The organism is Clostridium sp. TF11-13AC (genome assembly GCF_003481065.1).
In the GTDB taxonomy this organism is placed as follows: Bacteria; Bacillota; Clostridia; order Lachnospirales; family Lachnospiraceae; genus Otoolea; species Otoolea fessa.
On sequence record NZ_QUKJ01000003.1, the window covers coordinates 286,170 to 401,512 of the forward strand.

General features: G+C 47.5%; 94 protein-coding genes, 2 tRNA genes, 3 pseudogenes, 1 CRISPR repeat array and 2 riboswitches (2 of these 102 cut by a window edge). Of the genes and pseudogenes, 25 read left to right on the forward strand and 74 right to left on the reverse strand.

Going from position 1 to position 115,343, the window contains the following annotated elements; genetic code table 11:
- The 11 genes from bioA to gap form a co-directional block, all read right to left on the reverse strand.
- Nucleotides 1–1,121: the 5' portion of an adenosylmethionine--8-amino-7-oxononanoate transaminase gene (gene bioA / locus DXD12_RS08705; RefSeq protein ID WP_118492338.1), read on the reverse strand. 82 nt of this gene lie to the left of the window's left edge; the window shows 1,121 of its 1,203 coding nt (coding positions 1–1,121); its start codon is at nt 1,119–1,121; its stop codon lies beyond the left edge, outside the window.
- A gap of 26 nt (nt 1,122–1,147) precedes the next feature.
- Nucleotides 1,148–1,831, reverse strand: coding sequence for a dethiobiotin synthase (bioD, locus tag DXD12_RS08710; RefSeq protein WP_118471986.1), 684 nt, complete (start codon nt 1,829–1,831; stop codon nt 1,148–1,150).
- A gap of 3 nt (nt 1,832–1,834) precedes the next feature.
- Nucleotides 1,835–2,383, reverse strand: a complete 549-nt coding sequence (locus DXD12_RS08715; protein WP_233430256.1) for a biotin transporter BioY — start codon at nt 2,381–2,383, stop codon at nt 1,835–1,837.
- A 234-nt stretch (nt 2,384–2,617) separates the two neighbouring features.
- A complete protein-coding gene (locus tag DXD12_RS08720) occupies nt 2,618–5,137 on the reverse strand; it encodes a ComEC/Rec2 family competence protein (RefSeq protein ID WP_243024423.1) in 2,520 nt (839 codons plus the stop codon).
- 221 nt (nt 5,138–5,358) lie between these two features.
- Nucleotides 5,359–6,321 (reverse strand): GerMN domain-containing protein, encoded by a 963-nt coding sequence (locus DXD12_RS08725; RefSeq protein WP_118629485.1) that lies wholly within the window; start codon nt 6,319–6,321, stop codon nt 5,359–5,361.
- A 201-nt stretch (nt 6,322–6,522) separates the two neighbouring features.
- On the reverse strand, nt 6,523–8,037 hold the full coding sequence (locus DXD12_RS08730) for a HAMP domain-containing sensor histidine kinase (protein ID WP_118638100.1): 1,515 nt from the start codon (nt 8,035–8,037) through the stop codon (nt 6,523–6,525).
- A gap of 105 nt (nt 8,038–8,142) precedes the next feature.
- Nucleotides 8,143–9,018, reverse strand: coding sequence for a DegV family protein (locus DXD12_RS08735; protein WP_118472010.1), 876 nt, complete (start codon nt 9,016–9,018; stop codon nt 8,143–8,145).
- 325 nt (nt 9,019–9,343) lie between these two features.
- Nucleotides 9,344–10,885: a 2,3-bisphosphoglycerate-independent phosphoglycerate mutase gene (gene gpmI, locus DXD12_RS08740; protein ID WP_118467261.1), complete on the reverse strand. Its 1,542-nt coding sequence runs from the start codon at nt 10,883–10,885 to the stop codon at nt 9,344–9,346.
- A 166-nt stretch (nt 10,886–11,051) separates the two neighbouring features.
- A complete protein-coding gene (gene tpiA, locus DXD12_RS08745; protein WP_022359187.1) occupies nt 11,052–11,801 on the reverse strand; it encodes a triose-phosphate isomerase in 750 nt (249 codons plus the stop codon).
- Nucleotides 11,802–11,970: 169 nt separating this feature from the next.
- The gene (locus tag DXD12_RS08750) at nt 11,971–13,176 is read right to left on the reverse strand and encodes a phosphoglycerate kinase (protein WP_118638102.1); all 1,206 of its coding nucleotides are present in this window, start codon (nt 13,174–13,176) and stop codon (nt 11,971–11,973) included.
- Between the two features lie 102 nt (nt 13,177–13,278).
- The gene (gene gap / locus DXD12_RS08755) at nt 13,279–14,292 is read right to left on the reverse strand and encodes a type I glyceraldehyde-3-phosphate dehydrogenase (protein ID WP_022359484.1); all 1,014 of its coding nucleotides are present in this window, start codon (nt 14,290–14,292) and stop codon (nt 13,279–13,281) included.
- 539 nt (nt 14,293–14,831) lie between these two features.
- Here gap and DXD12_RS08760 point away from each other — a divergent pair.
- The 4 genes from DXD12_RS08760 (at nt 14,832) to DXD12_RS08775 (ending at nt 20,239) form a co-directional block, all read left to right on the forward strand.
- Nucleotides 14,832–16,487, forward strand: a complete 1,656-nt coding sequence (locus tag DXD12_RS08760; protein WP_118638104.1) for an ATP-binding protein — start codon at nt 14,832–14,834, stop codon at nt 16,485–16,487.
- Nucleotides 16,480–17,175 (forward strand): response regulator, encoded by a 696-nt coding sequence (locus tag DXD12_RS08765; RefSeq protein WP_118638106.1) that lies wholly within the window; start codon nt 16,480–16,482, stop codon nt 17,173–17,175. Before DXD12_RS08760 ends, DXD12_RS08765 begins: the two co-directional genes overlap by 8 nt.
- 370 nt (nt 17,176–17,545) lie before the next feature.
- On the forward strand, nt 17,546–18,799 hold the full coding sequence (locus DXD12_RS08770) for a sodium/glutamate symporter (protein ID WP_107001073.1): 1,254 nt from the start codon (nt 17,546–17,548) through the stop codon (nt 18,797–18,799).
- 417 nt (nt 18,800–19,216) lie between these two features.
- The gene (locus DXD12_RS08775) at nt 19,217–20,239 is read left to right on the forward strand and encodes a TAXI family TRAP transporter solute-binding subunit (RefSeq protein ID WP_118629477.1); all 1,023 of its coding nucleotides are present in this window, start codon (nt 19,217–19,219) and stop codon (nt 20,237–20,239) included.
- Between the two features lie 127 nt (nt 20,240–20,366).
- Here the strand turns inward: DXD12_RS08775 and ribE are convergent, their stop codons facing one another.
- The 11 genes from ribE to DXD12_RS08830 form a co-directional block, all read right to left on the reverse strand.
- Nucleotides 20,367–20,837, reverse strand: a complete 471-nt coding sequence (ribE, locus tag DXD12_RS08780; protein ID WP_107001075.1) for a 6,7-dimethyl-8-ribityllumazine synthase — start codon at nt 20,835–20,837, stop codon at nt 20,367–20,369.
- 45 nt (nt 20,838–20,882) lie between these two features.
- Entirely contained in the window at nt 20,883–22,085 is a 1,203-nt protein-coding gene (locus tag DXD12_RS08785; protein ID WP_118638108.1) for a bifunctional 3,4-dihydroxy-2-butanone-4-phosphate synthase/GTP cyclohydrolase II, read from the reverse strand.
- A gap of 15 nt (nt 22,086–22,100) precedes the next feature.
- Nucleotides 22,101–22,748 (reverse strand): riboflavin synthase, encoded by a 648-nt coding sequence (locus tag DXD12_RS08790; protein WP_118471970.1) that lies wholly within the window; start codon nt 22,746–22,748, stop codon nt 22,101–22,103.
- A 47-nt stretch (nt 22,749–22,795) separates the two neighbouring features.
- Entirely contained in the window at nt 22,796–23,938 is a 1,143-nt protein-coding gene (ribD, locus tag DXD12_RS08795; RefSeq protein ID WP_118467254.1) for a bifunctional diaminohydroxyphosphoribosylaminopyrimidine deaminase/5-amino-6-(5-phosphoribosylamino)uracil reductase RibD, read from the reverse strand.
- A gap of 365 nt (nt 23,939–24,303) precedes the next feature.
- Nucleotides 24,304–24,419: riboswitch (FMN riboswitch) on the reverse strand.
- Nucleotides 24,420–24,553: 134 nt separating this feature from the next.
- A complete protein-coding gene (locus tag DXD12_RS08800; protein ID WP_118471968.1) occupies nt 24,554–25,945 on the reverse strand; it encodes an MATE family efflux transporter in 1,392 nt (463 codons plus the stop codon).
- A gap of 670 nt (nt 25,946–26,615) precedes the next feature.
- Complete coding sequence (locus DXD12_RS08805; protein WP_022359656.1) at nt 26,616–27,977, reverse strand: NCS2 family permease; 1,362 nt, start codon at nt 27,975–27,977, stop codon at nt 26,616–26,618.
- Between the two features lie 40 nt (nt 27,978–28,017).
- Entirely contained in the window at nt 28,018–29,295 is a 1,278-nt protein-coding gene (locus DXD12_RS08810) for a ribonuclease E/G (protein ID WP_118638110.1), read from the reverse strand.
- Between the two features lie 104 nt (nt 29,296–29,399).
- Nucleotides 29,400–30,206 (reverse strand): TIGR03936 family radical SAM-associated protein, encoded by an 807-nt coding sequence (locus tag DXD12_RS08815; protein WP_118522542.1) that lies wholly within the window; start codon nt 30,204–30,206, stop codon nt 29,400–29,402.
- Nucleotides 30,207–30,219: 13 nt separating this feature from the next.
- Nucleotides 30,220–32,088 carry a TIGR03960 family B12-binding radical SAM protein gene (locus DXD12_RS08820; RefSeq protein ID WP_118638259.1) on the reverse strand — a complete coding sequence of 623 codons (1,869 nt, stop codon included), beginning with the start codon at nt 32,086–32,088 and terminating at the stop codon, nt 30,220–30,222.
- Nucleotides 32,089–32,383: 295 nt separating this feature from the next.
- Nucleotides 32,384–32,707: a pyridoxamine 5'-phosphate oxidase family protein gene (locus DXD12_RS08825; RefSeq protein WP_118467244.1), complete on the reverse strand. Its 324-nt coding sequence runs from the start codon at nt 32,705–32,707 to the stop codon at nt 32,384–32,386.
- A gap of 82 nt (nt 32,708–32,789) precedes the next feature.
- Entirely contained in the window at nt 32,790–34,103 is a 1,314-nt protein-coding gene (locus DXD12_RS08830; RefSeq protein ID WP_118629471.1) for an AAA family ATPase, read from the reverse strand.
- A gap of 770 nt (nt 34,104–34,873) precedes the next feature.
- Between DXD12_RS08830 and DXD12_RS08835 the strand changes: the two genes are divergently transcribed.
- Nucleotides 34,874–35,245, forward strand: coding sequence for a GyrI-like domain-containing protein (locus DXD12_RS08835; RefSeq protein WP_347561381.1), 372 nt, complete (start codon nt 34,874–34,876; stop codon nt 35,243–35,245).
- A gap of 10 nt (nt 35,246–35,255) precedes the next feature.
- On the opposite strand, the gene DXD12_RS08840 is transcribed toward DXD12_RS08835, so the two are convergent.
- From DXD12_RS08840 to hrcA, 25 genes are all read right to left on the reverse strand, one after another.
- Entirely contained in the window at nt 35,256–36,965 is a 1,710-nt protein-coding gene (locus DXD12_RS08840) for an acyl-CoA dehydratase activase (RefSeq protein ID WP_118471956.1), read from the reverse strand.
- Nucleotides 36,962–38,242 carry a 2-hydroxyacyl-CoA dehydratase family protein gene (locus DXD12_RS08845; RefSeq protein ID WP_118523243.1) on the reverse strand — a complete coding sequence of 427 codons (1,281 nt, stop codon included), beginning with the start codon at nt 38,240–38,242 and terminating at the stop codon, nt 36,962–36,964. The genes DXD12_RS08840 and DXD12_RS08845 overlap by 4 nt, the downstream gene beginning before the upstream one ends.
- Nucleotides 38,243–38,594: 352 nt before the next feature.
- A CRISPR array of direct repeats spans nt 38,595–39,352; the repeat unit is 28 nt; unit sequence GGATCACCCCCGCTTGCGCGGGGAATAC.
- A 44-nt stretch (nt 39,353–39,396) separates the two neighbouring features.
- Complete coding sequence (gene cas2e, locus DXD12_RS08850; RefSeq protein ID WP_118629467.1) at nt 39,397–40,263, reverse strand: type I-E CRISPR-associated endoribonuclease Cas2e; 867 nt, start codon at nt 40,261–40,263, stop codon at nt 39,397–39,399.
- Nucleotides 40,263–41,210, reverse strand: a complete 948-nt coding sequence (gene cas1e, locus DXD12_RS08855; protein ID WP_118638112.1) for a type I-E CRISPR-associated endonuclease Cas1e — start codon at nt 41,208–41,210, stop codon at nt 40,263–40,265. Before cas1e ends, cas2e begins: the two co-directional genes overlap by 1 nt.
- On the reverse strand, nt 41,207–41,866 hold the full coding sequence (cas6e, locus tag DXD12_RS08860; RefSeq protein ID WP_118629463.1) for a type I-E CRISPR-associated protein Cas6/Cse3/CasE: 660 nt from the start codon (nt 41,864–41,866) through the stop codon (nt 41,207–41,209). Before cas6e ends, cas1e begins: the two co-directional genes overlap by 4 nt.
- Nucleotides 41,863–42,519, reverse strand: a complete 657-nt coding sequence (gene cas5e / locus DXD12_RS08865) for a type I-E CRISPR-associated protein Cas5/CasD (RefSeq protein WP_118629461.1) — start codon at nt 42,517–42,519, stop codon at nt 41,863–41,865. The genes cas6e and cas5e overlap by 4 nt, the downstream gene beginning before the upstream one ends.
- Entirely contained in the window at nt 42,519–43,604 is a 1,086-nt protein-coding gene (gene cas7e / locus DXD12_RS08870) for a type I-E CRISPR-associated protein Cas7/Cse4/CasC (RefSeq protein WP_118629459.1), read from the reverse strand. Before cas7e ends, cas5e begins: the two co-directional genes overlap by 1 nt.
- Nucleotides 43,597–44,196 carry a type I-E CRISPR-associated protein Cse2/CasB gene (gene casB, locus DXD12_RS08875; protein ID WP_118629457.1) on the reverse strand — a complete coding sequence of 200 codons (600 nt, stop codon included), beginning with the start codon at nt 44,194–44,196 and terminating at the stop codon, nt 43,597–43,599. Before casB ends, cas7e begins: the two co-directional genes overlap by 8 nt.
- A gap of 14 nt (nt 44,197–44,210) precedes the next feature.
- A complete protein-coding gene (gene casA / locus DXD12_RS08880; protein ID WP_118629455.1) occupies nt 44,211–45,824 on the reverse strand; it encodes a type I-E CRISPR-associated protein Cse1/CasA in 1,614 nt (537 codons plus the stop codon).
- Nucleotides 45,817–48,486 carry a CRISPR-associated helicase Cas3' gene (gene cas3, locus DXD12_RS08885; protein ID WP_182432178.1) on the reverse strand — a complete coding sequence of 890 codons (2,670 nt, stop codon included), beginning with the start codon at nt 48,484–48,486 and terminating at the stop codon, nt 45,817–45,819. Before cas3 ends, casA begins: the two co-directional genes overlap by 8 nt.
- 455 nt (nt 48,487–48,941) lie before the next feature.
- Entirely contained in the window at nt 48,942–49,151 is a 210-nt protein-coding gene (locus DXD12_RS08890) for a hypothetical protein (RefSeq protein WP_118467212.1), read from the reverse strand.
- 155 nt (nt 49,152–49,306) lie between these two features.
- Complete coding sequence (locus DXD12_RS08895; protein WP_118629451.1) at nt 49,307–51,139, reverse strand: ATP-dependent helicase; 1,833 nt, start codon at nt 51,137–51,139, stop codon at nt 49,307–49,309.
- A 281-nt stretch (nt 51,140–51,420) separates the two neighbouring features.
- Nucleotides 51,421–52,878: a glutamate--tRNA ligase gene (gltX, locus tag DXD12_RS08900; protein WP_118638260.1), complete on the reverse strand. Its 1,458-nt coding sequence runs from the start codon at nt 52,876–52,878 to the stop codon at nt 51,421–51,423.
- A 162-nt stretch (nt 52,879–53,040) separates the two neighbouring features.
- The gene (gene mgtE, locus DXD12_RS08905) at nt 53,041–54,396 is read right to left on the reverse strand and encodes a magnesium transporter (protein ID WP_118467208.1); all 1,356 of its coding nucleotides are present in this window, start codon (nt 54,394–54,396) and stop codon (nt 53,041–53,043) included.
- A 371-nt stretch (nt 54,397–54,767) separates the two neighbouring features.
- Complete coding sequence (locus tag DXD12_RS08910) at nt 54,768–55,877, reverse strand: hypothetical protein (RefSeq protein ID WP_118638114.1); 1,110 nt, start codon at nt 55,875–55,877, stop codon at nt 54,768–54,770.
- Between the two features lie 3 nt (nt 55,878–55,880).
- On the reverse strand, nt 55,881–57,074 hold the full coding sequence (locus DXD12_RS08915; RefSeq protein WP_118638116.1) for an ABC transporter permease: 1,194 nt from the start codon (nt 57,072–57,074) through the stop codon (nt 55,881–55,883).
- A gap of 10 nt (nt 57,075–57,084) precedes the next feature.
- A complete protein-coding gene (locus tag DXD12_RS08920) occupies nt 57,085–58,908 on the reverse strand; it encodes a zinc ribbon domain-containing protein (RefSeq protein WP_118638118.1) in 1,824 nt (607 codons plus the stop codon).
- 65 nt (nt 58,909–58,973) lie between these two features.
- On the reverse strand, nt 58,974–59,645 hold the full coding sequence (locus tag DXD12_RS08925) for an ABC transporter ATP-binding protein (protein WP_118638120.1): 672 nt from the start codon (nt 59,643–59,645) through the stop codon (nt 58,974–58,976).
- 165 nt (nt 59,646–59,810) lie between these two features.
- The gene (locus DXD12_RS08930) at nt 59,811–61,910 is read right to left on the reverse strand and encodes a polyribonucleotide nucleotidyltransferase (RefSeq protein WP_107001095.1); all 2,100 of its coding nucleotides are present in this window, start codon (nt 61,908–61,910) and stop codon (nt 59,811–59,813) included.
- A 216-nt stretch (nt 61,911–62,126) separates the two neighbouring features.
- On the reverse strand, nt 62,127–62,393 hold the full coding sequence (gene rpsO / locus DXD12_RS08935; RefSeq protein WP_022358577.1) for a 30S ribosomal protein S15: 267 nt from the start codon (nt 62,391–62,393) through the stop codon (nt 62,127–62,129).
- Nucleotides 62,394–62,560: 167 nt separating this feature from the next.
- The gene (locus DXD12_RS08940; protein WP_243105366.1) at nt 62,561–64,672 is read right to left on the reverse strand and encodes a L,D-transpeptidase family protein; all 2,112 of its coding nucleotides are present in this window, start codon (nt 64,670–64,672) and stop codon (nt 62,561–62,563) included.
- Nucleotides 64,673–65,131: 459 nt separating this feature from the next.
- Nucleotides 65,132–66,286 carry a molecular chaperone DnaJ gene (gene dnaJ / locus DXD12_RS08945; protein ID WP_118467196.1) on the reverse strand — a complete coding sequence of 385 codons (1,155 nt, stop codon included), beginning with the start codon at nt 66,284–66,286 and terminating at the stop codon, nt 65,132–65,134.
- Nucleotides 66,287–66,599: 313 nt separating this feature from the next.
- Entirely contained in the window at nt 66,600–68,468 is a 1,869-nt protein-coding gene (gene dnaK, locus DXD12_RS08950) for a molecular chaperone DnaK (protein WP_022359496.1), read from the reverse strand.
- Between the two features lie 144 nt (nt 68,469–68,612).
- Nucleotides 68,613–69,224: a nucleotide exchange factor GrpE gene (gene grpE, locus DXD12_RS08955; RefSeq protein ID WP_118471934.1), complete on the reverse strand. Its 612-nt coding sequence runs from the start codon at nt 69,222–69,224 to the stop codon at nt 68,613–68,615.
- 31 nt (nt 69,225–69,255) lie between these two features.
- Complete coding sequence (gene hrcA / locus DXD12_RS08960) at nt 69,256–70,299, reverse strand: heat-inducible transcriptional repressor HrcA (protein ID WP_107001098.1); 1,044 nt, start codon at nt 70,297–70,299, stop codon at nt 69,256–69,258.
- A gap of 470 nt (nt 70,300–70,769) precedes the next feature.
- Between hrcA and DXD12_RS08965 the strand changes: the two genes are divergently transcribed.
- Nucleotides 70,770–71,453 carry a 3D domain-containing protein gene (locus DXD12_RS08965; protein WP_182457053.1) on the forward strand — a complete coding sequence of 228 codons (684 nt, stop codon included), beginning with the start codon at nt 70,770–70,772 and terminating at the stop codon, nt 71,451–71,453.
- An 84-nt stretch (nt 71,454–71,537) separates the two neighbouring features.
- Here the strand turns inward: DXD12_RS08965 and DXD12_RS15335 are convergent, their stop codons facing one another.
- Nucleotides 71,538–71,681 (reverse strand): hypothetical protein, encoded by a 144-nt coding sequence (locus DXD12_RS15335; RefSeq protein WP_022358601.1) that lies wholly within the window; start codon nt 71,679–71,681, stop codon nt 71,538–71,540.
- A 317-nt stretch (nt 71,682–71,998) separates the two neighbouring features.
- Between DXD12_RS15335 and DXD12_RS08970 the strand changes: the two genes are divergently transcribed.
- The 3 genes from DXD12_RS08970 (at nt 71,999) to DXD12_RS08980 (ending at nt 73,032) form a co-directional block, all read left to right on the forward strand.
- Nucleotides 71,999–72,072: transfer RNA gene (locus DXD12_RS08970), tRNA-Pro, on the forward strand.
- An 18-nt stretch (nt 72,073–72,090) separates the two neighbouring features.
- Nucleotides 72,091–72,162 (forward strand) — tRNA-Glu (locus DXD12_RS08975).
- Between the two features lie 240 nt (nt 72,163–72,402).
- Nucleotides 72,403–73,032 carry a DUF4397 domain-containing protein gene (locus DXD12_RS08980; RefSeq protein ID WP_022358492.1) on the forward strand — a complete coding sequence of 210 codons (630 nt, stop codon included), beginning with the start codon at nt 72,403–72,405 and terminating at the stop codon, nt 73,030–73,032.
- Between the two features lie 181 nt (nt 73,033–73,213).
- Here the strand turns inward: DXD12_RS08980 and DXD12_RS08985 are convergent, their stop codons facing one another.
- The 4 genes from DXD12_RS08985 to DXD12_RS09000 form a co-directional block, all read right to left on the reverse strand.
- Nucleotides 73,214–73,624 carry a metal-dependent transcriptional regulator gene (locus DXD12_RS08985; protein ID WP_118471928.1) on the reverse strand — a complete coding sequence of 137 codons (411 nt, stop codon included), beginning with the start codon at nt 73,622–73,624 and terminating at the stop codon, nt 73,214–73,216.
- Between the two features lie 241 nt (nt 73,625–73,865).
- Nucleotides 73,866–74,153, reverse strand: coding sequence for a DUF2325 domain-containing protein (locus DXD12_RS08990; protein ID WP_022358490.1), 288 nt, complete (start codon nt 74,151–74,153; stop codon nt 73,866–73,868).
- 211 nt (nt 74,154–74,364) lie between these two features.
- Complete coding sequence (locus DXD12_RS08995; RefSeq protein ID WP_118538385.1) at nt 74,365–75,351, reverse strand: glycyl-radical enzyme activating protein; 987 nt, start codon at nt 75,349–75,351, stop codon at nt 74,365–74,367.
- Between the two features lie 117 nt (nt 75,352–75,468).
- Nucleotides 75,469–77,856: a formate C-acetyltransferase/glycerol dehydratase family glycyl radical enzyme gene (locus DXD12_RS09000; protein WP_118638124.1), complete on the reverse strand. Its 2,388-nt coding sequence runs from the start codon at nt 77,854–77,856 to the stop codon at nt 75,469–75,471.
- Between the two features lie 179 nt (nt 77,857–78,035).
- On the opposite strand from DXD12_RS09000, the gene DXD12_RS09005 reads away from it, so the two are divergent.
- Nucleotides 78,036–78,941, forward strand: coding sequence for an AraC family transcriptional regulator (locus DXD12_RS09005; protein ID WP_118638126.1), 906 nt, complete (start codon nt 78,036–78,038; stop codon nt 78,939–78,941).
- Between the two features lie 114 nt (nt 78,942–79,055).
- Here the strand turns inward: DXD12_RS09005 and DXD12_RS09010 are convergent, their stop codons facing one another.
- From DXD12_RS09010 to DXD12_RS09025, 4 genes are all read right to left on the reverse strand, one after another.
- Nucleotides 79,056–81,632, reverse strand: coding sequence for a transglycosylase domain-containing protein (locus DXD12_RS09010; RefSeq protein ID WP_243105367.1), 2,577 nt, complete (start codon nt 81,630–81,632; stop codon nt 79,056–79,058).
- Nucleotides 81,633–81,915: 283 nt separating this feature from the next.
- Complete coding sequence (locus DXD12_RS09015) at nt 81,916–84,531, reverse strand: cation-translocating P-type ATPase (RefSeq protein WP_118638130.1); 2,616 nt, start codon at nt 84,529–84,531, stop codon at nt 81,916–81,918.
- Nucleotides 84,532–84,748: 217 nt separating this feature from the next.
- A complete protein-coding gene (locus DXD12_RS15665; protein ID WP_243032282.1) occupies nt 84,749–85,711 on the reverse strand; it encodes a hypothetical protein in 963 nt (320 codons plus the stop codon).
- A 289-nt stretch (nt 85,712–86,000) separates the two neighbouring features.
- Nucleotides 86,001–87,953 carry an oleate hydratase gene (locus DXD12_RS09025; RefSeq protein ID WP_118629431.1) on the reverse strand — a complete coding sequence of 651 codons (1,953 nt, stop codon included), beginning with the start codon at nt 87,951–87,953 and terminating at the stop codon, nt 86,001–86,003.
- 141 nt (nt 87,954–88,094) lie between these two features.
- On the opposite strand from DXD12_RS09025, the gene DXD12_RS15670 reads away from it, so the two are divergent.
- Complete coding sequence (locus DXD12_RS15670; protein ID WP_243105376.1) at nt 88,095–88,430, forward strand: helix-turn-helix domain-containing protein; 336 nt, start codon at nt 88,095–88,097, stop codon at nt 88,428–88,430.
- A complete protein-coding gene (locus DXD12_RS09035; RefSeq protein WP_243027704.1) occupies nt 88,364–88,639 on the forward strand; it encodes a cupin domain-containing protein in 276 nt (91 codons plus the stop codon). The genes DXD12_RS15670 and DXD12_RS09035 overlap by 67 nt, the downstream gene beginning before the upstream one ends.
- Here the strand turns inward: DXD12_RS09035 and DXD12_RS15340 are convergent.
- The gene (locus DXD12_RS15340; RefSeq protein WP_182432175.1) at nt 88,611–88,775 is read right to left on the reverse strand and encodes a hypothetical protein; all 165 of its coding nucleotides are present in this window, start codon (nt 88,773–88,775) and stop codon (nt 88,611–88,613) included. The two genes, DXD12_RS09035 and DXD12_RS15340, sit on opposite strands and share 29 nt — an antisense overlap.
- Nucleotides 88,776–88,890: 115 nt before the next feature.
- Between DXD12_RS15340 and DXD12_RS09045 the strand changes: the two genes are divergently transcribed.
- From DXD12_RS09045 to DXD12_RS09065, 5 genes are all read left to right on the forward strand, one after another.
- Nucleotides 88,891–89,670 (forward strand): DUF134 domain-containing protein, encoded by a 780-nt coding sequence (locus DXD12_RS09045; protein ID WP_118638134.1) that lies wholly within the window; start codon nt 88,891–88,893, stop codon nt 89,668–89,670.
- Nucleotides 89,671–89,756: 86 nt separating this feature from the next.
- On the forward strand, nt 89,757–89,996 hold the full coding sequence (locus tag DXD12_RS09050; RefSeq protein WP_242995740.1) for a helix-turn-helix domain-containing protein: 240 nt from the start codon (nt 89,757–89,759) through the stop codon (nt 89,994–89,996).
- A gap of 72 nt (nt 89,997–90,068) precedes the next feature.
- Entirely contained in the window at nt 90,069–90,611 is a 543-nt protein-coding gene (rbr, locus tag DXD12_RS09055) for a rubrerythrin (protein WP_118638136.1), read from the forward strand.
- A gap of 21 nt (nt 90,612–90,632) precedes the next feature.
- Nucleotides 90,633–91,007: a desulfoferrodoxin family protein gene (locus DXD12_RS09060; RefSeq protein ID WP_118638138.1), complete on the forward strand. Its 375-nt coding sequence runs from the start codon at nt 90,633–90,635 to the stop codon at nt 91,005–91,007.
- A gap of 131 nt (nt 91,008–91,138) precedes the next feature.
- Nucleotides 91,139–91,474, forward strand: a complete 336-nt coding sequence (locus DXD12_RS09065) for an ABC transporter ATP-binding protein (RefSeq protein ID WP_147354020.1) — start codon at nt 91,139–91,141, stop codon at nt 91,472–91,474.
- 50 nt (nt 91,475–91,524) lie between these two features.
- Here DXD12_RS09065 and DXD12_RS09070 read toward each other — a convergent pair whose 3' ends face one another.
- The 5 genes from DXD12_RS09070 to DXD12_RS09090 form a co-directional block, all read right to left on the reverse strand.
- Nucleotides 91,525–91,878, reverse strand: coding sequence for an Hpt domain-containing protein (locus DXD12_RS09070; protein ID WP_107001123.1), 354 nt, complete (start codon nt 91,876–91,878; stop codon nt 91,525–91,527).
- Between the two features lie 51 nt (nt 91,879–91,929).
- Entirely contained in the window at nt 91,930–94,758 is a 2,829-nt protein-coding gene (locus DXD12_RS09075; protein WP_118638140.1) for a transporter substrate-binding domain-containing protein, read from the reverse strand.
- Between the two features lie 69 nt (nt 94,759–94,827).
- On the reverse strand, nt 94,828–97,116 hold the full coding sequence (locus DXD12_RS09080) for an ATP-binding protein (RefSeq protein WP_243105368.1): 2,289 nt from the start codon (nt 97,114–97,116) through the stop codon (nt 94,828–94,830).
- A gap of 2 nt (nt 97,117–97,118) precedes the next feature.
- Nucleotides 97,119–98,963, reverse strand: coding sequence for an ABC transporter substrate-binding protein (locus DXD12_RS09085; RefSeq protein ID WP_118555857.1), 1,845 nt, complete (start codon nt 98,961–98,963; stop codon nt 97,119–97,121).
- Nucleotides 98,964–99,063: 100 nt separating this feature from the next.
- A riboswitch (cyclic di-GMP riboswitch) is annotated at nt 99,064–99,139 on the reverse strand.
- A gap of 134 nt (nt 99,140–99,273) precedes the next feature.
- Nucleotides 99,274–99,606 carry a helix-turn-helix transcriptional regulator gene (locus DXD12_RS09090; protein ID WP_182457054.1) on the reverse strand — a complete coding sequence of 111 codons (333 nt, stop codon included), beginning with the start codon at nt 99,604–99,606 and terminating at the stop codon, nt 99,274–99,276.
- 585 nt (nt 99,607–100,191) lie between these two features.
- On the opposite strand from DXD12_RS09090, the gene DXD12_RS09095 reads away from it, so the two are divergent.
- Complete coding sequence (locus tag DXD12_RS09095) at nt 100,192–102,114, forward strand: ATP-binding protein (RefSeq protein WP_118638146.1); 1,923 nt, start codon at nt 100,192–100,194, stop codon at nt 102,112–102,114.
- Between the two features lie 438 nt (nt 102,115–102,552).
- Here the strand turns inward: DXD12_RS09095 and DXD12_RS09110 are convergent.
- Nucleotides 102,553–102,687: pseudogene (locus DXD12_RS09110) on the reverse strand (cell filamentation protein Fic); the annotation flags it as partial.
- Between the two features lie 135 nt (nt 102,688–102,822).
- Between DXD12_RS09110 and DXD12_RS09115 the strand changes: the two are divergent.
- The gene (locus tag DXD12_RS09115; protein WP_118638148.1) at nt 102,823–103,095 is read left to right on the forward strand and encodes a type II toxin-antitoxin system RelB/DinJ family antitoxin; all 273 of its coding nucleotides are present in this window, start codon (nt 102,823–102,825) and stop codon (nt 103,093–103,095) included.
- Between the two features lie 109 nt (nt 103,096–103,204).
- On the opposite strand, the gene DXD12_RS09125 is transcribed toward DXD12_RS09115, so the two are convergent.
- The 5 genes from DXD12_RS09125 to DXD12_RS09150 all read right to left on the reverse strand — a co-directional run bounded on the left by DXD12_RS09125 (nt 103,205) and on the right by DXD12_RS09150 (nt 107,058).
- Nucleotides 103,205–104,716: a recombinase family protein gene (locus tag DXD12_RS09125; RefSeq protein ID WP_118638150.1), complete on the reverse strand. Its 1,512-nt coding sequence runs from the start codon at nt 104,714–104,716 to the stop codon at nt 103,205–103,207.
- Nucleotides 104,717–104,810: 94 nt separating this feature from the next.
- The gene (locus DXD12_RS09130; RefSeq protein ID WP_118638152.1) at nt 104,811–105,026 is read right to left on the reverse strand and encodes a hypothetical protein; all 216 of its coding nucleotides are present in this window, start codon (nt 105,024–105,026) and stop codon (nt 104,811–104,813) included.
- Nucleotides 105,010–105,954 (reverse strand): MobV family relaxase, encoded by a 945-nt coding sequence (gene mobV, locus DXD12_RS09135; RefSeq protein ID WP_118638262.1) that lies wholly within the window; start codon nt 105,952–105,954, stop codon nt 105,010–105,012. Before mobV ends, DXD12_RS09130 begins: the two co-directional genes overlap by 17 nt.
- A 183-nt stretch (nt 105,955–106,137) precedes the next feature.
- The gene (locus tag DXD12_RS09145) at nt 106,138–106,533 is read right to left on the reverse strand and encodes a replication initiator protein A (RefSeq protein WP_118638154.1); all 396 of its coding nucleotides are present in this window, start codon (nt 106,531–106,533) and stop codon (nt 106,138–106,140) included.
- Between the two features lie 111 nt (nt 106,534–106,644).
- Nucleotides 106,645–107,058: a cysteine-rich VLP domain-containing protein gene (locus DXD12_RS09150; RefSeq protein ID WP_118638156.1), complete on the reverse strand. Its 414-nt coding sequence runs from the start codon at nt 107,056–107,058 to the stop codon at nt 106,645–106,647.
- 394 nt (nt 107,059–107,452) lie between these two features.
- On the opposite strand from DXD12_RS09150, the gene DXD12_RS09155 reads away from it, so the two are divergent.
- The 6 genes and pseudogenes from DXD12_RS09155 to DXD12_RS09190 all read left to right on the forward strand — a co-directional run bounded on the left by DXD12_RS09155 (nt 107,453) and on the right by DXD12_RS09190 (nt 111,252).
- Nucleotides 107,453–107,791, forward strand: coding sequence for a hypothetical protein (locus DXD12_RS09155; protein WP_002606601.1), 339 nt, complete (start codon nt 107,453–107,455; stop codon nt 107,789–107,791).
- A gap of 42 nt (nt 107,792–107,833) precedes the next feature.
- Nucleotides 107,834–108,634: a helix-turn-helix transcriptional regulator gene (locus tag DXD12_RS09160; RefSeq protein WP_118638158.1), complete on the forward strand. Its 801-nt coding sequence runs from the start codon at nt 107,834–107,836 to the stop codon at nt 108,632–108,634.
- Between the two features lie 27 nt (nt 108,635–108,661).
- On the forward strand, nt 108,662–109,405 hold the full coding sequence (locus DXD12_RS09165) for a DUF6882 domain-containing protein (protein WP_118638160.1): 744 nt from the start codon (nt 108,662–108,664) through the stop codon (nt 109,403–109,405).
- 525 nt (nt 109,406–109,930) lie between these two features.
- Nucleotides 109,931–110,158: pseudogene (locus DXD12_RS09180) on the forward strand (type II toxin-antitoxin system YafQ family toxin); the annotation flags it as partial.
- A gap of 34 nt (nt 110,159–110,192) precedes the next feature.
- Nucleotides 110,193–110,729 carry a TIGR00730 family Rossman fold protein gene (locus DXD12_RS09185; protein ID WP_107001131.1) on the forward strand — a complete coding sequence of 179 codons (537 nt, stop codon included), beginning with the start codon at nt 110,193–110,195 and terminating at the stop codon, nt 110,727–110,729.
- A gap of 79 nt (nt 110,730–110,808) precedes the next feature.
- Nucleotides 110,809–111,252, forward strand: a complete 444-nt coding sequence (locus tag DXD12_RS09190) for a GNAT family N-acetyltransferase (protein ID WP_118638166.1) — start codon at nt 110,809–110,811, stop codon at nt 111,250–111,252.
- A gap of 301 nt (nt 111,253–111,553) precedes the next feature.
- On the opposite strand, the gene DXD12_RS09195 is transcribed toward DXD12_RS09190, so the two are convergent.
- The 6 genes and pseudogenes from DXD12_RS09195 to DXD12_RS15160 all read right to left on the reverse strand — a co-directional run.
- Complete coding sequence (locus tag DXD12_RS09195; protein ID WP_118638168.1) at nt 111,554–113,998, reverse strand: ABC transporter permease; 2,445 nt, start codon at nt 113,996–113,998, stop codon at nt 111,554–111,556.
- A pseudogene (locus DXD12_RS09200) lies at nt 113,995–114,165 on the reverse strand (ABC transporter ATP-binding protein); the annotation flags it as partial. The pseudogene DXD12_RS09200 and the gene DXD12_RS09195, both read right to left, overlap by 4 nt.
- A 95-nt stretch (nt 114,166–114,260) precedes the next feature.
- On the reverse strand, nt 114,261–114,443 hold the full coding sequence (locus tag DXD12_RS09205; protein ID WP_117469266.1) for a hypothetical protein: 183 nt from the start codon (nt 114,441–114,443) through the stop codon (nt 114,261–114,263).
- Between the two features lie 50 nt (nt 114,444–114,493).
- Complete coding sequence (locus tag DXD12_RS09210) at nt 114,494–114,787, reverse strand: hypothetical protein (RefSeq protein WP_117469265.1); 294 nt, start codon at nt 114,785–114,787, stop codon at nt 114,494–114,496.
- A 264-nt stretch (nt 114,788–115,051) separates the two neighbouring features.
- Complete coding sequence (locus DXD12_RS09215; protein ID WP_147324182.1) at nt 115,052–115,315, reverse strand: hypothetical protein; 264 nt, start codon at nt 115,313–115,315, stop codon at nt 115,052–115,054.
- Nucleotide 115,316: 1 nt separating this feature from the next.
- Nucleotides 115,317–115,343, reverse strand: partial view of a hypothetical protein gene (locus DXD12_RS15160; protein ID WP_147354021.1) — the end only. 159 nt of this gene lie beyond the right edge of the window; only the last 27 of its 186 coding nucleotides appear in the window; the start codon falls outside the window, past its right edge — the gene reads right to left on this strand; it ends in the stop codon at nt 115,317–115,319.

A 115,343-nucleotide genomic window follows, 5' to 3' on the forward strand; every position in this document is an offset into this window, starting at 1 on the left:
TACAGATAATTTAAGAACGGACGGCTGAACACGCCGCGTTTGTACGCATATTCCTGATACCCTTTCAGGACTGCCGGATCATATACCTCGACGCAGACACATCCGCCCATCATGCGGACCTCCTTGATTCTCGGATCGGTAAATCCTTTCATCTCCCGGCGGGTGATGGCTTCGATCTTCTGAATCTTTTCCATGTAATTCTGCGTTTCAAACAGCTCGATCGAGGCAAGCGCTGCACTGCACGCGAGGGCATTTCCCATGAAGGTCGGTCCGTGCATCAGCGCATGTTCCGGGTTATCATCGAAAAATCCATCAAATACCTTTTTATTTGCCACAGTCGCCGCATGACCAATGTAACCGCCGGTCAATGCCTTTCCGAGAACCAGAATATCCGGAAGCACCCGATCTGCCACAAAGCGGTTTCCGGTTCTGCCAAATCCGGTTGCCACCTCATCAAAAACCAGCAGCACGCCGTATTTATCACAGAGTTCCCTTGCCTTCTCCAAAAATGAAATATCGTACATCCGCATTCCGCCAGCGCCCTGTAAAAGCGGTTCCACCAGCACGCAGTTCAACTTATCATGATACTGTTCAAATGCTTTCTCCAGCGCCGGGATCTCAGTCGGAATGTGAACCACATACGGGCTTGCACCATAGGCTTTCAGCACAAAATGGTAGTCCTCATCATCGCCTGCCTCCATCGTCTTAAAAGTATCGCCGTGGTACGCGTGTTCCAGCGCCAGAATCATCGTCCGCTTCTCATCGCCGCGGTTCATATAATACTGCAGCGCCATTTTCAGCGCTACCTCAACCGCCACGCTGCCGGAATCTGAAAAAAAGCAGTAGTCCAGATCGCCCGGCAGCCAGGACGCCAGTTTTTCTGAAAGCCTGCGCGCCGGCTCATGCGTCAGCCCGCCCAGCATCACATGAGAAAATTTTTCTACCTGTGAAATAATTGCCTGATTGATCACCGGATGTTTATATCCATGAATCACACTCCACCAGGACGAAACCGAATCAATCAGCTTCTGATCCTTCGTGTAAAGATATACCCCGTTCGCATCCACGATCTCATAAGGCGCTTTCATTGTTTTTAACTGTTCATATGGATACCAGATCATTTTTCTTCTCCTTTTTATCTTCTTTCTTACGCATACAGCCCTTTCAGCGTCTCCACATCCATGGAAAGCTCCATATCTCCATCCGCCACACAGGCAACCACCGGAACGCCCGTGTAATATTCACACATTTTCCGGTTATCCTCATGAAGCAGATTTCCCGCCTCATAATGGTTGAAAATAATTCCCTTCAGGGCAATTCCCTGTTGTTTCAGATAATAGGCAGTAAGCCCCACGCCATTGATCGTCCCAAGCCCCGCATCTGCAATCAGCAGGCATCCAAGCCCGCACGCTTTTACTACTTCTGGAAGACGGATATCCGCCTCGTCTATGCAGAGTGGACAGAGAATTCCGCCGCTTCCTTCCATCGTCACATACTCATATTTTTCACAGACTTTGTGAAAATCTTCCAGCACCCGTTCCATCTGGACCGGGTTGCCCTCCAGACGGGATGCCAGATGCGGCGATACCGCCGTCTCGTACACATACGGACACATTTCCTCAAGCGGCTGCCCGATTCCCGACATTGTTTTTACCTGCAGGGCATCTCCTGGAATCAGGCTTCCATCCGCACGCCGCTCATTGCCGCTCATTGCCGCTTTATAATACGCCGCATTCACGCCGCTCTCCCGCAGTTTTTTCACAATCAATCCTGTCACATACGTTTTTCCAATATCCGTTCCCGTACCTGTTATAAAAATCCCCTTGCTCATCTTTTATCCAAGTCTCCCTCCCTGAATCAGCGGAATCATCCGTTTTCCTATGATGGCAGCCACAATACAGAGCACGATATCGCCCGGAACTGCCAGAACAAAGCAATATAAAAACAGCGCTCCTACGCCGATCGGCGAATTCAGATAGAAATTGCTGATCACGTAGTAATAAATCATTCCAAATGCATAGACAATAAAAAGTCCCAGAAAATTAGCTCCCAGCAGGCGCCGGTAACTCGGATGCGTCTTGGCATTGGCAATCTTACCATTCACATACGCCGCAACCGCAAATCCGATGATATATCCAAAACTCGGCTGGAAAATATATCCCGGTCCGCCGCCCTGTGTGAAAATCGGAAGTCCAATTAAACCTAATACGATATAAACCACAACCGCCAGCGCCCCGTTGACCGGACCTAAAAGCAGACCCGCCAGCATCGTAAATAAAAACTGCAATGTAAATGGAACCACCGGAACCGGTATCTTGATAAATGCTCCCACTGCAATCAGTGCGACAAACATCGCGCACAAAACTAAATCCTTTGTCTTCATGTGTTTCAAACCTTTTTCCTCCTTGGTTATCTGAATGATTTCAGGCATCCGAAGCCATTCTATTCTCGCACATGTACATAAATTTCTCTCCGCAACCCCTGTTCCAACCATCTAAAACAGCAGCGGCCGTTCCAGATCCCGGGTAGTCGAAACAGATGCAGAACTGATTGCAAGCATAACATAGCCTTTTTCTATTGTCAACCTATTATTTTTATATAGTTAACAATTAGTTTTTTATCTGTTTTTATCTCTTTCCTTCCCATAATCTTGTTTCTTATATCCCTTGATATACATACGTTTCCCGTCCGTCCACACATTCACCGCCCCCGAATCCGCCGTTCTCCAGATCTCCGTCCCCGTCTGTTCCAGACGTTCCACCGCCTCCGGCGCCGGATGCCCGTAAGTATTTCCCTCTCCATAAGAGAGCACCGTGAAAGCTGGGGAAAAGCACTCCAAAAACTCCTCTGAGGAAGAACCGTTCGAACCATGGTGTGCAGCTTTTAACAGTGTCACCTTTTCCCCCTTTTTGTCCTCTTCCATCGCCAGAATTTCTCTTTCGTCCTCCACTCCAATATCTCCAGTCAGAAGCATACTAAACTTTCCATACGTGACATCAAACACCAGTGAATGACTATTTCGCTCCTCGGCCGGCTTTTCCCCCGCCTCCGGGTACAGGCACCGAAGCGCCAGGCTTTTCGCCCGCACCGTTTCTCCCCGATGCAGATAATAGACTTCCGCCCCCCGTTTTCTGGCAAGAGTTTCCATTTTTTTATATGCCTCCTGTCCTTTTCCCGCCGCCGGAAGTGCCAGATTCCGCACCCGGATATCTGCCTCCTCCTTCAAAAGCCATTCGATCCCGTTCGTGTGATCCGCATCCGCATGGCTGACCAGAATCCAGTCCAGCGTGCGGATTCCCTGACTTTTCAAAAATGGTTCCAGCACATTTTTCCCGATTTTTTTATCCTGGCTGCTGCCACAGTCCGAAAGAATTGCCTCATCCTGCGTCCGCAGAAAGACGCCGTCGCCCTGTCCTACATCGAGAAACCAGATCTGAAAGCCATGAACAGGCTGAACTACTAAAAAGACTACTGCCACAGCAATAAACACACTATTTTTTCCCTGTGCATTCCAGTCTTTTGGAAACCGAAAAATCCCTTTTCTCCCTAAATTATCTCTTGCTTCTCCCACACTCCATACATATCGAATCCCCAGCGCCACATAAAACACCCCTATTTTCCACATTTCCGGGCGTCCTGCCACGATGGAATGAAACGGCACGCGTTCCACCTGGATGCAAAGCCATTCATACAACTGAAAAATATAATGCCCCGGACCCGTACATGCACTTGCCGCTATTCTGAATATTTCTGGTATTTCTGATATTCCCGATGCCGCACCTCCAAAAGCCGAAAGTACTCCCGCAATGCTGCTGCCTCCGCCCATCCCCCCAATTTTTCCTCCTACAAACGCTATACTGTAAATTCCAAGCGCCAGCAGACCGCTTCCGGCTGCATACGTGAGAAGCGGTATCACGATCAGATTCAGAAAAATTCCCAACATCGGAAATGTAAAATAGTGATACAGCTGAATCGGCATCGTATAAAGCTGAATTGCCGAGCTGAGCATGAATGTTTCATATCCTTTCTTTTTTTCTTTCTCTTGTTCCTCCTCTTCCCGCTCTTTTCTCTTTTTTCCCACTTTCCGCAGCCGCTCCGTCTCCAGCCCAATCGCGGCAACCGCGCCATAGGAAAGCTGCAATCCCGCCGAAAAGAGCAGATACGGCGACTGCCACGCCTGCAAAATCAAAGACAGCGACAGCGCACTCAGCAGATCGTAACTCCGCCCCAGATATGCCGCCAGACAGGACACCTCTACCATAAATACCGCCCGGAATACCGATGCTCCAAATCCGGTTACAAAACCATAAAAGGTAAGAAGCGCTGAAGCACCCAGTCCCGCCCATCCATACGATATGCCCCAAAAACGCAGTGCGCTGTAAACGCTCATGCCAATCAAAGAGACATGAAGCCCGCTGACTGCCAGAATATGTGCAATCCCATTATCCTGAAACCGTTCGTGCAGCTCTTCCGATAACCCGGATTTATCCCCCAGCAAAATTGCCTGGAAAATCCCTGCATCTTCTGGATCACAGATTTCCTGAAAAACAGCCGTCGCGTACGCCCGGAAGCATTCTGCCTGACTTCGGAGAGGGGAACTTTTTCCTTCTGAAATAAAAATCCGATCCGCCGTCACCCGGTTTCTGATTCTTAGTCCCCGATAATACATCCGATACGAAAACTGCCCCGGATTGCGCGCTTCTTCCAGAAACTCAGCAGTTCCCGTCAGATGAATCTGACTTCCGCAGGGTGGCAGAACTTTTTCTTCATACTTCTCCAGTAAATCTCTTTTACACGATATCAGTACCTTTCTTACACTTTCATCCTCTACCTCCACCTCCGTCAAAATCATCGTACACCACCCATTTTTTTCCGAAACAGAATCCAGTGTTCCCGATACCGCCACCTCTGCCGAACCGCCCTTCTGCGTTACCATCCGTTCCAGCGCATCCGGGCGCATTTCCACCATCATCCGTCCCCATCCTGCCAGGAAACAGAAAAACAGCAGAAAGACACGGCACATCATCGGATCTTTCCAATTCCAGACGCGTTCTGCGTCTGTCTGAAAGTCCGAATCTACCCGTCCTTCTGCTGTTTTTATGACTGCAGGTGAAAAAGAATGTGCCTTGTGTTTCATAGGACACAATTTCCTATGAAACAAAAAAAACGCTGCTGCAATTATAAACCACACCGTCATGCCCATCTGGTACGCTGCGACCTCTCCAAGTACGAAAGCCACCATCATCCACATTACCGGTCGTTTGATATTCAATTCCTCTTTTCCTGTATTCTACAAAACATCAACAAAATCCCATTGCTGCTCTCTTCCAAATATGGCATATACATTCTGTCTGACAGTTACTTCACAATATACTTCTCCTCTCTCTCCAGAGGCTGCACCAGCGAAATCACATTCCGGTACGTCACATCTGCCGAGCCATTGACCGTGATCTGTACTTTATTTACCGTCTGAAGCTCTGTCAGCGAATCGACGATCGCGTAAATCGGAATATACTCCGCCACATCGATATCCCCGGAAATAAAACTGCTATCCAGGTTGACATAGCAGGTATTATCTGTCAGTGATACGTTTAATACCTTTGTATTTTTCGGCATCACTGAAAGCCCGCCATTCTGGGAACCTGCCAGCAGCTGTTCCACTACCAGGCGTTCCAGCGACGTGTTCATACTGTGAAATACTTCCCGTTTTTCTGCCACCAGACCATCTTTTTCTTCATTGGCAAAATACAGGGTCAGCTCTACTTTTTCATACGAATTGACATCCGAAATACTGTCTACAAAATCACTTCCTGCGATCGCGCCCACCGGGTTTCCATGTGTGTCCAGGAGCGGCTGTCCCTCGCAATTAATGCTGATATAATCGACTCCCTTAACCTGTGTAAAGGTCTTTGCCAGCGCCGCCCGGCACAGAATCTCCCGCGACGCTTTCGTATTCATATATTCCTGATTAAAATTCAACGTCAGCACGTTATTGTCCCGGTTAATATCCAGGAATTCAACCTTATCGCTTAAAACTGCCTGATACTCCGGGTTTTCCGGTGCCGCAAGGATCTGCCCCGCCAGCTCCCCGATCAGGATCTCAGCGTCCGCCGTCTCCGTCTGATAGGAAACACTCGCCAGCCCCGTGCGCGTCGAATTGAGATAATAAATCTGATAGACGCCGTCCTCACCCGCCGTCGGATGCACCTCTTCTTTTTTTCGGCATCCGCTCAGAAGAAGCAGACATGCCAGGCAAAGGAGCAGCCACGAACTTACGCTTCCTGCCCGTTTTCCAGAGCTTTTTTTTCTTATTTTCTCCATTTATTATTTCCTGTTGTTATTTTGCAATCTATCTCACAATAGACATTTCCCTGACCTCACATTCGAACACTGCAACACTCAAATACCGCAACATTCAAACACTGAAACATCCGAACACTGCAGCATTCAAACACCGAAATATTCGAACACTACAGCACCAGCAACCATCTCGAACCTCTAAACCGCCCAGAACCACGCTGTCTACGGAATATAATTCAACGGAATCCGCACCGTAAAGGTTGCTCCCTTGCCTTCTTCACTCTTCAGGCGGATCGCGCCCTGATGAAGAAGAATAATATTCTTCGTGATCGCAAGCCCCAGCCCGGTACCGCCTGTCTCGCGTGAGCGCGCCTTATCTACACGGTAAAAACGCTCAAATACGCGCTCCTGGAATTCTTTCGGGATTCCCACGCCATTATCCTCTACCTTCACATAAAAGAACTTGTGGTCAGCATCCAGCGTCACCCAGACTTTTCCCTCTTCGCGGTTATACTTGATCGCATTTTCCACCAGGTTCGAAAGTGCCAGGCTCAATTTTACCTCGTCCACATCCGCCGATACTTCCCGCTTGCTCTCATACGTGATCTCAATGTTCCGCCGCTTCGCGATCGGGGTCAGACGTTTTAAAATCTGTTCCAGAAGACCATTGATCGAAGTCTGGGCAATATTCAGATCCGGCGATGATTTATCCATTTTGACTAACGTCAGCAGATCATCGATAATCTTGCCCTCGCGGTCAATCTCCGCCGAAATATCCTGCATAAACTCCTGATATAGCTCCGCCGGAGCGCTCTCCATCCCCATCAGAGAATCCGCCAGCACTCTTATCGAAGTCAGCGGTGTTTTCAGCTCATGCGACACGTTGGAAACAAACTCCTGACGCGACCGATCCAGGTTTTTTAGTTTCCGGATGGTCTGCATGACTGCCTCCGAAATGTCCCGCGTCTCCCGATATGTTTTTACATCAATATCCTGATCCAGATTTCCCTCTGCCACCATATCGAGCTGCTGCTGCAGGCGGCGGAATGGTTTCAGCAAGCAAGCCGCCGCCAATAAATCTGCGATCAGAATAAAACAGAACATAACGAGCTGCAAAAATCCCGTCTTATGCACAATTTTCTCCTGCAAAAGCGCCGAATTTTCCGTGGACGCCATCAGAAGAAGGACTCCCTGCACGCCTGCCGTATTTTTCCCATTTCCGGCTGCCACATCCGAATCGATCGGCGCTGCATCCGTGCTTTTTGCCTGAATCGGCTGCGCTACATAGAAATACTTTTTCTTCTGGTTCAGATAGCTGGAAGTTTCCCCGTCAAATGCCTTTAACACATCCGATACAACCAGCGTTTTCCCTCTGGAAAGACCAAATGTGTCTTTCAAAATCTTAAAGCTGTCGTCCACCAGCACGATTCTTCCGTTCATCAGATCCGCCGTTGTACTAAGTTCCGCATCCAGCGCCGGATTTGGATTTCCCGACAGCAGTACATTGATATAATCACTGCTGCGTATCTTGTTTGCTAAAATCAGACACCGGTTCTGCGCTTCCGCCATCCGTTCTTCCACGTGGCTCTGGTAAAAATACCCCGATGTAAAACGAACCTGTACCAGAAGCGGAACCAGCGTCAGGATCAGAAAGGCGAGGAACAGCGGGATTCTCATCCCAATCGTGTGCTCCATCGCTTTCCATATCTTTCTTTTATGTTCTGCTATTCTTCTCATGTTCCTGTCCTGAACGATTACAGTTCACACGCTCTTTGCGTTGCTTAACTTCCTGACATTGGCTGTGAACTTTAACCCCGAAATGCTGCTCCGTAACTGCGTTTCTCACAACAACGATCCGATTTCAAGCTTCTTCGTTGCCGCAATCGCCAGCGCTCCCGGTCCGATATGGCAGGCTACACTTAAGGACAGCGGCTCTACACGGACTTCCGTCTCCGGGAAAAGTTCCCGAAGCTCGGCTGCCAGCTCCTGCGCCATCTCATCATTGTCGGTATGCGCTACATCAATATACGTTTTTTCTCCCGTCATATCATCAAACCGATTTTCCAGATCGCGGGTGATCGCCGTGATCATCATGGAACGCGCCTGTTTCATCGTCCGCGCCTTCGCAAATGCGTCCAGCTTCTCGCCCTGTATCGTCAGAACCGGTTTTAAACGGAGAAGTGTTCCGAGCGCTGCTGCCGCTGGTGTGATTCTACCGCCCTTTTTCAGATATTTTAATGTGTCAACTGTGATATAAATAGTTGAATCCAAACCTGTCTCTTCCAGCTTTTTGCAGATCGCCTCCGCGTCCATGCCGGCTGCCGCCATGTCAAGCGCATCCTGCACCGAACGGCGCTGGGTCACGGAAATCCTGTGATTATCCGCCACCTGCACTTTTCCGTCGAAATCATCTGCCAGCATCTTTGCCGTCTGGCAGGAGCTCGAAAGCCCGCTGGACATCGGAATGTGCACAACTGCATCGTATTCCTCCAAAAGTTTTTCCCAGAGATTTAAGATCGTCTCCGGGGACGGCTGGGATGTGCTCACATCGTGATCCCCGCTCAGATGCTCGTAAAATTCCTTCTGTGTCAAATTTATATCTTCCAGATACTCGGTTCCATCAATCATAAACGGCATCGGCAGGACATATACGCCCATCTCTTTCGCCTGTGCCTGTGTAATTCCGCTGTTGCTGTCTGTAACAACCGCTACCTTCATGCTTGTTTCCTCCTGTTTTCCCTGTGAATCTGCTGCCATCCTATTTTCCTTTCCGCATAACACTTTCTTTTCTAAAAATGTCTGCCCTGGAACAGCCTCCGAGCGGTTCACATAGATGATTTTATTTTATCCTATTTTCTTATGAAATGGAAGAGAGAAGTAACGGGATTTTCAGTTCAGAAAATTCCTACCTGTGAACAAAAAACTGCCACAAAACAAGCCCCGACCATTTCTCTGTTCATGATCTTTTCTTGCTTTATGGCAGTTTTCCCGATTCTTATTGACGGTTATATTTATACTTTCCTAATATATTCGAAAATTCTCCCTATTTCACCAACAGCGACTCTCCCGTCATCTCCTTCGGCTTCTCAAGTCCCATCAGTTCAATCAGCGTCGGCACAATATCGCAGAGGCGTCCGCCCTCGCGCAGCTTGTACGCCGGGTCAGCGCCGACCAGGATAAACGGTACCTGATTGGTCGTATGAGCGGTCCACGGCTCGCCGGTTGCCTCATCGACCATCACCTCTGCATTACCGTGATCGGCGCAGATAAAGAGAACGCCTCCGGCTGCCTTGATGGCTTCAACTGCACGTCCTACGCAGGCATCGACGGTCTCAATCGCCTTGATCGCAGCCGACTCCACGCCCGTGTGACCTACCATATCCGGGTTTGCAAAATTGATGATGATGACATCATATTTGCCGGACTCGATCGCCTCCACCAGCTTATCGCACACGATCGGTGCGCTCATCTCCGGTTTCAGGTCGTAGGTCGGAACCTCCTTCGGAGACGGAACCAGAATGCGATCCTCGCCCTCGTTCGGCTCTTCCACGCCGCCGTTGAAGAAAAATGTTACGTGTGCATATTTCTCGGTCTCGGCGATACGTGCCTGCGTCATATGGTGTGCCGCCAGGAACTCTCCAAACGTGTTCTTAATCTCTTCCTTCTTGAACGCAATCAGCTTGTTCCCGATCGTCTCATCGTAATCGGTAAAGCATACAAACGTCAGGTCAAGCTTCTTCTCTCTCGCAAATCCGGTAAATCCCTCATCGCAGAATGCGCGGGTAATCTCTCTTGCACGGTCCGGACGGAAATTGAAGAAAATGACGGAATCGCCATCCTGAATCGTGGCAACCGGCTTTCCGTCCTTCTCTACATAGAACGGTACGACGAACTCATCGTTTACCTCTTTATCATAGGATGCCTGAATGCCTGCACACGCGCTTTCTGCCTTCTCGCCCTCTGCCTTTGTCAGCACATCGTAAGCTTTCTGGACACGATCCCAGTTTTTATCACGGTCCATCGCATAGTAGCGTCCCATCACGGAAGCCACCTCGCCGATGCCAAGCTGCTGCATCTTCTTCTCTAATTCTGCTACGAACTCCTTGCCGGAGGTCGGCGGTGTATCACGTCCGTCCAGGAAGCAGTGCACATACACTTTTTTAAGTCCCTGACGTTTTGCGAACTCCAGAAGTCCGAATAAATGAGTCAGATGGCTGTGAACGCCGCCGTCTGATACCAGTCCGAACAGATGCAGGGCGGAATCATTTTTCTTGCAGGTGTCTGCGGCTGCCAGAAATTCCGGATTCTCAAAGAAATCGCCATCCTCGATTGATTTCGTGATACGGGTCAGCTCCTGGTATACGATACGTCCGGCACCCATATTTAAATGTCCCACCTCCGAGTTACCCATCTGTCCGTCCGGCAGACCGACCGCCAGACCGCTGGCATTGCCGCGCACAAACGGGCACTGGCTCATCAGCTGATCCATGATCGGTGTCTTCGCCTCACACACGGCATTGTGCTCACAGGTATCTCTCATGCCATATCCATCGAGAATCATTAATACGGTTGGCTTTTTTTTCATCTCTTTCTTCTTCCTTTCCTTCCATGAAATGAACCGTTTTTTCTGAAACAACCGGATGAACCAACAATTTTGATTGTTTCAGTTCAAAACCTTCACCTTCTTTTTTTACTGGCAAAAAGGGGACTGCCACGCCTCACACGTGCGACAGCCCCCTTTTGCTCATCTCTTATTTATAATTTACAATCTTTCCAAAATCTGCCTTTAAGGATGCGCCGCCTACCAGACCGCCATCGATATCCGGCTGTGCAAACAGCTCCGGAGCCGATGCTGCAGATACGGAACCGCCGTACTGAATGCGGATCGCCTCTGCGGTCGCCTCATCGTACACTTCCTTGATGCACGCACGGATCGCGCCGCACACTTCCTCAGCCTGCTCGGTGGTCGCTACCTTGCCGGTACCGATCGCCCAGATTGGCTCGTATGCAATCACAGCTGTCTTTGCCTGCTCTGCGGTCACATTCTGGAATGCGATCTTGATCTGCTGGCGGATCCAGTCAAGCGTGATGCCCTGCTCTCTCTGGGTCAGAGTCTCGCCGCAGCAAATGATCGGGGTCAGACCGTGCTCAAATGCTTTCAGTACCTTCTTATTGACCGTCTCATCGGTCTCTGCAAAGTATTCTCTGCGCTCGGAATGTCCGATAATCACGTATTTAACGCCTGCATCGGTCAGCATATTCGGGGAAATCTCGCCGGTGTAAGCACCTTTCTCCTCGAAATACATATTTTCAGCGCCGACTGCGATGTTGGTTCCCTCGCACGCTTTTACAACCGGGATAATATCAATCGCCGGTACACAGAATACAACGTCTACATCTTCCGAAACAACGAGCGGCTTCAGAAGCTCTACCAGAGCTACTGCCTCCGACGGCGTCATGTTCATTTTCCAGTTGCCTGCTACGATCTTTCTTCTAGCCATGACTATTCTATTCCTCTTTTCTGTTTGTTTATTTGTTACTGTTCACGCATACGTGCCCAGTAACGGAATTTGCCGTGGCTTCGCATTTAAATACGGCAAATTCCTGCTGCCACCACGTTTTCTTACGGCACTTTCGGTTCCAAAAGTGCCTACCTGTAAACAGTAACATTTATTTATTATTCGCTGCCGCTACGCCCGGAAGCTCCTTTCCCTCTAAGAATTCCAGGGAAGCGCCGCCGCCGGTAGAAATATGGGTCATCTTGTCGCCAAATCCAAGCTGGTTAACCGCTGCTGCAGAATCGCCGCCGCCGATGATCGTGGTCGCTTCGGTGTCTGCCAGTGCTTTTGCAACTGCGATTGTACCCTGTGCCAGAGTCGGGTTCTCAAATACACCCATCGGTCCGTTCCATACAACTGTCTTAGCAGATTTTACGGTGTCTGCATACAGCTTTGCAGTTTCCGGTCCTATGTCAAGTCCCATCGTATCAGCCGGGATAGCGTCAACCGATACATTCTGTACCTCAATCGGTGCATCGATCGGATCCGGGAAGGATGCTGCTACAGCTGCATCAACCGGAAGAAGCAGTTTCTTGCCAAGCTTCGCCGCCTTCTCCACCATCTCACGACAATAATCTAACTTTGTATCATCGACTAAGGATTTACCAATCTCCTTGCCCTGTGCTTTTAAGAAGGTAAATGCCATGCCGCCGCCGATGATCAGCGTGTCGCACTTCTCCAGCAGGTTGGAGATAACGTTTAATTTATCGGCTACCTTCGCGCCGCCTAAAATGGCAACGAACGGGCGAACCGGGTTATCTACTGCATTTCCAAGGAAATCTATCTCTTTCTGCATCAGGTAACCAACTACTGCGGTGTCCACATACTGGGTCACGCCTACGTTTGAGCAGTGTGCGCGGTGTGCAGTACCAAATGCATCGTCCACATAGACATCACACAGGGATGCCAGATCCTTGCTGAACGCCTCACCGTTCTTGGTTTCCTCGGCACGGTAACGGGTGTTCTCAAGCAGAACAACCTCGCCATCCTTCATCGCCTCAACGGCTGCCCTTGCGTTCGGTCCAACCACTTCCGGATCGGCTGCAAATTTCACTTCCTGTCCCAGAAGTTCAGACAGACGAACAGCTACCGGTGCCAGAGACAGCTCCGGCTTCGGCTCTCCCTTCGGTTTGCCAAGGTGGGAGCAGAGAATTACCTTTCCACCGTCCGCAATCAGTTTTTTGATCGTCGGAAGCGCTGCCACCAGACGGTTTTCATCGGTGATCTTTCCTTCTTTTAACGGTACGTTGAAATCACAGCGTACCAGAACGCGTTTGCCCTTTACATTGATATCATCCACGGATTTTTTATTCAGCATATCCTGTCTCCTTTACATTTAAAAGAATAAAAAACAGGTCCGGTCCCGACCGAGGACCGGACCCATCTTGAATCCTTATGATTTTCTATCGAATCGATAAAATTATGCCAGCTCTGCGAAGTATTTGATTGTACGAACCATCTGGCTTGTGTAGGAGTTCTCGTTGTCATACCAGGAAACAACCTGTACCTGATATAAGTCATCACCGATCGGAGATACCATAGTCTGTGTAGAATCAAACAGGGAACCATAGCGGATACCTACGATATCGGAAGAAACGATCTCATCCTCGTTGTAGCCGAAGGACTCAGTCTGAGCTGCCTTCATAGCCTCGTTGATAGCTTCCTTGGTAACATCAGCTTTCTTAACAACGGCTGTCAGAATGGTAGTGGAACCAGTCGGAACCGGAACACGCTGTGCAGAACCGATGAGCTTGCCGTTTAATTCCGGAATAACCAGACCGATCGCTTTTGCAGCACCGGTGGAGTTCGGAACGATGTTGACAGCGCCTGCTCTTGCTCTTCTTAAATCGCCTTTTCTGTGCGGTCCGTCCAGAATCATCTGATCGCCTGTGTAAGCGTGGATGGTGGACATGATACCGGACTGAATCGGAGCATAATCGTTTAATGCCTTAGCCATCGGAGCCAGGCAGTTAGTTGTACAGGATGCTGCGGAGATAATCTTATCTTCCGGTTTCAGTGTCTTGTGGTTTACATTGTATACGATAGTCGGAAGGTCATTGCCTGCCGGTGCGGAGATAACGACTTTCTTAGCGCCTGCATCGATATGTGCCTGTGCTTTTGCCTTGGATGTATAGAATCCGGTACACTCCAGAACTACGTCTACACCAATCTCGCCCCACGGAAGTTCAGCAGCGTTTGCCTTTGCGTAGATAGTAATCTTCTTGCCATCTACTACAATATAATCTTCGCCAGCTTCTACCGTATGTCCATCGTATCTGCCCTGAGCAGAATCATACTTTAACAGGTGAGCTAACATTTTCGGATTTGTCAGATCGTTGATAGCTACGACTTCGTAACCCTCAGCGCCAAACATCTGTCTGAAAGCCAGACGACCAATACGACCAAAACCATTAATTGCAACTTTTACTGCCATGATCTCATTCCTCCTAGAAATTCATCTTCATGATTGTTAAATATTAATCAACCCTGCTTGTATTGTACCCAACTTTTCCTAAAATAGCAAGTGGTTTTTTGTAAATTTTGCAGTAAATATTCAGTATTCTCTCCCTTACCGTGCACAACTCCGACGGATTGTCATATCTTAAACGGAATTTTGTGCTGTCAGTCTTAATTTTGCATAATTTTTCAACCAAATGCTCTAATTCGAACTATTTTCATTTTAATCGATCTCTTCTTGTTTTTCAACCTTTTTCCGTGGCTTCGCATTTGAATACGGCAAATTCCTGCTGACACCACGCTTTCTTACGGCACTTTCGGTTCCAAAAGTGCCTACCCATGAACAATAACCCGTCCACTTTGCAATTCGCCATCCGGCGCCTTGTAAACCTCCACACTTTCTTGCAGATCGTTTCTTTTTTTACTATAATAACTTTAATCATCGTTTTGGTTTACACATTTTGCAGACCGGATCAACTCATTTCCTACATCAAATAAATTCCGGAGGTTTTATATATGAAGATAAAGGAAGGAAAATCAGCGCTGGAACAGAATCTGTACCGATCCTTTCTGCTCCTTTCCGCTACCCTGGTGCTCATCTCACTTGGTTTTACTCTGTTTTTTGATATTTCCAGGCAGCGAAAGGATATGGACAAGCTGATCAGCGGTACTGCTTCTTATATTGCTGCAATTCCGGATGTCGCCGCCATGCTGGAAAACGGCTATCCTGATTCCACCGTGACCCGCGACCTGGATTCTCTTTCTTCGAATATACCAGACATCAATGTCATCGTCATCAGTGATAAAAACGGACTGCGCTTTTACCACACGAACCGTCTGAAAACCGGCGATTCCTACGTGGCAGGTGACGAGGACGCTATTTTGGCAGGAAGCGATCCATATATCACAACCGGCTACGGCACGCACGGCATGCAGCGGCGCGCCTTTCACGCAGTAAAAAACAGCGGCGGAGAAATCGTCGGTTTTGTGATGGTTTCCCTGTTCACCGCTACTCTGTCCGCCCAGCACCGCAGTCTGCTGTTCTTTTATATAATTATATTCCTGATCATGATGATCGTCAGCATTTCCCTGACGCACACAATGTTCTCCCTGCTGCGCGACTCCCTGTTGGGATATGACCCGGAAGAACTCGTCAATATTTATACCCGCCAGGATGAGGTCATGAATATGATCGACGAGGGACTTGCCGCAACCGATCTGGACGGCAGAATTCTCTTTGCCAACCAGAAAGTTTCCACAATACTCGGTCGTCCTGCAAACGACCCTCCGCTCACCCACCTCACGATTCAGGAATTGTTTCCACAGACCTCATTCGATCAGGTCATAAAAACCGGCGAAAGTGTAACGCACGAGAGCATCAGCTTCGCCGGACGCCAGCTCATCGTCAAGGAGGTGCCAATTCATGGACGCGGCAAACAGGCGCGCCGGGGTGTCCTGATCGTTTTATTTGACCGCACCGACCTCCTGCGTCTCTCCGACGAGCTTTCCGGCGCCCACAATATGTTGGACACGCTGCGCGCGTTCAACCATGAATTTTTAAATAAGCTGCACATCATTCTCGGCTACCTGCAGACCGGGGAGATTCAGCAGGCGATGAATTTTATCACCAACAGCAGCCTTGTCTCCAGCCAGTCCGTCCGTGAGACAGCCAACTGCATCCGCGTTCCGAAAATCTGTGCGCTTGTGATCGGGAAAATGATGCACGCCGCTGAACTTGGCATCCGCCTGCAGGTCAGCCCCGACAGCACCTGCCGCGACCATGATCTGCTGATCCCGGTGGAAGGATTTGTTACCATTCTCGGCAATCTGATGGAAAATGCCATTGAAGAGCTAAGCCACGATCGCACCGCCAGTCTGGATGTCATTAACGCATCTGAAAGCCCGCGCGAGATCCACATCGGCATCTACTGCCGCCCAGACGTCAACATCATCACCTGCGAGGACACCGGGCACGGCATACAGCCACAGCTGCTCGATCATATTTTTGAAAAAGGTGTTTCCTCCAAGGGCGAGAACCGTGGAACCGGGCTTTTCCTGGTTCATGAGCTGGTGGATGAGTACGGCGGAACCATTGATATCGACACAGAGCCTGGCGAGGGCACCTGCTTCACCCTGACATTTACCCGAAAGGAGACAGAATCTAATGTATAAAGTCATTATTATAGAAGATGATCCGATGGTTGCATCCATCAATAAACAGTATGTCGAGCTGACCTCCTCTTTTCACGTGGAGGCAACTTTCAAAAACGGCATCCTTGCCCTGCAGTATCTGCAGAACTGCACGGTTGACTTGATTATTCTCGACTACTACACGCCTCAGATGAACGGTGACGAATTTATCGACCAGCTCCACGCGGCTGGCATGACCCCTGCGATCATCATGGTAACCTCTGCCAACGACGCAGAGACCGTCCGCCGGCTTATTTCCCGCGGCGTCACCGATTATCTCGTCAAACCATTTGAATATGACCGTTTCAAAGCTGCCCTGGAACGATTTGCGAAACGTCAGGAGGAATTGAAAACATCGGCGTCCGCTTCTGACCTGGGACAGGCGGAGATCGATCGCCTCTTCTCCGTCCCGGATGTCTCCTCCCAGAGCGCTCCGCTGACAAAGGGCTTAAATGAACGCACCCTTGGACTGATCCGTCTCTTTCTCTCCAAACATCCGGAGGAGGTCTGGTCCAGCGAACAGATTTCGGAACAGGTTCATTTGTCCCGTATTACAGTCCGGCGGTACTTAAATTACTTAGTCGAAACCAACGAACTGGTCAGCATGATCGATTACCAGACCGGTGGACGCCCTTCTATTAAGTATAGATATTCCGTAACTGTTCAGTAGGTCTGCGCATTTACTGCGCTGACCGTACGAAAACATGGGCCAGCAGGCAAAAATCCCATTGCCGCAGGCAATTTTTAATGGATTTTTGCGCGTGACTGTGAAGGTACTGAACAGTTACGATATTCCGGAAAATAAGAGCAACTTCGTTTTCCAGCAATCTTCAGGTTTTTCCTGCCTTTTCGCGGCTGCAGCTGTACAGATTCATCATAGAACCGTATCTATACTGCAGTCGCTTTCTTATAGTCATTTTTATTTACAATACTTACAAAACTGTATTTAAAATTACATAAATTGACTTCCCTTTTTCAATCTTATAAACTGTTTATAAAAGAAATAAACAAATTCTTAAAAAAGAATGGAGGGAAGTTCTATGTTAGAACACATTATGGGGTACTTTGGAACTTACACACCGGCAGCGGACGGTGCGATTGCTACATTCCAGTTCGAGTATCTGACCACACTTGGTTTCGCAGCCATCGTTATCTTCTTAGGACGCGCGATTGTCGCTCACAGCGCCCTGCTCAGAAAATATGCAATACCGGCTCCGGTTATTTCCGGTATCATCTTTTCTGTTGTTGTATCTATCATCAAGGGTTCCGGAATCATCGGTTTTTCCTTTGATGCAAAAATCGTGAAAGACTTATGCCAGAACTTATTCTTCCTGTGCGTAGGTTTCGGCTTCAGCTACAAGATGTTAAAGCATGCAGGCGGAAAGCTTTGTATCGCAATCGCAGTTGCAGCCTGTGTCCTGATTACCTTACAGGATGTCGTTGGTTACCTGGTAGGCAGCGCCATCGGTCTTCATCCGCTTCTGGCTCTGCAGTGTTCTTCCTCAGCTATGTCCGGCGGTGTTGGTACTGCTTCTGCATTTGGTCCTATCTTCGAGAACATGGGTGCTCCGGATGCAACCACAGTCGGTGTAGCAGCCGGTACTATGGGCAACATCATGGGTTCCTTAATCGGTGGCCCGGTTGCAGCTTTCCTGATTTCCCGTCACGGTCTGAAATCTGACCCGAACGACAGACCGGAATCCGCAAAAGCAGGTTCAGCAGCTGTTCTTAACAACACCCGTATGATCAAAGCATTTGCCCTGTCTCTGCTTGTAGCAGCACTTGGTATGCCGATCTACTGCCTGTTAGACAACATCCCAATGATCGAGATGCCGAAATTCATCGGCTGTCTGTTCGCAGGTGCTATCGCAAGAAACATCATGGATGCAGCTGGTATCGAATTCCCGGTTCCGGAGATCGACGCTATCGAGCATATGTTCCTGGAACTCTACCTGGCACTGGTTCTGATGACCATCGATATCACAAAGCTGGCTCCGGTAGCTGGTCAGATGGGTATCATCCTCCTTGCACAGGCTATCCTGATGGCACTCTTTGCAATCTTCGTATCCTTCAACGTATTTGGCCGCGATTACGGTGCAGCTGTTATGGCAGCTGGTAACTGTGGATGGGGCTGTGGTTCAGGTCCGAACGCAGTAGCAAACGAGAAAGCCGTTATGGATCAGTATGGATGGCACACCGTTGCTTGGGTTCTGTATCCGTCCTTCGCAGTTATCATCGACGATATTTACAACCCGATTTTCCTTTCCATCTTCTCCAGCCTGATTACAAAATAATCACTGAGACGAGATAGGAACACTTCATATAAGACATCTTTTATATAACAACATACCTAAAGCTCAATTGAAAATGTAACCTGAAAGAAGAGCGTCCGGTTCCCCCACATAAACCGGACGCTCTTTTTTGTTACTGTTCACGCATACGTGCCCAGTAACGGAATTTGCCGTGGCTTCGCATTTAAATACGGCAAATTCCTGCTGCCACCACGTTTTCTTACGGCACTTTCGGTTCCAAAAGTGCCTACCTGTGAACAGTTACATTTATATTTTCCTCTTCCTTGGTCTTGTCTTATCAATGTTTTTTGTGTTATACTTTTTATAGAGTTTTAATATTCTTTTAATCGCTAAGGCAGCATTCGACAGAACCGCTGCGTTTTTTTCTATATACTGATAAACTACGAAAAGGTGAGATCTATGAAAATAAAAAAACTGGTAAAATTGGCACCAATGATGCTTCTTACCTTCCTGCTCGGACTTTCCGGCTGTTCCGGCAGCACCGCCGCAGATGCGCGGGTCAACGACCATCCCAGCGAAGCAGATGAAGAGCTGCACGTTCTGACCATCGGAACTGCCGACAGCGGCGGAACCATGTACCCGATTGGCAGTGCCATCGCCTCTGTTTTAAGCGGACATGATGAACAGCTCAAGGTCAATTTAAGCGCCTCCAACGGTTCCTACACGAATGTGGAAAATATCAAAAACGGACAATTTGATATGGGACTGGTCAGCGGCGATGTGGCATTTTCCGCCTATCAGGGAACGGACGAATTTTCCGGTCATCCGGTCGAATCCCTGCGGGCGATCGGGGCCGTCTATTCAAGTCTGTCCACCTGGATGGCGCCGGAATCCGAGCATATCTCCTACGTTCATGAACTCGCCGGACACCACATTGCCGTCGGACCAGAAGGATCCACCACGGAGCTTTCCGCCCGCACCGCTCTCAAGGCAGCCGGGCTCAATATTGCCAACACTGCCCTTGAAAACTACAGCTTCTCCGCCAGCGTGGACTCTGTCTTAAACGGTAAACTCGACGCCGTCCACAGCTTCGCCGGAATCCCGGTCCACAGCCTGACCGACCTGGCCAGCCAGACGCCCTGCCGCCTGCTGGAGTACACTGACGAAGAACTGCAAAAAATTCTTGCAGCCAGCCCCTTCTACGTCCGCGCCACTGTCCCAGCCGGTACCTATCCGGGACAAACCGAGACACTGAAAACCTTCGGAATCAAATGCCTTCTCTGCGTGGACGCATCCATGGACGAACAGCTGGTCTACACCATCACCAAGATTCTCGACGAATCCCGTGAAGAACTGATCAGCGCCCACCCCTCCTTAAGTAACTTATCTGATCCGGAATATATATGCAGCCAGCTTCCTATTCCGCTGCATCCGGGAGCTGAGAAATATTATACGGAACAGGGGCTGTTGAAAACAGAGTAACATGATAGCAAACAAAAACAGGTAACACCAAAACCTAGCGCATGGACGAATTTTCCTAAGACAAAAAAGCCAGGATTGCAGCATTCCGCAGTCCTGGCTTTTTCGATGCCCGATTACCTGATTATTTTTACTTCCGGATCTCCCGCAGCAAATTCACCATCTCGATTGCCCCCGTCGCGCAGTCAAATCCCTTATTTCCGCTCTTCGTTCCCGCTCTCTCGATCGCCTGCTCGATCGTATCCGTCGTCAGCACGCCAAACATAACCGGCACGCTGCTTGCCAGAGAAACCTGTGCGATTCCTTTCGAAACCTCGCTGCACACATAATCATAATGGCTTGTGCTTCCACGGATAACTGCACCCACGCAGATCACCGCATCATACTTTCCGCACTTCGCCATCTCTGACGCAATCAGCGGAATCTCAAAAGCACCTGGAACCCACGCAACATCTACGTCCTCCTCCGAGACATTGTGACGGCGCAGCGCATCCTGCGCGCCTGCAACCAATTTCGAGGTGATAAACTCATTGAATCGTGCCGCCACAATTCCGATCCTCATATTATTTTCCGCTACTACGTTTCCTTCAAATGTACGCATAAGTACCATCCTTTCCGACGATCTTTTTTTCGCCTGTCACTTTTTCTATTTAAAATTCAAAATATGTCCCATCCGCGCCTGCTTCGTTTTCAGGTAAAATCTATCGTACGGCGTCGCCTCCATCTGAATCGGCACGCGCTCCTTGATTTCCATGCCAAAATCCGAAAGCTGATATACCTTATCAGGGTTATTGGTCAAAAGACGAAGCGTCTTGATTCCCAGATCCTTTAAAATCTGCGCCCCAATGTAGTATTCCCGCAGATCGCCTTTAAATCCCAATGCCAGGTTCGCATCCAGCGTGTCCATGCCGCCATCCTGCAGCTTATAAGCGCGCAGCTTATTTAAAAGTCCGATGCCTCGTCCCTCCTGCCGCATATAGAGGAGAACGCCTCGTCCCTCTTTCTCAATCTGTGTCATCGCCGACGCAAGCTGCTGTCCGCAGTCGCAGCGCAGAGAACCAAATGCATCGCCGGTCAGGCACTCCGAATGCACGCGGCAGAGTACATCTTTCCCATCTCCGATATCGCCCTTGACAAGTGCCACATGGTGTTCTCCATTTAAGAGATTCAGGTAGCCATACGCGCGGAATTCGCCGTATTTCGTCGGCATCCGCGTCTCTGCCACACACTCGACCAGCTTTTCATGTCTCTTGCGGTACTCCTGCAGCTGTTTAATGGAAATCATCGCCAGACCCCATTGTTCTGCCATCGCAAATAATTCTTCCGACCGCATCATCGTTCCATCCTCGCGCATGATCTCGCAGCACAGACCGCATTCCGGCAGCCCTGCAAGCCGCATCAGGTCTACCGTCGCCTCTGTGTGACCGTTGCGCTCCAGAATGCCGTTTTTCTTCGCCATCAGCGGAAACATATGTCCCGGACGGCGGAAATCCTCCGGCTTTGTGTCCGGATCCACGCACGCGCGCGCCGTAATACCGCGCTCCTCGGCAGAAATACCGGTGGTCGTCGTTTTATGGTCGATCGATACGGTAAACGCCGTCTCATGGTTATCCGTGTTATCCATCACCATCTGTGGGAATTGCAGCTTCCGGCAGATTTCTGCGCTCATCGGCATACAGATTAAGCCCTTCGCATGCGTCGCCATGAAATTGACATTTTCTGTCGTGGCAAAACTTGCCGCGCAGATAAGATCGCCTTCGTTTTCGCGATCCTCGTCATCCGTAACCAGGATTAAATGTCCCTGTTTCAGCTCGTCCAGAGCCTTTTCAACTGTATCAAACTGCTTCATTGTTCTCCTCCTCTATTAAAATCCATATCGCTGCAGAAATTCTCTTGTCATGCCCTTTCCTGCCTTATCCTCTTCTTCTACTCCCATCAGCTTCGCCACATACTTTCCAATGCAGTCATTTTCCAGATTGACGATATCGCCTGCCCTCTTAAACGCAAGCGCTGTCTCCTGCAGTGTATGCGGGATGATGGAAACGGAAAATGATACGTGATCCACCCGTGCGACCGTCAGGCTGATTCCGTCGATCGCGATCGATCCTTTTTCCACAATCAGCCGCAGAATCGGTTCTGGGGCCTGAATCGTATACCAGACGGCATTTCCGTCCCGGCGCACATCCCGGATGGTTCCAGTTCCATCGATGTGACCGGAGACGATATGTCCGCCAAACCGTCCGCCCGCCAGCATCGCCCGCTCCAGATTGACCGGGCTTTTGACACCCAGCGCCCCCAGGGACGAACGGTTCAGCGTCTCATGCATTACATCCGCACAGAAATAATCTCTCCCAAATGACGTGACCGTCAGACACACACCGTTGACCGCAATGCTGTCGCCCAGATGAACATCCGAGAGCACCTTGGACGCAGCAACCGTCAGCCGTGCCGAGACTGCCTGGCGCTCAATCGCACGGATCCTTCCCACTTCCTCTATGATTCCTGTGAACATCTTTTCTCCTTTTCAAATCAGCGATTTTTTCCCGTTCTAACACCGCCTCATGCATCTTGACCGGACACCTCATATTCCAGCAGCAGATCCTCTCCCAGCCACACTGCCTCCGGCTTTTTAAGAAGAAATGCCTCCGGCGGCGCATCCACACCGGTTCCCCTCACCGGGGTCGGGGCGCCTGCCCCTCCGAAAATCTTCGGTGCAATGTAGGCCTGCACCCGGTTCACAAGCCCTGCCTTTAAAAACGACCATGCCAGCGTCCCGCCGCTCTCGACCATCACGCTGTCCACTTTTTCCTCGCCCAGCCGCTGCATCATCGCCTGCAAATCCAGTTCTCCCTCTTTTGCCGGGACACTTAAAACACGACAGCCGGCGTCCTCATATGCTTTCTTTCTTCCGGCATCCGATACCGCCGTCACAATCCAGGTCGGTGTCTCCCGCGCGGTCTGTACCACGGTCGATGAAAGCGGCGTCCGAAGCTTCGTATCTGCAATCACCCGGATCGGATTTTTCCCTCCCGGAATCCGGCAGGTCAGCTGCGGATTGTCCGCCAGCACCGTCGAAACGCCAGTCAGAATCGCCATATAACGCCCGCGGTCCTCATGCACCCGCTTCCGCGCCGCCTCGCCCGTGATCCACTGGGATTTACCCAACACCGTCGCTGTCTTTCCGTCGAGTGTCATCGCGTATTTCAGCACCGTAAACGGAAGTTTCGTCCGCATGAAATGGAAGAACACCTCATTCTGCCGTTCACACTCTCCGCGTAAAACTCCGGCCACCACTTCCAGCCCTTTTTCCCTCAGAAGCCGGATGCCGCGCCCTGCCACCACCGGATTCGGATCCGTGCAGCCGACAATCACGCGCTTCACCCCGGATGCCAGCACCGCTTCCGTACACGGCGGCTGTTTTCCGGTGTGACAGCAGGGTTCCAGCGTCACATACAAATCTGCTCCCGCCGTCTCTTCGCCTCGCTCTGCCGCATTCTTAAATGCCTCCCGTTCTGCATGAAGCTGTCCATATCGTGTATGATATCCCTCGCCGATGATGCGTCCATCCTTTACCAGCACCGCGCCGACCATCGGATTCGGATTGACCCATCCGTGCCCTTTTTCTGCCAGTGCTAACGCCTGCTTCATATATTCCCGATCCTGTAGCTGCTCACCGGGAACCTTTACATGGATTCGTTCCATCTTTTTCCCCACCTTTCTATCAAAAGAATGTGCCAAGGCACATTCTCGCACCGAATGCGGTCGCCTGCGACATATTTCTGCTTCGCGCAAGTGTGCATCCTCACGGAGCGTTTTTTGTTTCATATGATACAATTTTCTATTGAAACAAAAAAGCCCTGAAATGTGAAATACTTTTATTTTCACATCTCAGGGCTTATAATTTCTATTTTATAATATCTTTCATGATATTAATTATCGTAAATATTTTTTTACATCCATTCTCGATGACTTTTCTCTCTCTTTTGCCATAGCGGTATATATCCGCCATATCCATCATCCGGGGGAGTGTATCTGGAAGCTTCCCGGCACCGCCGTTTTTATTTACGTTTTCTCTTCTTTCATCCAGACTATACAGTCGGTTTTGGAATTGCACCAAATCATGCGCCATGCGCTCGCGGACTTTACCGCCGGTCGGGAATTACACCCTGCCCTGAAGATATCGTTATTTTGTTGTCATTCATTATCTGTATTGCATTATAGATCCAGAGAATCCGTTTGTCAATCCATTATTTTTTTCATTTATTGATTGATGACAACGTTATCTGACACACATTTTCAGCCATTTTAAGCGCCGCTTCAAGTGTCTGCTTCCACTGCTTTCCCGTTCAATTTAGCGCGCTCTACACAGCGCCCCATAATGCGCCCAATCAAAAGAAGATACACGATCACCGACACCGTCGTTCCGCCGAAATCCGATACCACTTCTGCATAGAAAACATTTTCAACTCCCGCAAACACCGGAATCAGGAACACGCTGACCAGGTACAGCAGCTTCCGGAACATTGACAGCGAGATCGCCACCGACGGCACACCCATTCCGGTAAATCCATCTACGACCTCATACTGGACTGCCAGCGGAATAATCCCCATCGTGTAGACCCGGATCGCCCAGACAGTCAGTTCCACATAGGACTCATTGCGCGTAAAGAGATACACAAAATATTGCGCCAGCGTCCGGGAAAACAGGAACATGATGCTGCACTGCACCACCGCCAGCAATGTGATATACTTCTGTGCGCTCCGGATCCGATCCGGGCGTCCCGCGCCGAAATTGAATCCCAGGATCGCCCCCGTTCCCGATGTAATGCCTCCGAGCGGCATCGTCACGATCAGCATAAAGCTCTGCACGATTGTCGTACAGGTCAAAAGCATGTCCGCCTCCGCGCCGCCATACATCTGAATTACCGTATTGAGCGAAATGATCAGCACATTATCAAATGCGATGATCAAAAATGGCGACAGTCCCATCAGCGCAATCTTACAGACTGTCTTTACCTGCGGACATTCAAATTCAAGCCGCAGAAGCACGCGGTTTCCACGCAGAAAACGAAGGACAAAGACCGCCGACGCAAGCTGTGACAAAACCGTGGCAAACGCTGCCCCCGCCACGCCCATGTCAAGCACAAAAATAAACACCGGATCCAGCACAATATTCGTTACCGCGCCGAGCGCCACCGAAATCATTCCAATCCGCGCAAATCCCTGGCAGATAATAAACTGGTTCATTCCGATCGAAAGCAGTGCAAAGACCGTTCCCAGCAGATAGATCGTAAAATACGATTCCGCATACGGCAGAATCGCCTCACTCGCACCAAACCGCGTCAAAATTTCACGTTTAAACACAAACAAAACCAACGTCAGAACCGCCGACAACCCGACAATCATCCAGAAGCTGTTCGCCAGAATCTTTTTCGCTTTCTCATTCTGCCCCTCGCCCATACGGATGCTCATGAGCGGCGAGCCGCCCAGACCGACCAGATAGGCAAACGCGGAGATCAGCGTCACAATCGGTCCGCTGACGCCGACGCCCGCAAGCGCCGTCTCCCCGATCACCGGGATATTTCCAATATAGATTCGATCGACCACGCTGTAGAGCACATTGATAAACTGCGCCAGCATCGAAGGAATCGCCAGACGGAGCACCAGCCGCCGGATATCGTCCCGCCCCAAATCATTTTCTATCTTCATATGTACCCTACCTCCGTATGAAACCCGCCCTGCTGTTTTGTTTTCATGTTTTCTTAACTTTTCCTCCCAGAACTGGTTCCATGCGTGTTTCTTTCGCCAGAGTCTACTCCCTCTTCTGTCGTTACTGTTCACACACGTGTGCCCAGCAACGAGATTTTGCCGATGCTGCGCATTCCAAATCGGCAAAATCTGCTGCCAGAACTGTATCGTACGGAATTTTCAGTTCAGAAAATTCCTACCTGTGAACAGTTACCCTCTGTCCTTTATACCGTCTGCCCGCCAAAATGTCAATGAGATATTCCTGGTAAAAATTACCCTTTTTTTGTACAGTAAAAAGCGCCGGCACTGCAAGCAGGTCCGGCGCTTTTTACCCAATATCGGTTGCTGGTTGTCAACCGATACCGAAAAGATCCCAGCAGAAAATCTTGGACAGTTCGTAACGGAGTGTAATGCATCAAGGAATTTCGAGTAACTTGATTTGTTTTTGTTCGTCTCTGTCCACGTTCTTCCGCGCGGGAATGATTTTCATCCGTTCAATAAGTTAATGCGCTGCATACGCATTTTATTGCACGTTAATCAAAAAAATTTTAAAAACTTTTTTTGATATAGACTATTTTATTATGAAAACCTGTTTTCGTCAAGTTTTCAGGGGTTAAATTATTACAAGTTGTTACAGGAAAATGTATTTGAGAACGAAGAGCACCGCCAGCACATACATAAGCGGAGTGATCTTCTTTGCTTTTCCTGCTGCCACATTCAAAAGCACATAAGAGATAATTCCCATGGAAATACCCTCGGAAATGCTGTAGAACAACGGCATGGCGATGATTGCCAGATATGCCGGGATTGCCTCGGTGATATTGTCCTCATCGAAACGAATTTCGGTTACAGTTCCCACCATCAGGAAGCCAACCATGATTAATGCCGGAGCCGTCGCAAAGGACGGGATCGCCGTAAAAATCGGTGCAAACAGGGTGGAAAGCAGGAACAGGAGTGCCGATACCAGGGCAGTCAGACCGGTACGTCCGCCGACTGCAACACCCGATGCAGACTCAACGAAGGTAGTCGTTGTGGAAGTACCTAATACCGCACCAAAGGAAGTTGCGATCGCATCTGCCATCAGCGCCGGACGGATACCCGGAAGACGGCCTTCCTCGTCCAGCATGTCTGCCTTGGTTGCTACACCAATTAATGTACCAAGTGTATCAAAAATATCTACAAACAGGAATGAGAAAATAACTACGATAAAATTGATAATTCCAACTGCATCGAAGTCAACGGTAAAGCATTTACCAAATGTCTCTCCCAGTTTGGAGAAATCGGTGATTCCCAGGGTCGGGAACAGGGTGTAGAAACCATTCTCTACGTCCGGTGTGTAAATGCCGGTTACCTGGCACAGCATACCGAGAATCCAGGTTCCCAGAATGCCGTACAGAATCGCGCCCTTCACACGGTAGGTGTATAAAACCGCCATGATAAACAGACCGATCAGCGCCAGCAGCGCGCAAATACCCGCGGTATGGAAATTTTCCGGGAAGCTGATGATCGTTACCAGTGTGGAAGAGTCTACTGAAAGTCCCGCATTCTGAAGACCGATAAATGCGATGAACAGACCGATACCGACGGACACACCGCGCTTTAAAGTCAACGGAATCGCATTGAAGATCGCCTCGCGCACGTTTGTCAGAGACAGCACGATGAAGATCAGACCCTCTGCAAATACAGCCAGCAGTGCAACATGCCAGCTATAGCCATAGCCCGCGCACACCGTATACGCCATATACGCGTTGAGTCCCATGCCTGCGGACAGAACGAACGGCAGGTTCGCCATAAATGCCATGCAGGCAGTACCGATGAATGATGCCAGAGCCGTAGCCAGAAGCACCGCAGTCGGGTCCATGCCGGTCGATCCGAGAATGCTCGGATTAACTGCCAGAATGTACGCCATCGTCATGAAGGTCGTAATTCCAGCCATGACTTCCGTCTTTACGGTCGTCTGATGCTCGGATAGCTTAAATACTTTTTCAAACATCTTTTCTTCTCCTTGTATGTTTCATTCTATGATTCAACCGCTACAAAATCTCATGAAGCGGACGACGCACCTTTTTGCGGGTGATCTCCACCAGCCCAAGCCGCGTCATATCCACCAGGATCGTTTTGACCGGGTCACGGGAAAGCTCTTCCCCGAGCGTCCGCATCAGCGTCTCCTGATCTTCTTTCGATTCCATATCGATAAAATCCACAATAATAATACCGGAAAGATTCCGCAGGGAAAGCTGGCGCGCCACCTCATGCGCCGCCTCCAGATTAATCTTAAGAATGGTCTCCGCCGGTGTCTTCTTGCCGGTGTATTTCCCCGTATTGACATCGATAACTGTCAACGCTTCCGTAGGTTCAATCACAAGATATCCACCGGATTTCATCCAGACACGGCGATCCGATGCACTTTTAAGCACCGATTCCAGGCGGTACAGCTTCATTAATGGAAGGTTCTCATCTGTATATAGGGACAATTTCGGAACCGCCTGTTTTATGCTTTCATTTTTATCTGCCTGGGTCTGATTTTCTTTTTGTTCCTTGTCCTCTTCCTTCTCTTCCTCCAGCCATGCCTCAATCTTCTTCGCATACTCCGGCACATCTGTGATGATCTCCGAAAGGGTTCCTTTCTTCGCATCCCTAAGACTCTGGATATAGGGCGGCGTACCCTGCTCTAAAAGGCTGTAACAGGTGCGGCAGGCTGCCCGGGCAAAAAGTTCTTCCATCTGCTGTTTCAGCTTCTCCGTCTCGGCACAGAGTGTTTCGATGGAAGCCGACGCCCCGTTCGTCCGGACAATCAGTCCAAAACGCTCATCCTTATGTGTCAGAAGTTCCTCCCGCACCTTCTCTTTCCAGGCATTATCCTTGATTTTTGCCGAAAATCCGATCTGCGGTTTTCCAACCGTCAGAACCATATAGGTACCCGGAAAATTCAGACAGCAGGTCACGGACGGATCCTTGGTTTTCAGGGCGTCGCGGGACACCTGGACGAGAAGCTCGTCTCCAGCTTTTAGTTTCCGTGGACTTACTTTCTTCTCAGAATTTCCAGAATATCCGAATGAACATAGCTGGTTCAGCTCATCTGTATAAAGCGGAACCAGGTTTTCCGCCAGGCTGAAATATCCGGTTTTTCCACCGCCGAGGTCAATAAACGCGGCGTTGATGTTTTTTACCACATTTTTTACCTTGCCGATGTAAATATTCCCCAGCAGGCTTTCATCGCCAGATTCCAGCGTCAGCGACCGGCAGTGCCCGTCCGAGAGAAGCGCCGTCAGGCTTCGATCCTTCCATTTTGTCACTATTAACTGATCCAAACTCTTCGTCTCCTCTCTTTTTTACTGCCGTTCACACTTTGCGCTACCTGCAGCCGGATTTTGCTGGCGCTTCGCATTTCATCTCTTAATGAACATTGAAGCATTTACACAATCTCGCTTCCATACGCCTCAAGCGGCACATACTCCGGTGTGCCCTCGGCGCCCTCGTCCGCATACAGCTCCTCGCGCTCGACCTGAATGGCAAACGGGCGATAGGTCAGCCCCAGGCTCTCATAGAATGCCTGCAATACCTGCTCCGGCTTTCCGTTTGCCGCACTGCCCGATAAGAGGCGCAGGAAGACACAGATTCCTTCTGCCTGTTTTTCCTCCTCAACCGTCTCATTTTCCAGATCCGGATACCAGTCTGCGACCATCGCCGGAACATACTCTTTCCGCTCCGCGATTCGCGCCTCACAGATCAGCGGACGCAGATCCACGGTTCTCTCGCCCTTTTTCGTCTGCTTCACAAACGGAATTGTCTCGTTTTTGCAGAATGTCAGGAATTTCCCGAAAAATTCTTCTACACTGCTGCCGTCCTCCGGTGCAAATCCCTCTTTAAACCAGAATGTGTAATCAGCAGCTGCCACCAGCGACATCGCATTCTTTGCCGTCTCCGGAAGCTCGCGGTAGCTGAGCACCTCCAGCCCCTCGGCGCTGACCTCATTTAAGCGGCGCACCATCCCGGTCGAATTTCCGCTGGAATTGACATCAATATCCACATACTCCGCATGGCTGATAAGCCCCACGCTGAGCGGAGACGCAAACGACATGATCTGGTGCGGGCTGAATCCTTCGCTATAACGGATATCCACTTCCGCCCGGCGCATCACCTTCTGGAAGTAACGCATCACGTCCAGATGACCGATAAAACGCACCGTTCCCTGTTTTTGAAATTTAATTCGTATCTTCATGACCGCTCCTTCCTCATGCCCGTTCTTCGAAACAGACTCCGCCGCCGTACTTACGGACACCACATCCCGAACAGCGCATCCGGCAGTTCGGCGTTACCGTTTCCGCCTGTGCGTTCGCCCACTCACGTTTTAAGAAATCCTTCGTCACACCCGCGTCGATGAAATCCCACGGGAACACTTCATCAAGGCTTCGCTCACGCGTCGTATAGAAATCAATGTCCACGCCGCAAGTCTCAAAGGCCTTCATCCAGATATCATTGTTGAAATACTCTGACCAGGAATCGTAGATTGCACCCTGACGGTACGCCTCCTCGATCACAGCTGCCACCTTGCGGTCGCCACGCGCCAGAACACCTTCCAGCACGGTCACATCCGCCTCATGCCAGTTATAGCGAAGACTCTTCTTATTTAACATCTCTTTCATGCGGTGGTTGACGATGCTCGCGCGCTCCAAGAACTGCTCTTTCGTGCACATCGGCGCCCACTGGAACGGGGTAAATGGCTTCGGCACAAAGAACGAGGTGCTGGCAGTTACCTGCACCTTGCCGTGGCGCTGCTCCTTCGGAACCGTGTCATAGTACACTTCCGCCACCTTCTCCGAAAGCTCGGCAATGCCCTGCATATCTTCCACGGTCTCAGTCGGAAGTCCCAGCATGAAGTAGAGCTTTACGCGGTTCCAGCCGCCCTTGAACGCCTCGGCAGAACCATTTAAAATGTTTTCCTCGGTCAGACCCTTGTTGATAACGTTACGCAGACGCTGGGATCCCGCCTCCGGTGCAAAGGTCAAGCTGCTCTTCTTCACGTCCTGCACCTTGCTCATGACATCGAGGGAAAATGCGTCAATACGCAGGGACGGCAGAGACACATTGACGCCCTTTCCGTCAAACTCGTCGATCAGAAAATTGACGATTCCCTCCAGCTTCGTGTAATCACTAGAGCTCAGCGAACTCAGCGAAATTTCCTCATGTCCGGTGCTCTTTAGCATCGTCCGCGCCAGACGTTTCAGTTCCTCCAGGCTGCGCTCGCGCACCGGGCGGTATACCATGCCCGCCTGGCAGAAACGGCATCCACGGATACAGCCGCGCATGATCTCGAGAACCACACGGTCCTGCGTCGCGCGCAGATACGGAACCACCGGCTTCTCCGGATACCAGGTATCGCTCATATCCATGACAAGCTGCTTGGAAACGGTCTGCGGCGCGTGCGGGTTGTTCGGCGTCATCGCCTCGATCGTGCCATCCTCTTTGTATGTCACATCATAAAATCCCGGCACATAGATACCCGGAATCTGCGCCGCCTGCTCCAGAAATTCCTTCCGGCTGCCGCCGCGCGCCTTGATCTCCTTGTAGCGATCGATCAGGTCAAAATAAACCACCTCGCCCTCGCCCATATAGAAGAGATCAAAAAACGGCGCGATCGGCTCCGGATTGTAGGTACACGGACCGCCGCCGATGACGATCGGGTCCTCCTCGGTACGATCTTCTGCATGGAGCGGAATCTGTGATAATTCCAGCACCTGCAAAATATTGGTGTAGCACATTTCGTACTGGATTGTAATTCCAAGGAAGTCAAAATTTTTGATCGGATCCTGGCTTTCAACAGCAAACAGCGGAATCTTCTGCTCCCGCATGATCGGATCTAAGTCCATCCACGGGGAATAAACGCGCTCACAGTAAACGTCATCCCGGCGGTTGAACATATCATAAAGAATCTGGATGCCCAGATGGGACATACCGATCTCATACACATCCGGAAAGCACATGGCAAACCGGACTGCTACCTTCGACGGATCCTTCTTCACCATATTCACCTCGCCGCCAATATAACGCGCCGGCTGGGAGATCTTGAGAAGGATTTCATCACTTAATGCTAATTTTCTCATAAAATTATTTTTACCTACATTTCTCATTTTTTGCGATGTGTTCATCGCTGTTTTTTAGTTCTTTTTTTGTTCTTCTCCGTAAGCGTAAAAACACAAATTCTTGTCAAGTATTTTTTTGCAGACAGTTTACATAACTTTTTTTCACTCTTACAGCAAAAAATTGTTTCTGAAATACGCACAATTCTGATTTTTCATTTTTTTACGGACAAATCTGTTGCATATGTGCAGATCAGACCGCATTATTATACGGTATTTCCCGCGTTTCCGCAACAGATTCTTTCCCGAAAGAAATTTTTCAAACTCCTATCATCGAACTTTTTATCAAGTTTTCCGAATATTCATCAAATCCAGGAACCTCAAATAACATCGGCTCGATGAGCTTTGCCGTTCCCATGACCAGTACGCTTTTCAGCGCACCAAAGTCCGGGGGCTTTTCAAAGACAGCAAGACTGACATTTTTATTCCTCTCAAGTCCTATGAACTTCTCGCCGCCTTCTGTAAAAATCCAAAACTGGCCATCATGATAGCTATATTCCAAGAGAGTACATCGCACATAGTCACCGATTCCGGCAGCTAATGCACATACTACATTGCCGTGAAGGGACTCCAGAACCTCCATTTCATTAGTTCGCTTAGCGCGAACTTCTGTATTGTCTGATTCAGAACAAAAAATACCCCGTTGGTTTTGAGGTAAATTGTTATCAGCTTACCACATATATTGTTCTTTTCAAATATTCCGCAAGCATATATAACGGAACATTTGTCAGCCAGTCTTCCTGCTTATAATTTGACATACTGCTACGAATCGCCATGCCCGGCTTATATTTATCGCAAAATGCCCTCAAACTCCTGGCACGGAGATTCTGTTCTGCCTTCACCTCAATCGGAACGCAGTCTAAATCTCCCTGCAACATAAAATCTATCTCTCCAGTTGATCGTGCTGTTGCAAAATAATAAAGCGGATATCCTGCAGCATGTAACTCCTGTGCAACATACTGTTCCGTAAGTGCCCCCTTGAATTCTTCAAAGATCCGGCTTCCCTCCAATAGAAGTCTTGCTGATAGTCCGGCCTTTGCTGTTAACAATCCCACATCGAACATGAACATTTTAAAACTGTTCATTTCCATGTACGCAATCAGTGGAATATCTGGCTTTGATACTCTATAGCTTTTCAGGATTAACCCTGCATCTTCCAACCCCTGAATTGCAAGTTCAAAATCTTTTGCCCGTGCACCCTCTCGTAGTGCTCCATACATAAACTTACGATTTTCCTTAGCCAATTGGGAAGGAATCGAATTCCAGACCATCATGATGCGCGGAACAACTTCCTTTGGCGCATGTTTGCTAAAATCCTCTTCATAGTACTGCAGAAGATTGTTTTGGATCTCACGTACCTCAAATAGATCATCGGAATCAATATATGTCTGGACTACTTCTGGCATTCCGCCCACATAATAATACTTTTTTAACAAATCCGTATATTTCCCGGCATATGCATTGATCAGTTCATAATCTTGGGACCTCAACGCTTCATGCAACCCCTTTTCACCAACTGCCAAAATGAATTCTTTGAAGCTCATAGGGCATAATTTTAAAAAATCAACTTTCCCAACAGGAAAGGATGTTCCCTGATGTAATGCAACACCGAGCAGGGAACCAGCTGCAATGATAGAATACTGCGGTGCATTCTCATAGAAATATTTTAAAGATGCCAGCGCCTTTGGTGCTTCCTGGATCTCATCAAAAATAATCAATGTATTTTCAGCCTGAAAACTCTTTCCGTACTCAATTTTGATTGCAGAAAGGATCCGCTTTAAGTCAAAGTCTAGGTCAAATACATCCTTCATTGCTTTATTATTATCAAAATTGATATAGACTGTATTTTCATAGAACCTGGCTCCAAATTCCTTCATAATCCAGGTTTTTCCGACCTGGCGCGCTCCTTGTATGATCAGCGGCTTTCTGTTCTTTTTATTCATCCATCGTTCCAGTTTCGTAAACAGCTCTCTTTCCATTAAGAAACCTCCTGCGCAACATATACATCCAAAAGCATCTGTATTCTATCTTAACACTTTTCAGGGCATATTTCCATTGCTAAACAGCATTTTTGCGGACATTATTTTATTATAAATCACATTTTTTCGATTAATATTATTATAATTCCAACATTTTTTCGGACATATTCATTCTTCCAGAAGCGCCCATTTGACGGCCTCCAGATAGACCGAAAGCGTTTCTTCTTTTTCGTGTTCCAGAAAATGGGGGAAGGTTCCGCTTGGAATACAGTTGATTTTTATAGCCATATGTAAAGTCTTTTTGTATTGCAAAAAGCTATACCATAGATATAAGGATTCCAATCAGTATGCTTCCCGCACCGTCCAAAAAACATCAAAAATAACGTTTAATTCTTGCCCATTGTTTTGAAATTTCCAAAATGGGGCGATTTTAAAAAAGTAGGTTTTGAGGTGTCCTATACAGCCTGATTGGGTAAAAAAATACCCCGTTGGCTTCCCAACGAGGCATCGAAGATTATAATGTTTTAATTTGATTTCTGATTTCAGAATGTAGATGCATTCTTGGATTTTTATTCACTTTACAGTCCAATCATATAAAATTATCCCTGGTATCACTCCAGGAATCACTGAATCAGAAACAGGCAGAATACACCGAAGATGAATTATTCTTCCATACAGAAAATAAAAATGGTCGTATTTTTCTCGAGACGACACCGGAAGAATATCTGATTCTCAGCGATCCGATTCATACAGATGACCATCAGAAAATCATCCAGGCTCTTTGCCGCCACATCGGTTACTGCAATGCCCACTCTCTAAATGCCGGTCATCCCTATGGTGCCATGCTTGATGTGGCAGATTTACGAAAAAATCATCTGGATACCTATGCTTATTTTTTCACAAAAGTTATAACAAAACCGAAAAATCACCCCTATCACTTAAAACCGGCCGGAACCTATGCAGTTGCTTACTTAATGGGAAATTACTATGACTCGAAAGACACCTACGAAAAACTCTTTGATTGGATCGATAAACACAAGTTTAAAACCGGCAAATACTCTTATAAAGAGGCTGTGATCGACGAATTGGCCACAGCCTCTCCCAGTGAATATCTGACGAAAATATCGATACAAGTGTTTTAACCCTGCCGCTTCATCGCGTTTCCTCCGCACTGCCTTTACATTTCTCATAAGCAAATAGCGCCGCTCCCAGCGCACCGCAGAGCTGCGCCTCATCACAGATATAAAGTTTAGCACCAAGCTTCTCTTCCAATGCCTGGATGATACCCTGGTTCTTCGCCACACCGCCGGTCATCATATATTCGCCTGGATGATCCTTTCCAAGGCGGGCTGCCAACGCGCCGACTTTTGAGGCAACTGACACATTTAAACCGTGGATAATATCTGCCACATCCTTATTCTGTGCCACCAGCGACACGACCTCCGACTCTGCAAACACCGTACACATGCTGGAAATCACGATATTATGCTTCCATTCCAGCCCTTTCACACTCATTTCCTCCAGGGAAAGTCCCAGCGTTTTCGCCATCATTTCCAGAAAACGTCCCGTTCCGGCGGCACATTTGTCATTCATCAGGAAATTTTTCACGGCTCCCTGCCCGTCGATGCTGATCGCCTTGATATCCTGCCCGCCAATGTCGATGATAGTGCGGACATTCGGATTCAGATAATTTGCGCCCTTGGCATGGCAGGTAATCTCCGTGATGCTGTCATCCCCGCTGTCAATGTAGGATCGTCCATATCCGGTCGTATCGATCCGCACGATCTCCTCTTTCTTAATTCCCGCTTTCTCAATCGCCAGATCCAGACTCTTCTCGGCGCTCATCATCGCACCGCCGCCGGTCGGAATAATCATCGTCGATTTAATTTTTCCATCCTGATCCAGTATGACCACATCCGTACTTGTCGAACCGCTGTCAATTCCCGCTACATAAAAAATGCCCGACTCCATCTTCTTTCTTGCCTCCTCACTGATACCTTTTCCCGGATCCATATCCTCTGATCCCTCGATTGTCTCCTCAAATGCCTGAATGCGCGTCAAAAGCTGCCCCGCGCTCTGGCTCGTAAAATCAGTCTCAATCTTAAGGAGCGGAACCTTGATATCCCGCTTGATACTCGCATACTCAAATCCATAATAATCACAGAACTTGATCGTGTGATAAATAATTCCCTTTAAATTCGGATCCAGATACAGACGGTTTCTGCGGATCGAACGGTTCATGCGGAAACACGGCATCTGTCCCAGCAGGACGTCCGCGTAAGAAAGAAACAGCTCCTCTTCCTCCATATTCCACATTTCATCCTGTACGACCGACAGTTTCCGACCACCCGTACAGGTCAGATTTTCCACATCCATCTGGATATTGTCCCGGATCATATCCTCCAGAATGCCGCTGACCCGCACGCCCAGCACACCAATGTACGGCTCCGTGTTCATTTCCGGCGTAATAAAGGACTTGATAAAAGCGCGTTTATCAAACACTTTCCCGGAATATGCCTCATATGCCTTTTTAAGCCTCCGGATCGTACCCGCAAATTTCACTTTTTCACATTCATTATCATCATGCGGCAGATCCAGCATATATAAAAACTTACATTTTCCCGTGCTCTCCACGATATCGTAAACGCGCCGCATCGAATCGCAGCAGTTTACCAGCACCAGCTGTTCAACCTTTCCTTCCAGCACTGCCTGAATGACCGATTTTCCAAAGCCGCACAGATTTGCATGTGCAATCTGATCCGACTGTTCAAAATTTTCCGGCATTTCCTCCAAAACAGAACATTCTTCTCCAAACCCCCGGAACAGCTCAATCGGGGTGTACTTACAGACGTAATAAATCATGCGTGTTTCTCCTCCTTGCCCTTTTCCAGCATTTCCACAAACGCCTGAAGCCGCGTCGATACTTGACCGTCGCTGGTATTGGCGGGGTTGCAGCCGTCACCGTCGAGAATCATCGTCGGAAGTCCTGTCTTTTCTAAGGACTGCTTAATCAGGCTGGATGCACCGATCGTTCCCTTACAGCCCCAGTGGGCAAATAAAACAGCACCATCCGATTCCGTGATTCTGGCAAGTCGTTCCGCTTTCTCAATTCTCTGTTTCACACTGCCGTTGTAAATGCAGTAGACCATTTTCTCTGCCATCGCCTCATACGGGTCTTCCGCATGCATCTCCTGAAAACCATCTGCGATGAAATCACAAGCGCGGATGTGCATTTTCTTACTATAATTAAAAATATCCTTAACCGGCTCCTGTAAAAATGGCATGATGTGCATCCAGATTACCGAAAGACCATCTCCCCTCGGTGACATCCGCACATCGCGCAGAAGTTTTTCCGTATAGGTAACCGCCGTCTCTGAGCCAGCCATCAGATGGCACATAAAAAGCGCATACAATTCATTCGTCAGAGAGGTCACCGGGTCATGCGCACACCGCAGGGCAAGCTGTTTTTTATAATTCGCCGCCGCTTTCCGGCTGTTATCTACCGCACTCCGCACTGTTTCCTCCGAAATCCGTCTGTCCGTCGTCTCCTCCAGAAACCGTTTCAATTTCCGCAGCTGATCCGCCACATACAGAACCGATTCCCGGTTTTTCTCATACGGAACATCAATATAAAAGCCTGGACATTCAAATTTATCCTTTAAATACGGAAACGTCATCATATTTCCATCACACGCAAGGTTCGTATAAATCATGCAGTTCGGTTTTGGCAGAATCCCCGTCAGCGCCGCCCCCAGAAACACCCTGTGGTACGAACACATCGTCTCCGGAAATCCTTCTTCCTCCGTTTTCCGAAGAAACGTCTGCTCACACTTCGTTCCCGCCATAAAACAGGACATCGCCTCCACTGAGTACGGCGTCAGCCCTGCCGCCATCACCAGCTCTCCCGGCACAAATATGCTGACCATCGCCGCATTCTCCGGTTCCGACAGCGACTGAATGATATTTTTCATAACCACCCGCGCCACATACTGTCCCGACGACGGCAGTCCCCGATCCGGCAAAAACTGAAGCTTCTTTTCCTGCAGGCGGTATCCCGCAAGAAGCAGCCGACGCGCTTTTTCCGGATCCTTAAGCGCCTGGCTGCTCACCCTATTTCCAAATTTTTCAATTACATCCATTGTTCTTTCTTCCATTCTTTTAAGTTCATTTTTCTGTCATATCGCCCTGATGCAGATGGATATGGTTCCGCGCCTTTGCAGACAAACGGGCATTCTTTATTATAGTCAGTTGGATGGGAATTGTAAATATATCGGATATGAAACGCGAAACAGAGGGGGGAAGAACTTTACACCTGTGATAAAATCATCTATATTTCAAAAAACTGAGCAAACAACCACCTATCATTTCCCACAAATTCTGGTGACCTTCAAGATGCAGCAGTGAAGTTTTCTATACGAAAAAACAACCTTATGGCTTCATATGTTGAAATCATAAGGTTGTTCTTATCTTCCCAAACTTTAGATTTTAGGAAAAACACCCCCGCTTACGCGGGGAATACATCTGATCCATCGTCAACCATTCCGGTTTTTCGGGATCACCCCCGCTTGCGCGGGGAATACGCCGTGATATCCAGACGTTAAAGAATCTCGGAAGGATCGCCCCCGCTTGCGCGGGGAATACAACTCCTGTTTGTATAAATCTATGTCTCCCACAGGATCACCCCCGCTTGCGCAGGGAATACCGTGTGTCCGTTGTCTCCTCTGTCCTGTCGTAGGGATTACCCCCGCTTGCGCGGGGAATACTTTTGCCTTTTAAAATCAAGGTATCCGGAGCAGGGATCACCCCCGCTTGCGCGGGGAATACCCCTTTATCGTTCCCAGTAATAGCCGCCGTCCGGGATCACCCCCGCTTGCGCGGGGAATACCTCAATTTATTGAAGATAAAAACGTTTCATTAAGGATCACCCCCGCTTGCGCGGGGAATACCTCCTATGCTCTACGGCAAAGTTATAATTAAAGGGATCACCCCCGCTTGCGCGGGGAATACAGGTATTCTTTTTGGCAATAACTTACCAGGTACGGATCACCCCCGCTTGCGCGGGGAATACGCCATTACATACAGTGACGACCTCACCGGGAGGATCACCCCCGCTTGCGCGGGGAATACAATACATAGTATTTCTAAATCGGTCATATTCTGGGATCACCCCCGCTTGCGCGGGGAATACATTTACTTGAGTCAAAGTCAAGCGCTTTACCTGGGATCACCCCCGCTTGCGCGGGGAATACACTAAAAAAATCCCTTATTTACAACCTTTTCCCGATCTCCATCTCTAAATTTCATTTAGTTTCTCAAACACCTGAAATGTTGTGATGCAATCACTTAATGCCCTATGTTCCTCCTCAACTTTTATCTGGAAATAGTCTGCTAGTGCATGCAGCTTATAATCATCAATATCATCGATTCGTCTTCTCGCAAGATCTAATGTATCTTTTGCCGGATTTTTTAGATTCATACGATTGGTCTTTCGACAAGCTTCCTTTAAAAAGCTGCGATCAAATGCGATGTTATGACCCACTATTGTACTTTGTCCAATAAATTCACAAAACTTCTCTATCGCTGAAGAAAGAACCATCCCCTTTTCCTCAAGAATCTCCTCTGTAATCCCCGTAAGTTCAGTAATTACTTTTGGAACACCTTTTTCTGCTTTCACTAGAATCTCCAATTGGTCTGCAATTTTGTGGTTAATGATTCTAATCGCCGCCAACTCAATAATCTCATCTGATGAACTATTTAATCCTGTTGTCTCTAAATCAATTACCACATAACCTTCATGTCGTTCTTTATATGTTTGAGATTGCTTTTTCTTAAGCAACATCTGTTGTACTTCTGCCCGACTTGAACGCGCTTTTGTTTCACATCGTCCCTGCTCTGGCCGCATAACCAATTGTATTCCATCAAAATCCACAGGTTTCCAGGATGAGTTGTGCACACAGAATTCCATTCCCTGTTCATTATTAGTACTATATACCATTGTTGCCCGTCCCTGCGACAGATTCTCACAGATTCGCGTCCAAAGCATTTCTCGAATTCTTGCGCTCACCTTTCCAACATATACTCCTGTATTGATCTCCATAAGCCACTTCGTAAGATCTCCGCGCAATTTAGATGGGCAATCAGTCAGCGTTACAACTACCATTATTCACCTTCTTCAAGATCGTCTCCATACGAATGCCCATTCTCAACTTCCCCGACTTTGTTATCCCACAAATATACTGCATCTGAATCCTCTGCTTCTCCTTCTTTGGCAAACAAAGATTTGATATCATGCACCATTTGTTTCAGAATATTCATTTTTACCATTTTATCTCTGGTTTTTCTCCGCATTACAGACGGAATTTCTTCCTTGGAAATCGTTGCAGCCACCTCAAACGCTAACGGAATCGTGATATCTGCCTTATATAAATCTGCAATATCATATACAAATGAGTTTTCATGTCCAACATGTACAAATCCCAATCCCGGAGAGCACCCTAACGCAGCAATTACCGCATGTGCCAAGCCATAAAGACATGCATGTCCGGCAGATAATGCCTGGTTAACAGAATCTCCACTTGTAAAATCATCTGGATCGTATTCACGCCCATTCCAAGGCACATTCCACTCTTTTGATGCTTTTTTATATACGGCGCGAATTCGCGCTCCCTCCCGCCCTCTTAACTGCTGAAGTGTAAGGCGGGAAACATCTTCTTTGGGAAATCGCATGGAATACATCTGCCTCACAATATTTAAATGCATTCTTGTATTACCGACTAATTCTGCCTGTCTCTGCAATAAAGCTGCACGGTGGGTAAGTGGGCGGCCCGATGCGTAATAACGCACCCCATGTTCTCCCACCCATATCACTGTGACCCCAGCGTCTCCGATTAACTCCATTGCCCGATGAGTAATCTTTGTTCCAGGTCCCAGCATAATCACACTGATTGCTGCTGCCGGTACAAAAACGGTTCCTCTATCATCTGCGACTGTAATTGCACTATCCTGTCGATTTAGGACACATCTTTCCAGATAAAGGAACGTCAGACGATCTGCAACCTGCGGCAGCATCTGGATTTCCGGCCGTATCATTCCAGGAATATTTGTCATACTGTTCCCTTCTCCATATGTACCAATGTCATAAGACCTACTCCATATGCCTTTTCACGTCCAATACCGTCTATCAGCATTTTTCGTACTTTCTCTTCATCCACTATTTTTAAAATACCTTCATATGTTACAGACAGCATACTAACCTGATTCTTTCCAGAAGCCTTATTAAAATGGTACCATTTAGATTCCCTAATCTCAAAAGAATCTTCACTCACTGCAAAACCATGCAGTTTACCCTGTTTTATAAGCCATTTTCGCTGATTATCTGCTGTAGTATGTGCACAAATTCTACCTCTTTGATCCTTTCCCACAGCTTTCTGGTATGTTGGATTTGCCGTCAAACGAAAATGCCACCATGTATCAGCTTTGATTTTTTCCAGAAAAGGATCATACCCTTTTGTCACACATTCTTCACCTTCTGGTGCAAATTGACTTACTGCTTCTGAGAGATCCGGTTTTTCCCGGCTTAGAATAAGCAAATAATACTTACTATTAAGCCGATCGATTCTCCATAGCTTTCTATGACGAACTGCTTCTGTCATATCAAACGAAGCCTCAACGGCTCCATGAAACAGGTTTGGCGAGCTCAATGCCCGCAATGTTTTCCTTTTAGTCACATCCAATGTCATTCTACTTAAATACAAACCAATCACCCCAATTCTGCCATTGGATCATGGCATTGAAGCGGTTCTCGCACCGCCCGATATTTCTCCGTCACTTTTCGAAACGTATATTTTCTGTGCTCTGGATTGTAGGATATCGGAAGATCCTTAACAATATTTCCGTCTTCTCCTTCTTTTGCATCCATTACTATGCGTACTGTTTCAGTTGATTCATTCCGAAATGCTTCTTCAAGCAAAGCTTCTTCCAATTCCAATTTTCTGATACCAAGGCATAATCTTCCGGTCGGCGGACACGATCTTCGTCCCAGATATAACGGAAACACTGGATTCAATAATGCATATTCGATCTTTTTCAAAAGTTCTTCATCCACACTTTCAAAACCTACCAGAAATTCTGCATCCGCAAGATAATAGCGATTTGTGACATATGGTTCTCCCTTTTTTGGTCGTACCATGTGAAAATCACGCACAAAATGCCCCTCTTTATCCACACGCACACCAAATCGCAGTGTTGCTAACTGGCTCACCATATCATCATCATCTCTCTTAATTCCAAGTGCTGCACAGATAAGTCCGATCACCCCGCTTTTACTGGGTTCCCGCCCTGTCCGACGAATATCAAACTTTGAATCAATTCCCCATGATTGAAGTGGTGCTGCCAACCGAAGCAGCAATGTACTCATTATTTCGTCACCTCTTCCAGAGCATTCAAAACCTGTTTTTCTAGTTCATCTAATAATTTTGTCAGATTCATTGTTGTCGCAAGCGACTCCAACTCTCTTCCCACTGCAAATGCCATTTCCGGCTCATTTACATAATCTTCATAAGATTCTTTTGCATAATCAACCAATGCCTTTATTGACTGCTCCACATATCCACCCTTTGTGGTAACTGGTTTTTCAAAAGCGCCTGCCATATTAACCGGCTGATCTCTGCGAACCGTCACATAAACAGCATCCGGACGTGTTCTGTTTGCAAATGTATTTTGTTTTCCTGTCGGCATACTGGTGATAAATGCCTCTGCAAAATTTTTAACCGCTTTCGGAGTATCTCCTCCCAAATAGTTTGCAAGTTCTGCCGCATTCACAGTCGCATAACGATATAAGGTAGATGAATTATACTCTACTGTACCAAGATGTCCTGCCCCGGAATTATCTTCCGATGTACAATCATCAACAGCTGTAAAGTAATCATACTCATTATGTACAGCATGTGTTGATATGGCATGGGCCACTTGTGCCGTTGCGTCGTAATTCAAGGATGGTTCATCTGCCACCATGCGGCCAAACAAAGCAAGATCAACTGACGGGTAGTTTTTTAATGCCTCCTGCAATTCCTTTTTATCCTCTTTTTCAAATTTTCCATCCGGATGAGCAATTGCCAGTTCTGCCAATTTTTCAATTTGTTTTGCACTAATAAAAAACAGAGCTCCTGTTTCTGCTTTTCCATTTTTTTCTGTTAATTTAATTCCGGCTGCTTCTAATACCTTTTTTGCCAATTTTTCAGCACTCTGAATTTCCGAATCCAACTCAGATATTTTCTTTGCAAGCAGATCTACAATTTTCTTTGTTCGAATTCCCTTTTCTTCTTCTGTATACATATCAGCAAACATAAGGCGCATTGCACGTTTCCAGGATTGACTTGAAACTCTTGCTCTGGTTACACCACCATAAATCGCTGTCTTGGGGCTGCCTGTATCATCACGATTTACGCAGCTCGGCGGAAGTGTTTGAATTACATGAAGATCAATATACAAATTTTTACTCATTTTCTTTTTCCTCCTCTTCCTGTTTTACTACTCGATAAAAATCCTGTCCCCAGCGAAGCTTAACCTTCTGGGCGCCATTCTCCGTTTGAAATTGATATAGGTCATATGCTAGCTGAATATAATCCATCGGCACTCCCTTTGCCCGCAGAAGCTGCACTAATCCTCGAAGATAATACGCACATTCTTCAATATCCGCCGATGTTGCAAAAACGGTAAATCGTTTTCGAATTCGTGTCAGTTCTGATTCATCCTGCAAAGCCGCCAATTTTCTAACTGCCTTTCCTAATGGTTGCTGTTCGCTATGCATGTTTTTTTGGTGAATATCACTTCCCTGCTGATGCAGAGCATACATACATAACGAAAGAGATACCGCCCACTCAGCCCAACTAGGCTCTCCATTTCTGCTCATCAATTCTTCCGGAAATCTGTTAAATAAAAGTTCCCACATTTCTGGAACCTCTCCGGGCTTTTTTCCGATTCCATGACGAAGCTGTGCCAATTCTCCTTTGACGCGTGCATCATTTGGCTCATTCTCCCATTGTTTCAGGCGCATGGCCATACACTTTCTGACCATCTGTCCCTGGTTTCCCATATAATCCCTCCTTGCTACTGCTCAAAGCATTTTTTCAATGACACCTTAAATATATTAAAAGCGCTTGAAGATGAATAATAAACTTTTCTTTCAACTCCATCCTTTTTTTCTTGTATTTCCCGCCCAACAAAAGCCTTATCTCCTGCTTGTTCAACATAGTTCATCCCAAGCTTTTCCGCTATCCGATATGCCTGAACTCTCCAGTCGTTTCGAATGTTCTCATAATATTCAGAATCACTCTCACCTATCGGATCCAATTCCTTTAACCATCTACGGAATGGTATATCTATCTGGTAAAAGTACTCTTCTTTTCCATATTGAGTTTTTTCACCTGAACAATCTCCTGCAGCCTTCTTTAAGTCTTCTGTTAAATGATTAACTATATTTGCTGCTTTTTCACATTTTTCAATCTCTTCTCGTATGATTCTTACCAATATTTTTCCATTTGCAGTTAATAATTCTGTATGAAATTCCAGGTAATCGCCAAGAACATCTTTTACAAAAAAGTCTTTGTCCCCATATTGTACCGAGGCTGTCTTAAAGCAAATGATATTCTTTTTATCAATCATTTTCTTATCTTTCAGCCAAGCGACCCACCTAAGCACACCCGGTGTTCTGTTTTCCTGATCTGACATAACAAGGTTTGAAAAGTCGCGCCACATCTGTTTTTCTGGCAAATGCCTTCTTGGCTGATAATACGGAACGGCATTTCCTTTCGGTTCATATTTTTTCCATACAGTCATTTGTTCCATATATGCTGCTTCTTTTGGAAAAAAATCACCTCCCAACACATAATAACCACTGACCCCTTGCACCTCTTTTTTTAGAAGAATTCTTCTGGATTGTACTGTCAGTAGCTCTGCCTGATTTGATGGGACCACAATTTCGGTTCTCTCCGCACTCTTAACTGTTTCTGCTTCCCACACAGGTTTTGGACTGTCCCAACATTCTTTATCTGAAATATTGACCACTACAAGGTTCAACATCAAGGTTTCAAATAAATTGCTTCCATCTGCATAAATTAATCCCAGTTTTCCAAGCCATCCGGTTCCGGGTGATGGAAGCCCCTTTTGCTTTGGCTTTGCAGATGTATCATCATATCCATTCAGATACAACAGCCATCTAGCTGCTTCTGAATCACTTAAAAATTTCTTTTCTTTTCCTGCACGATTTGAAAATAAGCGCAGTTTATTACTGCTCTCTGAGATTTCACCATTTAGCTTTGCTGCTTTACATTCTGTTCCAATAGCAGCCTTCGGCACCTGATAAAAGGGTCTGTTACTATCGTATAGATAAAAGCGTTCCTTCCACTTTGCTAAATATTCCCGAATCGGTTTCTCCGGAAGTTTTCCTTCATTCCAAATTTCTTCCCACCGTTCATATGCATCCTCTGTTTCTACAAGTTCGTCTTCATTTCCATCTGCATCATATCGATAAACAACTGTTTGCAATACTGCCAGAAGTAATCTTAATACTGCAACATCCTGCGTTGGCAACTCTCCAGATAATCTTCGATACTGGTGTGCATGGATCAGTGCATCTATCAATGATAGTTCCTTTACTTCTCCATTTTCCTGCATAACACAAACCCATGGTTCTTCTAAAAGATTGAATTTTTTATCATCCACGTTTCTCAACCTCCCATTCTAGACCCTTCTTTTCATCGTAAAACAGCTGGATTTCATCTAAACTCACGTGATTTGTCGTATCTAAAAATAATATTAACTCACCTTCCAGCATGGGACTGTTTTTCCACTCTTCTGTATGCCGTTCCATATCTATCCGTAATTGTTCTATCACACGTCCCACGCACCATGATTGCGCAAATCTTTGAGGAAGGCGGAGTTTTTGCTCTGATATTTCTCTGGCTTCCTCTATCGATAAAGTTTCCTTGAGATTGTATTTTTTCCCCTTTGATTTCCCAGCAATTATAGATGCAAAACCAGATTCTGCTTCTTTTACAACTATCACTTCTATTGATGGATTTCCATCCCTCACTGCTGCCTGTGCTTTTATATCGTCTAAGCCAACCGACTTATCCAGAAGCCCTACTAAAGTCCCTCCACATTTTCCTATCTCTGGTTTCTCCAGACAATATGGTTTCGCATTCTGTTTCCTAAGCATGCACTTCTTCTTATAATCTTCATATGCATTCTGAAAGCGTTGATTATCATCTGTTTCGCAATAAGTCTTCTGTACCAATGAGCAGATATCCGATGGAATCATAATCTTTTCCGGAAGAAGTGCTGATGTCTGCAGCAGCAGATATTCTCCATAAACCTCTGTCGCTCCCTTTTCCAGATTGTCTAACTCTGAATTCAATACTATGCATCTGGCACTTTCAAACATTTCTGGTCTTTTCCTCTCATGACGATGAAGACGACCAATTCTTTGCAATAAAAGATCCATTGGGCATAAATCTGTTATCAGTACATCAAAATCAAGATCCAATGATTGCTCCAACACCTGACTTCCAACTACAATCACCTCTCTTCTCTGCTCATTCGCCGAATGTTTTCCAACACAGTTCAAAATTTCTTTCTCATGTTCAAGTCGATCCGGAAGTATAAACTGCGAATGATCAATCAATACTTTTGCTTCCGGAAATTTATCCTGTATGAATTTTGCAATTTTCTGCACTCTTGAAACAGTATTTAATATAATTCCCATACACCCGCCATGTTTCAATACATTGCGGACTTCTTCTTCCAGTTGTTCTTCATTCTCTCTAACAATCTGAACAACCCTGTCTTTTTTATCATAAGGAATTGGTATTAATTGTACTCGTTCGTGATCTGACCATGAAATCAACGGGTATGAAGTTGTTTCCTTAATCAAGACATTTTTACATTTTTTCTTTCCGGCATATGCCTGCATCAAAGCCAATCGTTTATCCCCAGGGAGCGTAGCTGACAAAAGAATTACCGGAATATGATAAATCCCCAGCCACTGCAAAATACGTTCCAAATATGTATTCATATAAGGATCAAATGAATGGCACTCATCAATCACTGCAACTTTTCCTGCAAGCCCCAGATGACGAAGCATCACATGTTTCTGCATCAATGCTGCCATCAGAAGCTGATCGATTGTGCCAACCACAATATCGGATAACATTCTTGTTTTCTTTCCTCTAAAAAAGCTATGAACTATCAAAGCATCCTGATCATCGTCTTCTATGCAGACATCCCCATATTCCAGTTTTCTAAAATCTTCATTTAATTCCGCATTGGAATGATAAAGCTGGATCGAAACCTGATTAACATCTGACTGACCTGTTAGCCAGGAACTGATTCTTGTAAACATGGCATTTGTTGTTGCCTGTGATGGGAGAAAAAAGGCAATTCCTTTTAAATCGAAACGATTCATAAGAATCTCAGCTGCTGCCAGAGCCGCCTCCGTTTTTCCTTCTCCCATTGGTGCCTCCAGAATGATCAATCCTGGTTTTTCCATTCTGGCTGCAACACCATACATTTCCTTCTGTACTCGATTTGCAGTAAAATGGAACCTCTCTTCAAAAAAATCCTCCTGTTTCCACGCAGAACCCATCAAACATCCATCCGATAGGTTAAGATGTCTCATTGCATTCCTTGACCGATTATTATCATATGGTTCTGGATCATCTGTTACAGATAACAACGGAAAATAATAGCTGTTGCTTGCAATCCAGTCTGCCATAATCAAAAGTCCACAAAAAAGCATCTGAGCTGCTTCCGAAATACCTGAAATTTCTTCCTTTTCCGAATATCCCGCCTCTTCTAATGCCCATTTCAAGAGTTCCTCTTGCATTTTCCGCCATATAGATTTTTTATCTCCGTATTTTTTTCGCTCTAATGTTAATTCATCGATTGCGTCATCATCCATATTATTGGGTTCGGGAGATCCATGGTGTGCACCTACAATTGCTGCCACTGATTCCGGATATCCCATTGCTCGAAGAAGGACAGCCCCTGCATGTGCATGTTTAATATCCATCTGTGTTTTATTCAAGTTTGTTTCAATTCCGGCCGATTCTTGAAAACACCTGATGTCTGGAAGCTGTTCCAATATTCTTGTCTGGAATGCCGGAATACCTTTCCCTATATCATGCAGCAATGCGAGCAGTTTTGCTAATCGTATTCCCTCTTTTCTCGAGATCTCCATCTCATCATACACAGACCCCGGTAGCCATCTGCTCGCCAGGTATTCTATAACTCCAGCTGTGTCTTTTAAGTGGTCTAACAGCGGAAGCCACAAATTATCATTCTCTTTGCTGGCTTTTGCTGCAAGCAAGCGAATTTCAGGAATCATATATTCCCTCCTCACCAACATACATTTTTAAATTAACCATTCTTATTATATATTAGCACTCTGACCATCATTTATAAATCATTATTTATATTTTGCAAACTACTATTTGTTTTTCCTTTTTGCATAAATATGCTCACTTCTCTGTTCTTCACGTTCCTATCCGTTTTGCCATCTACAGATTATCAATCTTCACAGTGAGATAGTTTTTTGCAAAATCATCTGAACTTCCATAAATCAATCATATCATACTTTCCCATATATAGTAACCGCCAATCCGACAGATGTCGTATATATAGCCCACATAAAATCATCCATACAGTGATACTCTTTTCCAAAAAAGAAAAGCGGCTGCCCCCCGCTCAACCGCTTTAAATAATTCTTTTACCTATTATCTTCCTGCTTCTTCATCCCAGCTGCCGTTGACTTTTTCCATCTTTCTTCTGCATAGTAATTTTTTACAATACCAATTTTGCTATCAGCCAAACTCCGGCAATTCCCAAAAGCACCACCGAAAATGCCGCCGACAGTCCAAACACCAGTGTTCCAACTGCCAGTGAAATGATAAATCCAGCCAGACTCAGAACAGCTCCAAGGAGTCTTCCGCAGACACTTAAAAGCAGACCGACCACTTTAAAAACGACTACTAAAAATATAATTGCAAACAAAATCGGCGTACAACCGCCTCCTACCTATTTTCTTTTTCACCTTACGTTATGCTTCACGATAAACATATGCCAGAGTGCATCTCTGACTGACGATAGTATAGCTATTTTTCTGCCATTTGTAAATCTTATTATTCTCCCGTTTTCCGAATTTTTCTCTACGACTCCCGCCCCAGATACTCCCACACAAACCGCGATACTTCCGCCTTTTTATGGTACCTCTCCCGCACCGCATATACATGCAGCCGGGTCTTTGCACGCGTCATTGCCACATAGAACAGACGTCGTTCTTCCTCCATATCCTCGTCCAGCATCGCGCGGCTGTGCGGCGTGATACCTTCATTGGCATCGAGAATATAGACAATGGGAAATTCCAGCCCCTTGGCACTGTGCATCGTCGCGAGCGTGATCGCATCCGTCTCCGTCCGCCGCTGCGCCGCCTGCCGGAGCAGTTCCTCCTTGTATGCCTCGATGTGTGCAAACCACTCGTCAAAGGTCTTGAAACCCGCCGCACTTTCTTTTAACTCATCGGCAGTCTCTAAAAGTTCCTCCGGCCGCATCCGCCGGAATGCCGCATACTCGATCAGATATTCATCGTATCCCATGCCCTGGCGGATATAATTGACGGCTGCCAGAGGTGACATCCGGGCGATGGCCCGCAGATCCCCTTCCAAACTCTCGATCCGCTCGGCAATCCAGTCTTTCTCCGCATAGAATGCCTTCATCTTCTCGAACGAAACCGTCTCATCCGGCATCGCATCCCGGCTGATATAACGCTTCGGACGGTTGATGACCTGCAAAATATCTTCCCGCGCCCGGCTTCCCAGGGCGATCCGGATATAGGTCAGGATATTTCGCGAAATCCAGTGTTCATAGAGGTTCGGCACCGTATCCCGTGTCCGGAAGGGAAGGTTGTATTCCATCAGCTTTTCCATCAGAAAACGAGGACCAGCATTGGTCCGGTATAAAACTGCGATATCCCCCGGCCGCACTCCCGACTGCAGATACAGCTGTATCTCCCTGGCAATGGCCAGATTTTCTTCCCCCGGATCCTGCCAGAGCTTCGTAATCACATTTTTTCCATGCCGTCCCGCTGTATGGATGGCCTTCGAAAAACGTTTCTGATTTTCCCCGATCAAGCGCAGAGCCGGTGCCACGATCTCCTCGGTGCTTCGGTAATTCACATCCAGAAGAATCCGTCCGGCACCCGGATAATCCCGCTCAAATCCCAGCATAATCTCCGGTTTGGCTCCCCGGAACCGGTAAATCGACTGGTCATCATCGCCCACGATAAAAAGATTATCTTCCGGCTTGGCTAACATCCGCACGATCTCATATTGAAGCCGGTTGATGTCCTGAAACTCATCGATCAGGATGTACCGATACCTCCTCTGCCAGGCAGACAGGATATCTTTTCTTTCCGTAAAAAGTTCCAGACATAGCACCATCATGTCATCGAAATCGATGAGTCCGGCCCGTCGCATTTTCTCTTCATAGCCTGCATAGAGCTGACGGAAAACTGCATCCGGACAGTTTTTGGAATAGTAATGTTCCAGTGCAATCCTCTCTCCCTTGACAGAGCTTATCTCACTTAAAATGGAGGCTGCAAACTCATTTTCATCCTCCGGCTCCAGACCTCCGGCCTGAGCCAGCTCCCGGACAAACTGCATCTGCTGCTCTTCCCGGACAATATTGTCAGCGGTATATCGGTATGCCAGCTTTAAGATCCTAAAAAAGATCGAATGAAACGTGCCAAAGGTGACTCTGGAGCCGCCGCCGGTCAATGCTTCATACCGCTCCCGCATCTCCTCGGCTGCTGCCCGGGTAAAGGTAATCACAAGAATATCCCCCGGATCGATTCCGTACTCCTTCGTCAGATACTGGACCCGATGGGTGATCACCGTTGTTTTCCCTGATCCCGGTCCCGCCAGAACCATCATGGGACCATCTTTATGCATGATTGCCTGTGTCTGTGCTTTACTGAATGCCATTTCCTGTTTCCTTACTCCACAATTCAAGAATATCTCGGCATATTTGCTTCGAAATTCGCATTTTGACGTGCAAGACATCCTTCTGCCGCGCATCTGAAGCAAATCTGTCAAGTACAAATGTAAGAAAAGTGCGCCTTGGAATGTATTTCTCACAAAGCGCACCTTTTCACTGCTTTTCATGCATCTACGATACATGAAAAAGCAGTTGTTTATTTACTACCTACTGATTTAATCTGCGAAGCCAAACTTGCTTCAAGTCGAACATCGACGGTTACGACAGCCTACTGCTGTGCCTCCAGAAGCTCAATCCCCTTCTTGATACGGCGGATGGACTCCTCCTTGCCAATCACTTCCATGATCTCGGTCGCGCCTGCCGGCGTCATCTGCTTGCCGGATACAGCGGTACGGATCGGCCACATTACAAAGCCGGTCTTAACGCCCTCTTTGGATACATACCCGGACAGCGCCGCGTACAGGGCGTCATTGGAGTAATCTTCCTGTGCTTCCAGAATCGGCAGAACATCTTTTAATACCTTTAAGGATGTCTCCAGATTGGTCTTCATCTTCTTGTGAACATACATCTGCGGCTCATACTCCGGCAGTGTTTCAAAGAAATCGATGTGTCCCTCGATATCCGGGAAAATCTCGATTCTCGTCTTAACCATCGCCGCAATCTTCTTCAGATCCAGATCCTTAGTGATTACTTTCTTGATGTACGGCTCTGCCATCTCATAGAACTTATCAAAATCCATCGCCTTGATGTACTCGCCGTTCATCCATTTCAGTTTTACCATATCGAAAACCGCCGGAGATTTACTGATATTCTTGTAGTTGAACTCTTTTACCAGCTCGTCTAAGGAGAAAATCTCCTGATTATTTTCCGGTGACCAGCCAAGCAGGGCAACGAAGTTGACAACTGCCTCGGAAATGAAGCCCTGATCGATCAGATCCTGATAGGAAGAATGACCGCTTCGCTTGCTCAGCTTCTTGTGCTCCTCGTTCGTGATGGTCGGGCAGTGCACATAAACCGGAACCTCCCATCCGAATGCGTCGTACAGACGGTTGTACTTCGGAGAAGAAGACAGGTACTCGTTACCGCGGACTACATGGGTGATCTGCTGTAAATGATCGTCCACCACATTTGCGAAGTTGTAGGTCGGGAATCCATCCGATTTGATTAAAACCATATCGTCCAGCTCGGAGTTATCTACGGAAATATCCCCGTAAATCTCATCGTGGAAGGTAGTCTTTCCCTCGGTCGGGTTGTTCTGACGGATGACAAACGGCTTTCCTGCCTTTAAGTTTGCCTCTACCTCTTCCTTGGAAAGGTGCAGGCAGTGCTTATCATAGGTCATAATCTCTTCGCCGTTTACTTCTCTCTTTAAGCTGTTTAAGCGTTCCTGATCGCAGAAACAGTAATAAGCTTCGCCTTTATCGATCAGCTTCTTAGCATATTCCATGTAGATGCCCTGTTTCTGACGGTCGCTCTGTACATACGGGCCAACCGGACCTCCGATGTCCGGACCTTCGTCATGCTTCAGTCCGGTATCGCGCATCGTATTGTAAATGATCTCGGTCGCGCCTTCAACGAAACGCTCCTGATCGGTATCCTCGATTCGCAGGATAAAATCGCCGCCCTCATGTTTTGCAATCAGGTATGCGTATAATGCAGTTCTTAAGTTTCCTACATGCATTTTGCCTGTCGGGCTCGGTGCGTATCTGGTTCTGATCTTTGTCATACTTTTCACACGGCTGTCTGGAAGCTTATGTTCCAAACAGTTTTTCCTTTCCTAGAAATAATTAAAATATTGGAATTATAAAATAAAGTAACTGTTCCGTAAGTCTGCGCATTTACTGCGCTGACCATACGAAAACATGGGCCAGCAGGCAGGTAATTTATATCACGCCTTCATATTCAGCAAATGGCAAGCCAGCTGGAAATAAATCATCAGGCTGCACGCATCCACGATCGTTGTGATCATCGGCGACGCCATGATCGCCGGGTCGAGATGGATCGTCTTCGCCGCAATCGGAAGCACACATCCGATCGTCTTCGCGATGATAACCGTGCAGAACAGGCTGATAACTACCGTCAGGCAGATGAGTACCTGCCCCGGATACTGGATCATCAGACGCACGAAATTGACAAGCGCCAGAGAAAGTCCACAGAGCATTCCCACGCGGATTTCTTTCCACATAACTTTCAGAATATCCGCCGGTTCTACCTCGCCGACCGCCATACCACGGATGATCATCGTGCTCGCCTGGCTGCCGGAGTTTCCGCCCGTATCCATCAGCATCGGAATAAACGTAACCAAAAGCGGAATTACCGAAAAGGCATTCTCATATTTTAACAAAATACCGCCGGTCACCATACTGCTCAACATCAGGATCATCAGCCACGGAATACGATTTCTCGCAAGCTGGAACACGCCCGTCTTCAGGTACGGCTTCTCACTCGGCAGCATCGCCGCCATCTTCTCGAAGTCCTCCGTCGCCTCCTGCTCCATGACATCCATGACATCATCGACCGTGATGATGCCGACCAGACGGTCTTCGCCGTCCACAACCGGTAAACTCAAGAGGTTGTACTCATTGAACGTCTCCACAACCTTTTCCTGGTCTTCCGTCGTATACGCCTTGATCACATGCGGATCCATGATATCGCCCATGAGCGCCGCATAATCATTCATCAGAAGATCCTTGACCGTCACAACGCCCTCTAAGCGGCGTTTTTCATCCATGACGTAGCAGGTGTAAATCGTCTCCTTGTCCACGCCATATTTCCGGATATAATCAAATGCCTGCTCCACCGTCATATTTTTCTTGAGTCCCACGTACTCCGCCGTCATGACGCTTCCGGCGCTGTTTTCCGGGTAATTGAGGAACTGGTTGATCAGTTTTCTCGTATCCGGGCTGGAGTTCTGAAGTACGCGCCGCACGATCGTCGCCGGCAGCTCCTCCAGCATATCGACCGCATCATCGACATACAGGTCATCAATGATGGCACGCAGCTCATTATCCGTAATACTGGTAATGATGTGCTGCTGCTGTTCGACTTCCAGACAGGCAAATACCTCCGATGCCAGCTCTTTCGGCAGCATACGGAATACAACGACCGTCTTTTCTGAATCCAATTCTTCGATAAATGAGGCAATATCCACCTCATTCATCTCAACCAGCTGGCTTTTCAGCTCCCGGTACTTCTTCCCGGACAGCAGAGCCAGCAGCTCTTCTTTCTTCTCTTCTTCTAACATTCCCGTCTCCTTCCAAAATATTGTCATTTTGGAAATCGGACAGGCTGCTCCCTTCCTGCTCCTGCACACAGGCAGAATGCCGGAAACTTATCCACAGATGCGGCAGTGTACACAAGGAATCCGCTGTTTGCAGCTGTCATTCCTGCAAATGCATGTGTACGCTGCCTTCGGTTCTGGGTAGCTGCCGTCTGATTCCGCCTTATGACTCCGGCTTTCCATTGTGTTCACTCCTCTCCTGATTTTCTCGCATGAAAACATCCGGCAGATTGATGCTCGATACCGGATGTCTCTTTTTATTATAATAATTGAATGAAAAAATAGCAATCTTTTTATCGAAGTTATCCAAAAAAACGTTATTAAAAAGTAATTGTTCACGGGTAGACACTTTGGGAACCGAAAATGCCGCTCAGATACCACCACGGCGGCAGCAGCTTTCGCACACCCGCGGCTCCCGGCAAAAAGAGCGAAGCGTCAAAAAAGATCGGACAGAGCAGGAGGCTCGCAAGGATAAACACCGGAATCAGCGCCGCCAGAAATCCCGGCTTCCGGCAGACTGCCAGGCATCCAAAGGCATATATAGTCACGAAAACTAGATAAAAAAGCAGCTTTCCCGCCTCTAAAAGCGGCTCTGCCCCATTTCCCGACGCCAGAAGTGCCGCATAGGCCGAAATGGATGCTAAAAATACAAACGCCGCGATCTCCGCCGTCTGCAGCAGCCACCGCTCTCGGCTCCGGACCGCCGCATAAAGCCCGCGCTCTGCATCCTCGCCCGCCATGACAGCTGCCGCCAGCCCCATAATAAAAAGGAATACCGCAGTCAGCCCGCGCACCGGAAAGACCACCTTCATCGCCCCTGTCTGCAGTGCCGTTCCTCCCTGTAAGGTCTGATAATCAAAGGTAAAGGTGCTTCCGTTGCTGCGGTATTTTTCATAGAGTTCCAGCAGCATGCCGCACGCCTTTTCCCGCGCCTCCGTCGTCTGGCAGCGCGCCATCACCGTCTGGAATGCCGCTCCATTTTTCCCATAGTCTGCCAGCAGTTTCCGCCCGTACACCTCGAACAGTTCAGAAAATATCTTTTCTGATATAATTTTCTCTGCCACTGTGGATGGCGACACCAGCACGCGGACCGCACGGGTATAACGCCCCTCGTCCAGCCGTTCTTTTAATCTCTCTGGAAACAGGTAGGCGCACTCCGCCCGTCCGGTCATAACCGCCTTCTTTGCCTCTTCCTCCGTCCCGCACGGATAAAAGAAAAATGAACTGCTCTCTTCCGATTCCAGTCTTTCTGCAAGCGCCTGATTCCACGCATCCGTTCCCGGACAGAGCGCCACCGCGATCCGCCCGGAATCCCGTTTTTCCACCTGATGGAGCACGCCCATTCCCAATGGAAAGATCAGAAGAAACAGGAGGAACACCGGGCGGTAAAGAGCCCGCCGCAGCGTCATTCCAAACATACAGAACCACCACGCCAGCTTCCGCATCCGTCAATCCCTCCTTTTTCCGGCGGCAAGCGCCAGTGCAAAGCATGCCAATGCCGCCGCAGCCAGTTTCCACAGCACCGGAAACGCCCCTGTCTCCTCGCCCGAAGCGATAAAGCGGATTCCATCCATCCAGAGCGCCGTCACCGTCATATTTCCGACTTTCTGAACCAGTTCCGGCAGAAAGACGGACGGGATGATGCCGCCCGCCAGAAAGAGAAATACCACATTGACCGCAAACAACGTCAAAATCGCCGCTGCCGAACTTCTGCACACCTCATAAAACAGCAGAATCCACGCCGAAACTGCCGCGCAGGTCAGCCCCCACGCCGCCAGTTCTTCCCGCCCCGCCAGCGCATATCCCTTCTGCACCGCCCAGCCATAGCCGCCCGCCGTGACTGCCATCAGAAGAAGCGTCATGCACAAGCATTTGCAGAAAAGCGGATACCACCGCCGGATCCCGATGCGCCGAAGCCCCTGTTCCAGCGCTTCCGTCTGGGGAGCCAGAAACGGTGCTGCCGGGATTCCGGTAAGAATCATCAGAAATACAATCCCCGAAATTCCATAAAAGACCGCCGTCGATACATTCCCTGCAGCGCTGACCGTTTTCTTCCGGAAAAGTGCCTCGCGGTTCATCGCATATTTTAAAAAGATACGGTTCAAATCCTGTTCAGACACCGAAATCTGTTCCGGCACTCCCTGGATATTTAAACATTCATTTGCCGCGTAGATCGCCGCCTGCGAAGTGCCAAGCATCGAACTGCCCGACTCTGCCAGTTCCCGGAAAACGGCGCCTTCCAGCCCGCTCTCATCCGGAAACCAGATCGTGGCTGGCTGGTTCGTACCGTCCAAAATGCCGCGCGCCATGCCGGACGGCACCTCGAAAACCGCTTGAAGCTCCCCGCTTTTCATCTTTTGGAACGCTTCATCGTGTTCCAGATACGAAAAGCCGCAGAGACTTTCCACGCTGTCCAGCGAGGCAATCATTTTGGTTATCTTTTCCGAAAGCGCATCGTCCTCCGGAAGCACCACGCCCACCTCAATTTTCTTTAAAGATGTTTCCCCATATAAAACCTTAGACGCCGAAAATGCCGCCATGCCGACGAGCAGCACCATCACCGCCAGCCCTGCAAAAAAACACGGCAGCTGGCGGAGCAGGCGCTTTCCGGTCAGCAGCAGATATATCATATATGTTCGCATTTTCCGCCGCCTATGACATGACTTTCAGGAGAATTGCGAACAGGTTGCCTGTTATCTCCGTTGTGACCTGGTTATAATCCTCCTCGGAGGAAGCCAGCACATCAAATGGAACGCCGTCCGGCTGCGCGATCTCATCCTCCAGCGGGTTGACATAATAGGAACCGGCAAATTCAACATAAGAACTGCTTCCATTTAACAATGTAGTTTCCAGACGCAGGGAATCCATATCGATATGGACGCTCTCGCCCTTCGAAAGCTCGCTGACCGCGCCATTCGCCGTGAGCGACGCCTGAGACGCACCATTACTCTGCAGATCCAGCTTTACCTCATAGCTGCCGTCCGCGATCTGATAGTCGCCATCCAGGATAAACTGGTATTTCTCTTCGTCGCCTTGCAGGGTCGCAATTACCTGACCACTCCAGCTCTTTCCAGCCTCGTAAGCGCCTGTTTTATCCAGGGAAACCGTGATAATCTGACCGTCCGAATCCTCAATATTTAACGCCCCATTCACATTCGACAGCATGTTGTAACCGCCGCCAAAGGAAACATCGCCGTAAAAACGGACATTTTCTTCCTCAACCGTTGCATCCGTCTCATAGGAAAATCCAGCCATTTTGCCATCTTTTCTCACATAGACATCCATCGTCACATCCCCGATGGTATTTTCCATTCCCTCTACCAGATTGTCCAGCACCGCTTCCGCCTGCGCCCAGAGTTCCTTCTGCTGTTCCTCCGGATCCACGCTCTCTCCGTCCCCGTCCGCTGCATAGATGCTGCTTGCGTCGCCTGCCAGTTCCAGATAGCGCACCACATCCTGTTTGAGTGTCTCATCATTCAGGAAAAATTCTCTCGTCGTCTTTGCAAAGCGAATCAGCGCATCCTTCGGCAAAGTCACATGGTAACCGCGGCAGTTCTCGCTCTGTCCGTCGATCGTAAACTCTTTTTTGTCATTCTTAGTGACGGTCATAGCCGTTTTGAGGTCATCAATCGCCTTACTTCCCTCTTTGTAGCGGTTCCAGAGTGCTTTCAGATCCATCATCGGCTCCTCGTCCGAAAGCGCCGCCTTGTACTGTCCCAGATAATTTGCCAGCCCCTCAATATCAATCCCCTGCTCTTCGAGCTTCTGCGCCGCATACGGAGAATTAATGAGCTGTCCTTCCAGATCATTGACATAGTCAAGGGTAAACATGCGGCTGGAAAGTGCCGGAATCGCCGCCATGATCTGTGTATCATCCATGTAAAGCTGTGCGTCCGCCAATTCTCCGCCGCCATACTGCAAGGAAAGATTTAGCAGCTGCCGTCCGCTGTCCACATCGCGCTTCACATCCAGACCGATGCCCGCACCGCTCATCTGGTTCAGGGATTCATCGGAAATACCTGTCATGCTTAATTCCATCCCCGTCTGCGCGGATCCCTTCTGTAAAAGTTTTTCCAGCTCTTTCGTCCCAAAGATCTCCTCAGACGGATTTAACTGCCCTTCCGCCGTGATGCTCTTGAACGCATCGATCACTGTGTCCTTCGGGTCTGCCTGATGGCTGAGCATCACACCGCCGCCGACCACGACCACCGCTGCGGCTGCTCCGACTGAAATGAGCCATTTCTTCCTGCCAGAACCATTTCCGCCCGTTCTGCCACCGTCACTGCCGTCTGCAGCATTTCCACCGATTCCGCCGCCAGCACCAGCGGATCCGCCTGCACTGGTTCCATCCGCTGTGTCAGATGCGGCCGTAAGCGCCTGCGCCGCTGCCTCTGCCGGGTTTAGCGGGGTTGAATTGTTTGACATGTTTGTATTGTTTGCATTGTTTGTGTTGTTTGTGTTGTTTCCCTCTTTCACCTTGTACCTCCTCCTGTTTTCTCACTCTTAAAACGTTACTGTTCACGCATACGTGCCCAGTAACCTTAAAACCTCTGTATCAGCTCCCGCGCCGAAAGCCCTGCCTCCGTCGGAACCAGCACACCGCCCTTTAATACATACAGGGTTGTACACGCCCCTATCTCTCCCATCTCATGGGACGTCAAAAGAACTGTCCCCCCTGCTTTCACATAGCTCCTGATATAAGTCAGGATCTGCTCCTTTGCCTCCAGGTCAAGCGCTGCCCCCGGTTCATCGAGAATCAGGATATCCGCGCGTCCGGAGAGTGCCGCCGCGATGCTCAGCCTCTTTTTCTCTCCGCCTGAAAGCCGTCCCGCCTGCGTTTTCAAGAATCGGTCCACACCCAGCACATGACCGACGCCGCATTCCAGATCCCGCTCCATCTCCCGCCGTTTTCCCCGGAACCAGAGACGGTAATTATCAAATGCCGTCAGCTCCGGGATCAATGGATTTTCCTGAGGCACATAGGCGATTTTTTCTTCTAATAGACGATGTCTTCCAAGCGCCTCCTGCCCGTCAATCCGAATACTCCCCCGATCCGGCTTGCGGATCCCCGCGATGATCGAGAGCAGCGTCGTCTTGCCACATCCATTTCCGCCGACAATCCCGATGCATTCCCCTGGATTTGCCCGAAAAGAGACATCTTTTAGGATCGTCCTTCCGCGGTACCGTTTTTCTATCCCTGTTACCTCTAACATATTTTTCCTCTTTGTAAAGTAAAAAGGAACACCGCAAAGCAGAAGCGAACCGCTTCTCTGCCTTGCAGCATTCCTTACTTTATCTGGTCTGCGCCGCAGTGATGCAGGCACATTGATTTTATGATGGATGATTGCAGCACATCGTGTGCATTTGCAATCTATTTATTATTTATTTTCAGCCAGATCGCCTGGTTTCATGCTCAGGTTGATACGACCCATCTTATCGACCTCGATTACCTTTACAGTAACTTCATCGCCGATGTTGACAACATCCTCTACCTTCGCTACGCGCTTGTCCGAAAGCTTGGAAATATGAACCATACCATCTTTGTTCGGAGCCAGCTCTACGAATGCACCAAAATTCATGATACGGACAACGGTACCTGTCAGAATCTGACCCGGCTCGATGTCGGTCACGATGCCCTTGATGATGGAAACTGCCTTGTCGATCATTGCCTGATCGGTGCCGCATACAGATACGCTTCCGTCATCCTCGATATCGATCTTAACGCCGGTCTGCTCGATGATCTTGTTGATTACCTTGCCCTGTTTGCCGACTACATCGCCGATCTTCTGCGGATCGATGGAGATCTGAACGATCTTCGGAGCATACTGGCTGACGGTCTTTCTCGGCTCGGAGATAACCGGCGCCATAACTTCATCCAGAATGTAGAGTCTTGCCTCTCTCGTCTTAGCGATTGCCTCCTCGATGATCGGGCGGGTCAGACCGTGGATCTTGATATCCATCTGGATGGAAGTAATACCCTTGTGAGTGCCGCCTACCTTGAAGTCCATATCGCCGAAGAAGTCTTCCAGACCCTGGATATCGGTCAGAACGATGTAATCATCATCGGTGTCGCCTGTTACCAGACCGCAGGAAATACCAGCTACCGGAGCTTTGATCGGTACACCTGCTGCCATCAGGGACAGAGTGGATGCACAGATACTTGCCTGGGAGGTAGAACCATTGGATTCCATCGTCTCAGATACGGTACGGATTGCATACGGGAACTCTTCCGCAGTCGGAAGTACCGGCACAAGCGCACGCTCCGCCAACGCACCATGACCGATCTCACGGCGTCCCGGTCCTCTGGACGGTTTGGTTTCGCCTACGGAGTAGGACGGGAAGTTGTAATGGTGCATATATCTCTTGGATGTCTCGTTCTCATCCAGTCCGTCGATCTTCTGTGCCTCGGACAGCGGAGCCAGTGTACAGATATTTAAAATCTGTGTCTGTCCACGGGTGAACATACCGGAACCGTGTACACGCGGCAGAATGTCGATCTCTGCTGCCAGCGGACGGATCTCGGTGATACCGCGGCCATCCGGACGCTTGTGATCTTTGAGGATCATCTTGCGGACAGTCTTCTTCTGGTACTGATATACAGCCTCACCCAGAACAGCCAGCCACTCCTCGTTATCAGCAAATGCCTCTTCCAGGCGCTCGGTGATTGCGCGGATATTCTCTTCTCTCTTCTGTTTCTCGTCTGTAAATACAGCCTCTTCCATCTCTTCCTGCGGAACCAGCTCACGAATCGCTGCAAACAGCTCTTCCGGAACTGCACAGCTCTCGTAGGAATGTTTCGGCTTGCCGCACTCTGCTACGATGGTGTCGATGAATTTGATGATCTCCTGGTTTACTTCGTGTGCCTTGAAGATCGCATCGATCATGATGTTCTCCGGAACTTCCTTTGCGCCAGCCTCGATCATGATAACCTTCTCGCGGGTGGAAGCAACGGTCAGAGCCATATCAGATACTTTCTTCTGTGCGTTGGTCGGGTTTACGATAAACTCGCCGTCGATCATGCCGATCTGGGTGGTCGCACACGGACCATCAAACGGGATATCGGAAATGCAGGTTGCGATTGCAGAACCTAACATTGCGGTATACTCCGGGCTGCAGTCCTGGTCAACGGATAATACGAGGTTATTTAAGGTAACATCGTTGCGGTAATCCTTCGGGAACAGCGGACGCATCGGACGGTCGATAACACGTGCAGTCAGAACTGCGTTCTCAGATGCCTTTCCCTCTCTCTTGTTAAATCCGCCCGGAATCTTTCCGACCGAATACATCTTCTCCTCAAACTCAACGCTTAACGGGAAGAAATCAATACCGTCACGCGGCTTGTCAGAAGCTGTCGCGGTTGATAATACGGTTGTATCTCCATAATGCATAAATGCAGCACCATTTGCCTGAGCTGCTACACGGCCAACATCCACTGTTAAAGTTCTGCCAGCCAGTTCCATCGAAAAACTCTTGTACATCTCATATCTCCTTTCATCTTGTTTTGCAGAAGAACCTTCACATTCTCATACGCCGCTTTCGGTTCCAAAAGTGCCTTTCTGTGAAAAGTAATACCGAAACTACTGCTCTGCCCGCAAATATGTTTTTCTGCTTTACGGGTACAGCAGCGGTCTCGGACTTTTCTTCTACATAAACAACTAGGGTGGATTGCTCCACCCTATACGTTTTAATCTTAATTACTTTCTGATGCCTAACTTCTCGATCAGTGCACGGTATCCTTCCAGATCGGATTTCTTTAAGTAATCCAGAAGACCACGTCTCTGTCCTACCATCTTCAGAAGTCCGCGGCGGGAATGATGATCCTTCTGATTGGATTTTAAATGCTCTGTAAGCTCAGCGATTCTAGCGGTCAGAATTGCGATCTGAACCTCCGGTGAACCTGTATCGCCTGCTTTTCTTCCGTACTGTTCGATAATAGCTGCTTTCTTTTCCTTTGAAATCATTGTGATTTCCTCCTTAAAATAATTATTCTTACCGTATGCTAAGTTTATGTCGGAGTCGTCAAAAAACTGAGCACCGGCGGACTCATACATATTTAGTATAACACAATATGTTTTCGGTGTAAATCATTTTATGCAGGTTTTTTCTCGATTTTTATTCCCGTTTCTTCCTATGCTCCTGGTCCCACTGCAATATTTCCACCATTATCCCCCGAAGGACCTCCCGGTCCTGCCTGGGTCGGTGCCGCAGTCTCCGGCGCTTTCGTCTCCGCCTGCGTCGGCGCTGTGGTCGGTGCCGGACCCGGTGCCTGTGTTTCTGCCGGTGCTGGCGCCTGCGTCTCTGCCGGAGCTGGTGTTTCTGCTGGCGCCGTGGTCTCTGCCGGCTTCGTCTCCGCCGGTTTTGCCGTACCGCTCGTCGTACTCTTCTCCGTACCAGGCAGATTGTAACAGATCACCGGAGTTCCTGCCGAAATATTGTCAAAGATCGTCTTTGCAACACTCGGCGGCAGATTGATACAGCCGTGGGAACCGCCCGTCTTGTAAATCGTACCGCCAAAACTGCTTCTCCACTTCGCATCATGCATACCGATACCATTATTGAACGGCATCCAGTAATTAACCGGCGTCCGGTAATTCTCACCCTTCAGGACCGCATTTTTCTGCTTATATGCCAGCGGATACGAGCCTGCCGGGGTTCCCCAGCCTTTCGCCAGGTTTCCAGATACGAAATCCGACTCTACCACCAGCTTTCCTTCTTTATAGAAGAAAAGGTGCTGTCCGGTCAGATTGATCTCCACGTAAGTGTCGCCGTAGTCATTTGCCCCATGGCTCGCCGCCTTCTGGGAATACTCCGGCTCACGCGTCGTACTCTCGCCGGAGGCAATAATCGCTGCCAGCGCTTCCGTCTCTGCCGCCTGGTTGATCTTCCAGCCATACGTTCCGCCGCTTACCTGAATCGTGGAACCATACGATGTTTTCAATGTTTTCGCTTTGTTTGAAGTATTGTGTGCTTTCGCCATCTCAGACACGTACTCCGACACCTTGGAGGAATCTACCGAAACACTTCCGTCTGCATTGGCAATCAGCCACCCATGAATCTGATCTCCATTTAAGGTCTCCGTCGAATCGCCAAACTGGTATGTCACGCTCATTTTCGCGTATTTATTCATCTTATCCAGCTGTTCTGCCAGAGATGCATCGTCTTTCAATACCGTCGGCTTCTTATAGACATCTGCTTCCTCCAGCGATAAATGATCCTGCAGATTCTCGATCGCACCCGTTACCGCCTGTGTCAGCTTCTCCGCCTCGACTGCCGTTCCTTCCTGTTCGGGCTCAATCGAATATCCCTGTCCGGACACATACTCTGAAATCTTTGCATTGACCGGTTCTACCACTTTCCCCGGGTCTAAACACGATAAATTCCGGATCTGGCTTTCCAGCGCCGCATCATCATACGCCACCATGGTTCCGATCGTATATTCTTCCTGTTTCACATGCCCCAGCCATGTGAACGGGTTCTGCGCCGCTACCATCTTTTCCAGGCTGCCGTCAAACTCCGCATGCAGCTTGATATCGGTTCCGGCAATGGTTTCTGTCTGATTATTTCTCTCGGTGATCGTCAGTGTGTAACCATTCACACCTTCCGCAATCAGTTCCTGCACCTCTGCCGCTGTCTTTCCGGACGCGTCAACACCGTTGATCTGCGTATTCGGAAAGAAACGAGTCTTATATTTCTGGGACATTCCCGCATAGACACCTCCGGCTGCCACGAGCAGAATGCCCGCCGTGCAGGCAGCGATCCAGGCCGTCTTTTTACCGGTTGTTTTTCTATGCTCAGCTTTCAGAGCTGCCTTTTCCGGGGTAGTTTCCGTCCAGGATGCCGTCTTTCCGGAATCCTGTCCCCGCTGCGGCGCCGCATGGGCTGCCTCCCGCCCTGTGCCTGCGTTCTGATTTCCACGGGCGCGGCTGCGCTTTCGACTGGCTGTCTCCTCCGGCTCTTTCTCCGGCAGGCGTTCCGGCTCTTCCCACCGGTTCTGATCCTGACGCTCTGGCTGGTGTATGTTTTCCATGTCCAGCTCCGCTTCCCTCAGGATCCGTTCTTCCATATCCCGGTCGAAATAATCATCATCCAAATAGCCCTCATCCGGCTCATCCAGATAATCTTCATCTTCCAGCATAATCTCCCGGCTGTTCATCGCCGTATTTCGTCTCACCGGCTCCCGCCCATCTTCGCGGCTGCCGGAACGTGAATTTTCATTCAAATTCCCGTTTCTATCTGTCATCGTCCTATTCTCCCTTTAAAAATCCAATACGGGTTCCTATTCCCGGAAGGATCTGCCATTCAAGTAATGGTTTTATCATTTGGCATATTTTTCTGACAAAAATCCATGCTATCTGTGTTGCTGGTCCTCCATCGTCCTATTGTATATAAGTTTTAAACGGAAGTCAACTTACAAAACTCTGTCATTTTCTGGTATATTCTGTTACGTTTCTGTTCACGGGTAGGCACTTTTGGAACCGAAAGTGCCGTAAGAAAACGTGGTGGCAGCAGGAATTTGCCGTATTTAAATGCGAAGCCACGGCAAATTCCGTTACTGGGCACGTATGCGTGAACAGTAACTATATTCTGTTACAGAACGCGTAATGGGACGTAATTTTCTATGAAACAGAAACAAAGAGCTGCCGCGCCGCATTTTTATGTCAGCCCGACAGCTCTTTTCTATTTTTGTCCTGTCCGTATTCTATTTCTCCAGCTTTCCGAACAGTCCTTTCTTCTTATGTTTCTCGCCCTCCGGTGCAATTCCGTTCATGGCATCGTCAAACTTGCGAAGCGCTTCCTTCTGTGCCTCGGTCATGCGCTCCGGAACCTGTACCACCAGCGTCACGAAATGGTCGCCGCGCACGTTGCGGTTACGCAGGGACGGAACACCTTTTCCTTTCAGACGGACTCTCGTATCTGTCTGGGTTCCCGGTTTGACCTCATACTCTACCTCGCCGTCCACCGTCTTGATGCGGATCGGACCGCCGAGTGCTGCTTTCACGAAGGAGATCGGCACGGTTGAGTAGATTGTTGTATCCTGGCGCTTGAAGACCGGGTGCTGGGATACCACTACTTCTACCAGCAGATCTCCGCGCGGACCGCCGTTGGTACCTGGTTCGCCATTGCCGCGGTCACGCAGCATCTGACCGTTGTCAATACCTGCCGGGATCGTCACTTTGATCTTCTTTCTCTTCGCTACATAGCCGGTTCCGTAGCAATCCGGGCATTTATCCTTGATGATCTTTCCGGTTCCGTTGCAATCCGGACAGGTCTGTACATTCTGAATCTGACCAAAGAACGACTGCTGCGTGTACATGATCTTGCCTTTACCGTTACATTTCGGACAGGTCTGCGGCTGGGTTCCCGGTTTTGCACCCGTTCCATGGCATTTCTCACAGGTTTCCTTTAAGTTTAACTCCAGCTCTTTTTCACAGCCGAAGATCGCTTCTTCAAAAGTAATCCGCACACTGGTACGCACATCCGCGCCGCGCATCGGTCCGTTGCTTCTGCCGCCGCGGCTGCGTCCGCCGCCAAAAATATCTCCGAAGATATCTCCGAAAATGTCTCCCATATCGCCGCCGTTGAAATCAAAACCACCGAATCCGCCAGCGCCGCCTGCACCGCCGTCAAAAGCCGCATGGCCGAACTGATCATACTGACGTCTCTTCTCCGGATCACTCAGTACGCTGTAGGCCTCCGATGCCTCCTTAAATTTATCGGCTGCCGCCTGATCGCCCGGATTTGCATCCGGATGATACTTTTTGGCCAGGGTTCTGTATGCTTTTTTGAGTGTCGCATCGTCCGCATCCTTCGGGACGCCTAAGACCTCATAGTAATCTCTCTTACTCTCTGCCATTTCAGCTCTTCCTTCCCAAAATCCGCCGGTACATTTGACCGCATCCGGCAGAGTTTCTATCGTATCTATTTATCTTCCCAAAACGTAACTGTTCAGTACCTTCACAGTCACGCGCAGTAAATGCGCAGACCTACTGAACAGTTACCCCACAACCTACAAATGGGGGTCTGCCGCAGATTCCTGCGACAGCCCCTCACTGCGTTTTTCTATTGATACCCCGATGCCCCGGATTGCTCCGCACTGCGTGCTCCCGCAATCCTCAAAAACATTCGTAATCCGCTCATTTTTCTTTGAAAAATGGCTGCTTATTATATTATACCTCTTTAAAGTCTCCGTCAACTACATTATCGTCGTGCGGTGCACTTCCTGCATCAGCTGCACCCTGAGCTCCGCCCTGTGCTCCTGCTGCGCCAGCTGCCTGTGCCTGCTCGTAAACCTTGCTGAAGAGTGCCTGTGCGCTGTTCATCAGTTTTTCCTTGCCAGCCTTGATTTCATCAATCTGTGCATCGGTCATCTGGTCGATGGGAGCTTTGTTGATAGCTTCTTTCAGTGCATTTAAGTCAGCTTCTACGGCTGCTTTATCGTTTGCATCGATCTTATCGCCTACATCCTGCAGAGCCTTCTCGGTCTGGAATACCATGGAGTCAGCTTCATTTCTTGCATCGATGCCCTCTTTTCTCTTCTTATCCTGTGCCTCGTACTCAGCTGCCTCTTTGACTGCCTTATCGATATCGGAATCGGACATATTGGAACCAGAGGTAATCGTGATGTGCTGCTCTTTACCTGTACCAAGGTCTTTTGCAGATACATTTACGATACCGTTTGCATCAATATCGAAGGTAACCTCAATCTGCGGAACACCTCTTCTTGCCGGAAGAATGCCATCCAGACGGAAGGTTCCCAGTGTCTTGTTGTCCTTTGCGAACTGTCTCTCGCCCTGTACAACGTGGATATCAACAGCGGTCTGGTTATCAGCTGCGGTAGAGAAGATCTGGCTCTTCTTGGTCGGGATTGTGGTATTTCTCTCAATCAGTCTGGTTGCTACACCACCCATAGTCTCGATGGACAGGGACAGCGGAGTTACATCCAGAAGAAGGATATCACCGGCACCGGCATCGCCAGCCAGCTTACCACCTTGGATAGCTGCACCGATTGCTACGCACTCATCCGGGTTTAAGGATTTGCTCGGCTCTTTACCAGTCAGACGTTTTACTTCTTCCTGTGCTGCCAGCATACGTGTGGAACCACCTACCAGAAGTACTTTGCTTAACTCAGAAGCAGTGATACCAGCATCTTTCAGTGCGTTCTGTACCGGAATTGCGGTTCTCTCGATTAAGTCTCTGGTCAGCTCATCAAATTTAGCTCTGGTCAGGTTCATATCCAGATGCTTCGGTCCCTCGCTGGTTGCAGTGATGAACGGAAGGTTGATATTGGTTGTAGTTGCGGAAGAAAGCTCTTTTTTCGCTTTCTCAGCTGCTTCTTTCAGTCTCTGAAGCGCCATCTTATCAGCGGAAAGGTCTACACCCTCTGCTTTCTTGAACTCGTCGATCATCCACTGGGTAATACGGTTATCGAAATCATCGCCGCCCAGATGTGTATCGCCGTTGGTTGCCAGAACCTCGATAACGCCGTCACCGATCTCGATGATGGAAACATCGAATGTACCGCCACCTAAGTCATATACCATGATCTTCTGCTCTTTCTCATTATCAAGGCCATACGCAAGCGCTGCTGCCGTCGGCTCGTTGATAATTCTCTTTACATCCAGACCAGCGATCTTACCTGCATCCTTGGTTGCCTGACGCTGTGCGTCGTTGAAGTAAGCCGGAACAGTAATAACTGCCTCGTTTACCTTCTCGCCCAAGTAGCTCTCTGCATCTGCTTTCAGCTTCTGCAGAATCATCGCGGAAATCTCCTGCGGCGTATATTTCTTGTCATCAATGGTTACTTTGTAGTCGCTACCCATGTGTCTCTTGATAGAAGAAATGGTCTTCTCAGCGTTGGTAACTGCCTGACGCTTTGCCGGCTCGCCGACCAGTCTCTCGCCTGTCTTTGTAAATGCCACAACGGACGGTGTGGTACGGATACCTTCTGTATTTGCGATAACAACCGGTTTACCACCTTCCATAACGGCTACACAACTGTTTGTTGTACCTAAGTCAATACCGATAATCTTGCTCATAGTTATTTCCTCCTGAAATTATCTTTTTCTGGCAGTTCTCTTTCTCCCCATGGGAGTTAAATTCTGCCGCCTGTCTGTCTATATTATATCAAATCAACCACCAGCACCGAATTCTGGGTGCCAGCTGTTTACGTGTTACCTATTTTAATTTGCCACTTTTACCATGCTGTGGCGAACCACGCTGTCGCGGTATACATAGCCTTTCTGGAACTCCTCGGCTACCACATTCTCACCCAGGTTTTCATCCTCAATATGCATCACTGCATTGTGGAAGTTCGGATCAAATGGCTGACCAACCGCTTCGATTGGCTTTACACCTGCATCACCCAGTGTTTTTACGAGCTGCTTGTAAACCTTATCCATGCCCTCGGCGAAAGCACTTTTTTCTTCGCCCTCCGGGATGGTCGCCAGACCACGCTCGAAATTGTCCACCACCGGGAGAATCTTCTCGATGATGTCCTTTGCGCCAATCTCATACATCGCTGATTTTTCTTTCTCCGTTCGTTTTCGGAAATTGTCAAATTCAGCCATCGTGCGCTTCAGGCGATCCGTCAGCTCCTCGATCTGCTCATCTTTCTTATCCTTCTTTTTGGAGAAAAATCCTTTTTTCTCTTTTTCTCCCTCCGGCGCTTGTGCGTCTTCCGAAGAAGCTTCCTTTTCCTTCACTGCCTCAGCTTCTGCCTGGGTTTCTGTTTCTTTTACCTGCTCCTCATTTGCTGCCTCGGCTGCTTTGGAATCTATCTCTGTCTTTGCCATGTCTCTCACCTCTTTATTTTGCACATCCGTGCTACTCGGTATCTTTATGATTGAATGTCTGATCGAGCTGGCTCTTTAATGAGCGCAGGGTCGATACAACTTTGTCATAATCCATTCGTTTCGGTCCAACGATTCCTATCGTTCCCCGAAGTCCGTCCCCCAATTCATAATTGGCAGTAACGATACTGCAGTCCTTCATCGACTGCACCTGTGTCTCACTTCCGATGTAGACCTGAATCTCATTTTTCTTATCGCTGTCCGCATCGTCCTCGGTAAGAATCTCTCTCCAGAGGTCTTTCTGCTCCAGTGTCCCGATGAGCTGGCTGGCTTTCGCGCCATCGCTCAGTTCTGGATATTTGAAAATGTTCGTCGTACCTTCGGTGTAAATCTGTAAATCTTCCTCGCCGGAACGAATCGCCTCGGCCACCTCGCTTAGTACCACATCCACGATGTGGCTGCGCTCGCCTGCCTGCCCTTTCATCCGGGTAATGACATCCAGATTAATCTGCTCCATCGTCAATCCGTTGAGACCGCTATTTAAAAGAATATTCAGATTCAGGATGTCCTCATCGGTCAGCTCCGCATCGAGTGCCACAATCGAGTTCTTGATAATGTTGCCTTCTAAAACAGTGACAATCAGGAGTTTCCCGGCTTCCACTCTGGAAAGCTGTATAAACTTGATCTTCGTCTGGTGATACTGCGGTCCGCTGATCAGCGTCGCATAATTCGTATTGCTCGCCAAAAGCTTTGCCATCTGCTTTAACAGAAGCTCCACCCGATCCACTCTCTGGATGACCATATCACGCACCTGCGTGACCTCCGTCTCTTTCTCATGAATCAACTGATCCACATAGAAACGATATCCTTTATCTGAAGGAATCCGGCCTGCCGATGTGTGCGGCTGAATGATATATCCCAGTTCTTCCAGATCCGACATCTCATTTCGAATCGTCGCCGAACTGAGTTTCAAATCGGAATACTTGGAGATCGTTCTGGAACCAACCGGCTCTCCGGTCTCCAGATAGTTCTGGATAATCGCTTTCAAAATCTTTTCTTTTCTCTCATCCAGTTCCATCCAATCTCTCCTTCCGTGCATCCGCTTCCGCCGGTCTCTTAAACCCGCTCTGGAAGTTTTCTGTTAGCACTCAATCTATCAGAGTGCTAATATCTACAGTTCATACTATATTACTTACGCAAGTATTTGTCAATGATTTTTTTCGGTTTTTAAAAAAATTTTTTTCTTCTTTTTTCGAATAAAATTTTCCATTCTGCATACCCTGTTTTTAGGCACGCTGATTTTCACATTTTCTATAGGTAGAAACTCCCTTCCCCGCTTTCCTGTTTGCGTTCGAACAAGCTTTCGACTTGTCGAACCTCCGACCGCTCCCAGAGCCCTATTTCCGGCTCTCCGACTTGACATTTAACATTTTTGTAATATAATAGTAATAAATTATAACATTTGTAAACACATTGCAATATTTGTGAGATGCACAATCGTTGCGATGAGACAAATGAATCTAAATTGAAATGAGAGGTTTTTATTTGATGAATATGATGAACACCATGCGGCGCGGACTTGCCACAACGGCAATGAGCCTGGTCTGTCTCATGGCAGGCACCATGAATACACTGGCAGCCACAGATGCCGGAACCGAGCTTGTCTCCCAAATAGATGCGGCAGCCGGTGAAGAAACAAACGGCACTTCCACCGAAGCAGCCCAGACACCATCTGGTCCGGCTTCCGATCCGGAGCTGATTAGAAAGCAGACAAACGCTGCTGCGGAAGAAGCGGCTGACACGAACGCTTCCGAGGCAGAAGTCGCTGCATTTTCAAATGAGTCTGCACAAGTGGAGGCAGAGAACGCTGGCGAAGCTGCAATGACTGAAAATACTGACACAAATGCTGCTGCCGAGGCACAGGAAGCAGAGGCACCTGCTGAAATCTACGCCGGACGTTTTACGACAACTGCTTACTGCAGCTGCCGCAGATGCTGCCGTGGTGGAAAGAACCGCACTAAATCCGGCACCATTCCGCAGGCAGGACATACCATTTCCGCCGACTTGCGCGTATTCCCGCTCGGAACTAAACTCCGCATCAACGGCGTTGTCTATACCGTTGAGGACAGCGGCAGCGGCATCCGCGGAAACAAACTGGACATCTTCTTCAATTCCCACAGTCAGGCACTGCAGTATGGAAAGAGAAGCGCCGATGTCTATATTGTCCGATAATTACATTGATTTTAAGCAAAAAAGGGTCTTGCAGATAGAAAATCTTTCACCTGCAAGACCCTTTTTTTATAATTCTTATTTTCCTTAATCCGTCAGCGCCTTATGATATTTCGTTTTCCGGTAAATTTTCCAAATAATGATACCCGGAATGCTCACGGTACATACGACGGTACTCACGCCTCCGATCACTCCATATATTCCAAATAAGATGGCTGCGATGATGTTCATACTTAATTCCTCCTGACTCATTCATTTTTCAATGCAAGCTCACTATGCTTTGTTCCCCATTTTATTCTTTTTATCCAAAATGAAAAGAGTTTCGGCGCATCCTTAGCAGGACTTTAATCATCCTTTCGCTTTCTTACGTTATTCATAATAATTTCGAAATATAAGTTAAAAGCGTGAAAATATTGATTTTAAAGGGTTTTTTCAATTTTTTAAAACTTTTTCAATTTTTTTCAAAAAAACGCTTGCATTTTTTTGGAAGGCGTGATAGTATATAGGAGTCGCTGATGAGCACCGCTTCAAAAGCGAGAAAATCATATCGAGGCGTGGCTCAGTTTGGTAGAGCGCTGCGTTCGGGACGCAGAGGTCGCGTGTTCGAATCACGTCGCCTCGATTGAATAAAATTAAATATGGCCTGTTGGTCAAGCGGTCAAGACGACGCCCTCTCACGGCGTAAACCCGGGTTCGATTCCCGGACAGGTCACTGAAAAGAGATTCGAGATTCGAGTCTCTTTTTTATTTTCTTCATTCTTGACCTTTCACCAATTCATGTAAACTATAACTGATTTTTGCCGATGCTCCGCATTCCAGATCGGTAAAATACACTTTTCTACAGGATCGAACAGGATTTTCAGTCCAGAAAATTCCTGCCTGCAAATAGTAACTCTCCTTTTTTCTTCTTCATATACTGCAATATAGCCAATATGAAAAGGGGTATCTTTTTATGGAAACATACAACTACGATGCAGCAGCAGTGCCTGAGGGGGATGCTGACACGACTCCGGCGGCGGCACCGGAGACGGATGCGGCAGCAGCTGGAACCAGTGATACGGCACAGTCTGGATTTAGTTCTCAGCCTCCTGTTATCTTAACATATCCGGACAGCTCATCCAATGATCTTCAGGTATCTCCAGGTTTCGGGCCATACGGGGATGTGATGCCCAGCCTGCCGTCCAATAATCATGGCAGCCCAAACACCGGCGGCTGCATAAACTGCGGCGGTTCCAACTGGAAGCCATCTCCAAATGGCGCGCTCTGGACCTGGGGCATTCTCTCGCCGTTCTTTTCCACCTCATCGGAGATCGCGCACCTGCGTTTCTACAATGCCGCCTCCATCCGCGAACCGATCGATATATACCTGAACGGACGTCTGGTCGTATCCGATCTGGATTACATGAATTATACGCGCTACATGCACATCATCCCCGGCATCTACCAGCTGACCGTCTACCGCCGAACCAATCCGGGCTTCGCCATCGTCAACACGAATATCCGGCTTCGCAGCGGTTACAGCTACACGCTGGCGGTTCTGGGTACTTTTAATGATTTTTCGGTGCAGATGCTCAACGCCTGATCGATTTTATTTGAGAAAAGCTTCTTCACGCGAGTGCACATCCCGCGGAGCGTTTTTTCATAGGACGTAATTTCCTATGAAAAAAGAGACCGCCACGTTCACGCGTGCGGTCTCTCTTCCGTGTCCTCTGCAATTATAAATTTATGATGAGAATATAACTGTCCGAATCTTAAACAGCCATCTATTTTTCCGGCTCATCTGCCCGGTTTGCTTTCTCGATCTTTGCCAGATGCGCGGCTGCAAATTCTTTGATTGCCTCAAAACTCTGCGGGCTGATCACATGTTCAATGCGGCAGGCATCTTCCACTGCCACCTCTCTTGGCACATCCAACGCTACCAAAAGCTTTGTCAGTAATGTATGACGCTCATAAATCATCTCCGCGATCTTCCGTCCCGACGGCTCCAGAGTGATATATCCCTCATGATCCATCGAAATATAACCGTTTTCACGAAGATTCTTCATCGCAACGCTGACGCTTGGTTTTGAATACCCCAGCTCATTGACTACATCGATCGAACGGATCATCGGCTTGCGATAGCTTAACATAAGAATCGTTTCCAGATAATCCTCTGCTGACTGCTGTATTTTCAAAGTGATTCCCTCCAAACTTCTAACACATAACCGGCCTGGCTTCGTGCCTTCCCGTCTCCCGCAGAATAGTCTTCCCAAACTGCCGACCAGTTACCATAATACTATATACTAGAATACCATATTTGGAAGAATATTTCAAACCATATCGAAATCAATCTATCGTTTCCAGAAACCGACGGAGTTACTGTTCACGCATACGTGCCCAGTAACGGAATTTGCCGTGGCTTCGCATTTAAATACGTCAGCAAGCTGCACAGTGTTCCTGCAAAATTTCTTCCAACGCGGTTTTGCTGCTGGTGTGGCAGCGGACAACTTCTGTCCGGCTTCCCTTTGCACCATCAACCGCCGTCCGAATCATTTTATGGGAAACGGTGCTTGTAAAGAGTACAAGCAGATCCGGCGCTCCGATCTGTTTGCCGAAATCCGCCGTCATCTGTGTAAATACCTTTGCCTTACAGTTAAATGATTTGCAGATTTTCACGTACTGGCTGACCATGCGGTCATGACCACCTACAATTACAACACTCATATTTTATCCTCCGAAAGTTAGCTCTATCTAACTGCTGATGAAGTTAGTATACACTAACTCATCTTGTTTGTCCAGAGGAAAATTGAAATTCATAGAAAATTCATAGAAATAAACGTACCGTGCAAGACTATTTTTCACCAACCAGCCTTATCTTACACGGTACGCATTTTCCCATTATCCATTTTTATCCAATACTAATTTTTATCGTATTTTACGCTTTTAACACCTCCTCTGTTACTCCCGTTTTTCCTATTCCAGCTTTATACACCTCCAATCCTGATATCGCTATATCAAACATCCAATCCGTTTCGCACAGAAATCCCATTTTCTGATACACATCCCAACGGCTCATCGACGCATGTTCTTCTAATTGATAGTTTCTTCCCAGTTGCCGGTATGCATGAAGCCCCAGTCTATGATATGGCAGAAATTCCAATTCCTGACAATTTTTAAGTTCCTGGCATAACTGCGCCGTTTTCCGAATATTTTCCACATCATCATTGACTCCTTCTACCAGCGGCACACGGACATGAATCGAATGCGGCGCGCAGATCGCATCGGCTTTGCGGATATTTTCCAGAATACAGGCATTGTCCTGCCCCGTCCATTTTTTATGCTTTTCCGGATCCATAGTTTTCACATCCACATAAAACATCTGCAGATGCGGCACGATCCGTTTCACATTTTCAAACGAAGTAAACATATCTAACTCTGCCGCCGCATTGATGCAGGCGTCATCACAGGCCTCCAGCAGTGCTTCCGCAAAATCCGTCTGACAGAACAGATCACCTCCTGAAAGTGTCACTCCACCATCAGAATAGAAGAAAAACATCTCATCCTTCTGGATCTCGCGCATTACTTCTTTTACGGTCATCTCCTTGCCATAGATCTGCTGTGCCCGGTAATTGCAGGCATCCACACACTGAAAGCACTGTTTACAGCGGCTGTGATCCCTCACGATCTCTCCCGTTTTTTCGCTCCGGCGAAGTGCCTGTTCCGGACAGACCTGGATGCAGGCGCCGCATCCGGTGCAGCGCTCTTTCATATAGTAGACTTCCCGCTGCCCCGACTGCGACTCCGGTGTCGAACACCAGGCACAGCGCAGGGGACAGCCCTTAAAAAATACAACTGTCCGCATTCCCTTCCCATCGGAGAGGGATAACCGCTCAATCCGAAGAATATTTGCTTTTAATTCCATACGCTGTTCCTCCTGTCAAGTACACCTTGCCTGCTGCCCGCCACCGCGCATGATGCACATCCCCGGTAGCTGATTTGCCGCATTTTTTATGAAACACGGCAAATTTCACTCTTTTTCCTAGCAGATATTGGAATGTGAAGTTCTGGAAATGATATCGTCCTGTACTTCTTTTCCAAGCTCTGTAAAATATGCTGTATAACCAGCTACACGTACCAGCAGTCCGTTGTAATCCTCCGGATGCTTCTGTGCTTCTTTTAAGGTCTCCGTATCGATGACATTGAACTGTGTGTGGAATACGCCCAGGGAGCAGAGACTCCTCAGGTAGTTCATCAGTTCTTTTGTCGAGTTCGGGCTGTCGCGGAATACCGTATCCATCTTTACATTCAGCAGAGTTCCCTGATTGAAACGGCCATGCGGAATGTGGGAAATGGATTTCAATACAGCGCCCATGCCCTCGGTATCGGTTCCCTGGTTCGGAGATACGCCGTCTGCTAACGGTTTCCAAGCCAGACGTCCGGACGGAAGTGCACCGACCTCCAGACCAAACGGAGTATTTCCAGATACCGGAAGAATACCTGGCGTCATCTTGCCGAATTTGCTGTGGAACGACTCGATATAGTCCGCGATAAAACAGAACATATCACCGGTCAGCTCGTTTACTTCGTCGTCATCATTGCCGTACTTCGGAGCTTCATCACACATCTTCTTGACATCCTCATAACCCACAAAGTTTGCATCCAGTGCATCCAGAAGACGCTGCATCGTTACTTTTTTCTCATCAAATACAAGTTTCTTTACTGCAATCAGGCTGTTGATCAGGTCTGCTACGCCGATCGCATCAATACCATTTCCAAGGTTATATTTCGCACCGCCCCATGCGTAATCTTTCGCATTCTCTACGCACTCATAGAAGGAAAGGGAAAGTGCCGGAACGACCCTCTGGAAGCCAATGTCATCGCATACATGGCTGGAAGCCACGGTTCCGCGAAGTTCATAGCGGATCTGCTCTTTGACTGCCTCTTCAAACTCTTCGTAGGTATTAAAGGCAGTCGGATCGCCGGTCGCCTCAGATGCCTGAATGCCATATTTACGGCTCTTGCCGTTTAACAGGGCAAATTCAACCGCAGAACCTAAGTTGAAGTCTGCATATGCGGTGTAGCATCTCTGTTTTCCTTCCAGGTTCGTCTCTACACAGCCGCATGGATTCCAGTTATATGCTTCTTTTAACGGGATTCCCTTGTTCAGGAGCATCTCGATACCAACTTCATCGTTGTGGAATGCCGGGAAACCGGTTCCAAGCTTGATAACCTCTGCAATCTTCTTTAAGAAGCTGCTCGGATTCTTCGCCATATTGTAGCGGACAGACAGGGACGGCTGATATAACTGTACTTCTGCGGTTGCCTGCAAAATCAGGTACGACACGTCATTGACTGCGTCCATGCCGCGCTCATCCACACCGCCGCAGCATACGTTCTGGAACATTGGGTAACCGGCGGAAAACTGTGCGGTTACCTGATCCTGGAACAGACACTGCTCAGAGAATTTAACCCATAAGCAGTCCAAAAGTTCCTGCGCCTCTTCCTCTGTCAAACGGCCAGCCTTGATATCTGCCTTATAAAATGGGTAAAGATACTGATCCATACGTCCCGGGTTGTAGCTTGCTGCATTCTGCTCCATAAAAATACAGGTCTGGTAAATATACATCGACTGAATCGCCTCGCGGAAGGTACGCGCCGGTTTTTCCGGAACCTGATCGCAGGTCTCTGCAATCTGTAACAGTTCTTTTCTGCGCTTCTCATCCGGCTCTGCCTCTGCCAGCTTTCTCGCCTCTGCCGCATAGCGGTGTCCCAATGCGGAGATACCATCAGCTGCCAGCTCCATCGCTTTCAGATATTCAATCTTCTCATAGTCACCCGGACGGGTAATATCAAGTGTATCAAGCACTTTATGGATATGCGCCTTGATTCCCTCCATGCCTTCTTTAATGACTCTGGAATAACCCGCAGTCGTCTCGCCCCAGCCACGAACCGATTTACGGTTGATGTAAAGAGCGCCGCAGTCACGTAAGGTTGCCGCAAAATCTGGGCATTGTACCAGCCACTGCTCATACGTGGAACGTCCCTTCCAGTACGGGCGGATGATCTCCTCAAATGCCTTCCGATCCTCTGGGCGCAGATAGAATGGGTCATATGGACGGGTACTGATGGTATCCAGCTCCTCATCCAGAACCGACCAGCAGGTATCGACACTTAAAATACCGCCGCGCTGCTTGCTTCCGGCATTTCCGACAATCAGCTCATCCCCCCAGATTTTTACAGTTTTCTCCAGGCACTGTTTCTTAAATGCATATGCTTTCCGGATGCACAGCGGCTGTCCCTCTGATTCCTGGAAACCCTTTGTCAGGATAATTGCATTTTCCAGATCCATCTCTGGCTTGGTCTTTAATACTCTCTGTTTTAATCGGTCAATCCGATCCATGTATGGTTTTCTTTCGATTGCTGCCATCTGATTTCCTCCTATTTTTTACTCACATTCCCATTCTGTGGGATTTATTTTTTTAGCACCTGATATAAATCTCTTTTCGTTTAAAAGTATAGCAATTCTTATGTGGAAATGGTACAATATCAATAACTAAAAATACCAAAATCTTAACATATTGAATTTTTATAGAAAGAAGGGATCCTTTGAAATCTACTTCCCAGTTACAGGAAATCAACCACTATCAAGATCAAGATTTTCCGGTCAATGTCTACTATTCTGATATTCATTCCATGCAGCCGCCGGGACGCTGGCTGCGCGACTTCCACTGGCATGATGAGCTGCAGTTTACCCTCGTACTAAGCGGAACATTGACAATGCAGGTAGATAATCTTTCTCTGCCCGGACAGGCTGGAGATCTGATTTTCGTCAACACCTCCCTGATTCATGCCGTCACACAGATGTCGGAAGACGGCTCCTATGCGAGCCTCAATTTTCCTTACCGCCTTCTTGCCTTTTTTCCTGGAAGCCGCATGGATCAGGACTACGTCCTGCCCTATACCGCCGGTGGGAAATTCTCCGCTTTCTCTATTCACCCGGAATCCGAATGGCAAAAAGAGTTGATCGGACTGCATAAAAAAATAACCGATTTATTTCTTTCCAATCAGGTTAAAGGCAATGAATATTCTATCTGCATTAAGATTGCCTCGATGTGGAATCTGCTGATTTCCAATTTTCACAGCAGTGGGAATTCTACCTCTATTAACCTCCTGCGCCAGCAGCGCCTGCAATCCATTCTCCTGTTCATCTATGCACATTACGCAGATGATTTACAGCTCTCAGACCTGGCTGCATCAGCCAATATCAGCGTCGGAGAATGCTGCCGGATTTTTCAAAATATTCTTCACACAACTCCCTATGGATATTTAACTAATTACCGCATCCAGACCAGTGTTTCCCTCCTTCACCGCGATCTGCCCATCTCACAGATTGCCGGACTGGTCGGATACAACCAGGTCAGCAATTACATCGCCACATTCAAACGGATCATTGGCTACACACCGGCACAGTACCGGAAACAGCAGAAAAATGAATCTGAACATACGCAGTAATGCCTGCTTCTGAATTCTTCCAAATTCCACATAGACGCAAAAAAGCACTCTTTCACTCAGCCTTTAATCTCTGAATGAAAGAATGCTTTTTATTATCTTCTCATTTTCAATTCTTTACTGTCCAATCTCCGCCGCCGGACCCACTGCCGGTTCCTGCGCCGGACCGTGTCCTGGTCCGATGTCGCTGCCCGGTCCTGCCGGCACGATCGTCGTGCTAGATTCTGCCGGATCTTCAACTGTCTCGGCAGTTGTTTCCGGCACCGCCGCCGGGGCTGAATACCGTTTTCCTGCCGTACCCGTCTTGTAGATCCGCTGCATCCGATCTTTGATGGATTCGCTCTTGATCTGCTCGATCTTGGCGCTGGCGTCTTCTTTTAACTCCTTGCTGCTGCGACCGGAATCACCGCTCTTTGCAGACTCCAGAAGCTTCACCGCCTCATCCGAGAGCAAATGATCCCTTCTGAAATTCGCCGCGGTATATCCGCTGGTTGTGATTTCAAATGCATCCGGATGACCTGCCAGATAGGTTCCTTCTCCGCGTCCATTGTCCGTCTCCGGGGCATCAAAGGACGCCGCCGGAAGCCCCTCTACCATCTTTTCCATCGCATTTTTCCAAATCTTCGCCGGATACGTGCCGCCGTACAGGCTGGAAAGTGTCTTCTGCTGGTCGTAGCCAACCCAGACCGTCATGGTATAATATGGCGTCATGCCGCAGAACCAGCCGTCACGGCTGCCGTTGGTCGTACCGGTCTTTCCGGCTGCCTCTATGTTGCCGCTCCAACCCATCGACGCCGCCGTACCTTTTGTGACAACTCCCTTTAAAATATCGGTCATCATCACGGCGCTGCTCTCCTGGTAAACCTGAACCGATTCATAATCTTCAAAAATATCTTCGCCCTGGTTATTGATCATCTTGATAATACAGGTCGGTTCGCGGTACTGTCCCCGGTCTGACAGCGCTGCATAAGCGCCCGCCATCTCCTCGGTCGTCATACCGGTGGTAAAGCCGCCCAGGGAGGTCGCCGGATAATAGTCCGCCGCCTGCACGCTCGCGAAGCGCATCTGGGTTAAATATGCCATGCCGACATCCGGTGTGATATCATCATAGATATACCATGCCACACCATTTTTACTTCGCTCGACCGCATTTCGAAGCTCCAGCCTCTCGCCGGAAAGGGACTTCACATCCACGCCCTTCTGCTTCGCCGCATCAATATCGATATTCGGAATCTTTGTTTCCGATGTGTAACCATTTTCCAGTGCCGGTGTATACACGATCAACGGTTTGATAGAACTTCCCGGCTGTCTCGGGCTCTGGAACGCACGGTTTAATGTGTAGGTATCCGTCTCCTGACTACGTCCACCCACAATCGCCACGACGCGGTTCGTCTTGTTGTCAATAACGGTGGACGCGCCTTGCAGCTTGTAAACGCCGTTTTCGGATGTATTGCCATCAAAGGACAAAACTCCATCTAATGCATCCTGCAGGATCGTCTGCTTGTCCGGATCCAACGAGGTATAAAGGTTATAGCCGCCCGTGTAGAGCGCATCGCGCTCCTGGTTGTACACCTCGTTGTAATTGGCATTGTACTCTTTGTAAGCCTCGCCGCTGCGGAATCCATACTGGAATTCAAAGCCGTCACGGCGCATCAGATAGCGAATCGCACAGTCGATCGCATACGTCGTCTCATAGTTGTGCAGCGGCACTCTCTGGCGGTTGACCGTGATCTCCTCCGCCTTTGCCTCTTTGCACGCTTTCTCCGTAATAAATCCCATACTCAGCATATCTTCCAGAATCTTATCGCGGCGTGTCAGCGCATTTTCCGGATGACGGTACGGGTTGTAATACGTCGGCGAGTTCGGAATCGCACACAAATATGCCGTCTGGCTCAAGGACAGTTCATCCGCATCCTTGCCAAAATAACCTCTTGCAGCCGCCTGAAGCCCGTAGTACGTGTTCGCGAAGCTGATATCATTGATATAGAACTCCATAATCTGCTCTTTGGTGTATTTCTTCGTCAGATCTAAGGAAATCAGCATCTCCTTGATCTTCCGCTCCATCGACACCTCGCGGGTCAGAAAACGGTTTCTCGCTAACTGCTGGGTGATCGTACTCGCGCCGTGCTTTTCTGCTCCCTCAGTCAAAAAGTAATTGACTGCGACACGGAAAATACCTTTTATATCAATGCCTGGATTTTCCCAGAACGTCCGATCCTCGATCGCCACAAATGCGTTGACCGCATTCTGCGGTATCTGGTCATACGTCAAATAACTGGAATCCTCGTCTCCCGTCAGCTTCGCCAGCACATTACCGTTGGAATCATAAATATAACTTGCCTCCTGCAAACGGAACGTATCCAGCGTACTGTTTTCCACCACTCCCTCTATCTGGCTTTTATAGTCCTCATAGAGCGGAATCAGCTTATATGCGCCAAATCCGGCACCGCCAATCACCAGCAGTACCAGACACACCAGAAGCGTCTTGAACATGGTTCCAAAGATCCTTGCCATCGCATGGAACACGATCTGCCCACCGCTCCGGCTGTTATTTTTGCCCGCTTTCTTTTGCTTGCCGACATCAATTTTCCCGCTTTTCTTTGCGGTGCCCCGCCTGCCCGAAGATCGTGCGGATGAAGCTACCGGCTTCTTTCGAACGCCGGAGGCGTCCTCTCTCGTCTGTTTCTCCCTCATCTCTTCCCTCATCTTCCTATGTATCTATGGTTGCTTCCATTCTATTTTCATGCGGCACCTTAGACTTCAAAAATGCCTGTCTGCGGACAGCAACTTTTTATACTTTTCTGACAAAATCAGCTTGGACTCCCTTTTATTATAAGTTTTTTTGTCCAAAAGAACAAGCCTGTTTTCGAAATCTGCTCAATCTCCTGCCGCGTGTTACTGTTCGCGCATACGTGCCCAGTAACGGAATTTGCCGCGGCTTCAAAAATACCTATCTGTAAACTGCATTTTCGCTGTATCAACGCCGTTTCCGAAAAAGAAATGCTAAAAGTTCATGCACTAACAGCGGCGTGGCGGATAACAGGAGAAGCGCCAGCCACTCTGCCGGGTGCAGCCGCACCGTGTGAAGGAGTTTCATCAAAAAAGGAATCTCCGTCACCGCAACCTGCATCAGAACCCCCACAAGGAATGCCGCAAGCATCAGCGGATTTTTCCCAAGACTGCGCGAAAATGCCGAGCCCGTGAGCGAGCGCATGCCGACCGAATGAAAGAGCTCCGACAGCCCCAGAACGGTAAATGCATACGTCTGCGCCCGCAAAAGCTCCTGTCTGCTGAAAAATGCCCCCAGCGTGACCGCTGCAATCAAACACCCGTAAAATGCCATGCAAAACCATCCGCCTCCGGCAAACAGCGACTCGCCCGTCCGGCGCGGCGGCTGACGCATCAAGTTTTCCCGGTCGTTTCCATCCATGCCGAGTGCCAGCGCCGGAAGCGAGTCCGTAATCAGATTGATCCAAAGGATGTGCCCGGCTCCCAGCGGCGCCGGTATTCCGATAGCAACGGCGGCAAACATGGTTAAAATCTCCCCCAGATTGGAGGAAAGCAGAAACAGTATAGATTTTCGTATATTTTCATAGATGCCGCGCCCTTCCTCAATTGCCCTCTCGATCGTCGCAAAATTATCATCCGTCAAAATCATATCCGCCGCCTGCCGCGCCACATCGGTGCCACCTTTTCCCATCGCGATCCCGATATCGGCTGATTTAAGCGCCGGCGCATCATTTACGCCGTCCCCGGTCATCGCCGTCACGCACCCGGCGCGTTTTAAAGCCCGCACAATCCGGACTTTATGTTCCGGCGACACCCGTGCAAAGACTGATACAGAACCGATTCGTTCCTCCAGAGCTCCCTCATCCAGCGTTTCCAGCTGCGCCCCCGTCATGCATTCTTCCCGCCGTTTGGCAATCCCCAGCTGCCTAGCGATCGCAAGCGCCGTGTCTGCATGATCTCCAGTGATCATGACCGTCCGCACAGATGCCCTGCGAAATGCCTCAACTGCCCCGGCTGCTGCCTCCCTCGGCGGATCCATCATGCCTGCCAGACCCAGAAATATCAGGTTCTGCTCCAGCTGTCCCACCTGTTTCTCCCGCTTTCCATCCGGCATTTTTCCTGTTTGAAGCTCCCTATACGCCCCCGCGAGTACTCGCAGGGCACGCGCGGACATACGCGTGATCTCCGCCTCAATCTCTGTCCGCCTCTCCCTGGTCAGCGGCACAATTTTGTCCTCTTCCATCTCATAACGACACCTTTTAAGAATCACATCCGGCGCCCCTTTTACACAAGAAATCCAGTTTTCTCCCTGCTCATGCACCGTCGTCATTCTCTTCCGATCCGAATCAAAGGGAATCTCCCCTTTCCGCGGATATCTCCGACGCAGATGCTCCGGAGATACACCACAGTTTTCACAAAATCCGTACAGCGCCCGCTCGGTGGCATCCCCCACCATCTCCCCGGCATCGCTGCACAGCGCAAATACCTCCAGAAGCCGTTTTCCCACTTCTCCTTCCTTAGAGCGCGCCAATTCCTGTTCCGTATACTCCTGTCGATTTACATAACATGTCGTCACCGTCATCTCATTTTTCGTCAGCGTCCCCGTTTTATCTGAGCAGACCACGCTGACTGCCCCCAGTGTTTCCACGGACGGAAGACGGCGCACGATCGTGCCAGCCCGCGCCATTTTCGTCACTCCCAGCGCCAGCACAATCGTCACCGTCGTCGGAAGCCCCTCCGGCACGGCAGCTACCGCCAGGGAAATCGCGGTGAGCAGCATTTCCATCACGTCGCGCTTCTGCCAGACGGCGAGGGTAAATAATAAAACGCACAGCCCGATCGTAAGAATACTCAATAGTTTCCCCAGATCCGACAGCCTTTTTTGCAACGGTGTCTCCTCCTCCGGCGCCTCGCGGATCAGAGAGGCAATCCTCCCTACCTCCGTATTCATGCCGGTGGCGATGACAATTCCCTTTCCCCGCCCTGCCGTCACGTAAGAAGTCATAAATGTCTCATTTTTACGCTCTGCCACTGGAAGCGCACCGGCGGCTAAAAAATGGCTGTTTTTCTCAACCGCCCGCGATTCGCCGGTCAGCGCTGATTCTTCTGCCCGCATTTCAGCTGTCTCGGTAAGACGCAGGTCGGCTGGAACCTGCCTCCCGGCATCGAGCACGACCAGATCCCCCGGCACCAGCTCCCGCGCGGCAATCTCCCGCTCTTTTCCTTCCCGGATCACAACCGCCTCCAGCTGCGTCATCCGTTTTAAGGATTCGAGCGCTTTCTCCGCCTTCCCCTCCTGAATCACGCCCACCGTGGCATTTAATACGACAACCGCCAGAATTACCCCCGCATCGCCGTACTCGCCCAAAAGCAGGGAGATCCCGGCTGCCGCAAACAACACAAAAATCAGGGAGTCGCAAAGCTGTGCCCCGATGCGCACAATCAGACTCCGCGGTGGTGCTTCCCGCAGCTCATTTTCCCCATAATGGCGCTGCCGCACCTCCACTTCCGCTGCCGATAAGCCTGTCCGCAAATCGACCGAAAACTCCCTGCACACCTCTTCCACCGTCCGGTTCTCATACATGCGCATTTCCCCCTTTTTCTGTCCCTGTTCTGTACTTTTCACAGACTGCATTTATTCATATGCGGAAAATAGGGGGGATTAGAACTGAATGGTTGGAATAAAGAAATGGAAAGCATAGTCCTGTTTGATGCTCAAATGGCATCGGAACTCTTATTGTTTCGATGCCATTCTATAAATTCTATGATTTAATTTTATCGTTCTGTTTCTGTCACATACCTTACACCTGTGGTTCCGGCTCCTGCGTCTGCGCGGCCGGTTTGCGCTCCATCGGCATATAACCTTCTTTCTTCCGCTGTATCGGCTGTGCAGTCACCGTTGCTGCCGTATCCCGGAACGCCGGGAGGCTACCTGTCTCCATGTAAGCACGGAACGGAAGTTCGCCCTGCACTGGGTCTTTCACGACCTCATTTTTCTCCACTTCTGGCCGTTCTCCTCTGCGCGGTGGACGGCGCTCAAACCGCTCCCGCCTTCCAGAAGCCGGGCGGTCTTCCCTTTTCTCATTTTCCGGCACCGCGCGGTTTCCGCTACGTCTGTCCGCTGCTCTCTCGGCTCCCGAAACACGCGCTGCCCTCTCTCTCTCTGAGCAAGCTCTTTCTCTGCCCTGCGTGCGCTCAGTATTCCCCTCAGCAGCACGATCCGCTGTACGGTTCCGATAGCTTCTCTCCGATCGTTCCGGTCTGTCACTGCCAGACGGACGTTCTTGTGCGCTGCGCTCCTGTTCCGACTTTTCGGCTTTTTCCGGTGTTTCCAGACGTGTTCCCCTATTCGGACCACTTACGCCTCTTGGCGCCTGTGTCCGCTCCGAAAGAGGTCGAACCTGCATCTTATTTTTCTTTTCCTTCTCCCGGAAGCTTTTAAGTACGATCGCCGCCGAATACTGGTACGCATAGATACAGCTTTTCATCAGTTCCTGCTCTTCCTCCGTCTTGCAGGAACTCAAGAGCATCTCTTCCTCTTCTTTTTCCAGATATGCCTCTCCGTTCGTATCGCGTTCCTTTACCGGCTTGTAGATCCGGTATTTCTTGTAATACGGCGGACATGGAAACTGCTTATTCTTAACCGGTTCCGGTACAATCCGCAGTTTGTAGGTATCGGACATGCGCGCCAGAACATTATGTATTTTCTCACAATTCTCTCTCGTATTTGTCTCCCGCGCCGGGATACAAAGTAAATAATCCATCTATTTTCCCTCACATCTATCAAACGATCCTTTTCAAAATCGTTTTCTTCTCAAATTTTCTACATTTACGCCAATCTTTATTGTATCATGTCAGAGAAAAACGGGCAAGTGAAAAAGAATGTGCCTCACGACAATTTCCTGTTACACAAAAAAAGGCTGCCACACGAATGCCAAACGAACGTTTTCCGTCCGGGGCCTTCTGTTTGTGACAGCCTGTCTTCCTTTATCTAACGCAGCCATATTTACCTGCGTGTTACTGTGAACAGTAACACCTGCGTTCCTCAGTCTCTTACACCATCCAGTCTTTCAGCACGCCGTGATCGCGCAGCAGCTTTCCAACCACCGTCTTGTCAATCTTCCGGAGAATCGGCTTTTTGAGTGCTTCAAGCGGCATCGGCAGCTTCATTTCCAGCGGCGATTTGCCGTCCATCAGCTTGACCGTGCTGTCCAGAAGCTCGCGGATATCGTAGACACTTCCCCATACCTCCGGTACGCCGCGGTCTACGCCGCACAAGCCGTACACCGCCTCCATCGCGGTGCGGACGGAATACTCGGTCGTGAAAATAGTATCACGCGGGGTCTCCGCAAACTGCCCCAGAAATGCCGCATTGACACATCCATCCGGGATAACGTCCGGGCGGTCTCCGGCACGCCGCGGCATAAAGAATGCTGTAATATACGGCATCATCGTCGGCGTACAGTTCGCATGGTTCTCAGCCAGTTCCTCGATCTGATCCTCCGGGATTCCGAGATGGTACAGCCATTCTTCGGTGATCTCCTTGCCCGTGCAGGCGCGCATCGGCTTCTTCACATAATCGCCCGGTACATCCGTAAATAAACTGTATACCCAGACGCAGATCTCGTCCTTATTCTGCGCTTTGAACTGTCCCTGACGGTTGATCGTCCAGCTAAGCAGCCAGCTTGAATCACGGCAGCTCACGATACCGCCTGTTACGACGCGTCCACTTCTCGGATCCCTGCGGCAAATCTTGCGGATCTGGGAAATGATTGTCTCATCCGAAGTCGTGACCGTCGCAGACTCCCAGTTCGTCTTCTGGATATCCGAGCAGAATTTCTCCGGATGTCCAAATGCCGGATCCTGCGCAGCAATCTGACGCCACAGACTCCAGCAGCCGCTGGTACGCACTTCCGCACCTTCTACCGGTGCCTGATTCTGGTCGCCGTAGATCGTTCCCTCAGTACAGCTTCCGTTCGTAATAAAGACAAAATCATCCTCAGTCAACGTGATTTCCTTCTTCTCGCCGCCCTTCACGTACTCGATCGCCTTCGCAACCTTTTTCTCACCCTGGATGTCAAACCGCACATTCGTAACCTCGGTGCCAAACTGGATCTGGACGCCTGCCGTCTCCAGATATTTCTGCATCGGCAGAATCAGCGACTCATACTGGTTGTAACGCGTAAATTTGAGTGCCGAGAAATCCGGAAGTCCGCCGATGTGGTGGATAAAACGCTGAAAATAGCGTTTCATCTCTAATGCACTGTGCCAATTTTCAAACGCAAACATTGTTCTCCAGTACAGCCAGAAATCCGAATCAAATACCTCATTATCAAACACATCCTCAATGGATTTGTCATACAGATCCTCATCCTTCGTGAAGAACAGCTTCATGATCTCCATGCTGCCTTTCTGGCTCAAGCGGAATTTGCCGTCCGTGTGTGCGTCCTCGCCTCGGTTGACCGTCGCACGACAGAGCGAGTAGTTCGGATCGTGTTTATTCAGCCAGTAATATTCATCGAGAACTGATGCCCCCGGCACCTCCAGGGACGGGATGCTGCGGAACAGATCCCACAGGCACTCAAAATGATCCTCCATCTCGCGGCCGCCGCGCATCACATATCCACGGGTCGGATCCTGAATACCGTCACATGCACCACCTGCTACCTCCATCGCCTCCAGAATATGGATATTTTCTCCCGGCATCTGTGCGTCTCTCACAAGAAAACACGCCGCCGCCAGAGAAGCCAATCCACTTCCGACGATATAAGCCGATTTGCCCTCGATTCCCGCCGGTTTCTCCGGGCGCGCAAACGCCTCATAATTTCCCTTCGAATAATAAATTCCCTTGCTGTTTTTCTCCTGGCTGCCGCGTTCCGTATTCCGGTAATCCGAAGCCGACTTAACCACTTTTCCTGCCTTTTTCCGCTTCGACGCCGCTGCCGCCAGCCCCGCTCCAACTGCCAGTGCCGATACCGCACCCGCTTTCCATGCTTTCTTATTCATGTCCTGATCGCCCCTGCCTTTCTTCAACTTTCAAACCATTTCTTTTTTACGTTACCCCGATATCTAGTTTTTGATACTATCTAATAATGATTTGATAGTAAAACTTTTTTGAAGAAAAGTCAAGAGCATCGCTTCTCTCTCATCATCTTCTGTCACTTCCCGTTTGCCTTTGGTCAGGACAAGTGGACGGTGCTGATCCTGCGTGACCTGCTGCCGGGAACGAAGCGGTTCAGGGAGCTGAAAAAGTCCGTAGGCAATGTGTCTCAGAAGGTTTTGACCGCCCAGCTCCGGGCGATGGAGGAAAACGGGCTTCTCCACCGTGAGGTCTACGCCGAATTAGCAAATATTTTTGCTGGGCGGCAGCTCTACTTTCTACCAAAAATGGCATCGAATGGCACTGGCATACTGAATTGGAGTTTATTTATATTGAATCCGGAACTGTTACTTTGTGGATTGGAGAAGACCAATTTCATTTAACCGAAGGAAATGGCATATTCATTAATACAAAGGTACTCCATCGCCTTTATTCTCCCTCAAAAGCCCTCATTCCCAATTTTGTATTTATGCCTTCTTTTATTGCCCCTTGCGACAGCCTGATTTATCAGAAATATATTCTGCCGATCATTTCTTACCCATTGCCATTTCTCATATTTCATATTAACCCCAACGGAATACCGGAAACATAAAAGCCGCTGATTGGGACGGCGCTGCATTTCCGGCTGCCATCCGCGGGATTCTGGTCAATGCCTTGCCGAAACTCATGCATCCGACACACAGCTTGGAGATTTGAATATCCTCTGCACCAAAAATGTCGATTTCCATACTTATATTTGAGATTCTGATAAGCATTACAGCGGCTTTTAAAAAATCTGTATTGATTTTTCTGAGCGAGGTGTTATAATCGGTATATACCGAAAATAAAAGGAGGAACGCGTCCATGCCAAGACCGCCACGGTGCCGTCGGATTTGTGGCGCACCACAAGTTGATACCTTCTGCCCCAATGGGTGCGAGAATACCAAGCCGATCCTGCTGACGCTGGACGAATACGAGGTCATTCGGCTGGTTGACTTGGAGCAGAAAACCCACGAGCAATGTGCCGTACAAATGGATATTTCCCGCTCTACTGTGCAGGAAATTTACGAAAGCGCACGGCGCAAGATTGCAGCGTGCCTTGTCCACGGGAAACCGCTGCACATCACCGGAGGAAACTACCGCATCTGCGGAGGACAGGAGGCAGCCCACTGCGGCCGTTGCTGCCGGATGCAGAGAGCCAATACAGAAAAATCCAACAAAAAAAGCAAAGGAGATTTCATTATGAAAATTGCAGTTACCTATGAAAAAGGTCAAATTTTTCAGCATTTCGGCCACACCGAACAGTTCAAGCTTTATGAAGCTGTGGACGGCAAAATCACTCATGTGGAAGTTGTTGATACCAACGGCAGCGGTCACGGCGCACTGGCAGGCTTTCTGATGCAGAACGGCGTGGACGCTTTGATTTGCGGAGGCATCGGCGGCGGTGCTCAGGCAGCACTCGCCGAAGCGGGGATCAAGCTTTACGGCGGTGTCAGCGGGGACGCTGACGCAGCGGTGAGCGCATTGCTCAGCGGAAATCTGGGCTATGACCCCAATGTTCATTGTGATCACCATGACCATGAGCACGGCGAAAAAGGTCACACCTGCGGGAACCACGGCTGCGGCAAGCATAGCTGCCATTGATATGGAACGAACACTGACACAGCTTCCGTTCTGGTCATCCTTGACCGAACACGAAATGGAAACGCTTTTCTGATGTGATGTGGGCGATGCAGCAGATCATGTTCAAGGGATTGGATCGGCGGCTGGCAGAGTTTCTCCTTGCCGAAGCAGAGCGTACTGACTCCGACACGATACGCATGACCCATGAGCAGATCGCCCAGCACATCAGCTCGGCGCGGGAGGCGGTGGCGCGGATGCTCAAAAGCTTCTCGGAGGACGGGCTCGTGGAACTAAGACGAGGTGCGATCACGCTGCGGGATAAGAACAGACTAAATCGTTTGAAATAGATGTGACTTTGTCACAGAATGAAATCATAATTCTAATATAATGAAAGCAGAAAACCGAAAGGAGAATCGATCATGAAAGAAACGAAATACGCAGGTACTCAAACCGAAAAAAACCTGATGGCTGCCTTTGCCGGTGAGTCCGAGGCACGCAACAAGTACACCTATTTTGCATCCAAGGCCAAGAAGGAAGGCTATGAGCAGATCGCGGCGTTGTTCCTTAAAACCGCTGACAACGAAAAGGAACATGCTAAGCTGTGGTTCAAAGAACTGAACGGCATTGGCGATACCTCTGAAAATCTTCTCTCTGCCGCTGAGGGCGAGAACTACGAGTGGACGGATATGTACGACGGCTTTGCCAAAACCGCCGATGAAGAAGGCTTTCATGAACTGGCGCAGCGGTTCCGTCTGGTCGCCGCCATTGAAAAGCACCACGAGGAGCGCTACCGCGCCCTGCTGCACAATCTGGAGATGGCAGAGGTCTTTGCTAGGAGCGAAGTCAAGGTGTGGGAGTGCCGCAACTGCGGTCATATCGTGATCGGTGAGAAGGCGCCCGAGATCTGCCCTGCCTGCAACCATCCCCAGAGCTACTTTGAAATTCACGCGGAGAATTATTAAAGAAAGAAAAGGAGAATCATCATGGAGCAGAAGTTTTACATTTGCAAGCATTGCGGCAACATCATTGCCAAAGTTAAGGACGCAGGTGTCCCTGTCATCTGCTGCGGCGAGCCGATGAGCGAGATCGTTCCCGGCACCACCGACGCCGCCGTGGAGAAGCATGTTCCCGTCTGGACGGTGGAAAACGGCATCGTCCATGTCAAGGTCGGCTCCGTGGAGCATCCTATGCTGCCGGAGCACTACATCGAGTGGGTATCTCTCCAGACCAAGCAGGGCAATCAGCGCAAGGAACTGCATCCCGGCGAAAATCCGGAGGTCTGCTTCGCTCTCTGCGAGGGCGATGAAATCGAAGCGGTCTACGCTTATTGCAACCTCCATAGTCTGTGGAAAGCGTGATTCATCTTTCAAAAATCTGTTTCCATTTCTCAACCCCTATCGCGGCAAGTGTGTATTCATCCTACTTGTCACGCTGGCGAATGCGGCAGGCGCTTTGCTGATCCCTACCATCACCGCCGACAAGATCAACATTGTCGTGGAGGGCAGACACATGGATTGCGATCCTCGGCGGTGGGATGCTTATAAAAGGCAGCCTGACCCCCGGCACGTTCCAGGCCTTTTTCCAGTACATGAACATGTCCAGCGAACCGATCACAGAGCTTTCCTATATGACAAACTCTCTGCAATCGGCGCTGGCCTCCATGGAGCGGGTATATGAGCTGCTGGATGAGCCGGAGATGGAAGCAGAGCCGGAAGCACCGAAGCGAATCGGCCATGCGCTGGGAGCGGTGGAGTTTTCCCACGTTCGCTTTGGCCAATTATTGGTGAATCGACATTTTGTTTCCTTTATCCACTCATTTTTATGATGTTCCAAGCACTTGATTCAAGGCAGAAAGTCATGTCGCATCACTTAATACTACAGCCCTTTCTTTATTTCTTCAATTGTCATCTCATATACTTCTGTTACTTTTTCCATTGCTTCCGGTATCCCCGGCTGCTCTCCGGTTCTATCTCTCAAAAGTTCTGTCAACTCATGACTAACCTCATACAGACGGTCAAAGGAAAGATTCTGACACACCCCTTTCAGTGTGTGTGCACCGCGGAAAGCATCTTCATAATTTTTATTTTCCAATGCCTGTTTTAACTGTATATAACTCTGATCTTCAAGGAACTTTAATGCAAATCTCCGAATCAGTGCTTCGCTGTGAAGGCGTCCCAAGACAGCTTCATAGTTTCCTCCTATAGCTTCGTAACACTCTTGCATTGTCATATTTTAGTCCTCCTGTCAATTGTATTCCACTAATTCATGAACCTCTGCTAATCAATTATATACATACCTTAAAATCGTTTTTATAACTTCATCAATCACAATCGGCTTTGACAAATGTGCGTTCATTCCTGCATCCAGTGATGCCTGAACATCTTCTGCAAATGAATTAGCTGTCATTGCTATAATAGGAATGTTTTTTCCATCCGTTCTGTCATTCATTGCCCTGATTGCTTTTGCTGCTTCATAACCATTCATTTCAGGCATCATGATATCCATCAGGATTACATCAAATGTGCCTTCCGGATGATTTCTGAAAATCTCAACAGCATTCTTTCCATCCACAACTCTTTCTACATTCATCCCGAACTCTTCCAACTGCACGGCAGCAATCTCTGCATTCAGTTCATTATCCTCTGCAAGAAGGACATTCACACCTGTAAGATTCACCTTTTCAGAAATACCTGTGTCTGACTTACTACATTCCTTATCTGTAATTTCCAAAGGAATATCCACAGTAAATGTGGTTCCCTCATGCTTTTTACTCTGCACGGAAATGGTTCCACCCATCATATCTACATACTTCTTTACGATAGCCATCCCCAGTCCAACTCCATGGTACTGCGTTCTCACATCGGAATCTTCCTGTGCAAATTCCTCAAAAACTTCTTTTGTAAATTCCTCACTCATGCCAATACCAGTATCCGAAATGCGGTAACGCATATTTATATATCCATCCCCGCCCTTTTCCAGACACCGGGCTTCAAATGTAATCGTCCCTCCATCCGGAGTGTATTTTACGGCATTGCTCAGAATATTGACCAGCACATCACGCAGGCGTGCAGGATCCGCAAGTACATTTGGAATCTTTGCTTCTTCACGCTGAATCTTAAAGTTGATATCCCTGTTCGTAAGAAAGCCTTTTGTAATATCCAATGCAGAATCTGTAATGTTTTTCACATCCGCCGGTACCGGATTGTATTTCACTTTTCCACTTTCGATGCGGGTCAGATCTAATAAATCATTGAGCAGCGACAGTAAATGCTCTGAGCTTTCGTCAATCTTTTCCAGACAATTTTTCACCTCGTCTGACGGATTGTTTTTCATTGCAATACCGGTAAATCCTATGATTGCATTCATCGGTGTCCTCATATCATGGGACATATGTGACAGAAATGCTGTTTTTGCCTTGGTTGCAGCCTGTGCCTGCTCTGCCAATTCCGCCATTTCCTCAGCTTTCTCCTGAGCCGTCTTCTGAGCTTTTTTTCTTGCACTGAGACGCACCATTATCACAGCCATAGTAGTCAGCAGCCCTCCAAAAATAAGAAGAGCCAAAACAGTAACAACAGGATGCAGACGGATCCAGTCAACAAATGTCAGCTCTGTTGCTTTGTATGTGGTATACTGTGCTGCAAGATCTTCAACAAGATTTTGGGGCATGGCATACATTGCTTTCGTCAGAATACCAGCCAGCGCATGGTTCTCAGTTGATGAAATTACCATGCGGTAGGTGAATGTAGGCTGTTCCAGCAGAGTATATGTCATGGTGCCCGTAGTGTCACTGTTCACAAACGCCTGTGCCATGTAATAATAGACGAAGGCAGCATCTGCTTTACCCTCACGGACAGCTTCCATCATTTCCTGTCGGGTACTGCACATCAGTTTTTCTGCACCGGGTGCCATTGCATCTTCAATTGAATTTGATGCTGTCTGGTCAACAGTAGCAACAACATTAATTTTTCCATCAAAGTCACGCCGTGTCACCCTTGCCAGCTGCATCGTAATGAAAGGTGCAGTAATCCCCCATTTTTTCGTCTCAGCATAGTTATCTGTTTCCAGGCGTGCATCGATGCTCATATCTGTGGTTTCCGTATTTTTCTGATAAGCAATATACTCATCTCTGGTAGCAGGTGTAAGAAACTCATAGGAAATCCCGGCATAGTCTGCAATTTTCCGGAAGTAATCCGGGATAATACCCTTCATCTCACCATTTTCATTATAAGAATATGGATAACGGGTCGGATCACACAGAACATGAAGCGGGTTGTCCTTGGAATACTGTGAAATAATACTTTTTTCTTTCTCCGTATATTCCAGATTCTTAGTTTCTATGCTTTCATAATTTTTATTGTAAAGCGTCGTTTTCCAGTCACCCTCAACCGCATTCATCTGATCGATCGCATAATTGATCTCATTCAGCAATTCTGTATTGCCCTTTTTAACAATGACATAGAAATCGCTGCTGCCAAATTTCTCCACGATTCGCTCATTGTTTGTTTTTCTCAGAGAACTGGTAACAATCGCATCAACTTTTTCGCTCTGAAGGGCTTCATCCATTTCTGTGGTCGTATCAAAATAAGATGGAACATATGTAAATCCTTTGTTGTCTGCAAAATCCGCAAACTCTTCATTCCGGGTGTTTCCGTTCAAAAGCGCCACACGCATACCGTTGTAAGTGCTGTAATTGCCGTCCACAATCGTGCTGTTGTCACTGCGGACGGTCAGCATCCCATAATTGGTTCCGATTGGACGTGAAAAATCAAACTTTTCTTCTCTGTCCGGTGTTTTGCGGGCAGATGTTACCATGTCAATCTCGCCATCTTCAAGCATCTGCTGCATATCATCCCAGCTCTTATCATATCCGACATATTCGTAATCTACATCCCAATAACGGGCCATCAGCCGAAGAAAATCATAGCCATACCCGCTGCGGTTGCCTTCTTCATCCATCACATGATAACCATCCATGGCAAAGAAACCGACTTTGACAGTTTCATGCTGCGAACTGTCCTCGGCTGCATATGCGGTCTGGGGAGAAAATATCATACACACGCATACAAAAGCCAGTAACACTGCCACATATTTCTTTGCTCTCGAAATCATATTAAATCTCCTTGTCAACCTCCTGGTTTAATAAAATTGCACTGCCGCATCAAATCCATTTGTTACTGTTCAGTGACCTGCGGTTCGGTACCCCCCCCCACCAGATTTTATGCTTCTGATCGTCTTTTCCAGCACCTTCATCTCAACCGGTTTTGAAATATGTGCATTCATACCGGCTGCCAGAGAATGCTGAACGTCCTCCGAGAATGCATTGGCAGACATTGCAATGATTGGAATTTTCTTTGCTACTTCATGGGAGCTTCTGCGGATTGCCTTCGTTGCATCATAACCATTCATAACAGGCATCTGCACATCCATCAGAATCATGTCATAATCACCTGGAGCAGACTGTTCAAATGCTTCCAAAATCTCTTCGCCATTTTCACAAATGGTACATTCCGCACCTTCAATCTTTAACAGTTCTATCAGGATCTCCGCGTTCAACTCATTATCCTCTGCACACAGGAATTTCATTCCCTGCAGAATATTTCCATCCTGCTCATCTGTTTCTTCTTGTGCCGCCAGAGCAACCGTTCTATCCTCTGCAATTTTCAGATCCAAGAGAACCTCAAAACAGCTTCCCTGTCCCAATTCACTCTCCACATCAATGGTACCTCCCATTGCCTCAACCAGATTCTTAGTAATCGCCATTCCAAGTCCGGTTCCCTGTATTTTATTCGTAAGGGAACTTTCCGCACGGGTAAACGCATCAAAAATTGTATCCTTGAAATCTGCCGACATTCCCATACCATTATCGCTAACTAAGAAACGGTACTTTGCATAGACAGATGACTTTGTCTCACATTCTTCTACAAAGAACTGAATTTCCCCACCTTCCTGGGTATACTTCACTGCATTGGAAAGCAGGTTGCTGAAAATCTGCATCAGGTGAACCTGATCCGCATTCACCCACTCATGCTGAATATTTTCTTTTATGATTGTAAGGGTCTGCTGCTTTTCATATATTTGAGAATGAAACATAGTGTCAAGTTCCTGTACAAAATCCAGAATAGAAAAGTCAGAATACCTGAAAACCGTTTTTCCTGCCTCAATCTTACTCATATCCAAAACATCATTAATAATTCCTAACAGATGCTGTGATGAAATGTCTATTTTATCTGCATACTCTATAACCTTTGCTTTATTACCTGCATCATGTCTGATCAAAGATGTGATACCAATGATTGCATTCATAGGTGTACGAATATCATGTGACATATTAGACAGGAAATCCGTTTTCGCCTTATTTGCATTTTCAGCTGTCTGCAAAGCCTCTGTTGCAACGTTCTTTGCCTTTTTCAGTTTTTGATTGACTACTTCCATTTCCTTCATTGTTTGTAAATGAAGTTCATTATTTCTTTTTTCATATTCTGCTTTTTGATCTGCAAGACTAAGTCTGGAAATACTGTAGAATAATCCGGCAAAAAGTAAAAATATATAACCTGCCATGAGTATTGTTGCAAACAACACCGTTTTCTGGTAATCCCTCAGCACATTGTCAACAACTCCCCTTTCCACAATACATACCAAAATGGTGTTGTTGCTTTCTATCGGGCAATACCCCAGATAATAGGGGTTCTGTTTTCCCAAAAGTGCAACTCCGGATTCTCTGTTATTAAACTTCTTTTTGAACAAATCAGCCTCTTCTTCTGTAATAGCCTGTTCTCCTTTTAAATGTTTTAACAGAGAATAATTACGCAGGTATTTATCACCACTCTGGTTCGTATACGTAATATTTCCGTCATTATCCAGAATGAACAAATATGCTTTCCCGTCATAACCTTTCAGTTTTAACATGGAATCCAGTTTCGAATGATCATACACGCTTCCAATTGCCGTATAAGTTTCCCCATTGATAGTATATTCCTGACATGGAATCGCAACCAGATAACCGTCTTTTTTCTTCTGATCATAATCAACACGCACCAGTTTTCCAATATTGTATCCATTCTTTAAGTCCAGCAAAAATTTACTTGGCATATCAATCCGCATTTTTGTTCCACCTGCTGATATTGCCTGACCATTTTCCCGAAGGAATATAAGTGTACTTTCCGATTCTTTTTCCCATGCTTCAAAGAAACTTTTGTTCATATCCGTTTCAAGAGACAGCTCCCTCTCATGAAGTAAAAATTCCTTAACCAACTGCAGCTGGCTGTAGTACCCACTCACTTGAAGATCATAGGTCTGCTGCATCTGCTCAACAACAGCTCCCATACTGCTTTTTCCATTTTCACTGATATACTTGCTAGACTTACTTATAAGATACTTTATACAAACTACGCTTAAAAGAATAATAAGTAGTATAAGCAACAGCCTTGTTATTTTTTTTCTTTTATTTACCGTTTGTTCTATCTCCACTTTTACTGTTCAACCTCTATATAATCTTCCGGTGCTGACGGCTGCTGTCCTTTTGACATTGCTTCGATCCATGCACTTGATAATGTTGTATCTTTAAGCTGCTCAATCTCACATTTCGGATTTATTTTTTTCAAAACAGACATTGTGGTGTCTGTAAGAAGAATCGAGTATTCCTTTTCTTTGTCTATTTTCTTATCATTAACTGTCAAGTCCTTTAATGAAAATCCACTTTCCGCTTGATTGACGATCATTTTCATACCGGATGCAATTGGTAATTCGTATTTATTGGTTACATAAAAATTCTCATCCGCATCGGCGAAATAATTTTCCACGAGTTCACAAACCTGTTTACCACTAATTTTTGTAAAATATAATGCTGTATCTGAACTCTTTGCTGTCATCATGCCAACCCGGCTATTGGTGCATTCTCCTTTATACATAGAAGAAGTGAAATAATAATATGGTGCCAGAGCCAGCTGTGCATCATTTTCTTCTCTGATCGTAGTTAAAATGGAAGATGCTGAATCACGGCCATTTCTATCGTTCAGTGAAATGGAATATTCATTTTCAAAATTCACCGTTGCTTTTTCTTCCGGAACTTTACGATTCATTACACTGCGCAAAGTATCATAAGCCTGTGTTTCATCCATTTCCCCTGACAGTAATCCGTGAACAGCCTCAAGACTTGCATCAAATGATTTTTGAGCGGAATATCGGATATAAACAGCATTATTTTTAATTTCCTCTTCCAGTCCAGGTACATCCTGCATCATGGTTGGAACATCTGTATTCAATGAAATAACACCGCTTCCATCCGCAATCAGCTTTTGCCCCTCTTCTGAAATCATACAATCCAGCACATCCAGTGCAGTATCCAGTTTCTCCCGGTCTTTTTCCAGGTTTTTGTTAAATGCAATGTTTAATGACGGAGTCATATACACATAGGATTCATCCGATGTCTGTGAAAAGTAAGGAATACGGATCAGCTCCGCATCCATCTGTTTCTGCAGCTGCTGCATAACCGTCGGATGTCCATGAAACATTGCTGATTTTCCCTCGACAAACATCTGGGTTCCTGTATTGATGTCAATATTGATATCTTCTTTGCCAAAATGCGAGTCCTTAAGAAACTGACTGGTTTCTGAAAAAATACGTTTCCATAATGTATCATCAAACTTTACTTCATCCGCTGCAGTCTCTGCACCGTTTCGCCATTCAATACCATCCAGGCTTGTAAACTCACCGATTGCCGCTGCCTGGATGATTTCATTATTAGACCAGTCTTCCCCAAGATCCATGGAATACGGTTTTATGCCATTATCATAAAACTGCTGACAGGCCTGTACATATTCCTCATAATTTTCTGGAATCTTTATGCCATACTGATCAAACAGTGTTTTGTTGGCAATGATCGTCTGCGGAATACCACAGATTGGCAGCCACTGGATTTCATCCTCCTCATTCTTATAATATTGCACCGCATAGGAATAATACTTAGAAACAACATCATAAGAAGCAAAATCCATAAGATAAGGCTGTAAGTCCTGTGCATCTGTTCCAGAAAATCGACGTACTGTTATGATATCCGGTAATTCATCATGTTCTTTAAAATAACTGTATAAATCGGTATCATTGTTACCAATAATAAATTCGATATCCTGATCAGGAAACTGTTCATGGATATAGGGTGCAATATTTTTCATCAAACGATTTTCCCACAGATAAACGGTAAGATGATCATCATTTTTAGATACTTCTTTCTTTGACTGTCCACATCCAGACAAGACAGCAGCTGCTACAAGTACACCTGACACCACCGCTATCAGACAACGTTTTGCCTTTTTCATACTTTCATTTTCCTCATTCTTTCCTATATAAAGTCATTATTGTTACGTCTATGAAATAACACCACAAAAAAGCACTGTCAGACAGACAGTGCACCTCATTTTATGCAACTGGCTGCCATTTTACAGGCCCTGTAGTTTTGCGTCCCAGACTTTCATCTGGTTTGCCGATTTCCTTATTATAGCTTTTAAACTTATGCAAAAAACTGGTTTTATTATACTATAGCGCTCTACTGTACACAAGAAAAACATTACCGTTTTAACGCCTGAAAACAAAAAAAGAACAGCCGATATATATACTCGAACTGTTCTTCTACTTCCGAAGTCCACGAAGCATTGACATTACTGTTTCCTGCTCATTTGCATTCAGATTGTTCCATATCCCTAGAACTTCTTTCTGTTTTTCTGTCAGATTCTCTGAATTACCTTCCTGAAAAAACTGCGATAATGTCACGCCCAAAGCTGCACATATTTTTTCAAGTGTGATCAGCGACGGCAGGTTTTCCTGCGCCATGATCCTTCCCAGTGACGACTGGGAAATTCCCGACAGCTGCGATAATCTGTATTTACTGATATCACGCGTTTCACATAAAGATGTTATTTTATCCGCAATATACTTCTCTACCTGCAAGTAACTATACCTCATTTCCGCTATTACATGTTCTTATTGTACCTGTAATAATGAAAAAATATTAGTAATCAACTTTGCAAGTATTTATCCCCATCATGGGAAGTATACAGATAAAAAAATATAAAGATACTTTCGTTTCCGCAAAAGTCATTTTCGCTTATATCATTTTTATAATAACACAGACAGTTATGTTTGTCACATAAAAGTTTGAAACCCCAAACAAAAAAATAAGCCTTCTCATACCGCAAAGCCGCATATCCACGGATAAATCCCCATCCCAGAGGGATCACCCTTCTGATGAATATAAAGGCTATTCGCAGATGGCTACACAATCTGACATGGATGCCTTTTAACAGAAAGTTCACAGCTCATATAATGACATTATATTGACGTGACACGAGTATGTGAGTATACTGTAAGCCATGTGGAGGTTGTGCGTATGTCAGCAACAAATCTGAACATCCGAACGGATAAGGAAACAATTAAAGGATAAATCTGAAAAGCGAATCAGCTGATGGAAAAATGCACGCTCTGCAGATGCGGTATTTACATCAGCCCCTTCCACATATTTCTATGAAATAAAAAGTGGAGTCAAATTGAATGAAAACACAAGCAGACAAGAAGTCAGTCAAAGACATCCAAGAGTTAAAGCAGAGATTTACCAAGTTTTCCATAGGTTTATTTGCAATTTTGACGCTTTCAATCACATTGTTGGCATCAGCATATACATATATTCTGCAAAAATCGTATACAGATATCGCCCTTGAAACGGAACTCAAACGTGATATGGAAAATGCAGATGCAATTCATAAATTGGTAAATAAAAAAATCGGAAGAGAAGAATTTGCCACGCTCCGCCATCAATCTGATGAAAATACAGAAATGTATCACAAGGTTTCCTCGTTTCTAAATGAAATTCGAACGCTGAATTCAACCAGATATTTATACACCGCCACCCGAAATGAAGAAAACAGGCTGATCTATGTGGTGGACGGTCTGGATCCCAACGCAGGAGATGTCAGACATCCGGGAGACTATATTGAGGATGAAATGATTCCGTATATTAACAAGGCTCTTTCAGGAGAAACGGTGTATTCGCAGAACATTGTTGATACGACATGGGGTCCTATTTTCACAGCCTGTTATCCTATAACGGGCGATTCGGATGAAATAGTTGGTGCTTTATGCATTGAAATGGATATGCAGTCTGTGAATGGGCTTGTAGAGCGAACAAGAAGAGCATCCGTTTATGTTGGAACTATGGCAGGATGTGTGCTGTTTTTGCTTTGTGCTGTCTGCTTTATCGGCTACAAAAGAAAAAGAGAAGATGAAATTGAACAGACGATTTTGTTGCGCGAGGCTGCGGAAAAAGCAGAGACCGCAAACAGAGCAAAATCATCCTTCTTACTTAATATGTCACATGATATTCGATCACCTATGAATGCTATTATCGGATTTACGGACATTGCACTGAACCAGACAAATGTATCTGAAATTCACGATAGTCTGCAAAAGGTAAAAATAAGTTCAGAGCATCTGCTGTTGTTATTGAATAATGTACTGGATCTTAGCCGTATCGAGAACGGAAAGGTAAGCTTCTCACCTGAGCCGGAGAATTTGCCTGTCCTAATAGATAATGTGATTGCTATCGTGGATGGACTCCTACTGAATCGGGATTTAACATTTGAGATACATCGCAACATCCCCAAAGAACTTTATGTTCTGACGGATGCAACAAAAATTCGTGAGATATTGACGAATCTTCTGAGCAATTCGGTCAAGTTTACAAAAGATGGCGGAACGATTACTTTTGAAATTAGTATCAAACCGGGCATAGACGAACGGCATATTGTAAGCAGTTATGCGGTAAAAGACAATGGCATTGGTATGAGTGAAGAATTTCAGAAAAGGCTGTTTGAACCCTTTTCACAGGAGGATAACGGCGCACGAACACATTATGCCGGAACGGGGCTTGGAATGGCAATTTCCAAGCAATATGTAGAACTGATGGGCGGTACAATTACGGTTCACAGCAAGAAAGAGTGTGGTTCGTCTTTTACAGTAGAAATTCCTATGGAACTTGCAGACCCAAAACAGTTACCTGAGCTGAATCCGATACAGGATGTCAGCCTTAATGGAGTAAAGGTTCTTCTCGCAGAAGATAATGAGCTGAATGCAGAATTGGCAATCACGCTGCTCGAAGAAGCAGGTATGCATGTAACTCGTGCAGTAGACGGACAGGACGCAGTTGCTTGTTTTGCCAACAATCCAGCAGACACATATGATGTGATTCTAATGGATGTCCTGATGCCTAAAATGAATGGGCATCAGGCGGCAAGGGCAATTCGTGCAATGAGCAAGGATCGCCCAGACGCTGCGAAAATTCCAATCATCGCACAATCTGCAAATGCTTTCAAGGAAGATGTACAGGCATCCTTGGATTCTGGAATGAACGGACACATTTCAAAGCCATTCAATATAGATGCAGTGACCACTGCAATAAAACAAAATATAAAGAGATAGAAGATTGAGCAACAATCCGCTAACTATCAGAGCATCGTTCAAGGTTTATTTGGACGGTGCTTTTTCTATACCCATTTTGCAGAGAGGTGGTGCGCTATTTCATAAAGCAGCAGCCCGCACACCTGGAAGCTTTCGACGAAGCCCTGGTAAAGCGCTGGCTTGAGCGGATCATTGTCTGGGAGGACCACTTCACTGTGGAGCTTAAGTCCGGACTGAAAATTGATATTGGAGGGTAATCCCGTAAATGCACGAAACCCTCTCGACCATGATGGCCGGGAGGGCATTTTCTATATCCACAAACTAAAACTTCATTCCATTTGAATACTAATAATGCCGTATATTTGTCTCTAAAGGGCAAATATGCAGCATTTCTTTATTCTTTATGTGCGTGATCGTACATCTTTTGAATATCCTCCGGCAACTTATCCGGTATCATACTACGGCAATGATCATTTGAAGGTTATAGTGTTTGGTATCGCGTGTGATCTGACGAGAACCTTCGGTTTGAACTATTCGGAAATTCCGAATAGTTAAATCTTCTTCAAGCTCTGAATCAGCATAAATCTTCTTGATACAAAGTCTATTCGCAGATTGCTACGCAGAAGGACTTCGATGCATTTTAACAGAAAATCCACAGCTTGTATAATGACATTATGTTGACATCACCCGAACTTCTGCATATACTATACTTGAATGGAGGTGTTCTGTATGGCAACAACTAATTTAAATATTCGTACAGACAAGGCAATCAAGGATCAGGCGGAGGAAATCTTCAATGAGCTTGGTCTGAATATGACAACTGCTGTAAATATATTCCTGAGAACCGCTATCCGTGAGCATGGTATTCCTTTTGAATTAAAACTGGAAGTACCGAATGCTACCACAGCCGCTGCCATTGAGGAAGGCAGAAAAATGATGAAGGATCCTTCTACTCCGCATTATTCCAGTATGGATGCGCTTAAGGCAGCTCTCGATGTATGAAATACGACATTTAGTTTACCAATCAGTTTAAAAAGGATTTGAAGCTTGCCAAAGTACAGTTTACAAGGGACTACACAGGGTAGGTATCTGACGGGAGGGGTTCCGCCCGTCAGATTTTCCATGTGATATTCAAGCTGTCGCTTGTGGCGGCTATGGTGGTAATCATCAAATCCACCACACGCCGCTTGTCATCAAAGGATACATCCTCCCAAGTGTCGAGGTAGCCGGAAATCTGGCTGACCTGTTCCGGGCTGATGGCTTCCACCGTCAAATCCGCTATCCTCGCCAGAAGTTCCTGCTTGCGTCCGTCCAGTTCCGCTATCTTCACATTCACATAGGAGAGCAGCACATTGTTTGCGCCCGTCAGACTGTCCACCAGTTTTTCAATCTCGCCGTCCACATGGGCAAGCTCCACTTGCAGGGCGGCGATTTTCGGGTTTGCCTTTGCCGCTTTCTTTCTGCCCGTCAGCGTTTTGTAGCTTGCCAGCTTCTTCACCATCTGCTGATAAACAACCGCTTCCAGCTCCGAAGTGATGATTTTCCCGCACCCGGCACAGCTTTTATTGTCCAGCCGCTTTGTGCAGCGGAGATATTGCTTTCCCACAGGATTGTTAATGCTCATAAGGGCATACCCGCAGTTTCCGCACTTGATTTTTCCCGCCAGCCATGTATGGGTGGCTTTCCGGGCAGACTGGATTTTCATGTTGTTCATCAGCTTCTTGCGGCAGGTCAGCCAGATGTCGGAGGGGACAATGCCCTCATGGGGAGCCAGTACCAGCATTTGGTCTTTCAAGTCGTTCTTTTTGCTGGGCTTCACATCCCGCCCTTGATACAGATAGCAGCCGTTCATGCCGGTAAAATCGGCAGCGTCATTGACAATGATTGTCCCTTGACTTTTGAAAAATTCGTACACATCAAGGTCTGCCTGCACATAGACAGGATTGCGTAACATCTGCGCCAGCGTGGGGCGTATTAGTTCCTTGCCGTTGAATAAAATTCCCTGTTCGGCAAAGTACCGGGTAATGTCCCCGTAGGAGGTTGTGGGCTGGGCGTACATCTCGAACATCAGCCGGATATTTGCCGCTTCGTCTGGGTTTACCACCAGCTTCTTTGTGTTGATACCGTCCATCTTGATTGGCTCTGTATGGAAGCCATAAGGGGCTTTTCCACCCATCTTAAACCCTCGCTGGCTGCGGGAATAATAAGCGTCCGTCACCCGCTTCTGTATCGTTTCCCGTTCAAGCTGGGCGAACACGATACAGATATTCAGCATCGCCCGCCCCATCGGGGTGGAGGTATCAAACTTTTCCGTAGAGGACACAAACTCCACTTCGTACTTTTGGAAGAAGTCCATCATCTTCGCAAAGTCGAGAATGGAACGGCTGATGCGGTCGAGCTTGTAAACCACCACTTTCCGCACAAGGCCGCTTTCAATATCCCGCATAAGCTGTTGGAATTGTGGACGCTCCGTATTTTTCCCGGAATACCCTTTGTCCTTGTACTCTTTGCAGTTCCCGCCTTTCAATTCGTATTTGCAAAATTCAATCTGGCTTTCAATGGAAATGCTATCCTTTTTGTCTACCGATTGTCTTGCATAGATTGCGTCTATTCGATTGTTCATATTGTCGCTCCTTTTCTTAAAAAAGAAACGGAGCTGCTGACAGTTTTATTATACCGCCAGCAGCTCCGCAAATCAACGATGGCTTTGGAAAACCTTATGCCCCGGCTTCCTCACTCTGCCGCTTGTCGGCATACTTGCGGAACACCTCATAAAGCTGCTGCTCCAGTTCCCGGCGTTTGACCGCTTCCTGTTCCGGCGTGAACACCGGGGAGAGGTTTTCCAGCGTGATTTCCCTGCCTTGAAAAGTCACGACTTCCGTTTCCTTTTTGTATCTGATAGTGGTACTTATAAAATCACCTTTCCTTTCCATGCTGCCGCTGCTGCCGTTTCAGCTCCGCCAGTATATCCGGCGGGATACGGTCTACCAGCCGTTGAATGTCTTTCAGTTCGCTTTCCAGCTTTGCCCGTTCCATCGTATCTTTCATCTTGCCTTTTTCACTGGCTTTTGCCCTTGCTTCCAGCTTTTCATTTTCCGCTAACAGGTCATTGATTGTGACCTTGTATTTTTTCAACTGCCCGGAGAAATTCCCCATCTGTGGGAACCACTTTTTCAGCAGGGAGAGGGCTTCCTCTTTTTTCTTTCCGGCATTCAGCGGGTTAATGCCGTCCAGCGTGGCTTCAATGGCTCTTGCCTGTTTGGATAGATTGACCGCCTGCTTGAACAGACGGGGGGGGATATGCTTCCTGCCTGTCTTGCTGGCACTTTCCCCACGCTCCAAGTCAGGATATTTCTCCACCATATAGGCGTGAAAATCGTCCTGCCACTTTGTCAGGTTTGCCCGGTTGCCGATAATCTCCTTTGCACACAGGCGGTTGTCCTTTGTCAGCGGAACAAAGGTCAAATGCAGGTGGGGCGTTTTCTCGTCCATGTGTACCACCGCCGACACGATATTTTCCCGGCCTACCCGCCCGATTAAGAAATCAGCCGCCCTCTGGAAAAATTCCTGTATCTCCTTTGGCGACTTCTTCTTGAAAAACTCTGGGCTGGCGGTAATGAGCGTATCGACAAACCGGGTACTGTCCTTGCGGGTTCGGCACCCCGCCTGTTCAATCCGGCTCTGAATGAAGTGGTAGTAGCGTCCCTCCGGCTTGATGATGTGGAAATTGTATTTGCTCCGGCTGGTATCAATGTCGGGGTTGCTGGCATACTGCTCTTTCTGCCTTTCGTGATGGGCTTCCAGCGGTCTTGCCGGATTGCCCTTGTGTTTCTCAAATCGCAAAATTGCGTGTTGTGCCATAAACTCCTTTCCCCGTTCCTTTCCCTTCCGGGATTTTTTTCACAGGAAAATCCCGCAGAAAATATCTCGGATAGGAAGGGAATGGATAGAATATAAATCAATATTTTTATCTCTGTATTTCTATATACCGTCCGGTTTTCGTACTTCAAGAGGATTGATTATCGTACTTGTGGAGTGCGGTTTTCAGTCCTCCGGCGTACCAGAACGGGATTTCTTGAAGTCGGTATTTGGAACCGCTTCATAGGATTTTGGGAAAATGCGGTTGGGTTTTCCACAGCCCTGCTTCTGGATCTCCACCAGTCCGGCATATTGCAGTTCCCGCAGGGTATTGACTGCCTTTTGCCGCCCGCAGTGGAGCAGCTCCACCACCTCGCAGATTGGGTAATACAGGTAAATCCGCCCGTACTCGTCCGCCCAGCCGTTCTTGCGGGATAACTCCGTCCGGCGCAGGATAAAGGCGTACAGTAGCTTTGCTTCATTGGGCAAAGCTGTGAATGTGGGTGCTTCAAAGAGGAAATTCGGGAGCCGGGTAAAGCTGACCGCCTTTTCCGGCTGATGGATATAAATGGTGTTTGTCATATCGTGTTTTGTGGACGGTTAGAAGCCCGTTTTCGGGGGTAGACGGTAGTTTCTATTACCTGCCCCTGTTCTGTGCTTGCAAAGCCTTGAAAATCAAGGACTTTTCAGCCCCTAACTGTCCACAGTAGACCTCCTTTTCCGTTCACTTTCTGTTTTCTGCCGCCTGTGAACTCTGGCGGCACAGCCGGGGCAGTATTTTGCCCGGTTGGATTTAGGGACGAACACACCGCCGCAGACCGCACAGCGTTTCGTGTCCTTATCCCGGAAAATCTCCGCTTCCAGCGTCCCGTCCAGCGGCAAAACCGCCCAGCGGAACCACTTGCAGCAGACGGAACAGGAGATCTTCTGCGGGCAGGCGCAGGCGTCCCCATCGTCAAGGACAATGCAGTTCCCGTCCTCATAACAGCAGCACTCCCGGCGGATCAGGGCGTTTGCCTGTTTCCTCTGTGCCGGTGTCATGCGGTAAAGGGAACCGTCTTGCTTGCGCTCTATGGGCGGCAGTCGTTTATATGGGTTCTCTCTCATGTGTTTCCTCCATTTTGCTTTCCGTTGCCGCTCTCTCCGAAAAGGCTTCCTGCCCCATTCCTGCGGCGTGTTCCGGCGTTGGCACGCTCCCCACAGCTTCGGGACAAGTTGTCCCGAAGTGACCTCTGGACAAAGTGTCCAGAAGTTGGCTCCTTGCGGTGCTTCCCCTGCCGGGGTATTCCTTTTCGGACGGTCATTTGGTTTTCAAGGTGCCGTCCATCGATGAACTACCCTAAGTCTACACCTAAAAGACCGCCCGACCCGTATATCCGAAAGGTAGGAAATCCGCCAAAAAAACTGCCTATTTCCACGCTCTCGGAATTGTGGTAAAGTGATAAGTACAAAGAGACAAATCGAAATCTATGAAAATAGTACAGCGAGAAGGAGTATGCGAATGCAGGATACAATCATTCAATTAAAAGCTCTTGGGCAAATGCCTGACTCATTAACAGGTAATCCAGCAGGAGAGCTTGTCAGCAAGTATGACGAACTACTTATAAAAGTGAAAACACCGCTTACAGAGGAAGAAGTTGAGGCATTAATTGGTATTTTTCCCGAAAGTACGATGTATGAAGTTGAATGGACATTGTTACATTTAGTTGAAACATATATGAAACCAGAATTGCTTTCAAAATATAGAAATTTAATTTCAAAATGCCCCAGTGAAGAGTGGAGAGACACTATGAAAGTACGCTTGGATAATTGGGAAAAGAAAAATGGTAGACTTATTTAATACGACACCTTCCCATTTATCGGGCAGACAAGGAGGGAGTGCATGGAACTATCCATACAGGAACGCTTAAAAGACCTGCGTGTGGAACGAGGGCTGACGCTGGAACAGCTTGCGGAGGAAACTCATCTTTCCAAATCTGCTTTAGGCAGTTATGAGGGAGACAATCTCAAAGACATCAGCCACCATGCCCTTATCCAGCTGGCAAAGGTTTATGAAGTGACCGTTGATTACCTGCTGGGACGCTCTAAAACAAAAAATCACCCAAACGCCGATCTTGCAGACCTGCGCTTGAGTGATGATATGATTGAACTATTGAAAAGTGGGCGGGTGGATACTTCCCTCTTGTGTGAGCTGGCGGTACACCCGGATTTCCCCCGGCTGATGGCTGACCTTGAAATCTATGTGAACGGAACGGCAGTCAAGCAGGTACAGAGCGCAAATGCCATTGTGGATATTATGAGCGCAGCCATTATGAAGCAGCACAATCCCGGCTTGTCCGACCCGCAGTTAAGACAGCTTATCGCCGCTCATATTGACGATGACAGCTTTTGCCGCTATGTGATACAGCAGGACATAAACAAGATAGCCCTCGACCTGCGGGAAGCCCATAAGGACGATTTTTTCAGCGTTCCGGAGGACAATCCGCTGGAAGATTTCTTGCAGACCGCCGAGGAAACCGCTAAAGAGGACAGCGACCCGGAGCAAGCATCGCTGGCGTTTATCTGCAAGCGGCTCAAATTGAATTTGAAGAAGCTGTCTGAAGAAGAAAAGAAGTGGCTGAAAAAGATTGCACAGAAGTCGGACTTGCTGAAAAATCCAAATCCCCAGCGGGGGAGGAAATAAAAGAAATATATTACGGAGGAAATACAGATGAGATTTTGGGGCAAAGCCAGAAAACAGGATAACAGAAAAAATATTTGGATTGAGCATCTCAATATTGATACAGGAAATTGGTTTCAAGTGTTTTCAGCTTGCTTAGGTAAAATGATAGCAATACAGACTGCTTGTAGTGAGCAGGTGGTAAAGGGGCAGGACTGGAATGTTGATTTTTCAGAGGGCGTAATACTTTTTGGAAATCAAAAGTATCCGCTTCAATTCATCGGAAGCGAGGCAACATCAAGTAACACATGGCTGTGGGGATGGGAAAATATCAATGGATTTTCCGAGAAAATTATTCAGGTAGCCACACACGCAAAAGTAGTGGGGGAACGCTGGAATTTAGAGCCACTAACGACAGCAGAATTTACATTGGACGATACATTCAACGGGCATAACCTGTCTATCGTAACTTGCGGCTTAGTTGATAAGTATTGTTATTACAGAGGTCCACATTCTGGTGGAGCAATTTTTGTTGCATTTTCAGGTGTTCCTGATAGTGTGTTTGCCTCCATCGATGTTCAAAAATTCGTATCTATAACGACGCAATGTATTCAACAATTTCATATTGATCACAAAATTTTTGTGGAGGGATTTCTCTCGTGGAACAATACGCAATATGAATGGGACAATCAAACATTACTCGCTCATTTTCAGCAAGATTTGAAAATTGAGTTTGAACAAGTAAATAATTTTTGGCGTATTTGCGCTATGAATACCATTTTATCTGGAAAATAGCAAAGCCAGCCGAGCCAGTCAACGGTCAAGATGAACGGCACATTTTATGTGCCGCCGTTGACAGCCCCGCCCGTCTTTGCTAAAGGGTAATCAAGGCGGGAAAGCCCTAAAATGGCTTCCCGCCCATTTCAATTTCTGCGGGAGTATGTCCACAAGTTCGGGACATTTTGTCCCGAAGTCCGGCATGGGACGAAGGACGGGAGCTTTCATATACGCCCTGTCTGCTGACGAAACCAGCCCTGCGCTTGCGGCTCTACGCCACGCAATCACAGCCCTGTTTTCCTGCCGCTTCAAATGCCCTTGCCCTCCCGGTTGGCAACTTCATTTTCGCAGCAACGCCGACAGAGCGTATAACACACTACACTTTGCAAGCAAAGTCGTGTGCCAAGGGGCAAGCCTCTTTGGAAACCCCTGACAACAAAACAGGCTGAATATCCCGCACTTTCCCGGTGCTTGATACTCAGCCTTTATTTGTTGTCAGCAGCCCGTTTCTCGGTCTGCGTGTAGTTCCTTGTAAACTGACCTAAAAAGCAAAATAAAAATCTTGATAAGCTGTTTGAGGTAATCGATATTCTGGCGAATGGCGGTATGCTGGAAGCAAAATACAGAGATCATGATCTTACAGGCAACTATAAAGGCACGCGTGAATGTCACATCGAACCAGACCGGCTGCTTATTTATGAGATTCGTGGAGAAGTTCTTCTTTTGATGCTTTATCGCCTTGGTTCACATTCTGAGCTGTTTAAGAAATAATCCCAAAATCGGAAGTTGTAGGAGGAAATTTTTAATGAATATAACGGTTTATCTTGGGGCAAATGAAGGAAATGACCCATGCTTACGAAAAGCAGTTGAGGAATTGGGGGCATGGATTGGAAACAGTGGAAATGCACTTGTTTACGGCGGTTCTAAAGGTGGTTTAATGGGAGCATTGGCAGACAGTGTATTGAAGGCAGGCGGTGATGTTACGGGTGTTGAGCCGAATTTTTTTATTGAAAATGAGTTTCAACATGATGGACTGACAAAACTGATTGTGACTAAGGATATGTCTGAGAGAAAAAACAAAATGATTGAGTTAGGAGAAGCCTTTATTGCCTTCCCGGGCGGCACGGGAACATTGGAGGAAATTGCAGAGGTAATGTCGAAGGTGTCTTTGAAACATCTGGAGGCACCCTGCATTCTCTACAACCTGAACGGTTACTACGATGATTTGAAAGCACTTCTAAATCATATGATTGAAAAAGGATTATCTTCTAACGAGCGACAGGAGGGAATCTTTTTTGTTGAAAATCTGGATGATATAAAGCGAATCTTGAGACGGGCATAACTTATGTTTGCACAGTAAAATGGAGTTGCATTAGCGAAAGACAGAGCACGATCAATTCCAATTTGACGGAGTAATGGATATGAAAATCCGAGAAGTGAACGAAAATAAAAAGCAATTTATATCATTATTGTTATTAGCTGATGAACAGGAGAGCATGGTTGAGCGCTATCTTGAAAAAGGTACTATGTATGTGCTTGAAGACAATGATGAAAAAGCAGAATGTGTTGTTACCGATGAAGGTAATGGAATACTTGAAATCAAGAATATCGCAGTCGATCCGGAAAATCAGAGAAAGGGCTATGGCAAAGCACTAATTGATTTTCTTGCCAGTAAATATGCAGATGAATATTCTGTTTTGCAAGTTGGAACAGGTGACAGTCCATTGACGATACCATTTTATGAAAAATGTGGGTTTGTTCCTTCTCACAAGATTCCCCATTTCTTTACTGACAATTATGACCACCCAATTTATGAGGGCGGTGTACAGTTGATAGATATGATATATTTGCAAAGATGTTTATAACTTCCAGTATTTGTCAACTTCTTACTTTTGCTCATATTATCACCTCATCAAATTCCGATTGAGATTTCACCTGTTTTAAGAGATTTAATAACTGTTATATTTTCTTATTAAATTCTCCGAAAACCCTTGAAAACACTGGATTTGTCGCAGGTGAGCTTTCCCTTATTTTTTCCCTTGTGTTATATATTCCCATATAAGTTTACAAACTCTGATAAGGGAAAATACAAGGGCACAGAATCTTTTGACGTATACTCGCAAACCAAGCTGTCACTCATTGTCCGAGTGACATCCTGGTTACTTGCTATCCCTGATACCTTATTCTTTCTACCAGCGTTTCCTTTTTCAGATTACTGCTTAAAACGCAGGAAAGCACAATCTGCAAAAGGCTGACCAGCAAAATCATAGCAAGAATTGGTGTAATTGGAACATGATAGACATTCATTCCAAATATCCCATTATGCTTTGCATAGGCAAAGAGCACGTAGCCAAGTGGCAGACCAACGACAAGTGCTACACATATGGTGCCAACCGTAAAAATCAGTCCCTGTAACTGCAGACATAAATTTAATTGTTTATTTGTCATACCCACAGCCTGTAATACACCATATTCCTGCTTTTTTATCGTAATATTCATGATCATGGTGTTTGCCATATTCATAAAACCGATGAATCCTACAACCGCCATAAACAGATAACAGCCAAGCTTCATCGTGCGAGCTGAGAATTCTGCAGATTGTAACTGCGCATGATAAGTACCCATTTTTATATGCGAAGTATTAGAAATCAATGTATTCAGATTTTGCTCCACAGATGCCACATCTTTTTTGTCACAGTCCACCCACAGATAGCCATAGGCTGTTCCTCTCGGATTCATGGAACGGTATACACCTTCTGGAATGACAAGATAAGTGTCCGCGCTTACAAAGGATCCTGCAATCTTTCCCTGATAGGTATAGGTTTCACTTCCATTCTCAAAGTCAAATGCAATGGATTCACCCGGAGCATATCCATCTTGTTCCATCCACGTTGACCAGCCAAAGAAAATATCACCATTCTTTACCGCCTGATCATAGTCCATAGAGCCAATATCCCCGTCCTGGCGCATAAAATCAAAATCATTTTTGCTCACAATATCAGCCGGAAATCTTGTTCCGTTCAGATTTACAGAGACTATCTCTCTCGTCATGACATCTGTCACTCCCGGAATGCTTTTGATTTCTTCGATCAGCGAATCATTCAATGGATTATCCGTCAGAATCGTATCCAGATTATTCTCCGGATATCTTTCATCATACTCAGCAGAATAGTCAAGCTGCAGTTCAAATTGTCCATGATTAACGGAAAGACGTGCTTCATGCTCCGTGTCAATATTTCCCACATAATTAGAAATAATCACAAACAATGCGCAGGAAAGCCCCAGTGTGAGGATGGTACCAATGGTTCTTTTTTGGTTACCCATTACATTTGCCATTGCCATAGAAAACACGGTGACATTTTTTCTGCCATTTCGTTTTCCTTTTTTGTGTGTTTCTGCATTTTCTAAATACCGTGTTGCTTCGATAGGTGAAATCCGTGAAACAATTTTCATTGGTTTACGCAGTGCCAAAGCAACGGTAAGAAATGATACGAAAATACATAGAAGCATAACAGGCAGGGAAAACAGTGACACCTGCTGATTTTGGACTCCCATAGAGTCAGTTCCGGTTGATACAAGATTCCCCTGTTCTACCAGCCAGTTAAAACCGCATTTTGCAATCAGAAAGCCCAGAAGCAATCCAACCGGTATTGAAAAAATTGTCAAAAAAATGCCCTCTCTGAAGATCAGTTGTTTCATCTGCTTTTTTGTTGCTCCCAGAGCCTTGATTTTTCCATACTCCTGTATCTTGTTGGCAATACCGACCTGAAAAATATTATAAATGACCACAACAGAGAAAAGTACAATTGCAAGAATCAAAACCCCGCATACCGCAATCGTTTCATAACTCGGCTGCAAGACCCATTGCAAATAGAGATCATTGACTATAACGTTTTTTTCTTCGATCCCACAAGCTGCTGCAATCTGCTTTATAACCGAATCAATATTATTCATAGATACATTTGCAGAATCATTTAAAGTAAAATAAATATTATACTGTCTGTCATTCTCTGCGACGTGCTCATCATAAAACTCCTGTGACCCGAAAGCAACATAAGATGCCTCGATGGTATACTCATCCCGATCATATAGGATTCCGCTGACAACAAATTCTTCCGACTTATATTCTGACTGCATCCCTGCGCGGTAATCCAATGTCACCGTATCCCCGACTTTTACATCACCATACCCCATTGCACGGAAAAATGCTCTTCCTGCGGCAATTTCCTGCATTTTTTCCGGATACTTTCCTTCCTTTAACTCATATTCTTTATTATAGGGAAGCATTTTTTTTGCAGTCTCATCCATGCAGACAAACCCGCCTTTTTCATTGCCTTTTATGATACCTTCGGTGCACATAGTGCCTGTAGCATCTATTTCCGCACGGCGGTTTACTTCTTTTAACTGCGATCCGTCTGCGGAAACAAACAGACCATAATTGCTTCCATATGAGCCTGCCGCCTGACTTTTCTGTAAATGAATTACCCCATTTCCCACAGTACTGATGATAACAAGCAGCATCGTAGTCAGACATATGGACATCATGATCAGTATACTTCTTGTCTTGTTCTTTTTGCCATTGCTATGTGCAATCCTGCTTATTGTCTTCATCTGAAATCCACCACCTGTCCATCCTCAATCACCAGAATGCGATCAGCGACCTGTGCGATTTCGTCATCATGGGTAATCATTACAATCGTCTGACCATATTTTTTTGCTGTCATTTTAAGCAGTGCAATCACCTCATCGCTGGTCTTAGAATCAAGATTGCCTGTGGGCAGTGTTAAGTTAGTACAAATATAAAAAGGCTACACACTGACTGTGTACCCCTCTGCAACGAACCCCAGCAAGCCTGCTGCCTGCCGGGGTTTTGTTATTCTCCCATATTGTCTGGCACGTCTTCTTCCGTGACCGTTCTTTCTCTTGCAATCAGCTTCAACGGCAAAAACGGACATTTTCTGTATGTTTCGTACTTGTCACCCTCTCTGCACATGAAGCAATTTGACCGCACGCAGTTTTTATTTGCAAATTCTGCCGCCGCTTCTTTGTTTATCATTCAATGCCCCATTCCTCCCGGCAAGCCTACCACCTGCCGGGAATGTCTTTTTACATTCTGCCTACAAATTCCAGTGTCTTTGTCTGGCGGTCAGCATAGAACAGCTTTTCTGCTGTTGCTGCTTCTGTGAAGCCGTCCTGCTGTAAAGTGTTCGTGTTAATCTGCGTGTCATACTGTGTAATCACAATCTTGCTTTTTGTTCCCTCTGTAATTCTCCACGCTGTCACTACGTTCTTGCCGCCTGCGAACAGGTTTCTAAATTCTTCCTCTGAAAAACCCTGCTTAAATTCTGTGAACGCTGCTGCCTTGATTTTGTTTAATGCTTTCTTTGTCATTTCTGCCATTTTGATTTCCTCCGTATTGAATTGTATTGACTTTTTGTGTTAAGCACTATTGCTTTAACTGCCTTTATTATATACTTACGGAAGTATATTGTCAATAGTTTTTTTAATTATTTTCCATTTATTGTCATTCTAACAGTTTTATTGCACTTCCTGCATTTCTGTATTGGTCTTGTTTTCACCTCTCCAAACGGTTTGCAGTACCCCGTTTTGCATACCGGGCATACATAGTAATTATGAATTATGCAGCACCGCTTTTCTTCCACGCTACTTCCTCCCCAGTTCTGAATTTATAATGTCAATCACATTATTATACATGAGGTCCATTCCATTTCTGAAATGCTTTTCTTCTTTGTATAGTCCACACCCTTTTAAATCTGTGTAGGCGTTTTCAACCTGTCTTTTCACGTTTTCCAGTGTTCCCGGCTTCCATTCTTCGCCCAGCACCTCTGCTCCTGCTGCCATTGCCGCTTCTCTGGCTTCTTTCTTCTGCTCCTCCAATGTCTTTGGTGGTTCCATAATATCTTTCATTCTATATTCCATAGACTATTCCCCCTTT

Coding starts and splice junctions, on each gene's coding strand:
- DXD12_RS09045 (WP_118638134.1), top strand. CDS start 88,891: ATGCCAAGACCGCCACGGTGCCGTCGGATTTGTGGCGCACCACAAGTT.
- DXD12_RS08965 (WP_182457053.1), top strand. CDS start 70,770: ATGAATATGATGAACACCATGCGGCGCGGACTTGCCACAACGGCAATG.
- DXD12_RS09090 (WP_182457054.1), bottom strand. CDS start 99,606: ATGAGGTATAGTTACTTGCAGGTAGAGAAGTATATTGCGGATAAAATA.
- DXD12_RS15665 (WP_243032282.1), bottom strand. CDS start 85,711: ATGGATTATTTACTTTGTATCCCGGCGCGGGAGACAAATACGAGAGAG.
- DXD12_RS08785 (WP_118638108.1), bottom strand. CDS start 22,085: ATGAAGCAGTTTGATACAGTTGAAAAGGCTCTGGACGAGCTGAAACAG.
- DXD12_RS08765 (WP_118638106.1), top strand. CDS start 16,480: ATGTATAAAGTCATTATTATAGAAGATGATCCGATGGTTGCATCCATC.
- cas1e (WP_118638112.1), bottom strand. CDS start 41,210: ATGACAAATATTCCTGGAATGATACGGCCGGAAATCCAGATGCTGCCG.
- DXD12_RS08915 (WP_118638116.1), bottom strand. CDS start 57,074: ATGCGAACATATATGATATATCTGCTGCTGACCGGAAAGCGCCTGCTC.
- gap (WP_022359484.1), bottom strand. CDS start 14,292: ATGGCAGTAAAAGTTGCAATTAATGGTTTTGGTCGTATTGGTCGTCTG.
- DXD12_RS08775 (WP_118629477.1), top strand. CDS start 19,217: ATGAAAATAAAAAAACTGGTAAAATTGGCACCAATGATGCTTCTTACC.
- DXD12_RS09190 (WP_118638166.1), top strand. CDS start 110,809: ATGAAAATCCGAGAAGTGAACGAAAATAAAAAGCAATTTATATCATTA.
- DXD12_RS09130 (WP_118638152.1), bottom strand. CDS start 105,026: ATGGAAAGGAAAGGTGATTTTATAAGTACCACTATCAGATACAAAAAG.
- tpiA (WP_022359187.1), bottom strand. CDS start 11,801: ATGGCTAGAAGAAAGATCGTAGCAGGCAACTGGAAAATGAACATGACG.
- rbr (WP_118638136.1), top strand. CDS start 90,069: ATGAAAGAAACGAAATACGCAGGTACTCAAACCGAAAAAAACCTGATG.
- DXD12_RS08980 (WP_022358492.1), top strand. CDS start 72,403: ATGGAAACATACAACTACGATGCAGCAGCAGTGCCTGAGGGGGATGCT.
- DXD12_RS08735 (WP_118472010.1), bottom strand. CDS start 9,018: ATGAAGGTAGCGGTTGTTACAGACAGCAACAGCGGAATTACACAGGCA.
- DXD12_RS08715 (WP_233430256.1), bottom strand. CDS start 2,383: ATGAAGACAAAGGATTTAGTTTTGTGCGCGATGTTTGTCGCACTGATT.
- DXD12_RS08760 (WP_118638104.1), top strand. CDS start 14,832: ATGAAGATAAAGGAAGGAAAATCAGCGCTGGAACAGAATCTGTACCGA.
- DXD12_RS09115 (WP_118638148.1), top strand. CDS start 102,823: ATGGCAACAACTAATTTAAATATTCGTACAGACAAGGCAATCAAGGAT.
- gpmI (WP_118467261.1), bottom strand. CDS start 10,885: ATGAAAAAAAAGCCAACCGTATTAATGATTCTCGATGGATATGGCATG.
- cas5e (WP_118629461.1), bottom strand. CDS start 42,519: ATGAGTACATTGCTGCTTCGGTTGGCAGCACCACTTCAATCATGGGGA.
- DXD12_RS09015 (WP_118638130.1), bottom strand. CDS start 84,531: ATGTATGAGAACCGGACGGTGGAAGAGGTGTGCAGGGAGTTTTCGGTC.
- mgtE (WP_118467208.1), bottom strand. CDS start 54,396: ATGTTAGAAGAAGAGAAGAAAGAAGAGCTGCTGGCTCTGCTGTCCGGG.
- DXD12_RS09215 (WP_147324182.1), bottom strand. CDS start 115,315: ATGAAAGATATTATGGAACCACCAAAGACATTGGAGGAGCAGAAGAAA.
- DXD12_RS09150 (WP_118638156.1), bottom strand. CDS start 107,058: ATGAGAGAGAACCCATATAAACGACTGCCGCCCATAGAGCGCAAGCAA.
- DXD12_RS08720 (WP_243024423.1), bottom strand. CDS start 5,137: ATGAAACACAAGGCACATTCTTTTTCACCTGCAGTCATAAAAACAGCA.
- DXD12_RS08750 (WP_118638102.1), bottom strand. CDS start 13,176: ATGCTGAATAAAAAATCCGTGGATGATATCAATGTAAAGGGCAAACGC.
- DXD12_RS08995 (WP_118538385.1), bottom strand. CDS start 75,351: ATGGAATTAAAAGCAAATATTCTTCGGATTGAGCGGTTATCCCTCTCC.
- DXD12_RS08840 (WP_118471956.1), bottom strand. CDS start 36,965: ATGATTTATTACGTCTGTAAGTACACCCCGATTGAGCTGTTCCGGGGG.
- gltX (WP_118638260.1), bottom strand. CDS start 52,878: ATGACAAAGATCAGAACCAGATACGCACCGAGCCCGACAGGCAAAATG.
- DXD12_RS09165 (WP_118638160.1), top strand. CDS start 108,662: ATGAGATTTTGGGGCAAAGCCAGAAAACAGGATAACAGAAAAAATATT.
- DXD12_RS09095 (WP_118638146.1), top strand. CDS start 100,192: ATGAAAACACAAGCAGACAAGAAGTCAGTCAAAGACATCCAAGAGTTA.
- DXD12_RS09075 (WP_118638140.1), bottom strand. CDS start 94,758: ATGATTTCGAGAGCAAAGAAATATGTGGCAGTGTTACTGGCTTTTGTA.
- DXD12_RS08940 (WP_243105366.1), bottom strand. CDS start 64,672: ATGACAGATAGAAACGGGAATTTGAATGAAAATTCACGTTCCGGCAGC.
- DXD12_RS08825 (WP_118467244.1), bottom strand. CDS start 32,707: ATGGAGGTTCTGGAGTCCCTTCACGGCAATGTAGTATGTGCATTAGCT.
- DXD12_RS08815 (WP_118522542.1), bottom strand. CDS start 30,206: ATGAAGATACGAATTAAATTTCAAAAACAGGGAACGGTGCGTTTTATC.
- DXD12_RS08800 (WP_118471968.1), bottom strand. CDS start 25,945: ATGAAGATAGAAAATGATTTGGGGCGGGACGATATCCGGCGGCTGGTG.
- DXD12_RS08725 (WP_118629485.1), bottom strand. CDS start 6,321: ATGGAGAAAATAAGAAAAAAAAGCTCTGGAAAACGGGCAGGAAGCGTA.
- bioD (WP_118471986.1), bottom strand. CDS start 1,831: ATGAGCAAGGGGATTTTTATAACAGGTACGGGAACGGATATTGGAAAA.
- DXD12_RS09125 (WP_118638150.1), bottom strand. CDS start 104,716: ATGAACAATCGAATAGACGCAATCTATGCAAGACAATCGGTAGACAAA.
- DXD12_RS08805 (WP_022359656.1), bottom strand. CDS start 27,977: ATGTTTGAAAAAGTATTTAAGCTATCCGAGCATCAGACGACCGTAAAG.
- DXD12_RS09060 (WP_118638138.1), top strand. CDS start 90,633: ATGGAGCAGAAGTTTTACATTTGCAAGCATTGCGGCAACATCATTGCC.
- DXD12_RS09185 (WP_107001131.1), top strand. CDS start 110,193: ATGAATATAACGGTTTATCTTGGGGCAAATGAAGGAAATGACCCATGC.
- DXD12_RS08820 (WP_118638259.1), bottom strand. CDS start 32,088: ATGAGAAAATTAGCATTAAGTGATGAAATCCTTCTCAAGATCTCCCAG.
- casB (WP_118629457.1), bottom strand. CDS start 44,196: ATGGGAAACCAGGGACAGATGGTCAGAAAGTGTATGGCCATGCGCCTG.
- cas7e (WP_118629459.1), bottom strand. CDS start 43,604: ATGAGTAAAAATTTGTATATTGATCTTCATGTAATTCAAACACTTCCG.
- DXD12_RS09155 (WP_002606601.1), top strand. CDS start 107,453: ATGCAGGATACAATCATTCAATTAAAAGCTCTTGGGCAAATGCCTGAC.
- DXD12_RS09205 (WP_117469266.1), bottom strand. CDS start 114,443: ATGATAAACAAAGAAGCGGCGGCAGAATTTGCAAATAAAAACTGCGTG.
- DXD12_RS09050 (WP_242995740.1), top strand. CDS start 89,757: ATGCAGCAGATCATGTTCAAGGGATTGGATCGGCGGCTGGCAGAGTTT.
- DXD12_RS09010 (WP_243105367.1), bottom strand. CDS start 81,632: ATGAGGGAGAAACAGACGAGAGAGGACGCCTCCGGCGTTCGAAAGAAG.
- rpsO (WP_022358577.1), bottom strand. CDS start 62,393: ATGATTTCAAAGGAAAAGAAAGCAGCTATTATCGAACAGTACGGAAGA.
- DXD12_RS08930 (WP_107001095.1), bottom strand. CDS start 61,910: ATGTACAAGAGTTTTTCGATGGAACTGGCTGGCAGAACTTTAACAGTG.
- ribE (WP_107001075.1), bottom strand. CDS start 20,837: ATGCGTACATTTGAAGGAAACGTAGTAGCGGAAAATAATATGAGGATC.
- DXD12_RS09000 (WP_118638124.1), bottom strand. CDS start 77,856: ATGGCAGCAATCGAAAGAAAACCATACATGGATCGGATTGACCGATTA.
- mobV (WP_118638262.1), bottom strand. CDS start 105,954: ATGGCACAACACGCAATTTTGCGATTTGAGAAACACAAGGGCAATCCG.
- DXD12_RS15335 (WP_022358601.1), bottom strand. CDS start 71,681: ATGAACATCATCGCAGCCATCTTATTTGGAATATATGGAGTGATCGGA.
- DXD12_RS08790 (WP_118471970.1), bottom strand. CDS start 22,748: ATGTTCACAGGAATCATAGAGGAAGTGGGAAGGATCCGTGCGATTGAG.
- DXD12_RS09070 (WP_107001123.1), bottom strand. CDS start 91,878: ATGACAATGCAAGAGTGTTACGAAGCTATAGGAGGAAACTATGAAGCT.
- grpE (WP_118471934.1), bottom strand. CDS start 69,224: ATGGCAAAGACAGAGATAGATTCCAAAGCAGCCGAGGCAGCAAATGAG.
- DXD12_RS08990 (WP_022358490.1), bottom strand. CDS start 74,153: ATGAGTGTTGTAATTGTAGGTGGTCATGACCGCATGGTCAGCCAGTAC.
- DXD12_RS08845 (WP_118523243.1), bottom strand. CDS start 38,242: ATGGATGTAATTGAAAAATTTGGAAATAGGGTGAGCAGCCAGGCGCTT.
- DXD12_RS09160 (WP_118638158.1), top strand. CDS start 107,834: ATGGAACTATCCATACAGGAACGCTTAAAAGACCTGCGTGTGGAACGA.
- DXD12_RS09145 (WP_118638154.1), bottom strand. CDS start 106,533: ATGACAAACACCATTTATATCCATCAGCCGGAAAAGGCGGTCAGCTTT.
- DXD12_RS09195 (WP_118638168.1), bottom strand. CDS start 113,998: ATGAAGACAATAAGCAGGATTGCACATAGCAATGGCAAAAAGAACAAG.
- dnaJ (WP_118467196.1), bottom strand. CDS start 66,286: ATGGCAGAGAGTAAGAGAGATTACTATGAGGTCTTAGGCGTCCCGAAG.
- DXD12_RS08830 (WP_118629471.1), bottom strand. CDS start 34,103: ATGGAAAGAGAGCTGTTTACGAAACTGGAACGATGGATGAATAAAAAG.
- ribD (WP_118467254.1), bottom strand. CDS start 23,938: ATGGAACGAATCCATGTAAAGGTTCCCGGTGAGCAGCTACAGGATCGG.
- DXD12_RS15340 (WP_182432175.1), bottom strand. CDS start 88,775: ATGGAAATCGACATTTTTGGTGCAGAGGATATTCAAATCTCCAAGCTG.
- DXD12_RS09085 (WP_118555857.1), bottom strand. CDS start 98,963: ATGAAAAAGGCAAAACGTTGTCTGATAGCGGTGGTGTCAGGTGTACTT.
- DXD12_RS09025 (WP_118629431.1), bottom strand. CDS start 87,953: ATGAATAAGAAAGCATGGAAAGCGGGTGCGGTATCGGCACTGGCAGTT.
- DXD12_RS08730 (WP_118638100.1), bottom strand. CDS start 8,037: ATGAGAAGAATAGCAGAACATAAAAGAAAGATATGGAAAGCGATGGAG.
- dnaK (WP_022359496.1), bottom strand. CDS start 68,468: ATGAGCAAGATTATCGGTATTGACTTAGGTACAACAAACAGTTGTGTA.
- cas2e (WP_118629467.1), bottom strand. CDS start 40,263: ATGGTAGTTGTAACGCTGACTGATTGCCCATCTAAATTGCGCGGAGAT.
- hrcA (WP_107001098.1), bottom strand. CDS start 70,299: ATGGAACTGGATGAGAGAAAAGAAAAGATTTTGAAAGCGATTATCCAG.
- DXD12_RS08910 (WP_118638114.1), bottom strand. CDS start 55,877: ATGCGGAAGCTGGCGTGGTGGTTCTGTATGTTTGGAATGACGCTGCGG.
- cas3 (WP_182432178.1), bottom strand. CDS start 48,486: ATGATTCCTGAAATTCGCTTGCTTGCAGCAAAAGCCAGCAAAGAGAAT.
- DXD12_RS08925 (WP_118638120.1), bottom strand. CDS start 59,645: ATGTTAGAGGTAACAGGGATAGAAAAACGGTACCGCGGAAGGACGATC.
- DXD12_RS08770 (WP_107001073.1), top strand. CDS start 17,546: ATGTTAGAACACATTATGGGGTACTTTGGAACTTACACACCGGCAGCG.
- DXD12_RS09210 (WP_117469265.1), bottom strand. CDS start 114,787: ATGGCAGAAATGACAAAGAAAGCATTAAACAAAATCAAGGCAGCAGCG.
- DXD12_RS08895 (WP_118629451.1), bottom strand. CDS start 51,139: ATGGCATTCAGTAAAGCACAGACACAGGCAATCATGCATAAAGATGGT.